Origin of the sequence: Flagellimonas chongwuensis (genome assembly GCF_013376415.1) — a bacterium.
In the GTDB taxonomy this organism is placed as follows: domain Bacteria; phylum Bacteroidota; class Bacteroidia; order Flavobacteriales; family Flavobacteriaceae; genus Flagellimonas; species Flagellimonas chongwuensis.
This window is the reverse complement of sequence record NZ_WYET01000001.1, coordinates 980,417-1,095,759: the sequence shown is the minus strand read 5'-3', so window position 1 is coordinate 1,095,759 and position 115,343 is coordinate 980,417. Positions and strand designations below refer to the sequence as shown.

98 protein-coding genes, 1 tRNA gene and 1 pseudogene (2 of these 100 running past the window's edge) are annotated in these 115,343 nt (G+C 40.7%); 57 read left to right on the top strand and 43 right to left on the bottom strand.

Annotation, left to right across the window (positions count from 1 at the left end):
- Positions 1–926, top strand: partial view of an SLC13 family permease gene (locus GUA46_RS04780; protein ID WP_176619506.1) — the 3' portion only. It extends 505 nt beyond the left edge of the window; only the last 926 of its 1,431 coding nucleotides appear in the window; its start codon lies off the left edge, out of view; it ends in the stop codon at positions 924–926.
- Between the two features lie 444 nt (positions 927–1,370).
- Here the strand turns inward: GUA46_RS04780 and GUA46_RS04775 are convergent, their stop codons facing one another.
- Positions 1,371–2,093: a hypothetical protein gene (locus GUA46_RS04775; RefSeq protein ID WP_176619505.1), complete on the bottom strand. Its 723-nt coding sequence runs from the start codon at positions 2,091–2,093 to the stop codon at positions 1,371–1,373.
- A gap of 266 nt (positions 2,094–2,359) precedes the next feature.
- On the opposite strand from GUA46_RS04775, the gene GUA46_RS04770 reads away from it, so the two are divergent.
- The 6 genes from GUA46_RS04770 (at position 2,360) to GUA46_RS04745 (ending at position 8,200) form a co-directional block, all read left to right on the top strand.
- Entirely contained in the window at positions 2,360–4,861 is a 2,502-nt protein-coding gene (locus GUA46_RS04770) for a zinc-dependent metalloprotease (protein ID WP_176619504.1), read from the top strand.
- Positions 4,862–5,021: 160 nt separating this feature from the next.
- Positions 5,022–5,216 (top strand): hypothetical protein, encoded by a 195-nt coding sequence (locus GUA46_RS04765; RefSeq protein WP_108246866.1) that lies wholly within the window; start codon positions 5,022–5,024, stop codon positions 5,214–5,216.
- Positions 5,217–5,329: 113 nt separating this feature from the next.
- Positions 5,330–5,773 (top strand): hypothetical protein, encoded by a 444-nt coding sequence (locus GUA46_RS04760; protein WP_176619503.1) that lies wholly within the window; start codon positions 5,330–5,332, stop codon positions 5,771–5,773.
- 167 nt (positions 5,774–5,940) lie between these two features.
- On the top strand, positions 5,941–6,762 hold the full coding sequence (locus GUA46_RS04755) for an SH3 domain-containing protein (protein ID WP_313790856.1): 822 nt from the start codon (positions 5,941–5,943) through the stop codon (positions 6,760–6,762).
- Between the two features lie 116 nt (positions 6,763–6,878).
- The gene (locus GUA46_RS04750) at positions 6,879–7,478 is read left to right on the top strand and encodes a transcriptional regulator (protein ID WP_176619501.1); all 600 of its coding nucleotides are present in this window, start codon (positions 6,879–6,881) and stop codon (positions 7,476–7,478) included.
- On the top strand, positions 7,478–8,200 hold the full coding sequence (locus tag GUA46_RS04745) for a DUF3307 domain-containing protein (RefSeq protein WP_313790857.1): 723 nt from the start codon (positions 7,478–7,480) through the stop codon (positions 8,198–8,200). The genes GUA46_RS04750 and GUA46_RS04745 overlap by 1 nt, the downstream gene beginning before the upstream one ends.
- 73 nt (positions 8,201–8,273) lie before the next feature.
- On the opposite strand, the gene GUA46_RS04740 is transcribed toward GUA46_RS04745, so the two are convergent.
- Positions 8,274–8,840, bottom strand: coding sequence for an FMN-binding protein (locus GUA46_RS04740; protein WP_176619500.1), 567 nt, complete (start codon positions 8,838–8,840; stop codon positions 8,274–8,276).
- The gene (locus tag GUA46_RS04735) at positions 8,812–9,735 is read right to left on the bottom strand and encodes a DUF6607 family protein (RefSeq protein ID WP_176619499.1); all 924 of its coding nucleotides are present in this window, start codon (positions 9,733–9,735) and stop codon (positions 8,812–8,814) included. Before GUA46_RS04735 ends, GUA46_RS04740 begins: the two co-directional genes overlap by 29 nt.
- Positions 9,736–9,840: 105 nt before the next feature.
- Between GUA46_RS04735 and GUA46_RS04730 the strand changes: the two genes are divergently transcribed.
- The 12 genes from GUA46_RS04730 (at position 9,841) to GUA46_RS04675 (ending at position 23,363) form a co-directional block, all read left to right on the top strand.
- Complete coding sequence (locus GUA46_RS04730) at positions 9,841–12,006, top strand: TonB-dependent receptor plug domain-containing protein (protein ID WP_176619498.1); 2,166 nt, start codon at positions 9,841–9,843, stop codon at positions 12,004–12,006.
- Positions 12,007–12,011: 5 nt separating this feature from the next.
- Complete coding sequence (locus GUA46_RS04725) at positions 12,012–13,520, top strand: HmuY family protein (protein ID WP_176619497.1); 1,509 nt, start codon at positions 12,012–12,014, stop codon at positions 13,518–13,520.
- A 204-nt stretch (positions 13,521–13,724) separates the two neighbouring features.
- The gene (locus GUA46_RS04720; RefSeq protein WP_229418430.1) at positions 13,725–14,138 is read left to right on the top strand and encodes an arsenate reductase family protein; all 414 of its coding nucleotides are present in this window, start codon (positions 13,725–13,727) and stop codon (positions 14,136–14,138) included.
- A gap of 48 nt (positions 14,139–14,186) precedes the next feature.
- Positions 14,187–15,728: an AsmA family protein gene (locus tag GUA46_RS04715; RefSeq protein WP_176619496.1), complete on the top strand. Its 1,542-nt coding sequence runs from the start codon at positions 14,187–14,189 to the stop codon at positions 15,726–15,728.
- Between the two features lies 1 nt (position 15,729).
- Positions 15,730–16,827, top strand: coding sequence for a DUF748 domain-containing protein (locus GUA46_RS04710; protein ID WP_176619495.1), 1,098 nt, complete (start codon positions 15,730–15,732; stop codon positions 16,825–16,827).
- Between the two features lie 446 nt (positions 16,828–17,273).
- Complete coding sequence (locus tag GUA46_RS04705) at positions 17,274–17,894, top strand: bacteriocin fulvocin C-related protein (RefSeq protein WP_176619494.1); 621 nt, start codon at positions 17,274–17,276, stop codon at positions 17,892–17,894.
- 45 nt (positions 17,895–17,939) lie between these two features.
- Positions 17,940–18,797 carry a TlpA family protein disulfide reductase gene (locus tag GUA46_RS04700; RefSeq protein ID WP_176619493.1) on the top strand — a complete coding sequence of 286 codons (858 nt, stop codon included), beginning with the start codon at positions 17,940–17,942 and terminating at the stop codon, positions 18,795–18,797.
- 3 nt (positions 18,798–18,800) lie between these two features.
- Complete coding sequence (locus GUA46_RS04695) at positions 18,801–19,118, top strand: hypothetical protein (RefSeq protein ID WP_176619492.1); 318 nt, start codon at positions 18,801–18,803, stop codon at positions 19,116–19,118.
- A gap of 159 nt (positions 19,119–19,277) precedes the next feature.
- Entirely contained in the window at positions 19,278–19,922 is a 645-nt protein-coding gene (locus tag GUA46_RS04690; RefSeq protein WP_176619491.1) for a DUF2306 domain-containing protein, read from the top strand.
- Between the two features lie 332 nt (positions 19,923–20,254).
- Complete coding sequence (locus GUA46_RS04685) at positions 20,255–21,469, top strand: putative phage abortive infection protein (protein WP_176619490.1); 1,215 nt, start codon at positions 20,255–20,257, stop codon at positions 21,467–21,469.
- Positions 21,470–21,525: 56 nt separating this feature from the next.
- A complete protein-coding gene (gene tcmP, locus GUA46_RS04680; protein ID WP_176619489.1) occupies positions 21,526–22,638 on the top strand; it encodes a three-Cys-motif partner protein TcmP in 1,113 nt (370 codons plus the stop codon).
- The gene (locus GUA46_RS04675) at positions 22,638–23,363 is read left to right on the top strand and encodes a DUF5131 family protein (protein WP_176619488.1); all 726 of its coding nucleotides are present in this window, start codon (positions 22,638–22,640) and stop codon (positions 23,361–23,363) included. Before tcmP ends, GUA46_RS04675 begins: the two co-directional genes overlap by 1 nt.
- 60 nt (positions 23,364–23,423) lie before the next feature.
- Here the strand turns inward: GUA46_RS04675 and GUA46_RS04670 are convergent, their stop codons facing one another.
- Positions 23,424–23,717, bottom strand: coding sequence for a hypothetical protein (locus GUA46_RS04670; RefSeq protein ID WP_176619487.1), 294 nt, complete (start codon positions 23,715–23,717; stop codon positions 23,424–23,426).
- A 138-nt stretch (positions 23,718–23,855) separates the two neighbouring features.
- Here GUA46_RS04670 and GUA46_RS04665 point away from each other — a divergent pair, with 138 nt between their 5' ends.
- Positions 23,856–24,062 (top strand): helix-turn-helix transcriptional regulator, encoded by a 207-nt coding sequence (locus GUA46_RS04665; protein ID WP_176619486.1) that lies wholly within the window; start codon positions 23,856–23,858, stop codon positions 24,060–24,062.
- Here GUA46_RS04665 and hemL read toward each other — a convergent pair whose 3' ends face one another.
- The 4 genes from hemL to GUA46_RS04645 form a co-directional block, all read right to left on the bottom strand.
- On the bottom strand, positions 24,063–25,340 hold the full coding sequence (hemL, locus tag GUA46_RS04660; RefSeq protein ID WP_176619485.1) for a glutamate-1-semialdehyde 2,1-aminomutase: 1,278 nt from the start codon (positions 25,338–25,340) through the stop codon (positions 24,063–24,065).
- Positions 25,341–25,683: 343 nt separating this feature from the next.
- On the bottom strand, positions 25,684–26,532 hold the full coding sequence (locus GUA46_RS04655; RefSeq protein WP_176619484.1) for a glucosaminidase domain-containing protein: 849 nt from the start codon (positions 26,530–26,532) through the stop codon (positions 25,684–25,686).
- Positions 26,529–27,434 (bottom strand): 1-aminocyclopropane-1-carboxylate deaminase/D-cysteine desulfhydrase, encoded by a 906-nt coding sequence (locus GUA46_RS04650; RefSeq protein ID WP_417942506.1) that lies wholly within the window; start codon positions 27,432–27,434, stop codon positions 26,529–26,531. The genes GUA46_RS04655 and GUA46_RS04650 overlap by 4 nt, the downstream gene beginning before the upstream one ends.
- Positions 27,435–27,443: 9 nt before the next feature.
- Positions 27,444–27,773, bottom strand: a complete 330-nt coding sequence (locus GUA46_RS04645; RefSeq protein WP_176619483.1) for a hypothetical protein — start codon at positions 27,771–27,773, stop codon at positions 27,444–27,446.
- A 173-nt stretch (positions 27,774–27,946) separates the two neighbouring features.
- Between GUA46_RS04645 and GUA46_RS04640 the strand changes: the two genes are divergently transcribed.
- From GUA46_RS04640 to GUA46_RS04630, 3 genes are all read left to right on the top strand, one after another.
- Complete coding sequence (locus GUA46_RS04640; RefSeq protein WP_176619482.1) at positions 27,947–28,108, top strand: DUF5522 domain-containing protein; 162 nt, start codon at positions 27,947–27,949, stop codon at positions 28,106–28,108.
- 62 nt (positions 28,109–28,170) lie between these two features.
- Positions 28,171–28,740, top strand: a complete 570-nt coding sequence (locus GUA46_RS04635) for a DUF4136 domain-containing protein (protein ID WP_176619481.1) — start codon at positions 28,171–28,173, stop codon at positions 28,738–28,740.
- Between the two features lie 102 nt (positions 28,741–28,842).
- Positions 28,843–30,594, top strand: a complete 1,752-nt coding sequence (locus tag GUA46_RS04630) for an aromatic amino acid hydroxylase (protein WP_176619480.1) — start codon at positions 28,843–28,845, stop codon at positions 30,592–30,594.
- Here GUA46_RS04630 and GUA46_RS04625 read toward each other — a convergent pair.
- The 4 genes from GUA46_RS04625 to alaS all read right to left on the bottom strand — a co-directional run bounded on the left by GUA46_RS04625 (position 30,591) and on the right by alaS (position 36,616).
- Complete coding sequence (locus GUA46_RS04625; protein ID WP_176619479.1) at positions 30,591–32,279, bottom strand: M61 metallopeptidase family protein; 1,689 nt, start codon at positions 32,277–32,279, stop codon at positions 30,591–30,593. The genes GUA46_RS04630 and GUA46_RS04625 overlap by 4 nt on opposite strands.
- 55 nt (positions 32,280–32,334) lie before the next feature.
- Positions 32,335–32,949 (bottom strand): DUF4230 domain-containing protein, encoded by a 615-nt coding sequence (locus tag GUA46_RS04620; RefSeq protein ID WP_176619478.1) that lies wholly within the window; start codon positions 32,947–32,949, stop codon positions 32,335–32,337.
- On the bottom strand, positions 32,950–33,909 hold the full coding sequence (locus GUA46_RS04615) for a GSCFA domain-containing protein (protein ID WP_176619477.1): 960 nt from the start codon (positions 33,907–33,909) through the stop codon (positions 32,950–32,952).
- Positions 33,910–34,003: 94 nt separating this feature from the next.
- The gene (alaS, locus tag GUA46_RS04610; protein ID WP_176619476.1) at positions 34,004–36,616 is read right to left on the bottom strand and encodes an alanine--tRNA ligase; all 2,613 of its coding nucleotides are present in this window, start codon (positions 36,614–36,616) and stop codon (positions 34,004–34,006) included.
- A 104-nt stretch (positions 36,617–36,720) separates the two neighbouring features.
- Between alaS and GUA46_RS04605 the strand changes: the two genes are divergently transcribed.
- Genes GUA46_RS04605 through GUA46_RS04585 form a run of 5 tightly spaced genes read left to right on the top strand, consistent with a single transcriptional unit; the run spans position 36,721 to position 39,856 of the window.
- Positions 36,721–37,698, top strand: coding sequence for a M23 family metallopeptidase (locus tag GUA46_RS04605; RefSeq protein WP_176619475.1), 978 nt, complete (start codon positions 36,721–36,723; stop codon positions 37,696–37,698).
- Positions 37,698–38,027 carry a MerR family transcriptional regulator gene (locus tag GUA46_RS04600; protein WP_176619474.1) on the top strand — a complete coding sequence of 110 codons (330 nt, stop codon included), beginning with the start codon at positions 37,698–37,700 and terminating at the stop codon, positions 38,025–38,027. The genes GUA46_RS04605 and GUA46_RS04600 overlap by 1 nt, the downstream gene beginning before the upstream one ends.
- A 19-nt stretch (positions 38,028–38,046) precedes the next feature.
- Positions 38,047–38,646 carry a LemA family protein gene (locus GUA46_RS04595; RefSeq protein ID WP_176619473.1) on the top strand — a complete coding sequence of 200 codons (600 nt, stop codon included), beginning with the start codon at positions 38,047–38,049 and terminating at the stop codon, positions 38,644–38,646.
- A gap of 3 nt (positions 38,647–38,649) precedes the next feature.
- Complete coding sequence (locus tag GUA46_RS04590; RefSeq protein ID WP_176619472.1) at positions 38,650–39,087, top strand: TPM domain-containing protein; 438 nt, start codon at positions 38,650–38,652, stop codon at positions 39,085–39,087.
- Positions 39,068–39,856: a TPM domain-containing protein gene (locus GUA46_RS04585; RefSeq protein WP_176619471.1), complete on the top strand. Its 789-nt coding sequence runs from the start codon at positions 39,068–39,070 to the stop codon at positions 39,854–39,856. Before GUA46_RS04590 ends, GUA46_RS04585 begins: the two co-directional genes overlap by 20 nt.
- 14 nt (positions 39,857–39,870) lie before the next feature.
- Here GUA46_RS04585 and GUA46_RS04580 read toward each other — a convergent pair whose 3' ends face one another.
- Positions 39,871–42,657, bottom strand: a complete 2,787-nt coding sequence (locus GUA46_RS04580) for an outer membrane beta-barrel protein (protein ID WP_176619470.1) — start codon at positions 42,655–42,657, stop codon at positions 39,871–39,873.
- A 229-nt stretch (positions 42,658–42,886) separates the two neighbouring features.
- Between GUA46_RS04580 and GUA46_RS04575 the strand changes: the two genes are divergently transcribed.
- Together GUA46_RS04575 and pbpC are read left to right on the top strand one after the other, a co-directional pair.
- Positions 42,887–48,445: an alpha-2-macroglobulin family protein gene (locus GUA46_RS04575; protein ID WP_176619469.1), complete on the top strand. Its 5,559-nt coding sequence runs from the start codon at positions 42,887–42,889 to the stop codon at positions 48,443–48,445.
- 6 nt (positions 48,446–48,451) lie between these two features.
- On the top strand, positions 48,452–50,824 hold the full coding sequence (pbpC, locus tag GUA46_RS04570) for a penicillin-binding protein 1C (protein WP_176619468.1): 2,373 nt from the start codon (positions 48,452–48,454) through the stop codon (positions 50,822–50,824).
- Here the strand turns inward: pbpC and der are convergent, their stop codons facing one another.
- Positions 50,825–52,126, bottom strand: a complete 1,302-nt coding sequence (der, locus tag GUA46_RS04565; protein WP_176619467.1) for a ribosome biogenesis GTPase Der — start codon at positions 52,124–52,126, stop codon at positions 50,825–50,827.
- A 76-nt stretch (positions 52,127–52,202) separates the two neighbouring features.
- Between der and GUA46_RS04560 the strand changes: the two genes are divergently transcribed.
- The gene (locus tag GUA46_RS04560) at positions 52,203–52,718 is read left to right on the top strand and encodes a GTP-binding protein (protein ID WP_176619466.1); all 516 of its coding nucleotides are present in this window, start codon (positions 52,203–52,205) and stop codon (positions 52,716–52,718) included.
- On the opposite strand, the gene era is transcribed toward GUA46_RS04560, so the two are convergent.
- Positions 52,715–53,596 carry a GTPase Era gene (gene era, locus GUA46_RS04555; protein WP_108246971.1) on the bottom strand — a complete coding sequence of 294 codons (882 nt, stop codon included), beginning with the start codon at positions 53,594–53,596 and terminating at the stop codon, positions 52,715–52,717. The two genes, GUA46_RS04560 and era, sit on opposite strands and share 4 nt — an antisense overlap.
- Positions 53,586–54,950, bottom strand: coding sequence for an alanine/glycine:cation symporter family protein (locus GUA46_RS04550; RefSeq protein ID WP_176619465.1), 1,365 nt, complete (start codon positions 54,948–54,950; stop codon positions 53,586–53,588). The genes era and GUA46_RS04550 overlap by 11 nt, the downstream gene beginning before the upstream one ends.
- Before the next feature lie 114 nt (positions 54,951–55,064).
- On the opposite strand from GUA46_RS04550, the gene GUA46_RS04545 reads away from it, so the two are divergent.
- The 8 genes and pseudogenes from GUA46_RS04545 (at position 55,065) to GUA46_RS04510 (ending at position 61,330) form a co-directional block, all read left to right on the top strand.
- Positions 55,065–55,137, top strand: a tRNA-Met gene (locus GUA46_RS04545).
- A gap of 369 nt (positions 55,138–55,506) precedes the next feature.
- A pseudogene (locus GUA46_RS04540) lies at positions 55,507–56,342 on the top strand (DUF932 domain-containing protein).
- A 371-nt stretch (positions 56,343–56,713) separates the two neighbouring features.
- Positions 56,714–56,992 carry a hypothetical protein gene (locus tag GUA46_RS04535; RefSeq protein ID WP_176618792.1) on the top strand — a complete coding sequence of 93 codons (279 nt, stop codon included), beginning with the start codon at positions 56,714–56,716 and terminating at the stop codon, positions 56,990–56,992.
- An 11-nt stretch (positions 56,993–57,003) separates the two neighbouring features.
- The gene (locus tag GUA46_RS04530; RefSeq protein ID WP_176619464.1) at positions 57,004–57,354 is read left to right on the top strand and encodes a single-stranded DNA-binding protein; all 351 of its coding nucleotides are present in this window, start codon (positions 57,004–57,006) and stop codon (positions 57,352–57,354) included.
- A gap of 73 nt (positions 57,355–57,427) precedes the next feature.
- A complete protein-coding gene (locus GUA46_RS04525) occupies positions 57,428–57,877 on the top strand; it encodes a JAB domain-containing protein (protein WP_176619463.1) in 450 nt (149 codons plus the stop codon).
- A gap of 443 nt (positions 57,878–58,320) precedes the next feature.
- Complete coding sequence (locus GUA46_RS04520) at positions 58,321–58,701, top strand: BfmA/BtgA family mobilization protein (RefSeq protein ID WP_176619462.1); 381 nt, start codon at positions 58,321–58,323, stop codon at positions 58,699–58,701.
- Between the two features lie 11 nt (positions 58,702–58,712).
- Entirely contained in the window at positions 58,713–59,744 is a 1,032-nt protein-coding gene (gene mobB / locus GUA46_RS04515) for a MobB family relaxase (protein ID WP_176619461.1), read from the top strand.
- A gap of 5 nt (positions 59,745–59,749) precedes the next feature.
- Positions 59,750–61,330: a type IV secretory system conjugative DNA transfer family protein gene (locus GUA46_RS04510; protein ID WP_176619460.1), complete on the top strand. Its 1,581-nt coding sequence runs from the start codon at positions 59,750–59,752 to the stop codon at positions 61,328–61,330.
- A gap of 1 nt (position 61,331) precedes the next feature.
- On the opposite strand, the gene GUA46_RS04505 is transcribed toward GUA46_RS04510, so the two are convergent.
- Positions 61,332–64,187: a TrlF family AAA-like ATPase gene (locus tag GUA46_RS04505; protein ID WP_176619459.1), complete on the bottom strand. Its 2,856-nt coding sequence runs from the start codon at positions 64,185–64,187 to the stop codon at positions 61,332–61,334.
- A gap of 358 nt (positions 64,188–64,545) precedes the next feature.
- Between GUA46_RS04505 and GUA46_RS16815 the strand changes: the two genes are divergently transcribed.
- The gene (locus tag GUA46_RS16815; protein WP_229418428.1) at positions 64,546–64,689 is read left to right on the top strand and encodes a hypothetical protein; all 144 of its coding nucleotides are present in this window, start codon (positions 64,546–64,548) and stop codon (positions 64,687–64,689) included.
- A 9-nt stretch (positions 64,690–64,698) separates the two neighbouring features.
- Here GUA46_RS16815 and GUA46_RS04495 read toward each other — a convergent pair whose 3' ends face one another.
- The 9 genes from GUA46_RS04495 to GUA46_RS04455 are packed head-to-tail and all read right to left on the bottom strand — an operon-like array spanning position 64,699 to position 71,864.
- Positions 64,699–65,070, bottom strand: coding sequence for a hypothetical protein (locus GUA46_RS04495; protein WP_176619458.1), 372 nt, complete (start codon positions 65,068–65,070; stop codon positions 64,699–64,701).
- Between the two features lie 7 nt (positions 65,071–65,077).
- Positions 65,078–65,935, bottom strand: coding sequence for a DUF4138 domain-containing protein (locus GUA46_RS04490; RefSeq protein ID WP_176619457.1), 858 nt, complete (start codon positions 65,933–65,935; stop codon positions 65,078–65,080).
- Positions 65,932–66,861: a conjugative transposon protein TraM gene (gene traM / locus GUA46_RS04485; RefSeq protein WP_176619456.1), complete on the bottom strand. Its 930-nt coding sequence runs from the start codon at positions 66,859–66,861 to the stop codon at positions 65,932–65,934. Before traM ends, GUA46_RS04490 begins: the two co-directional genes overlap by 4 nt.
- Positions 66,842–67,465, bottom strand: coding sequence for a conjugal transfer protein TraK (locus GUA46_RS04480; protein WP_176619455.1), 624 nt, complete (start codon positions 67,463–67,465; stop codon positions 66,842–66,844). The genes traM and GUA46_RS04480 overlap by 20 nt, the downstream gene beginning before the upstream one ends.
- An 11-nt stretch (positions 67,466–67,476) precedes the next feature.
- Positions 67,477–68,319: a hypothetical protein gene (locus GUA46_RS04475; protein WP_176619454.1), complete on the bottom strand. Its 843-nt coding sequence runs from the start codon at positions 68,317–68,319 to the stop codon at positions 67,477–67,479.
- Position 68,320: 1 nt separating this feature from the next.
- Positions 68,321–68,896, bottom strand: coding sequence for a conjugal transfer protein (locus GUA46_RS04470; RefSeq protein WP_176619453.1), 576 nt, complete (start codon positions 68,894–68,896; stop codon positions 68,321–68,323).
- A gap of 4 nt (positions 68,897–68,900) precedes the next feature.
- Positions 68,901–71,303 carry a TraG family conjugative transposon ATPase gene (locus GUA46_RS04465; RefSeq protein ID WP_176619452.1) on the bottom strand — a complete coding sequence of 801 codons (2,403 nt, stop codon included), beginning with the start codon at positions 71,301–71,303 and terminating at the stop codon, positions 68,901–68,903.
- A complete protein-coding gene (locus GUA46_RS04460) occupies positions 71,290–71,574 on the bottom strand; it encodes a hypothetical protein (RefSeq protein ID WP_176619451.1) in 285 nt (94 codons plus the stop codon). Before GUA46_RS04460 ends, GUA46_RS04465 begins: the two co-directional genes overlap by 14 nt.
- 2 nt (positions 71,575–71,576) lie before the next feature.
- On the bottom strand, positions 71,577–71,864 hold the full coding sequence (locus tag GUA46_RS04455; RefSeq protein WP_026914603.1) for a hypothetical protein: 288 nt from the start codon (positions 71,862–71,864) through the stop codon (positions 71,577–71,579).
- Between the two features lie 189 nt (positions 71,865–72,053).
- Between GUA46_RS04455 and GUA46_RS04450 the strand changes: the two genes are divergently transcribed.
- From GUA46_RS04450 to GUA46_RS04435, 4 genes are all read left to right on the top strand, one after another.
- Positions 72,054–72,695 carry an N-acetylmuramoyl-L-alanine amidase family protein gene (locus GUA46_RS04450; protein WP_176619450.1) on the top strand — a complete coding sequence of 214 codons (642 nt, stop codon included), beginning with the start codon at positions 72,054–72,056 and terminating at the stop codon, positions 72,693–72,695.
- 211 nt (positions 72,696–72,906) lie between these two features.
- Complete coding sequence (locus tag GUA46_RS04445) at positions 72,907–73,278, top strand: ArsR/SmtB family transcription factor (RefSeq protein ID WP_008610939.1); 372 nt, start codon at positions 72,907–72,909, stop codon at positions 73,276–73,278.
- A 12-nt stretch (positions 73,279–73,290) separates the two neighbouring features.
- A complete protein-coding gene (gene merTP / locus GUA46_RS04440; RefSeq protein WP_008610940.1) occupies positions 73,291–73,893 on the top strand; it encodes a mercuric transport protein MerTP in 603 nt (200 codons plus the stop codon).
- Positions 73,893–74,099: a GDCCVxC domain-containing (seleno)protein gene (locus GUA46_RS04435; protein ID WP_008610941.1), complete on the top strand. Its 207-nt coding sequence runs from the start codon at positions 73,893–73,895 to the stop codon at positions 74,097–74,099. The genes merTP and GUA46_RS04435 overlap by 1 nt, the downstream gene beginning before the upstream one ends.
- 17 nt (positions 74,100–74,116) lie before the next feature.
- Here GUA46_RS04435 and GUA46_RS04430 read toward each other — a convergent pair whose 3' ends face one another.
- The 14 genes from GUA46_RS04430 to GUA46_RS04370 all read right to left on the bottom strand — a co-directional run bounded on the left by GUA46_RS04430 (position 74,117) and on the right by GUA46_RS04370 (position 89,860).
- Complete coding sequence (locus GUA46_RS04430) at positions 74,117–74,779, bottom strand: ATPase (RefSeq protein WP_008610942.1); 663 nt, start codon at positions 74,777–74,779, stop codon at positions 74,117–74,119.
- Positions 74,763–75,515, bottom strand: a complete 753-nt coding sequence (locus tag GUA46_RS04425; RefSeq protein ID WP_176619449.1) for a hypothetical protein — start codon at positions 75,513–75,515, stop codon at positions 74,763–74,765. The genes GUA46_RS04430 and GUA46_RS04425 overlap by 17 nt, the downstream gene beginning before the upstream one ends.
- Positions 75,516–75,518: 3 nt before the next feature.
- Complete coding sequence (locus GUA46_RS04420; RefSeq protein WP_047550478.1) at positions 75,519–75,803, bottom strand: helix-turn-helix domain-containing protein; 285 nt, start codon at positions 75,801–75,803, stop codon at positions 75,519–75,521.
- A gap of 300 nt (positions 75,804–76,103) precedes the next feature.
- The gene (locus GUA46_RS04415; protein WP_176619448.1) at positions 76,104–76,940 is read right to left on the bottom strand and encodes an RteC domain-containing protein; all 837 of its coding nucleotides are present in this window, start codon (positions 76,938–76,940) and stop codon (positions 76,104–76,106) included.
- Between the two features lie 209 nt (positions 76,941–77,149).
- A complete protein-coding gene (locus GUA46_RS04410; protein WP_313790855.1) occupies positions 77,150–78,001 on the bottom strand; it encodes a LuxR C-terminal-related transcriptional regulator in 852 nt (283 codons plus the stop codon).
- 65 nt (positions 78,002–78,066) lie between these two features.
- Positions 78,067–78,552: an asparaginase domain-containing protein gene (locus GUA46_RS04405; RefSeq protein ID WP_176619446.1), complete on the bottom strand. Its 486-nt coding sequence runs from the start codon at positions 78,550–78,552 to the stop codon at positions 78,067–78,069.
- Positions 78,553–78,633: 81 nt separating this feature from the next.
- On the bottom strand, positions 78,634–80,604 hold the full coding sequence (locus tag GUA46_RS04400) for a heavy metal translocating P-type ATPase (RefSeq protein ID WP_176619445.1): 1,971 nt from the start codon (positions 80,602–80,604) through the stop codon (positions 78,634–78,636).
- A 33-nt stretch (positions 80,605–80,637) separates the two neighbouring features.
- On the bottom strand, positions 80,638–81,429 hold the full coding sequence (locus GUA46_RS04395; RefSeq protein ID WP_181898143.1) for a cation efflux transmembrane domain-containing protein: 792 nt from the start codon (positions 81,427–81,429) through the stop codon (positions 80,638–80,640).
- Positions 81,430–81,456: 27 nt separating this feature from the next.
- Positions 81,457–81,879, bottom strand: a complete 423-nt coding sequence (locus tag GUA46_RS04390; protein WP_015361364.1) for a Fur family transcriptional regulator — start codon at positions 81,877–81,879, stop codon at positions 81,457–81,459.
- Positions 81,872–82,513 (bottom strand): cation diffusion facilitator family transporter, encoded by a 642-nt coding sequence (locus tag GUA46_RS04385; RefSeq protein ID WP_116216549.1) that lies wholly within the window; start codon positions 82,511–82,513, stop codon positions 81,872–81,874. The genes GUA46_RS04390 and GUA46_RS04385 overlap by 8 nt, the downstream gene beginning before the upstream one ends.
- 6 nt (positions 82,514–82,519) lie before the next feature.
- Entirely contained in the window at positions 82,520–83,749 is a 1,230-nt protein-coding gene (locus GUA46_RS04380; protein WP_176619444.1) for an efflux RND transporter periplasmic adaptor subunit, read from the bottom strand.
- A 6-nt stretch (positions 83,750–83,755) separates the two neighbouring features.
- Positions 83,756–88,177, bottom strand: a complete 4,422-nt coding sequence (locus GUA46_RS04375) for a CusA/CzcA family heavy metal efflux RND transporter (RefSeq protein WP_176619443.1) — start codon at positions 88,175–88,177, stop codon at positions 83,756–83,758.
- Positions 88,178–88,296: 119 nt separating this feature from the next.
- Entirely contained in the window at positions 88,297–88,602 is a 306-nt protein-coding gene (locus GUA46_RS16935; protein WP_313790854.1) for a DUF6660 family protein, read from the bottom strand.
- 52 nt (positions 88,603–88,654) lie between these two features.
- Positions 88,655–89,860, bottom strand: coding sequence for a site-specific integrase (locus GUA46_RS04370; RefSeq protein ID WP_176619442.1), 1,206 nt, complete (start codon positions 89,858–89,860; stop codon positions 88,655–88,657).
- 387 nt (positions 89,861–90,247) lie between these two features.
- Between GUA46_RS04370 and GUA46_RS04365 the strand changes: the two genes are divergently transcribed.
- The 13 genes from GUA46_RS04365 (at position 90,248) to GUA46_RS04305 (ending at position 112,618) form a co-directional block, all read left to right on the top strand.
- Complete coding sequence (locus GUA46_RS04365) at positions 90,248–91,768, top strand: helix-turn-helix domain-containing protein (RefSeq protein ID WP_176619441.1); 1,521 nt, start codon at positions 90,248–90,250, stop codon at positions 91,766–91,768.
- Positions 91,769–91,841: 73 nt separating this feature from the next.
- Positions 91,842–92,324: a helix-turn-helix domain-containing protein gene (locus tag GUA46_RS04360; RefSeq protein WP_176619440.1), complete on the top strand. Its 483-nt coding sequence runs from the start codon at positions 91,842–91,844 to the stop codon at positions 92,322–92,324.
- A gap of 373 nt (positions 92,325–92,697) precedes the next feature.
- A complete protein-coding gene (locus GUA46_RS04355) occupies positions 92,698–95,940 on the top strand; it encodes a SusC/RagA family TonB-linked outer membrane protein (RefSeq protein WP_176619439.1) in 3,243 nt (1,080 codons plus the stop codon).
- A 27-nt stretch (positions 95,941–95,967) separates the two neighbouring features.
- A complete protein-coding gene (locus GUA46_RS04350) occupies positions 95,968–97,683 on the top strand; it encodes a SusD/RagB family nutrient-binding outer membrane lipoprotein (RefSeq protein WP_176619438.1) in 1,716 nt (571 codons plus the stop codon).
- Between the two features lie 22 nt (positions 97,684–97,705).
- Positions 97,706–98,506: a hypothetical protein gene (locus tag GUA46_RS04345; RefSeq protein ID WP_176619437.1), complete on the top strand. Its 801-nt coding sequence runs from the start codon at positions 97,706–97,708 to the stop codon at positions 98,504–98,506.
- A 347-nt stretch (positions 98,507–98,853) separates the two neighbouring features.
- On the top strand, positions 98,854–100,050 hold the full coding sequence (locus tag GUA46_RS04340; RefSeq protein ID WP_176619436.1) for an MFS transporter: 1,197 nt from the start codon (positions 98,854–98,856) through the stop codon (positions 100,048–100,050).
- 9 nt (positions 100,051–100,059) lie between these two features.
- Positions 100,060–100,446 carry a hypothetical protein gene (locus GUA46_RS04335; protein ID WP_176619435.1) on the top strand — a complete coding sequence of 129 codons (387 nt, stop codon included), beginning with the start codon at positions 100,060–100,062 and terminating at the stop codon, positions 100,444–100,446.
- 80 nt (positions 100,447–100,526) lie between these two features.
- A complete protein-coding gene (locus tag GUA46_RS04330; protein ID WP_229418427.1) occupies positions 100,527–101,384 on the top strand; it encodes an HAEPLYID family protein in 858 nt (285 codons plus the stop codon).
- A 137-nt stretch (positions 101,385–101,521) separates the two neighbouring features.
- Positions 101,522–104,317 carry a helix-turn-helix and ligand-binding sensor domain-containing protein gene (locus tag GUA46_RS04325; RefSeq protein ID WP_176619434.1) on the top strand — a complete coding sequence of 932 codons (2,796 nt, stop codon included), beginning with the start codon at positions 101,522–101,524 and terminating at the stop codon, positions 104,315–104,317.
- 275 nt (positions 104,318–104,592) lie between these two features.
- A complete protein-coding gene (locus tag GUA46_RS04320; protein WP_176619433.1) occupies positions 104,593–107,568 on the top strand; it encodes a SusC/RagA family TonB-linked outer membrane protein in 2,976 nt (991 codons plus the stop codon).
- A 10-nt stretch (positions 107,569–107,578) separates the two neighbouring features.
- On the top strand, positions 107,579–109,192 hold the full coding sequence (locus GUA46_RS04315; RefSeq protein WP_176619432.1) for a RagB/SusD family nutrient uptake outer membrane protein: 1,614 nt from the start codon (positions 107,579–107,581) through the stop codon (positions 109,190–109,192).
- 37 nt (positions 109,193–109,229) lie between these two features.
- Entirely contained in the window at positions 109,230–111,365 is a 2,136-nt protein-coding gene (locus tag GUA46_RS04310; RefSeq protein WP_176619431.1) for a hypothetical protein, read from the top strand.
- A gap of 107 nt (positions 111,366–111,472) precedes the next feature.
- Complete coding sequence (locus GUA46_RS04305) at positions 111,473–112,618, top strand: glycoside hydrolase family 16 protein (protein ID WP_229418426.1); 1,146 nt, start codon at positions 111,473–111,475, stop codon at positions 112,616–112,618.
- Positions 112,619–112,738: 120 nt separating this feature from the next.
- Here the strand turns inward: GUA46_RS04305 and GUA46_RS04300 are convergent, their stop codons facing one another.
- The 3 genes in view from GUA46_RS04300 to GUA46_RS04290 are tightly spaced (at most 3 nt apart) and all read right to left on the bottom strand, a layout consistent with a single transcriptional unit that may run on beyond the window.
- Entirely contained in the window at positions 112,739–112,921 is a 183-nt protein-coding gene (locus tag GUA46_RS04300; RefSeq protein ID WP_108246910.1) for a CPXCG motif-containing cysteine-rich protein, read from the bottom strand.
- Positions 112,922–112,924: 3 nt separating this feature from the next.
- On the bottom strand, positions 112,925–114,250 hold the full coding sequence (locus GUA46_RS04295) for a TolC family protein (protein ID WP_176619430.1): 1,326 nt from the start codon (positions 114,248–114,250) through the stop codon (positions 112,925–112,927).
- Positions 114,250–115,343, bottom strand: partial view of an efflux RND transporter permease subunit gene (locus tag GUA46_RS04290; RefSeq protein WP_176619429.1) — the end only. It continues 2,197 nt past the right edge of the window; only the last 1,094 of its 3,291 coding nucleotides appear in the window; the start codon falls outside the window, past its right edge; the stop codon is at positions 114,250–114,252. The genes GUA46_RS04295 and GUA46_RS04290 overlap by 1 nt, the downstream gene beginning before the upstream one ends.

Here is a 115,343-nt window from a genome sequence, read left to right as displayed (position 1 = left end):
TTGCGCTTTGCGTGATGCTCGGCATCGCCTTTTCTGCCAATGCAGGTGGCATTGCCACGGTAATCGGGACACCACCGAACTCTGTTTTAATAGGACTATTGGAAAACGAATACAATACGGAAATCTCCTTCTTAAAATGGATGACCATAGGTTTGCCTTTCTCCATCATTATGATAGGGATTTGCTATTTGGTCCTAGTAAAATGGATGTTCCCCAACAAAGATTTAAAGTTCAATGCATCCAAAGAAGTTATACAAACTGAGCTACATAAATTAGGACCTACTACTGGTAAGGAGAAAATGGTGCTGGTCATTTTTGGTGTAACGGTTTTCCTGTGGATTTTCAGGACATTAATCAATAACATCTTTCCAAGCTTGGGGCTTACGGATACCATGATAAGTATTTTTGCGGCAATCGCTCTTTTTGCCATTCCATATAATATGAAAAAGGGGGATTTTATCATTACTTGGAAAGATACTTCCAAACTGGCATGGGGAATTCTAATCCTTTTTGGTGGAGGGCTCGCTTTAGCACAAGGAATGTCGACCAGTGGTATCGTGGATATGGTGGCCAACGCTATAGCTCAAAGCGAAATAAGCGTATTGTTCACCGCTGCATTATTGATATTCTTAATGCTTTTTATGACAGAACTGATGAGCAATGTAGCATTGGTTGCGGTATTGGCTCCAGTAGTGGCGGGTATTGCCATTGGCCTCGATGTTCCGATGCTTTACTTATTGATCCCTGTAACCATTGCCAGTAGTTGTGCATTTATGTTGCCCATGGCAACACCGCCCAACGCTATTGTATTTGCCAGTGGGTATGTGAAAATTCCGGAAATGGCACGGGTCGGTGTAATTTTGAACCTAATTGCCGTTGTGTTACTTATTTTGGTTTTCCAGTTTGTGATTCCGTTGCTGTTCTAAACCAAAAATGCCCCTCCGGGCGGAAGGGCATTTTCACAAACTAACTAACTCAAAAAAATGTAAGAAACTAACTTAACCAACGCTTCAACTCTTGACAAGCGAAGCGTAACTCTTTGTTAGGCACAAAGTTATAACCCTTTTTTGTGAAGATTATTATAATTAGTCTTTTGTTAACGTCACAATTAGAACCTAAAGGGCCTGTCCTTTTTTACAGTTTTCGTCATTTGCTGAAATAATTTTATCAAAACATCCAAATGACTGAATTATCCATACAATAACAGCTATTTTGCTACAAATACCAATACCACACATGGTGGTGTTATTTTTTTGTTAACCAGTCACTTATTAGATTTTCTTAACAAACAAAAAATCTTGTAAAAACAAAAACCCCTCAATCGAGGGGTTTTCATAGCTAACTCAAATAAGTTGTAAAATGAGAACATTTTACTGCATTGATCCTGAGTATGGATCAAAATTTTCAGGGAGATACTTGGAGGTATCAAACCCCAATTCCATATCTTCTTCCTCCATGTAGTTTACCGAAGTAATGGCTATTACATCCGTGTAAGGATCAAAACCTTCTGGCAACAAATACTCGCTATTGATTCCCAATACAAGTTCGGTTTCTTCCTCCAAGTAAGAAATCGACTTTAAATCCACATACATCTCGTAAGGAGAAAAGCCTTCTGGCAAGTAATCCTTGGTATCAAAACCTAGATCCATATCCTCTTCCTCCATATAGTTGATGGAATGTACATCCACCACATCCGTGTAAGGGTTGAAATTCTCCGGCAAGTACTTTTGGACATCAAAGCCCAAAGAAGAATCAACATTATTTTCGAGATATATGATGGAATTCAAATCAAAATAGCTTTTGTAGGGGTTAAAACCTTCTGGAAGATAATCCGCGGTATCAAAACCTAGATGTACCTCTGGCTCTTCCTCCAAATACACTATTTCATTTAAATTCAATTCATACCAGGCATAATCTGCCATTTCTGAAGTTGAATTGTTTAACTCAGCACTGATGCTCAAAGTGGTTAAACTGTTTTCTAAACTACCCTGTGTCTCGGATTGTACCTGGACAACCTTGGTATTTTGTTGGTCGTTGGCTATGGCTGTACTACTCAATAATACACTACCATAAATTAATAATAACTTGTTCATTTTTTGATTGAATTTTGTGATTGATGATATGCTTATAAGACTGATCAAAATCTAAAATGTTACAGTCTTTAGGAAATTTTCACAAATTCCAAACGTCCGTTAAGCCCAGTTATACGGGGCGATTACCTCCAAACCATCAGTAAAAGGCAGGACTCCCAAAGGTTGGGGCATTCCGTTAAAAAAACAGTTGTTAATATTTATTTAACAGTTAGTTTTCATGAATTTTAGGTTCTTTGAATGCTTATAGTTATTCAAACGAACATATAATGATCAAAAAATTACTCCCTCGACTACTTGTAGTCTTTATTTTATTGGGTACCGTTCAAAATACGGACGCCCAACTTTTCAAAAAGAAAAAGAAAGAAACCGAACAAAAAAAGGACGACAAATCCAAACCTGGCGATATAAAACCTTACGATAAGGTAATCACCAAGGATGCAAAAACCGACGAAGGTCTCTTCAGTGTGCATACCGTAGATGACAAACGTTATTACGAAATCCCCGATTCCCTGTTCAACCGCGAAATGTTAATGGTGAGCCGAATCTCCAAAACGGCGACAGGCATTGGTTTTGGTGGTGGAAAAATCAATACACAGGTACTACGCTGGGAAAAAAAGGACAAAAAGGTATTGGTGCGAGTTGCGTCTTATGAAAATGTAGCGGCAGATTCCCTTCCGGTGCACGAAGCTGTGGTAAACTCGAACTTTGAACCTGTACTTTTCTCGTTCGACATCAAGGCCATCAACAAAAAAGATTCTTTGAACCCTGCAACGGTAATCGAAATCGACCCTATGTTTACTGATGATGTAAAGGCCCTTGGATTTCCTGATGGGTACCGAAAAAGATACAAAGTAACAAGAATGGATGGAGACCGTAGCTATATCGAATCCATCAAAAGTTATCCTTTGAACATAGAGACGAGACACGTAAAAACATACTTATCCAACGAACCGCCAAGCAACTCAAGTTTGGGATCCATTTCTTTGGAGATCAATAACTCTATGATTTTATTGCCCAAAGAACCCATGAAACGCCGTTATTTTGACAGACGTGTAGGATGGTTTGCCAGAGGACAAGTAGATTACGGACTTGAAGCCCAGGAAAGCAAGACGGTTACTTACCTAGATCGCTGGAGACTCGAGGTAAAGGAAGAGGACATTGCAAAATATAAGGCCGGAGAATTGGTAGAGCCCAAAAAACCCATTGTGTATTACGTGGACAGGGCCACTCCCAAAGAGTGGGTTCCATACATAAAGCAAGGTATCGAAGATTGGCAAGTGGCCTTTGAGGCCGCTGGTTTTAAAAACGCCATTATTGCCAAAGACCCACCATCTGTTGAAGAAGACCCAGAGTGGTCTCCCGAGGATGTTAGGTATTCTGTGGTTCGTTACTTGGCCTCTCCTATTCCAAACGCCAATGGTCCGCACGTAAGCGACCCAAGGAGCGGTGAAATTTTGGAATCGGACATTAACTGGTACCACAATGTGATGAGCCTGTTACGTGGATGGTATTTTGTGCAAACTGCAGCCATTAACCCTGAAGCACAAAAAACACAGTTCAAAGAAGAGATTATGGGGCGCTTGATACGATTTGTATCATCCCACGAAGTTGGACATACACTTGGATTACCGCACAACATGGGGAGTAGTGTTGCTTACCCCGTTGATTCCTTACGCTCTGCAAGTTTCACCCAAAAATATGGAACGGCTCCATCCATTATGGATTATGCCCGCTTCAATTATGTTGCCCAACCCGGTGACGAAGGTGTTGCTTTGATGCCAAACATCGGTATTTATGACAAGTATGCTATCAAATGGGGATATAAGCCTATTTTGGACAAAACGGCCAAAGAAGAAAAACCAATTTTGAACAGTTGGATCTTGGAACATGCCGGAGACCCTATGTACCGATTCGGTCACCAACAAGTGGGCGATATTCATGACCCGAGCTCGCAAACAGAGGATTTGGGCGATGATGCCATCAAAGCTAGCTTATATGGTATAGAGAACCTGAAGCGAATTGTTCCCAACCTAATGCAATGGACCACGGAAGATGGTGAAAACTATGATGACCTTGAAACTATGTATGGCCACGTAGTAGCACAGTTCAGCAGATACATGGGGCACGTATCCAATAACATTGGAGGTGTTTATGAATACCATAAAACTGCAGATCAAGAAGGTGCTGTGTACACCTATGTGAGCAAGGAGCATCAAAAGGACGCCATGGAGTTTATGCAAGAACAACTCTTTGAGACCCCAGAGTGGTTGATAGACCAAAATATTTTAAATAAGATACAATATTCCGGTTCCATAGAGCGAATTCGAGCCACACAAGAACGTTACTTGAACACCATGTTACATTTGGGGAAATTGGCCCGAATCATCGAAAATGAAACCTTGAACGGCGATGAAGCTTACGGATTGGTAGAGATGATGCGCGACCTTCGCAGAGGGGTTTGGTCGGAGACACGCAGTGGCAAAACCATTGACACCTACCGTAGAAACCTTCAAAAGGCGCATATCGACCGATTGGAATACTTGATGACCGCTGACAGTCAAAGTAAACAACCTGATTTTGGTGGTTATAGGAAATCGACACCTATCAATACAAGCCAGTCCGATATTCGTTCGGTAGCACGTGCCGAACTCAACAATCTTAAAAGCGATATTAGAGGCGGCCTTGCCAGAATTTCGGATACCATGAGCCGTTACCATTTGCAAGATGCAATGGAGCGTATCGACCTAATTTTGGAACCTGCGAAATAGGTATTTTTAAATAGATAAAACACCAACAAGGTGTGATCGTTGCTGTTCATCGATCACACCTTGCTTTTTTTTAAGTACGCATCCCTTAGCAGTCCTTTCACAACATATACGTGAGATTGCCAGTTGTTTTCACTACTTTAGTAATCCAAATCTCACATTCATGAACTACAAGACAAAAAGCTTAATCTACTTTTCCTGTTTCGTGGCAGCCGCTACTTCCTACTATTTGATTGAGGAACACGATAAATTTAAAGATGATTTAAATTCCAAAACTTACGTTGAGACTCATTTCGAAGATGCAGATGAGTATATCGATGATTCTGAAAAAACAACCCCAGAGGAAGAGCTCAAGTAATTTTCACAACACACCTTTTTTTACTGTTAAAAGCTTCACAAACTATTTCTTGATGATTAAACCTTTTGGACCAAGTAGATGTCCAAGAAACAAATCATTAAAAATTGAACGATATGAAGCAATTAGCAATTTTATTGGTTATGCTGACAACAGTGAGCATGGCCGCCCAAAGACATGATGGCCCCAAAATGCGCGAAGGTCCAAAAATGGACATGACCGCGGAACAAATGGCCACATTGCAAACAAAACATATGACCTTGGCATTGGATCTAACCGAAAACCAAAAAGACCAAGTCTACAAAATCAATTTGGAAAAGGCCCAGTTTAGAAAGGAAAAATGGGCAGAGATGAAAGCGGCGAAAGAGAGTGGCGAATGGGAAAAACCCACTCCCGAAGAAAGATTTGAAATGGAAAACGCACGTTTGGACCGTCAAATCGCAATGCATGAAAAAATGAGAACGATACTGGACACAGAACAGTATGAGACTTGGAAAAAGTTCTCCAATCGCAAAAAAATGCATGGCAAGAAAAAAATGCAGGAAAGAAGGAGAAGATGATAGTGTTTTTTGTTGATTTAAGAAGCCGCGCCAGCCATGGTCGCGGTTTCTTTTTTTATTATATTTATCAGAATCAATTTGCCTAGGTACGTTGCGAAAATTTATTCTCTAACCAATCGCAATGTTTTAACCTCCCTAGAATTGTTTTTAATTTAATAACAATCTATATGTTGAGGGCGAGTTTTTATCTTTCGGTTCTATTTTTTTCCTGTATTATCAACTTAAATTTTGCGCAAGATCGCTCATTTTGTCCTTGGGAAGATGGATGCTATTTTCAAAAAGGAGATATCCTATATATGTTCGGAGACAATGTAAAGTTTCGGTCTCAACCTAAAATCGATTCTGAGGTGTTGGATTTACTAAAAATGGGAGATGCAGTAGAAATTATTGAAACTACTGATTCCACAGAACGCTATAATGGTCTGGAATCTCCTTTTTATAAAGTAAATTACAAAGGCGTGAACGGTTACATCCTTGGAGGACTTTTTTCTCTTAGTCGACAAACAATTCATGGCACCAATTATTTTTTCAACTTTTCCAAGGAAAATGAAGCACTATTCTTAAACATAAGAAGTATTTATCTTGGCTCGATACGTGAAGAAAAAATCCCACTTTCCAATTCTGATATCAGTATTGAAGCCTATGGCAGTAGAGGTCTGCATAACTTGGACGGTATACTGTACGTAAATTATCATCCCAACTATGATGGTGATCAAAGTGGTGGGATTTATTTATTCGTTTTTGAAGGAACTTTGAGCAAATATGAACTCTCTCAATTCCAAGATGAAGACGCCTCTTATTATATGGAAAAATTTATTTTTCCTGATGAAGAGGGCGGCTTCCCCGAAAAAATTATTTTTAAGAAAGAACAGGCGTATACCTATATTACAGGAACCCAATGGCTGCGGGAATATGTGGAAACTTGGCTGCTATCCTGGGATTTGGGATCATTGACTCCAAATTTCAGGGAAAAGTTCCCATACCATTGAGTATTATCTTTCTTAAAACAACAACTCATATTATCTACTATTTTACAGATATATTTTTTTATCTGCTATTTTACAGATATATTTGGATATCTACTAATAAGCAGATATTTGTCATCATGATAGCGATACTCACAGGGGACATTAAAAACTCCTCGGAACACAAGGCCAACAAATGGATGCCCTTATTAAAGGAAGCCTTGGCTAAATACGGTAAAGAACCTAAGGATTGGGAAATTTACCGCGGAGACAGTTTTCAACTGCAGACCTCACCAGAAAATGCCTTGGAATCTGCTATCTATATTAAGGCGAGCATCAAACAAATTCGCCAGTTGGATGTAAGGATATCCATAGGCTTGGGCGAAAAAAATTATGATTCACCAAAAATCACGGAATCCAACGGCACCGCCTTTATAAACTCCGGAGAGCGTTTCGAGAACCTCAAAAAACAGAATCTGGGCATTAAAACTCCTAACGAGAAGTTTGATGAGCACATTAATCTACTACTGGAATTGGCCCTTCTTACCATGGACGATTGGACGCCCGCAATCTCCAGAACTGTGCAATGCGCAATGGACAATCCAGAAATGAATCAAAAAGAACTGGCATCGCTACTCAACAAATCACAAGGGAACATTAGTGAAGAATTGAACAAGGCAGGATTTGATGAAGTCAAAAAAATGATCCATTTTTACAAAGCACAACTCGCCCAATTATGATGCTTTTGGCCCTAAAACTTATACTTGCCCACTTTATTGGAGACTTTGTTCTTCAACCAGCACATTGGGTCGAGGATAAATTGGAGAAAAAGGGACGGTCCAAATATCTATATTTTCATGTGGGGGTACATCTACTGGCGCTGTTGATTATACTACAGTTTCAGCATATTGTCCCAATCATTATAATTGTAGCGACACATTTCCTCATCGACTTGGGCAAATTATCACTTACCAATCCCAAAAACTATCGCTGGCTATTCATCTTAGATCAAGTATTGCATCTTCTGGTCCTTGCCGGTGTACTGTATTGGATATCGCCGTTTCCTTTGGATTTTAGCACCTTGTTTACCGAAAAAACCTTGCTGCTGATTACTTTTCTGGTATTTGTGACCTATGTGTCCGGTATTGTAATGCGCATGTTGTTGGCCCCTTATATTGATGAGGTCGCCAAAGACGATGCAGATACAGAAGGGGGTTCGCTTAAAAATGCAGGAACCTATATCGGTATGCTGGAAAGGATATTTGTGTTCGGCTTTATCTTGATGCAACAATGGGCCGCCATCGGCCTGTTGATAGCTGCAAAATCCGTGTTCCGTTTTGGTGACCTCAACAAGGGCAAAAACCGTAAGCTCACCGAATATGTCCTTATCGGGACACTATTGAGCTTTGGTCTCGCCATACTTTCGGGAATGTGCTACATGTACCTCGCAGAACAGCTATAACCCCCCAAAAAACGAAAAAGCCATCCTATTAAAGAATGGCCTTTTCTGCTACTAATTAAATCGAAACACTTGCTTAAAAAACGTTCGCATTTTTTAAAACCTGTAAACTTTCCAATACATTGCTTACGGCAAGCGTCATGGATTTTGCGGACACGGTAGCCCCGGATATTCCATCAATATCTTCTCCGTAAACCAATTTTTCACCGGATTTTCTTCCAATGAACTGTTTTAGCCAACGTTGGCTTCCCACTTGACGCCCATGGTCTTCACGGTAAATTAATATTTTGGATTTTTTTATGTTCAAGTCAGGATTGAGTAAAACCACGTAGTCAAAGGTTTTCTTTAAACTGGGAGCGACTCCCACATAAATGTACCCCAGCTCTTTCTCCGAAGAAGTGACCTTAAAAAGGTTTTCTCCTCCCAATTCAGATGGAGTTTGCTTGTTCAAATCAGACGGAATCTCAATCAGGTTCATCGTGAATTCCTCTACCTCGTACGTTCCTTGTACGGCACTATCAATCTTTTCTTGAAGCTTTGGCGATATCTTGTCCGTCTTAAACCCAAAAAATAATAACGCGATTAGAATCACTGCTGCTGTATGTCCCTTAAACCTACTGGCCAGCATTTCCTTTTGAAGCATTGTCCGTTACAAATTTGTTGATCAATTCTAAAATTTCATCTTTATTCGCATTAGCTGCTTCCAGCTCATAAAACTGCATAAACATAGGTTGTCCATCCACTTGCTTTAGCAAAGTAAGGTCTCCTTCCCTCTCATAAATGTCTTCCCAAGCATCGCGAGCCACGGCCCAGAAGTCTTTGTGCTTGGCCCACCAATCGGTTGCGGCCTTACATCTTTCATCTGCCACTTTCACATACGTATTGTACCCTTTTTCTTGGGCGAGCAACACATCGTCCTGACCATTTTTACGGATTATTTTATCATTATCTTGCTCGTGTATCCATCCATAAGGTGTGATTTCTTGACGATTTCCCCTGCTCATGACATTGTAATCGCTCCTTTTGGAGTACTCCCTGCGCGGTAATGGCGAATCACTTTGGTTTTCCCAATAATGCTTTCCATCAAAATGCACCCATGTTGATGAACCGGCATACCTTGGGCTATCGTCTACCTGGTATACTTTTTGGGTCCACTGACCCTTCACTTGGTCGGCAGGCAGTTCAGAGAATACCCAGTTGTTGTCTTTATCGTAATGGAAAATTTGCTGGTTCTCGTATAACCAATCCTGTCTCCAGTGTTTGATTACCACGGTATCGTTGAGCACCAATAAATGTTGTAACGATATCTTATTGTCCTCGTCCACTATGGGCAACGCAAGCTCTAATGCTTTTGATGTGTAGTCAAGGTGTTTCTCATAATCAATTTCCGGGGCAAAGGTCTCGGTGTATTTAAAACTTACCTCGTAACAGCCGCACATATCTAAAATTGCGTCGCGGTCCAGTTGCTTCTTTTCTTGTGATGTGGCCAAAGTTGTTGAAAAGGCTAAAAACAACAAAGGCATGATTGATTTCTTCATATTGGTGTGTGTTAGATTGTTTTAAAAAAATGTTCTGGTCAAAAATACTAAACTTATTTAGATTGAATAAAAATAAAATATATATTTGTCATCAAATTAAATAGAATGAGTCTAAATAAAAATACCAACCTCTTATTTTTAACCTTCTTTTTTTCTGTAATAGGACTCGCTCAGGAATCTAAAAAACAAGAAAAAGACTCATTGCCCATGCAGCAATTGGACGAAGTTGTATTGACCGGAGAAAGCAAAGTGATGTCCCTGAGCAAGAAATTGTTCTCGGTCGGTACCATTGACCAACAGGACATTGCCAAGGTTGCTGGAAACAATTTAGCGGACATACTTAATTACAACCTCAACATCACCGTTACACCGAATCCGTCCACAGGGCGTTCCACCATAAGTATGTTCGGGCTCGATGGACAATATGTAAAGGTGCTTATTGACGGTATCCCCATGGCCAGTGACAACGGAATGGGCAACAATATAGATATCACCCAGATAAACCTTGAAGATGTGGAGCGTATTGAAATTGTGGAAGGTTCCATGGGTGTTCTCTATGGAGACAATGCCGTTGCCGGTGTTATCAATATTGTAACGAAGCGAGGATTGGAAAACAATCACAAATGGCAATTGCAACTATCGGTGCAGGAAGAAACCGTAGGTAGCGAGTATGCCCTATTTGATGAAGGTCGACACATCCAAAACGTAAAACTTAGCCATAAATTGAGTGATAAGACCAGTGTTGCCATCGGGGGTTCCCGGAACGACAATGCTGGTTTTTTTAACGGCTACCAAGGAAAAAACTATGTCAATATTCAGGATAATGCCGTGGTGAACGACAGCCTTCGTGGTATGGAATGGAACCCGAAAGAACAATTGACCGCCTACGGAAACTTGAATACATCCATTGGAAAACACAACATCTTTTATAAAATTCAATATTACGATGAATCCGTTCCGGTATACAACCATTTTGTGAACGGTAGGTTGGATAGCAATACAGGCATGCCGAACCCGACCGCCTTGGACCAAAATTTCGATACAGAAAGGGTGATGAACAACCTCAACATCACGGGGCCTTTAAAAGGTCCTACGGTATATAATCTCTCCTTGTCCCATCAAACCCAAAAACGGTATTACAAACAATTTGTGTACAACATTTTGCAACACGGCATAGAATCTGTCAACTCGGACGATTTAAGCCAATCCAGTGAAATTTGGTACTCCAAAGGCTTCGTGAGCAACATGGTTCCCGATAGGGATTTCTTCAACCTGCAATTGGGATACGAGTTCAACCACCAAACGGGTTTTGATGCCATCGCCACTGGTGAATACTCCAGCGATGTGGTGGAAAACACATTGGAAAACTATGACTTTTTTGGAGTAATGGATTTTAATATCAACGACCGGTTTTCCTTGTTTCCTGGAGCTAGGTTTACCAACAACTCCCAATTCGGAAACAAATTAATATGGTCCCTCTCCTCTACCTACGACTTCAGTAATACATTCAAGGTAAAAGCCGTATTCGGGTCTGCCTTTAGGGCACCCAATTTTGAGGAGCTCTTCTTCTATTTCGTGGATTCCAACCATAATGTACAAGGGAACCCCAATCTTGACCCCGAAGATGGCCTTTCCGTATTCTTAAATGTGGAGGAAAAATTCCGATTGTCCGATAGCAGCATGCTCAAAACCGTTCTAAAAACCTTCTATTTTGATATTGACGGTAAGATTGCCTCCATTATAAGCACCGACGACCAAGACCGTAACCTGTTCACTTTTGACAATGTGGACCGTTCCCAAATCTTGGGTTTTTCATTGGAGAACTCTCTTATGATGAACCGTTGGCAAGCTTCCTTGGGCATGACCTACATGGGAGAGTCCACTACAATAGATGCCTCCGAAGGAATAAGCAGTGACTTTTTATGGAGTTTCAATCTGCAATCCGCTTTAAGTTATAGCATTCCTTCCATCAACACCGCATTGTCCGCACAATTAAAATACACTGGCAGGTCCCAAGTTGTACTCAGTGGTACGGATGGCTCTGTTGTAGGCCAAACGGACGATTTTACTTGGATGGATGCTTCGGCACGTACCAACATAACCAAAGATTTAAGCCTAACGCTAGGCGCACGGAACATCTTCGATATTGTTCGGGTGAATGCCTCGGATACACCCACCGGGGCCCACGGGAGCGGTGGAGCTCCAAGTCGTTTGTTCGGCAATAGAAGATCATATTACCTAAAACTATTATACAATCTAAATTTTAATTAAAACCAATGAAAAAAACTATCCTTTTAAAAGCAATCGCACTCCTTCTTATCATCAGTTCTTGTAGCGATGATGAAGGCGAAGACCTCATAGACTTTACAGTAAACTTTAGCAGTGAAACCGTTGGCACCACAGAAGAGGACACTTCAAAAGAGATTACCTTAAGTTTTTCGAGGCCTGCATCCGAGGCGGGGACCATCAACCTGACCTACACTGGAACCAATGCCGAGTACGGAACGGATTTTACCACAACGCCAGATGGTGCATCGGGAACCATTGCGATTTCCGTGGCTGCAGGTGACAGAAATACTTCGTTTACTTTCAACAAATTGTCCAATGCCATCGAGGGATCCTCAAAATCCGTAACGTTCTCCATAGAGAGCTTCGACCAATCCGACTGGTCACAAGGCTCTACAGCGTCCACCTTGGTAAGTTACACAGCCGTTGCCGCTAGCAGTGGGGTCATCGATTCGGAAAACGGAGGCTCCAACATGCCCAACCAAGTCTATTTTGATTTTAGTTCCGCGACCCAGACCGCGGTTCAACGTGACACTTGGGAAATCGCATTCTTCAATGGAACGGAAAACCGCGTATTCTTGAATCCTGCCTTGGCCGTATCTGCTGTTGAAATCACAGGGGAAACCGACCTTTTGTCCATTACCGAGGCCAGCGACCTGCCCGCCCCAATGGAATTGAACGGATTAAATGCCATGTTCCAGCCAGAAGCCGTTACCGTGAGTACCGTATCCGAACTTTTGGAAGGTCTGCCCGTGAGCTATTACCAGTATGGAAATTTGGATGAAGGTATTTCCTTTACCGATAATGCCGAAGGAACTTTGGAAGGAACCGCCTTTTCGGAAGTGTCCACCACAGCGGAAGAAAATTACGTGTACATCGTTAGCTTGGGATTTGAAATACCAGGACCCGCTGAAGACGTGGGAAGCATTGAGACCACTGGTGACCCCAGAGGTTACATGAAGGTCAGGGTATTGAGCGATGGCAATAGTTACACCGTTCAATATGCAGATTTGGCCGAAACCGAGTCGTACAATGAAGTAACCGTTGCCAAAAATGATGCGTACAACCTTACCGCTTTTAGTTTGACCAACGGCGAAACCGTAAGCGTGGAGCCCACCAAAGAACAGTGGGACATCAACTTGAGCGGAGTATTCTCTTACTACGGAAGCTCCCAAGGTTTAGTGGCTGGACTAACCTATTCCGATTATGTACTGCACAATACTTTAGGAGGAACAGGGCTTTATCAAGTAACCATTGAAGAGGGAGTACCTACCTACGCCAACTTTGCAATGGCCGACGTAGATGAATCTTCCTTTGTTTACGATAACAGAGCCGTTGTTGGAAGTGGTTGGAGAGATGCCTTTAACGGTACGATCAATGAAAATGTGTACTACATACTTAAAGATGTGGACGGAAACTACTACAAATTCGACTTTACCGCCTTCACCAGCACCGAAGGGGAAAGGGGACATTACCAGTTTACTTACGAACGTTTATAACAATTCATTTATTCAGATGCTCATAACTCGACCCACCATACCTTTTGTTATCCCATCATCCTGAGTGGTTCGGTTTGAGTTAGTTTGTGTGAGGAGCGGGGCTTTTGGCCCCGCTTTTTTTATCCTCTTTTACGACACTAAAAAAATCGATAGCGTTAAGGCAAAACATCAAAAAGCGGTTACTTTATTCTAAAATACATCATAATGAAGGACGACATGGGAGTAATAGCAACAGATAACAGAAAAATACAATTGTTCTATAATGGCGATACCAATAAAGGACAACAAACATTTGCGTACCTTAAATCCAGCAATAAAGAGGTGCTGAACATAGACCTTTGCAAAACAAAGGTTACGGCTACCCAATGGGCAGAAATAGCCGAATTATTGAACAAGCCCATTAAGGGACTGATCAATACCGATCACGCCGATTTTATTAAAGAATATGGGGAAAACCCTGATTTACAACGCGAGGACGATTGGTTGAAGGTCTTGGAAAATAACCCCAAAGTGGTAACACAGCCCATTATTGTAAATGGCGACAAAGCAATTCAAATTGATACACCTTCCGAGGTAGTTCCCTTTTTGGAAGAAGAAGAGGAAGAACAGGAAGGCTAGAGTTCCACTCCCCCTCCCACATGTTATAAACACACCATTAACACATATATGCCGCAAAACAAAAAATCACGCATTTTAAAAATTGGGGTCGGAATCGTTTTAGTATTGATTTTGGCCTCAGTTGCGGCACAATTGTTTTTCTCCAGCAAAGTAAAGACTATCCTGAATGAAAAGATCCCAAAAAAACTCAACTTCACCTATGGTGATATCAGCACTAATGTGTTTTCGGGGAAAATCAGTCTGACCCAAATTAGTGGCAACGACCCGGACAACTCCATGGATTTTAAGGCAGAATCCATTACCATATCAGGGCTGGAATATTGGCCTCTGCTTCAAAATGGGGACGTAACCATAGGTGAGCTCGATTTGGTATCACCAAATATTGTGTATCGTCAAAAAGAGCGGGATACCTCTTCAAAAAAGAAAACAGTAGGTCCTAAGAAAAAATATAAAGTAGAAAACTTTCGTATTAAAAACGGACGCTTTCAAATGCTGAACAAGGATGCGGACAGTACTGCTACCGTTCAAGGCATTGACTTCACCCTATCCGATATCCATTTTGACGAAAACACGGCCAAAGAAAAAATTCCCTTTGCCTACGGGGATTACGAATTGAACACCGAAAAAAGCTATTTTAACATGAGCCGTTTGGAGTTCATTGAATTTGGGAACATGCAATTGACCCCAGATAGCGGTAGGTTCCAACAATTTGTATTGCGCACCAAATATTCCAAGACCGAACTCTCGCGAAGACTTGCCGTGGAGCACGATCATTATGATCTTACCATTGATACAATTGCACTGAAAAACTGGGGTTTTGATATTGAAAAACAGCTCCCCTATTTCCATTTGGAAGAAATGCAGCTAAAGCATCCTGTTTTTTATGTCTATCGGGATAAGCTATTGCCGGACGATACCACGCACAAAAAAATGTACAACCAAGCGCTTAGAAACCTACCATTGGACCTTCAAGTGGATTCGGTCCAAATTTTAAATGGAAAAATAGGTTACGAAGAACGTGTTAAGGAAGATATAGAGCCCAACAATCTAATATTCACCAATATTGATGCTACCATTGGCAACCTGCACAGTCGTGGTCTGGGCAATGTGGATATTGATATCAATGCCAAACTTATGGACAATGGTCCCTTTACCTTGGATTGGTCTTTTGACCCCAAAAGCAAGGCCAATAAGTTTGTGGTAAAGGGTTCCCTGTCCAATTTCCAGTCCCAGAGCATTAATCCATTTTTAAAATCCAATTTAGGGGCAGAGGTCAAAGGCAACGTGCAACAACTCTATTTTACCATTAGCGGAAATGAACTCGAGTCCCAAGGCGATATGAAGATGAAATATGAGGATTTTGAATTCATTGTCCTAAAAAAAGACCGCCTGGGCGTAAACAAATTACTGACCGCAGTAGTAAACCTGTTTGCCAACAAGGGCGACAAGACCGATGAAGACGGTTTCCGATATGGAAATTTCAAAGTAAGTCGAAATCAAGATAAATCCTTCTTCAATTATTTATGGATCAACCTAAAGGAAGGCTTGGTGTCCACCATGACCGGCCGCGGTAAAAAACGTGACAAATAGGATGGCCAAAAAGAAAATATACAAACGGAAGCGGTACCTGGTCCCTTTGATTATTCTCATTTTGCTGATAGGTCTCCGGATTGCGCTGCCCTACATTGTAAAAAACTATGTGAACAAGGTTTTGGCCGATATTCCCGGCCACTATGGCCATGTGGAGGACATTGACCTCTCTTTGATTACGGGTGCCTATACCATTCATCAACTGTATTTGAACAAAGTGAACGCCGATACGGAAATTCCCTTTCTCAATTTTGAACGGACGAATATTTCCATTGAGTGGGCTTCGTTGTTCAAGGGAGAGATTGTGAGCGAGATCAACATGACGCGCCCCGAGATGATTTATGTGTTCGAGGACCAACAAAAGGCAACGCCCGAAGATGCCGATGTGGAGGATTGGTCCAAGGCACTTACCGATTTGGTACCCATCGACATCAACAATCTGGAAATACACAACGGCAAGGTCGCCTTTGTACAGTTGACAGCCGACCCCAACATTGACCTACATCTGGAAAACTTGGAGCTCTATGCAACTAACCTTCGCAATGTGGTCCGGAAAGAAGCGCGATTGCCCAGTAACCTATCTGCCGATGCGGTAAGTATTGGTGGTGGCGACCTGCATTTGGAAGGTCAAATGGATTTGGTAAAGCAGATTCCCGATATGGACCTTTCCTTGACGTTGGAGAATGCCAACGCCACATCCCTCAACGATTTTACGAACCACTACGCAGGACTCGATTTTGACAAGGGCAATTTTAACCTTTATAGCGAAATGGCCATAGCCGATGGCTACCTGAAAGGCTATATAAAACCCATTATCAAAGATGCCAAGCTCATTGGCAAGGAAGATGCGTTTTTAGAAACACTGTGGGAAGGCTTTGTGGGCCTTTTTAAGTTTATCCTAAAAAACCACAAGGAAAATACCCTCGCTACCAAAGTGCCCATTGAAGGCGATTTAAAGAACGTGAGGACGAAAACGTGGCCCACCGTGACGAACATTTTTAAAAATGCCTGGATCAAAGCGTTCAAAGGCATCATAGACGATGATATCGAGTTTAAAAACGTACAGGAAACCGCGAAAGAACAAAGTGAGAAGGACTGAGTAGGAGTTAGGAAAGCTATATCGTTTATAGATAATCTACATGCTCCCACCACCTTTTCCACAAAACCGTTAACCCTTAACCTTTTTACCCTTTACCGCTTCACCTTCACCCAAAACCGACCCTTGCCTTCGTACTTCCAACTTTACACTTCGTATTTATGGAAAACCCCTAGTTTTTTTAAGGTTTTACTGCAATGTCAATTTGCTGGCAAATAGTATTTTGCGACCTCAACCTCCCATTAATTTATTTCAACACGTATTGTAACTATGACCCAATGTCATAGGATAACCCCCTATACCTGTTAGTCTAAACACTAAGAGGTTACAAGCGGACTGACCATCCAACGTCAAAACATGTGAAAGCCAAAAAAAGACACCAAAAATAATTGGACGAGTATTCGAAAATCGAAAGAGTAGGGTATTACTAATATCTTAAATCCAACAAAATGTTCAAGTATCATAAAACGCTTAACCTCATTGTTATTGCAATTCTATTGTCTACTTCTTGTTCTGACCAACAAAGTGATTTGCTTCAAGAAACCAGTGAGCTTCGTGCAACTTTCCTAACCGGTAAAGAGTATAGACAAGTAAAAACTGACTATTCAAGTCTAAAAGATTCAGCAAAAAATGATTTATGGATAGAGAAACTCAATCAATTAAAAGGTCTACACCTATCACCAAATCATGATAATTTAATAGACAATTTGACACAGCAATTAAAAGATGATTCTTCTGATTTAGAAAAAATATCATTGTTGGCTGTTGAACTTGCCAAAATAACTCCTGAGTATGACTTTCTAATGATGTTTGGCTCCTTGGAAGACTATTCACCAAAAAACAATGGTGGTTTTCATGACAATGTTATTTCGATTGACCTACAAGAAAACTTACTGAAACTAGGCTCTTTGGAAAAGAAAAAGAATATCAATATTACAGGAAGCTCACCAGACTGCAATTGTAGCTGGACATGCGATTGGTACAACAATGGTTATTCAAATACCAATTGTAACGAAACGACCACAGGCTGCGGGTTCTTATGGTTGCAAAGTTGCGAAGAAGTAGTTTAATTTCTAAAATCTGCCCCTGATTTTCAGGGGCAGAAAAGCCTTCTTATGAAAACAATATTCCAAAAACTCAAATACTTTATTGTTCCTGTTGCCTACATGCTAACGGGCCTTATTTCGTATGGGGATCACTTCTATATTTTACCCACTACCTTAATCGTGTGTTTTTTGACATCCTACTTTCTAATAGGAAAGGTAAAACAACAAATGCTTTGGGCTTTTTTGCCCCTATGGCTATTGATTTTAATTCCTTCTCTGATAGACATGGATTTTAAGAGGTCTATCCTTTATTTAATCTTTATTCCGGCTTGTATCCTTTTGGGCAGATGGGCAAGAATATCCCATTTTTTGCCCAAGTTTATATGTACCTTTTTGTTTGTGATATTTTTGGGTAAATACGGTTATCCAAGTATGTTCTTGGCCTTGACCGACGATTCCAAATTTTATGTAGCCAAGCCTTTTCCCACAAACTTGGTTTTTACAAATAAAGACAAGGACACCGTTCCATTTGATAAAAAAATTACTGTATTGGATTTTTGGAACACCTCTTGCAAACCTTGCTTTGAAAAATTTCCATACTTCGAAAGAATAAGTGAAAAATACCAACACCCGGATATTGCCATTTACTCCGTAAACATACCTTTAAAAAATCAAGGTTTTGAAGAGCGCATCCAGGTCGAGGCCAGATTGGGACACTCTTACACCACCATTTATGGGGAAAACATGAAAAAGGTACAGGACACTTTGGGGTTCAACGCTTATCCACATTTGATCATTCTAAAAGACAGCACCATTATCTACAGCGGTAATTTTGTGACTGGCGAGAGTATTTATATTGATAATCTGGACCGACAACTTCAAAAGATTATCAAGGAAAATGGTATTTTAATTCCCGAAAATCGATAGCGCATGAGAACAAAAGGATTATTGAACGCTTATCTGTTTTGCACACTAATTTTAATAGTTTCCTGCGGTCCCTTTAACAAGGTTGACACCACGGGAACGGAAGTGCCGGCGCAGGAGTCGGAAAAACAGCATTTGGTGCTGCGGAGCTTGCTCAACAAGGAAGGCTCCAAAGGGTATCAAGAACTTTGGGTCAATGGCAAACCATATCCCATGGGCCGTTTGGAGACCATTTTGGATACCATAAACCCAAATTACACCATTGAAATAAAAAATGATAGCCTAGCCAATAAGCAACTGTTAATCCTCAAAACCCAATCCTGACCTTTTAACCTAAATTATTGATTACATTTCACTGATTATTAGTATCTTGAAAACAATTCCCCTTCCTTTATTTTCAAAAATAGACCTGTAATACCTTACATAATGCTGTCGGTGCATTGCTAGTTCGTTCACCTTACTATCCAACTAAACGGTTGTTCTATGAAAGCAAAAAGAATATTGACCTTCATTTTCTGGACAATCATTATAGCTATTTCCGTTTATTTCTATTACTATAACGTGTTTGCCTATTTTTATGGTTATAGGAACGAACGCTTTGGCACTACCCTGTTCACAAATCAAATTTGGTTCGTTGCCCACATGGTAGGAGCCACCTTCTCTCTCTTTTTGGGGCCGGTGCAGTTTTGGCCGTCCGTTCGTAAAAAATATATTCGCTATCACCGAATGGCTGGCAAACTATACATTGTTGGCTCGCTCATTGCCGGAATCTCAGCCTTACGACTTTCATTGATCAACGATTGCGCTGGATGCCGTTACCCTTTGTTTTTACTATCGGTTCTGTTTCTACTGACCACCGCGTGCGCTTGGATAGCCATTCGTAGGAAAAATATAGTCGCCCACCAACAATTTATGACCCGAAGCTATACCCTCGCCTTGGCTTTTGTTTTTGTAAGATTGTACCAAATACTGCCATTGGATTTTTTATATGGCCCAATCCATAATGCAGAAGTAGAAAGAACGGTTAATGAATGGATTTTCTCTTTTGTGCCCTTGATTATTGTTGAAATTGTTATGATATGGCTACCTAGCCTCAAAAAAACGAGAAGAGCAAACCATAAGCAGTAAACCAATCACTTCCCCCTTCACCTTTCACCATTTAACCTTTAACCCATTCTACCCTTAACCCGTAACCCGTAACCCGTAACCCGTAACCCGTAACCCAAAAAATTGATAATTGTCAACTGTTTATTGCAAATTGTAGAAAACCCCTAGTTTTTTTAAGGTTTTTCCACAATGGTAATTTGTTGGTAATTAGTAATTTGCCATTCGCAGCCCCTTTCCCCAATAACTTTACAGCACAATATGTTTTTGCATAGGACCTAATTTGGGTTTAAATGTGCAAGTTTTATGCTTATTAAAAAAAATTGTCAACAACCTGAAAACCAATTGATTCGGAAATGAATGAAAATCAAGTAAAAAATCTCACCATAGGGTTATTGGTGTCGGTAGGTATAATATTGGTGTATTTTTTAATTGCCACAGCTATTGATGGATATTGGATTTGGAACTATGATAAGTTAGATTTTGCAGCAACTGGACAAGTTGGAGATTTTATTGGTGGTTTCCTAGGCACAATAATAAGTGGTGCAGCATTTTACTTTTTATATTTAACTCTAAATGAACAAAGAAAGTCAGGAATTAAACAGAGTTTTGAATCAAGATTATATCAACTTATAAATCTACATAGAGATAACATCAGTGAATTGGAGTATACTAAATTTTATAAATCTAAACTCGAAAAATCTGAATCAAGAAAGGTCTTTAGAATAGTAGTGCAAGAGTTTATGGATTGTTTCCATGAAGTGAAGAGATTTGAAAAGATGTATCCTGAGTTAGAAGTTTTCAAACCCGACTACCAAGCTGAAATAAGTAAAATAAAAAAAGTTAATAATTGTAGAGCAACCATAAAAGAACTTGCTTTTGTTGATATAGCTTTCTGTTTTTTCTATTATGGAGTTTCAAAAGAAAGTGACACAATTCTACTTCATAAATTTTATCATAGATACAACAAGGAATTCATGATAAGATTAAAAACATTTTTACAATTAAAACCAAAAGAAGAAAAGAAGAAGGCTTTTAAAGAATGGAAAAATTTTGTTGGTAAAAATGTATCTCAAATGAAAATATGCTTTGAACAAGTTTATAACCATTATAGAAGCACAAATAAGAATAATATTGATAACGAATACCAAAGTTTATTTTCAAATTTAAAGTTAGTAAAATATTACGGAGGACATCAACATAGGTTTGGGCATTATTTTCGTCATTTGTTTCAATCATTTAAATTTTTATCACAACAAAATTTCTTAACTGAAGACGAAAGATATTTTTATGCAAAGTCGATACGTTCTCAACTCTCTACATATGAACAATACTTGATTTTCTTCAACAGTTTAAGCTCTATAGGAATGAGATGGGAATACAATGCGGATATTGAAAACTTAGAAAATGGTAACAAACCAGAAAATTTCAAATTTATCACAAGATATAATTTAATAAAAAATCTACCAGGAAGTCAATATTATGAATTTGGATATAGAAAGTTTTATCCAAAAGTTGATTTTGAGTATAAAGAAGATATTACATACAAAAAAATAATAGCTGGCGGCTAATATTTTTGTTAGAAATGGCTTAAACCTTACCGTTCATCTAAAATTTGAAGAAACCAATGAGCAAGAAATCACAGGTAAATTTATTAAACCATTCAGAAGCCAAAGTCAAGCTATTTGGGGACTACGTTCAGAAGTATTTGAACATAATCTGCAATGATGGATATACAAAAGCAATTCATATAGTCGACTTATTCTGCGGTCCTGGAGTTTATGAAAATGGCGGAGAAGGAAGTCCCGTTATTGCATTAAAAAAAGTAAAGCAAACATTTTATCAATTTATAAACAAGAGAAAAGTTAAATCACCTCAAATTCATTGCCATTTTAATGATATTGACAGCGATAGAATCTATACACTCGATAAGCACATAAAGGAAAACAAATTACACTATCCCAATTTTGGGACTTTGAACTTAATCAATAAAGATTATCTTGAAATTGTAGAGGAACTTCCTAATCAATTTAAAAAGTTCAAAAACACTAAGGCTTTTGTATTTATTGACCCATTTGGCTATAAAGAGATAAAAGCTCAACACATCCTGAATTTACTGGACTGTAATAATAACTCAGAAGTTCTATTATGGTTACCTATTCAATTTATGTATCGATTTTCAAAATCTGGGACTCCAGAAGTATTAGAGAATTTTAACAAACAATTAGGCATCAACAAGGAAAAGCTAAATAATGAATGGAAGTATATTCGTTCCCTGAAAGACGGTTTTCAAAAGTTTATAGGTAAAGACTATTTCGTTGATAACTTTACCTTGAAAAAAGAAGAAAATACCGTTTTCTGCCTATTTTTCTTCAGTTCGCATATTCGAGGTTATGAAAAAATGCTAGAAACTAAATGGGACATCGATAATGAACAAGGTCGCGGTTGGAAATATAATAGCGGACAATCCACACTTTTTTCGGTGTTAGAAACAAATAGACTCGAGGAACTATTACTGGATTATTTAAAACAGTTAAGGACGAACGGAGAAATTTATGAATTCACATTGAGAGCAGGATTTTTACCAAAACACTCTACGGAAATATTAAAAAAACTTCAATCTGATAATAGACTAGATATAATCAAAGAAGATAAATCAAACACTAGAAAAGGTGCCTTTTACATAAACTATAGAGAATTTAAAGAGCATTTTAATAAGCTAACAATAAAATTAAAATAATGGCTCAATCAAGTATAGAATGGACGGAAATGACTTGGAATCCAACAACCGGTTGCACCAAAGTATCTCAAGGCTGTAAATTCTGTTATGCAGAAATAATGTCCAAAAGACTTCAAGCAATGGGTGTCGAAAAGTACAAAGATAATTTCAAAATTAGAACCCATGAAGACGCATTGGAAACACCATATACTTGGAAGAAATCAAAAGTTGTTTTTGTAAACTCAATGAGTGATTTATTTCACGAAAAAGTACCACTTGAATTTATAAAAAAGGTTTTTAGGGTGATGAATGAAAATCCTCAACACGTTTTTCAAGTTTTGACGAAAAGAGCTGAAAGACTAAATGAACTTCATAAAGAGTTAAAATGGACGCATAATATTTGGATGGGTGTCTCAGTTGAGGAACAAAAGGTTGAAAATAGAATTGACTTTTTGAGAAAGACAAACGCAAGGGTTAAATTCCTATCATTAGAACCACTAATAGGTCCACTTCCAAACATGGATCTAGATAATATTGATTGGGTTATTGTTGGTGGAGAAAGCGGACATAATCCAAGACCAATGGATGCGGATTGGGTGCTTGATATTCAAGAGCAATGTAAGAATTCGGATGTTGCATTTTTTTTCAAACAATGGGGAGGTAAAAACAAAAAGAAAAATGGAAGAATATTGAATGGAAGAACATATGATGAAATGCCTGAAATTGAATTACAACATAGCGTTTAAATGAAAAAAGCTAGTTCATAACAATGCTCGCTTAACTACAAAAACACCTTTTGCAGCTTTTCAATCCTCTTTACTATCCATCAACCTTGCATAACATGCTTCAGCAACAGGCAAAAGATGTTCTCCCAAATAAGTAACTGGATATTCAGCAGCTTTATCCAAGTAACTACCATAGATTTCAGCAAAGTTTTCCATTTGTTCGGGTTGCACTTGCATCAACTGAGCTACTAGCGACATCAAATCCAAACTGTACATTCCCCCATCATCCAAACCTAAATTCCGTAAACTTTCGGTGAGTTGGCTGTGTTTTAAATCTTGCTGTATCAGATGTATGATTTGGGACCTGTCAAACATATTGATTAACGTTTTCGAACACTTAAATGTAAAACAAAATTACATTAATGCAAATTACATATTCATTTTAAAATAACATTTATGAAAAGTAGATTTTCATAAGTGCACTGCATACTTGCATTTTGTACATTTGGCTTAATGAATGAGAAGTTCAACAGAATCAAAGAAATCTTGGTCAGGCAAGGTGTTAGCCAGAAAGATTTGGCGTTACAACTTGATAAAAATGAGCACACTGTCTCCAACTGGTGCATCAATAAATCCCAACCTCATTTGAAGGATTTATTTAAAATCGCTGAAATCTTAGAAGTAGATGTTTGTGAATTATTGGTGTCAACAAAGTCCTAATTAAAAAACCTTCGCCACCGCCTCAATCGTCCTATCCAAATCGGCATAGCTGAGGGCATCGTTTAAAAAGTAGCTTTCAAACGCCGAGGGCGGTAAGTACACCCCGTTCTCCAGCATCCCGTGGAAGTATTTTTTAAAGGTATCGTTATTGCCTTTCGCCGAGCTGGCAAAATCCACCACATGCTCCTCCGTAAAGTGCACGGAGATCATACTGCCATAACGGTTAATTTGGTGGGTCACGCCTTTTTCAATCAAGGTTTGGGCAATGCCCTTGTGCAGATATTCCGTTTTTTCGGCCAAGCTGGTAAAAATTTCAGGTTGGTTGTTCAGGGCGGTCAGCATGGCCAGTCCGGCACTCATCGCCAAAGGGTTTCCACTCAAGGTGCCCGCTTGGTACACAGGTCCTTCGGGCGCCAAATGGGACATAATCTCGGCTCGGGCCGCAAACGCCCCAACAGGCAGTCCGCCCCCGATCACTTTTCCGAACATCACAATATCGGCATCAATGCCCAAGGCTTCCTGCGCCCCGCCTTTTCCTAATCGAAAGCCCGTCATCACCTCATCAAACAATAACAAAATGCCTTCTTGGGTACAGATGTCGCGCAATCCCTGGATAAATTCATCCTTGGAGATAATACAGCCCATGTTCCCCGCTACGGGTTCCAAAATTATGGCGGCAATCTCGCCTTTATTGGCTTCCACCAAGGCTTTTACGCCTTCCAAATCGTTGTAATCGGCCAATAGGGTGTCCTTGGCCGTGCCCTTCGTTACCCCAGGGCTGTTGGGACTGCCAAAAGTAACTGCACCGCTCCCCGCTTGTATCAAAAAGGAGTCGGAATGGCCGTGGTAGCAACCTGCAAATTTGATAATCTTGTCCTTGCCCGTGTACCCGCGCGCGAGGCGCACCGCACTCATACAGGCTTCGGTTCCGCTGTTCACAAAACGGATTTTGTCAATGTTCGGCACCATGGACACCGCCAGTTTGGCGAGTTCGGTCTCAATTTCGGTAGGCGTTCCAAAGGAAGTTCCTTTTTTGGCCTTCTCGATTACCGCATTGATCACCGGTTCGTACGCATGGCCCAAAATAAGCGGTCCCCACGAAGCAATGTAGTCGATAAGTTGGTTGCCGTCCTCATCGTACAGGTAAGCTCCTTTGGCCTCCTTGATAAAAATAGGGTCGCCCCCTATGGCTTTAAAAGCTCGTACTGGTGAGTTTACGCCTCCGGGAATGTATTTTTTGGCCTCTGCGAACAGGGCGCTGCTTCGTTGGTAGATCATATTTGTGTTGTGTCATTCCCGTGCGGACACAGGAATCTATTTTAGTATATTTTGTTCAGCGCCCTTCGACTCCGCTCAGGGCACAAATCCTATGTCAGTTCGAGCGCAGTCGAGAACCGCATCATCACATCTCGACTGCGCTCGATGTGACAAAACAAATCCGATTAGACTTGCGCTACGCAAAGGTAATGAGGATAAAACTTTTTGGGAAATGATTTTGTCTTGCACCTTCCGACTCAGCTCAGGGCACAAATCATATGTCAGTTCGAGCGCAGTCGAAAACCCCATCATCACATCTCGACTGCGCTCGATGTGACCACACGGAAAACCATCAACAAAAAAACTATTGCGATACCCGAATGTTCAGCACCTGTCCGATGGAAATAATATTATCGTTCAGATTATTGAGTCTGCGAAGCTCATCCACCGAAATATCATAACGTTTGGATATCGCATAGAGCGTATCGCCCTTTTCCACGGTATGGGTGAACACATCATACTGTTTTGGTTGGCGTACCGGTGACAGACCAGTTTCTACAACGGCCTCATCGTACTCGTGTAGGTCGTAGCGCTCGATAATGGCAATCAATTTTTCTGGATACTTTCGGTCGGTCGCGTAGCCCGCTTGTCGGAGTCCGTGTGCCCATTTTTTATAATCGTCCCTTCGGTAATTGAACAAAAAGGCATATCGTGATCGGGTAGAGAGGAAAATACTATGGTCCCGGAAAGAGTACATAGGGTGGTTGTATTTTCTGAAACACTCCCCTTTGGCATCGTCATCATGAAAATCGAACTCGCCCTGCCAGCCTGTATGACATTTAATACCAAAATGATTGTTGGTTTTTAGGGTCAATTCCCCGCGACCGGAGCCACTTTCCAAAATACCTTGCGCCAAGGTAATGCTGGCAGGGATACCAAAAGCACGCATCTCGTACTGGGCAATCTCAGCAAAGTTGTCAATATAATCCTCGGTATCGGAGATGGGGAAGCGTTCAAAACGACCGGTGTCCTCTGGCATGGGAAAAAGGTCGAGGGTCTCTTCGGTATCAAGATCGTTCGTAGTTTTAGTTGTCGGTTTTTCCGTCCTTACCACAACGGGAGCACCTTTTTTTTGAGTTGACCTTCTTTTTTTGGCACCACAGCTAGAGAGCAAAAGTGCCACAATCAATACATATCCTATTCGCCTGATCATACGTCCAATAACGGTAAATTTTTCTTTTTCAGTATATGGTTCATCCCCTTAATTCCCTGCAAACCACCTGTATGAATGGCCAAAATTTGGGTTTCAGGTGGAAACACACCCTTTTTTACAAGGTCAAAAATACCAAAAAGCATTTTTCCTGTGTATATGGGGTCCAAAGGTATCCCTGTTTTACTTTTAAAAAGGTTGATGAAATCTATCAACGGTCGGTCCACTTTGGCATAACCTCCAAAATGATATTCGGTTACGAGTTTCCAACGGTCGTTGTGAACAAATGTACGAATCTCTTCGATTAAAAAATCACCCTTTAACACAGGGAACCCCAAAACCGTTTGGTGTGATTGTGCGGCATTGATCAATCCGGCCACAGTGCCACCCGTTCCGGCAGCGCTGCAGATGTAATCGAAGGTTGCATCCTCCTCTGTCAAAATTTCGGAACAACCTTTCACTGCCAAATCGTTGGTTCCTCCTTCAGGAAGTAAATAGACATCTCCAAATGTATCAGTTAACCGTTCTAGAAAAGCAGCTTCATTTTTGAGCCGGTAATCGCTTCGGGATACAAAATGGAACTGCATGCCATGCTCATGGGCCAGATTTAGGGTCGGATTATCGTGCCACTTACCTTCCAGTTCCTCACCGCGAATCACGCCTATGGTCTTTAACCCTTGTTCGTGTCCAGCATAGGCCGTAGCCGCAATATGGTTGGAATAAGCACCACCAAAGGTGAGCAAAGTATGTTTGCCCAGTTTTTTGGCTTCACGCAGATTGTATTTGAGCTTTCGGTATTTGTTGCCAGAGATATAGGGGTGAATGGTGTCCTCCCGTTTTAGGTAGAGGTCGATGCCCTTTTCACGGAGAAGGGGCATATCAATATGATCATTGGGTATGTTCAATCCAGATAATTAACGGGTCAGGTGCTGCAAAAATCCAAAAATTCTCCGTTTGGAAAGATACTGCATATCCTTTTCATTGGCATACGCCTCCCGTTCAAAACTGATGTTCTGGTAGGCACGATAGCTGTCCAGATAAAGTACCGTTCGAAAAAGCCATTCAGAAATATACAGGATATAAAACGGTAATATCAACAGTTCGCGCTGTTGTTTTAGGTGGATGCGTTCATGGTTGATGAGCACCTCATCGGCCTTAAGGGAATCTTCCTTTAGGAATATGAACGGCCAAAGGGATAGGCCCACATAATTTTTATAGAAGAAATGTTTAAAGACTAATATCACCTGCTCGTTATCAATAGGTTCACAACAAATATAACTTCAAAAAAGCCCGAAAATTTGACCCGATTGAAAATAAGATTAACATTTTCGGTGAATAACCTTGTATTGAAAAGGTTAAAACTTTCGCCATTTTCTTTTGAAAGCCTTACATTTAGATAGCAAAATCAGTGCCTTTCATGAAAGAACGCATTCCCTTGGAAGAGGGTGATTATTACTTATCGGAACAAGGGTACCGGGTGTTTACCGAAAAATACCTTCTTAAACGCGGGTATTGCTGTGAGAGTGGCTGTCGACATTGCCCCTATGGATTTAATACAAAAACGAACACCCAAAATTAGCAATTCGGCACAATATTTGTGACTTAATTGATTACATCTCAAGAATTTAAAAAAATTGTACTATGAAAAGATTACGACACTTAGCACTCATTGTCTTCTCCTTTGGTTTATTGGCTTCTTGCAGCTCAGTGAGGGTTGTCTCCGATTATGATCAAAAAGCCAACTTTAATACCTACAAAAGCTATGCTTTTTACAAAACAGGGATAGACAAGGCCCAAATCTCGGATTTGGATAAGAAAAGAATTTTGAGGGCCATCGAGGCTGAATTGGATTCCCGCGGATTCGTGAAATCCGACAACCCAGATGTTTTGATCAGCATTTTTACCAAGGAACGCGAACGTGTCGATGTCTACAACAACTACGGCTGGGGCTGGGGCGGTTTCTATAGTCCTTGGGCCTGGGGTCCCGGTTGGGGTTGGGGTTGGGGTGGCAACAATGTGAGCACCCGCACTGAAGGTTCTTTGTACATTGACGTTATCGATGCCGAGAAAAAGGAATTGGTATGGCAAGGTCGTGGTGTAGGCACACTGAACAATACCTCGAATATTGAGAAAAAGGAACAGCGCATCCAAGAATTTGTTGCGCAGATCCTTGAGGAGTATCCACCACAAATGACGGTGGCCTCCAACTAAAAATACAGACCGCCCAATGGGCGGTTTTTTATTGCCCTTAACTTTCCTTAAGAGAATTTCCATTCTCTATTTCGTATCTTTAATTCGCACAAAAATCAATCTATGAGCTACGAATCCAATCCCATACTGGACAAACTTCCAAAGCACCTCAAGCAATTCATCAAACCACAGAATTATGAGGAGTACACTGCCATTAACCAAGCGGTTTGGCGGTATGTGATGCGGAAAAATGTGGATTACCTCAGCCAAGTAGCCCATACATCGTATGTGGATGGATTAAAAAAGACGGGGATTTCTATAGATCATATCCCGAACATGTACGGCATGAACCGTATCCTAAAGGAAATTGGCTGGGCCGCTGTTGCCGTAGATGGTTTTATACCTCCTTCCGCCTTTATGGAGTTCCAGGCATACAATGTTTTGGTCATTGCTTCGGATATTCGCCAGCTTGAAAATATTGAATACACTCCCGCCCCCGATATTATCCACGAAGGGGCTGGACACGCTCCCATTATCGCGAATCCAGAATACGCAGAATATTTGCGTAGGTTTGGGGAAATTGGTTGCAAGGCCATTTCCAGTGCCAAGGATTATGAACTGTACAATGCGGTGCGGCACCTATCCATAATTAAAGAGGCAAATGGCACCCCTCAAGATGAAATTGATGAAGCGGAAAAACATATCGAACATCTGCAACAAAATATGGGCGAACCCAGTGAAATGGCACTTATTCGAAATCTACATTGGTGGACGGTGGAATATGGTTTGATCGGCACTGTGGACAACCCTAAAATTTATGGGGCGGGATTGCTTTCCTCCATCGGGGAAAGTGCGTGGTGCATGACGGACAAGGTGAAGAAGATTCCCTACTCCATTGAAGCGGCGCGTACCGAATTTGACATCACCAAACCCCAGCCCCAATTATTCGTAACCCCCGATTTTGCCTTTTTGAGCCAAGTCCTCGAAGATTTTGCCAATACCATGGCCGTTCGAACAGGTGGGTTATCCGGTATCAAAAAATTGATTGGCTCCCAAGCGCTAGGAACCATCGAACTGAGCACTGGACTTCAAATCTCGGGAGAGTTCAGCAATGTAATTGAAAATGATGGCAAGCCCATTTACATTCAGACCACTGGAGGAACTGCACTGGCGTATCGCGAAAAAGAATTGGTAGGGCATAGCATTGCCCACCACAAGGATGGCTTCGGTTCCCCTATCGGCAAATTGAAAGGCATCAACATCGCCATCGAAGATATGGGGCCTCGTGACCTCAAAGCCTATAAAATTTATGAAGGGGAGCAAATTGCCTTGGAGTTTGAAGGCGGCATTACAGTGGAAGGAACCATCATCACCGGAACTAGGAATTTAATGGGAAAAATCATCCTGATCACATTTGAGAATTGCACGGTTACCCATAACGACCAAGTGCTTTTCCAACCTGAATGGGGATTATACCATATGGCTGTGGGACAACACATTGTTTCGGCCTACAACGGCCCTGCTGACCTTAACAGTTTTGACCTGATTACGCATAAAGTAACTGGAAGCACCATCAAATCGAAAAAAGATGAAACGCGTGCACAACTTGAACTTCTTTACGAACAAATACGCCATTTTAGGGAAGGAAAGAACACTACCATTTCTAGAAACAAAGTATTCCAAGCCTTAAAAAAGTATCATCCGAAAGATTGGCTATTGTCCGTGGAATTGTATGAATTGGCCAAGCAAGACAACAATCTGGAATTTCAACAAGAGATTTTGGACCACTTGGAACATATTAAACGGGACAATCCCAAAGTAGGCCATTTAATTGATGACGGCCTCCAATTGGCCGATGCGAACTTGGTAAGTTAAAACCCCAGTTTTTCAACATTTTCGGGAGTGGACTTCAGCTGGGGCACGGCGGCTTTGGTGACTGGGTAGAAAGTAATATTCAACTTTTCCCCATCACGTTCTAGGTCCAATTCTACTTCATGATCAATTTGACCTTGCCAAACGCTACGAGAAAACACTTTGTCGCCTTCGCGCACACCGGCTTGCCATGCTTGGCTGTCCTCGACTACGTTGGCAATTCCCTTTCTGTCCTCGGTAAATTCAAACCCAAGTTCATAAATGTCGTTTTCCGGGCTGTATTCCAATTTGAGTTCATCAAACAGTGCTACCAAATCCACTTTTTTTCCTTTTTCAATATGTTTTTGGAAAACGGTTTCAAAATCATTGTCCCAAAACGTATCCATCACCCCAATAAAATAATCATGGGTCAGTTTTTGATCTTTGCCAGTGGCATCAGTATAAATCTGATGCATCACATCATCCAAACTTTTTGAGCCACTGCTGATCCTTTGTATTTTTTGATCGAGATAAAAACCGAAAATAGCCCCACGCCAGTACGGCAATTTGGAGTACTCATAGTTGGTCCAAAAATTATCGTAATTCACCTCAACATTTGGTGCCTCTACCACTGATGACGCGTAGAGATCGCGAATGGTCCTGTTCAGTTCCTCTATAAAAAAAGCACCATCCAATCCATTGATTTTGTTCTTCGCGATATTCTTGAACGTATAATATTCGGTAAACCCTTCGCTGAACCAATATTGTTCCTCTTCGTTATCGTTTTTGATGGTGTGCCCAATCCAATTGTGCATCAATTCGTGGTTGAAGAGATATACCATTTGACCTATATCCGTGTGATCATTGTTCGAAACTGAAGTCGCAAACGAGTTGGTAAGCCCGGTTCCTTGAAAACTGCTTCCGTTCTCCTGTGGGAATGGCTGCATGGTTACCGTGAAATATTTCTGTGAGTGATCGTTCCAAAAATTACGTTGGTACGTGAGGGTCTCTTCCAAAACCTTAAAAACTTCTTCGTCCGTAAATGGAATCCATTCGCCCCTTGTGGCCAAACTGATTTTATTCCCCGCAATATCACCATGGAACACCCTAAAATCCCCTCCGACAAAAATGGCACTGCCGAACAATCCAATATTCTGGGCTTTAAGCAACTGCATCTTTTCCTTGCTGCCAAAACTGTTGTGAACGGTGTACTTTTCCGGTAAGAAAGTCCAATCAAGCAGGATATCCATAACATCACTATCCGAAGCATTCTCCGGAATCATGAACATATTATGCGAAAACAAATGGAAATAATCGTTGTTGATGATGGGACGGTAGATTTCCTTGGTAGTTATGTCCCCATCAAAATCTTGTTTTAGATGATACTCAAAAACCAGCTTTTTCACATTTTTGGGATGCATCAGAACAATACGACTGCTATCTGCGTCCTTTTCCACGGCTCCCTCCACATTCAACAATTGCATTTTGCCCAACGAATTGTAGAGGCCTTGCTCACCCCAAGCTTCATCGGGAAAAGATAAGGTTGTGGTCCCGTCCTTATCGGCGGCCAATGTCATTTTTATTTTAAGTTGCGGAATGCTGTCCACCGTTACGGAAGAAATTTCATAACTGATATCCGATTCGGGCCTTTGTTGACAGGAAAATAGAAAAGTGGATAAAAGGGCGGTTAGCAGTACTCTTTTAAACATGGTATTGATTGATTGATGTATCTTATAGACGCATCAAATCTAGAAATGTGACAGATTAATCCAAAAAAGTTTTCAACTGTTCCGAATTTTCAACCGGAGTATTGTTGTACACCAGGGTCCAACCCATGGTGTTGGTCAGCACCAAGATTCGCGAGAGTTCGCTCACCAAACGATTTTCTGCATTGGATCTAAGTGAGGAGGCCTCTATTTTCTTCATCAATGATGCATTCACATTCCGCTTAATGGCATTATAATCATTTGCGTTGAACTGATTCAAATAATCCGCCGTAACATCGTAATATTCAAAATCGGGACTGATCTTGATTTCGGGCTCTGGAATTTGGGTAATGGTCAGCATCTTGTTCTCTTCGTCCACATCATAATTGATTTGCGACAGGTCATAAGCAATGGTCACATCGGCATTAACTACCACTAGTGCTTTTTTATGGGCAGTGATCAACGGACCGAACAGATCTTTGGAATCCTTGTAATTGTACACCTCGGCAAAATGCCCTTCGGTAACCACCAATTTGGATACATTCTTCAATTCCTGCTGAATGAGCATGGAACTCTCTTCTAATATGGATTTTTGTTCGCGGTCATCGGCACAGGATCTATAGATCAAAACCGAAGCCAACGCTATAACCGCTCCTACTAATATTCTCTTCATTTATTCAAATTTCATAAAAGGAAACCTTTCTTGAAGATACGTAATTTTTGCACGGAGCGATGTTTCGAACTTTTGATGGCCTTCGGAATCTGGGTTGAACGGACGGTGCGACAATCCTTTTTGAACGGCATCTACCTCATCCATCACGGCATATGATTTTGAAGAAATCCAGACCGATTTAAATTTTTCCCAAATGTAATCTACTGCTAACTGATTGGGGTGCACCATATCGGTTCCATAAAAACGGTAATCGCGTAGCTCGTCCATCATAATTTCATAGGATGGAAAGTAGGACAGTTCTCCCGTCTGCGCGCTAGATGACAAAACGGAGTGAACAGCAGTTATTAAATGAGCCTTGCTCCTTTGGTTCTCCATAAAACCATCTTTTATATGACGAACAGGTGAAATCGTAAATATGATTTGGGCACTGGAATTCACTCTTTGAATCAAGCTTATTATGTTTTGAAGACTCAACTCAATTTCGGCTACGCTCAATAACTTTTTAGTGAATTGCTTCTGCGGAACCTTATGGCAATTCGCTACCGTTTTCCCTGATGAATTATGCTTGTAAACCCATGTCGTTCCCAAGGTGATGATAATATGTGAAGATGCTTCTAGATTGGTCTTGGTTTCCTTCAACTTTTGGTTGAGCAAGTTTAACAAGGCTTCTGAATTATCTGAACGCAAATCGGAATGGGCATCAAAACAGCGCCAAATCCCATCCTGCTCAAAAATTTCCGCTTGCTGATACGTTTTCCCTTCAATGGCCCTTTGCGCCAAATTCTCTATGGCCAAGGGATGGAACAATATCCCAAAAGGATTTTGCAATTGTTGAAACTGAAAGTAGTCCAGCTTTGCGCCAATATTTTCCACAAAACAAGACCCCAACAGCACCAACTTACTTTGATAATCGATGGGATTATCGCTGGACTCTAAAGGTATTTTGGTTTGTAGTTCCATTGGGTTTGCTAAAAATGTCTGTTCGAGCGTAGTCGAGAACAACATGACACCACATCTCGACTGCGCTCGATGTGACAAAGGAATTCTCAGAGAATTACTTTAAATATTCCCTCACCTTATCCAACGCTTCGGGGATTCCCGCAGGGTTTTTGCCCCCCGCTGTGGCAAAGAACGGTTGTCCTCCACCGCCACCTTGAATGTACTTGCCCAGTTCACGTACAATGGTACCGGCGTTCAAATTCTTTTCAGCCACCACCTCCTTGGAGATATAACAAGATAATACTGCCTTACCATCATTTTCGGAAGCCATCAACAGGAACAGGTTATCTACCTGACCACCCATTTCAAAAGCAAGATCCTTGATACCACCTGCATCTAAATCCACCTTTTTGGCCAAGAATTTAGCACCTCCCAAATCTTCCAATTCAGAAATCAACTCGTTTTTGAGTCCTTTGGCTTTGTCCTTCAATAATTGCTCCACCTGCTTTTTAAGGGCAGCATTCTCTTCCTGTAGACTAGCAACGGATTTTACCGGGTCTTGGGAATTCTTCAACAAATCCTTGATCTCAAAGAGCATACGGTTATTATTGAAATAAAATTCTTTAACAGCATCAGACGTAATGGCTTCGATTCTTCGGATTCCAGCGGCAACAGCGCCTTCGGAAACAATTTTGAAATGCCAGATATCGGCCGTGTTCTTTACATGGGTTCCTCCACAAAGCTCAATGGATTGCCCAAAGCGGATGGTCCGTACCGTATCACCATATTTTTCCCCGAAAAGCGCCATGGCACCTTGCTCTATAGCCTCTTGCATAGGAACATTCCGGCTTTCTTCCAAAGGAAGGTGCCCGTCGATACGAGCATTGACAAAGTTTTCAACCTCCCTGAGTTCTTCTGTGGTCAATTTGGAAAAGTGGGAGAAGTCAAATCGTAAATATTTGGAATGTACCGCGGAACCTTTCTGTTCTACGTGGGTACCCAAAATTTCCCGCAATGCCTGATGCAACAAATGCGTAGCGGTATGGTTGCTCTCCGTTCTTCTGCGTTGTTTTTCGTCCACTACCGCCTTAAAGGTTCCTGAAACTTCTTTCGGTAACGATTTAGCAAAATGAACGATCTCGTTGTTCTCTCTCTTGGTGTCTACAATATAGGTTACATCGCCATTGGGAGCTTCCAGATAGCCCTTATCCCCTACCTGTCCACCTCCTTCGGCGTAGAAAGGGGTCAAATTGAACACCAATTGATACTGATCACCATCTTTTTTACTGGTGACTTTACGATACTTGACCAATTTTACGTTGGCTTCCAAACTATCATAACCGATAAATTCCTGCTCGGAGTCGGTCATCACTATATTCCAATCGTCCTTAGACACTTCTGATGCTGCTCGTGAACGGTCCTTTTGTGCTTTCAATGCCTTTTCAAAGCCTTCTGTGTCCAATTGATATCCTTTCTCTTCCAAGATCAGCGCGGTCAAATCTATCGGAAATCCGAAGGTATCGTAAAGTTCAAAAGCCTTTTCGCCCGCAATGGTCTTATCTTTTGATGATTTGATCACGGAATCCAACAACACCAAACCTTGTTCCAAAGTGCTCAAGAAAGAGCTCTCCTCCTCTTTGATGACGTTTTCAATCAGTTGGTGTTGCTCTTTCAATTCTGGAAATGCCTTACCCATCTGTTCGCTCAACACCTTCACCAATCTGTAGATAAACGGTTTGTTGGTATCCAAAAATGTAAATCCGTAGCGAATGGCACGGCGTAAAATCCTTCGGATGACGTAACCCGCTCCTGTATTGCTAGGCAATTGTCCATCGGCAATGGAAAAGGCCACCGCACGCACGTGATCGGAAATGACACGGATGGCGATATCGGTTTCTTCGTTGGTGCCATATTTTTTGCCCGTGATAATTTCCACTTCACGTATCAGAGGGGTAAAAACGTCGGTATCGTAATTGGATTGCTTGCCCTGGAGCACCATGCAAAGGCGCTCAAAGCCCATACCCGTATCAATATGCTTTTCTGGAAGTGGCTCCAAACTGCCGTTGGCCTTTCGGTTGAACTGCATAAAAACCAAATTCCATATCTCCACCACTTGTGGATGGTCTTGATTGACCAAGGAAGCTCCATCAACTTTTGATTTTTCTTCTTTGGACCGGATATCCACATGGATTTCGGAACAGGGCCCACAGGGACCTTGGTCGCCCATCTCCCAAAAGTTGTCTTTTTTGTTCCCTTTGATAATTCGGTTCTCCGGCACAATCGCTTTCCAGAAATCATAAGCTTCTTGATCGAGCGGAAGGTTATCATCTTCGCTCCCTTCAAAAACAGAAACGTAAAGACTGTCCTTATCAATTTTATAGACCTCGGTGAGCAGTTCCCAAGCCCACGCAATGGCTTCTTTTTTAAAATAATCCCCAATGCTCCAGTTCCCCAACATCTCGAACATGGTGTGGTGGTAGGTATCCTTCCCCACTTCTTCGAGATCGTTGTGCTTTCCGCTGACCCGTAAACACTTTTGAGTGTCGGTAAGACGCTTGCTTTTAGGAACGGAATTCCCCAAAAAGTACTCCTTGAACTGGTTCATACCTGCATTGGTGAACATCAAGGTTGGGTCGTCCTTCATCACCATGGGCGCAGATGGTACTATCTTGTGGTTCTTTTCTTTGAAAAAGTTTAAAAACTGGTTTCTAACTTCTTGGGATGTCATTGAATTCCTAGGGTTTTCTTAAATTTAACAGTTTAAGCAAAACAATTTTTATATTTGTTTGTTCTGATTAAAATGAGTGAGCAAAAATAGGATAAAATCCATTCATGTCTAAAGTAAAGTACTATTACGATCCGGATACCCTTTCGTACAGAAAGATCGAGCCGAAGAAGTCCAAAAGATACAGGAATATTTTCTTGTTCTTGCTGGGTTCCGCGTTGTTCGGTTTCCTTGGACTCATTATTCTTTTGAATACACGATGGGTAAATACACCCAAAGAACTTTCTCTTGAACGTGAGGTTCGCAATTATGAGCTACAATACGACATACTGAGCAGGAAAATGGACCAAATGGAACAGGTGCTTTCCAATATCGAAGAAAGGGACAACAATATCTACCGTTTATATTTTGAGGCGAATCCAATACCGGAAGAACAGCGAAGAGCTGGTTTTGGCGGTATCAACCGATATAAAGACCTTGAAGGTTTCAACAACTCCGAAATTATTATTGATGCTACCAAACGTTTGGACATCATCCAAAAAGAGATGGTGATACAGTCCAAATCCTTGGACGAGATTGCCAAATTGGCCGAAGAAAAGGAAAAACTTTTGGCATCCATTCCGGCCATACAACCTGTAAGCAACGAAGACTTAACACGGATGGCATCTGGTTACGGTTGGCGTTCCGACCCATTTACCAAGGCACGTAAAATGCACTGGGGAATGGATTTTACAGCTCCCAGAGGTTCACCCATATATGCTACCGGTGACGGAAAGGTAGTCCGTGCGGACAATAGATCTTCCGGTTATGGAAAGCATGTACGTATTGATCACGGGTATGGGTACATTTCATTGTACGGCCATATGAGCAAGTACAATGTTACCGTGGGCCAAAAAGTAAAAAGGGGCGACCTTATAGGCTTTGTGGGCAGCACGGGACGTTCGCAAGCTCCCCATGTACACTACGAAGTGTTCAAGGACGGGGAACGCATCAATCCAATTAACTTCTATTACGGAAGTTTATCTGCCGAAGAGTTTGACAACATGCTCCGATTGGCCAACCAAGAGAACCAATCACTGGATTAATGCACGTAGACCTTCCAGAAAAACGGTATTACGGTATTGGCGAGGTGGCCAAAGCCTTTGGGGTAAACACCTCCCTGATTCGTTTTTGGGAGAAAGAATTTGATGTGCTCCAACCCAAGAAAAATGCCAAGGGCAATCGTAAATTTACGCCACAGGATATCCAAAACCTTCAATTGATCTACCATTTGGTCAAGGAACGCGGATTTACTTTGGAAGGTGCCAAAACGCATTTAAAGGAAGAAAAACAAAAGACCCTTTCCAATTTTGAAGTAATTCAGAAGCTTCAAAAAGTAAAGGCAGAGCTTCTCAAGATCAAAGATCAACTGTAAACACTTTAACCAATAAAAAATGAAAAAAGGTATCATAGCCATTATTGTCCTCGGGATTTTAGGGGTGATTATTGTGGGTTGGTATGTAAGGACCAACAACAACCTTATCAACATGAAAGGACAGGCCACCAAACAATGGGCCAACGTGGAAAGTTCCTATCAACGTAGAAGCGATTTGATAGGCAACTTGGTCAAAACGGTCCAGGGCGCTGCCGATTTTGAACGCGAAACCTTGTCCGATGTTATTGAAGCCAGAGCAAAGGCGACATCGACCAGTATTGATGCAAATAACCTTACACCGGAACAGTTGGCGGAGTTCCAACAGGCACAAACAGGTTTATCCTCGGCTTTATCCAGATTGTTGGTTACTGTGGAACGTTATCCCGATTTGAAGGCCAGTCAAAACTTTTTGGAACTGCAATCACAATTGGAAGGCACGGAAAACAGAATCAATGTGGAACGAAACCGTTTTAATGACCTTGCCGGTGAATACAATATCAAGATCCAACAGATTCCTACCAATATTGTTGCCAGTATCGGAAATTTCGATTCCATGCCATTGTTTAAATCTGATGCCGGTTCTGAAAACGCTCCCGATGTAAACTTCGAATTTGATTAAACCATGTCGCACGTAGAAGAGTTTTTAACTGCTGAGGAAGAAAGCGACATTGTCAACGCCATTGTTGAAGCCGAAAAAAATACTTCGGGTGAAATTCGGGTGCATATTGAATCCACTTCAAAAATAGACCACTTTAGCAGGGCCCAACAGCTGTTCCACTTCCTTAAGATGGACAACACAAAAGAGGGTAACGGAGTTTTGCTATACGTAGCCGTTGACGATAGAAAGTTTGTCATTTATGGTGGTGAGGGAATTGACAGGGCCGTTCCCAAAGGATTTTGGGACAGCACTAAGGATGTAATCGCTTCCCATTTTAAAAAAAGAGATTTTAAACAAGGAATCGTCGAAGGTATTCTTATGGCCGGGAAAGAACTGCAGTCACATTTTCCATGGAACCACGACGACACCAACGAATTGAACGATGCAATATCCAAAGGCTAGTTTTTTACTGTTGTTTTTATGGGCCTCCCTGGCTTGGGGGCAATTTACCATACCTGAAAAACCACAGAAAGAAACGAGTGTATACGATTATGTAAACTTATTATCTCCCTCGCAAAGCAATGCCTTGGAACAAAAATTGGTTCGATATTCCGATAGTACCTCCACTCAAATTGTAGTGGCCATTATTAGTTCCACCAAAGGTGAGGACATTAATTTTTTGGGTGCGCAGTGGGGGCAAAAATGGGGCATTGGACAGGCTGACAAGGACAACGGAGTACTCATACTTTTGGCTCGGGACGACCGTAGAATCGGAATCAATACTGGGTACGGAGTAGAGGGTCGCCTCACCGATTTAATGTCGAGGCGCATCATAGAGACCGTAATTATCCCAGAATTTAAAAAAGGTGATTATTACAGCGGCCTGGACAAAGGTTCAGAAGCTATTTTCAAGGTTTTGACAGGCGAGTTTACTGAGGACCGTAATTTTGGCAGGGGCAAAAAATTTCCAATTGATGCACTTTTCCCTGTAATCATATTTTTTGTGATCGTTATTATTCTTTGGAGCCGAAAGAATAAAGGCGGAGGTGGTAATGGTGGCCGGGGAGGTAGAGGCCCCAGTATCTGGGATATGATCATCTTGAGCAACATGGGCCGTAGTTCCGGCTCTTCCGGCGGATTTGGCAGCGGAGGAGGTTTTAGCGGCGGTGGTTTTGGTGGAGGCTTCGGAGGAGGCGGATTTGGCGGAGGTGGTGCCTCTGGAGGATGGTAGCCCAACTTCCATTTTTACAACCTCCTAAACCTTCCACCTCTTTGTTGTGGTGCCCCACTGCCACCAAATGAGTCGAATTTTATGGTCAAACTGCCCATGAAATATCTTCTAAGTGCCGTGCCCTGAAAATCCTGTATAAAATCCTGTCCCGTTGTTCTTCTGGTATTTATATTTTGATTGAGCAAATCATAGGCCAGCACCTTTAAAGTCGCCTTCTTTTTGAACATTTGTACGCCCAGGCTCATGTTCCAGAAAATCGCATCCTTATCAAACCCAGCTCCAAGGTTACCATTGTAACTATAGGTAATGTCATTACCCCAGACCATGTTTTCCGGCCAATAAGAAGTGAGTTTAAAAGATAGATTGTGGGTCGTAAAATCAACATCTTCCACATTGTCCAAATTATATCGCGTCGCATTTACCGCCAAAGTGTACTCGGGCTCAATTTCCAACATTTCCTTATAGTTGAACAATAGTCCCGCACTGGGCCTTATCGCAAAAGAATTCGATTCCAACTGTGCCCCATTAGTGAAACCTACTTGCTTGTTAATGCTTGCATTGGGCCTCAGGGTAAATTTTAAAGTATAGAGGCTATCCTTTTTAATCTGTTTTGAGTAATTGATTCCCATTGCACCATTATAATTGCCTTTTACATTTTGGTAAGTCGTCGTCCTGATGAAGTCCTCATCCGTTGTGGTGCTCGATACTATCCTGTCCTCATCTATTCCCAAATTGGCCCAAAAGAAAATCCCAGTTCTCTCCCTCCAATTGTAGTTATTGAAATTCAAATAAAAATTATGGTTTATCTGGGGGTCCAAGTTGGGGTTTCCCTGAATAATATTTAATGGATTGCTCACATTGGGCACAGGCTGCATTTGGTTTATGGATGGTACCTGCAATTGGGAACGATAGTTAAAACTCATCCGTTTGTTATTTCCCAAATCGTAATTGGCGTAAGAACTTAAAAGCAAGTTGCTATAGTCCTTGGAGAACGATGTTCCCTGTATAAAGTCCTCGTTTTGCAACCTATTCCTCTCCAAACGTGCCCTAAGGTTAAACCTCAACTTTTTACCATTGGAACCAACTCCTACTTCGGGAACGTGTTTGTTCACTTTAAAATCAAAATCGGAACTTAGTTCCATGTTGTAAACATATTGACCTGTGAGCTCATCAAAATCTGAGACCGTTCTTTGGTTCTGCTGCTCGTTTTTCTCATAACTATATCTAAAATCCAAATACAGCTCCTTGTTAAGCGGCTGTCGGTAGGAGCCTCCCAACTCATAATTATCATTGGAGTTATCTACCAAAGTTCTTTGGTCCAAAAGTACTTGGCTCGGGTCGTCCCCATAAATATTTCTTTCAGAGTTCAAAGAGGTTTCAGAATCGCTTACCCGATTATCGTTATTAAAATAGACACGGACATATTTGCCCAAGGAATCCAAACGTTTCATAATCTCCAACCTATTGCCAAAATTTCTCTGGAAACCATCGGTAACCTGTAAAGATGAATTATCGTTGATCAAATTACCATCTTCATCAGTAGAAACGGTATTCTCTAGATTCGACGAATTGGTGTTGTTTACACTAAAATTAGGTTGTATGGTTATCCTTGTGGTCTTGTCCACATCAAACTCCAAATTGGCCGCAGCTTGGTTAGATATGGTCCCGCCCACAAAACTGCTCTCTGTATCGGTAAAAAAACTTCCATCGGGTAATATATTCTCCCTAGATGTCCGCTCATCATTGTATGAATCGCTATAGGCATAAAAATAGTTTCCGTCTACCTTATATTTCCCTTTATCCTGATTGGCATAACTCCCCCCTATGGTAGAAGAAGTAACAATGCCTTCGCCAAAACCGAAGGACATGTTTCCTATGGAAAAGGAACCATTTCTATTAAAATTGACACCCCCTCCCCTTGAATTACCCACCATTTCATAAATTTCATCAAACGAAAAACCGGGATTGTTTATGTTATTGCTACTGCCCAGAACACTTATGCGTTCCGTATCGTTAAAATAATTGAGAAGGCCGTTTGCCTGATACCTATCATCCGTGCCATAACCACCGGACAACCTGCCCATGTATCCTTTGTTCTTATCCTCTTTTAAAGTAAGATTGATAGTTTTGGTCTCGCCGTTTCCTGATTCTCCGATAAATTCCTGTTCCTTGGTCTTGGTATCCGTAATCTGTATTTTACTGATTACATCCTTGGATAAAGATTTTGTAGCCACTTTGGGGTCGGTACTAAAAAACACCTGACCGTTTACAAGCACTTGGTTCACCTCTTTTCCATTCACCGTAATGGTTCCATCGCTGGCCACTTCCAAACCCGGTAGCTTTTTCAGCACATCCTCTACGGTGGCATCCGGTCTGGTTTTAAACGAATCTGCATTAAATTCAAGTGTATCCTTCTTCACTGTAATCGGTACGCGCTCACCCACCAAATCAATACCGTCCAATTCCTGTACCCGCTCCTCCATTTTGATCGTCCCGATCTCCATCACAGGTTCCAGGGTCACTTCACGTATTTGGGGTGTAAAGCCATTGCTGGAAAAAGCCAATCTCGCTTTTTTGTATGCCGTTCTTCCCTCCAATGCAAAAACTCCGTCCGAATTGGTTATGGTATAGGTAATCAAAGTACTATCCCTCAATGTTTCCGCATAAATAGTGGCCGCCTCGATTGGAGAGCCCGTAAGGGCATCCACAATTTTACCTTTTACCAAAAAATCTTGGCCGTGAAGGGAGGAGAATGAAAAAAACAATAGGATTAGAGCGTAGTGAATGTAATTTTTTCTCAATTTGAAACTGTCTTGTTTGGTTACTTCTGTGTTTAGACTCCTAAATATCGGTTTGGTAAATTAAGTGAGGGCACTTTTAACTAAACTTTGAGAAAATTCCCATAAACCAACACCCTAAACCTTCATACGTAAACTCAAAAGCACCATCCGTAAACTTATACCCTGCTGCTTTTCAATTTTAAGTATCTTGCTTTCAGATTAACTTTTGAACAAAAACACCGGTCTTCTCATGTCTCGATCCCACAAAACGATTCTTATCGCCCTACTTATCCTAGCTGCATCCTGTAAAAAAAAGAATAGCTCCGAAACCGATAATCTTTTCAAGTTCAAGGATTACATTAGCTATCATACCAACGGCAACCAAAGTATTTCCTCTCCAATCACTATTGCATTGGCCCAACAATTGGACCAGTTTGAACTGACCCAAGAACTTCCCAAGGAATATTTGGACATCTCACCAAAGGTGGATGGCGAATTGATCATTGATAATGGAAGGGAACTAACCTTCCAACCGACTGAACATTTAAAGCCCAATACAGAATATACCGTTAGCCTGAAGCTAAACAAACTCTTCGATGACATCAAAAGTGAGTTCAAGACCTACACCTTCAGTTTTAAGACCATTGCGCCCAATTTTAGAATCAATCTCGGCAATCTACAATCCTACAGCAAAGATTGGCAATACCTCACGGGCACTTTGGATGCTTCGGATATTCTGGATGTGTCAAAAATAAAAACGGTACTTTCCGTAAAACAGGGAGAAAAAACTATTCCTGTAAAATGGGACAATGCAGCCGAAAACGCACAATACTTCAGTTTTAAGATTGATAGCATTTCCCGAAAAACCGATGATAGCCAACTTACCATCAATTGGACCGGCAACGCTTACAACATTGAAAATGAAGGTTCGGAAAACTATATGATACCCGGCAAGAACAAATTTGTGATCATTGATGCCAAAACCACATCATCGCCCAATGCGGTGCTTACACTGAATTTCTCTGAACCCTTAAAACAAGACCAAAACCTGAATGGTTTAGTGACCATTGAAAATGCTGAAAGTCTCCGGTACGAGATCAACGGAAACGTTTTGAACGTCTACCCATCCAATCGCATTTTGGGCGAAGTAAGCGTCAATGTATTTCAAGGCATCAAAAGTGAATATGGGTTTACCTTGAAAAACGACCTTTCCGAACTGGTATCTTTTGAGCAGCTAAAACCTGCTGTGCGATTGATTTCCAAAGGAACCATTTTGCCCAACGCAACCTCAACCCCAATTTATTTTGAAACTGTCAACCTCGCTGCCGTCGAAGTTCGCGTAATTCAAGTATATCAAGACAATATGCTTCAGTATCTTCAAAATTATGACCTTACCGAAAGCTATAGTCCCGATTTTAGACCCGTTGGGCGCAGGGTAGCCTACAAAGTGATTCCGCTCACAAAAGACGGCAACCAAAATTCCAGCTACTGGCAGGCCCACGGTCTCGATTTGTCGGAGTTGATAAAAATAAATCCAGGTTCGCTATATCGGGTCGAGTTCAGTTTCAAAAAAGAACACACCACTTATGATTGTGGGAATAGTGCCGAAACCGAGGAATCCACCACCGAATATGCTTTGGAGCAAAGCTCCGATGAAGCATCAGAAGAAGAGCGCTATTGGAACAACGAAATCTACAACTATAGAAATTATGATTACAATTGGGAAGAGCGGGACAATCCTTGCCACTCTGCATACTACAACTACGAAAGAATAGCAGCTACCAACTTGTTGGGCAGCGATTTAGGGCTTATCGTTAAAAAAGGAAGCAATCGCTCCCATCATTTTGCAGTGACCAATCTGCTCACCACCCAACCCGTAGCTGGCGCAAAAATAAAGCTCTACAATTACCAACAACAATACATCGGCGAGGTTACGACCGATGCTCAAGGACTTTCAGTTTACGACAGCGATAAGGGCATTGCCTTTGCCGTGGCCGAACACAACAATAATTTTGCCTATGCCAAACTTGCCGATGGAAATGCATTGTCCCTCAGTAAGTTTGATGTGTCCGGAGAAGAGCTACAAAAAGGGCTGCAAGGCTATTTATATACCGAAAGAGGCGTGCACAGACCGGGCGACATCATCCATTTGACATTTGTATTGGATGATAATGCAAATCCCCTGTCCAAAGGGCATCCCGTAGCTTTGGAAGTCAGTGATGCACGCGGTAAACTGGTGCAACGCCATGTTTTAAAAGAAGGAAGTATTCCTGTTGCTGATGGCTTATACGCCAAAAAAGAAAAGAATTTTTACTACTTCCCCATTCCAACAGAAGCTACCGCCCCTACCGGAAACTGGTCTGCCAAAGTGATTGTGGGAGGGGCACAGTTCAGTAAAACCCTGAAAGTGGCAACCGTAAAACCCAATCGATTAAAAGTGGATTTTGCTTTTGATGATGAAGTACTGGAGGCCAATTCCATCAACAGGGTAAAAGCCGAAGTAAAATGGCTGCACGGTGCTCCTGCACGCAATCTTAAAATAGACATCAATGCCACCTTGAGCGAGACGTCCACGGCCTTTCCAAAATATAAAGGCTATGTTTTCCAAGACCCTGTTCGGACTTTCAATCAGACTGAATTGCAATGGATTTCATCAAATTTGGATGCCAATGGTGTACTCAACATCAACAAAAAAATAGATGTGAACGGCAACGCACCGGGTATGTTACAGGCAACTTTTACAACAAAAGTCTTTGAAGGAGGCGGGGACTTTTCCATAGATGTGTTCTCCAAAAATTTGGCACCTTTTTCCAACTTTGTGGGACTCCGCTCACCAGAAGCAAAACAATATGGTTCTTTCTTAACGGATGACAACAATACATTTGATGTGGTTACCGTCGATGCGCAAGGAAATCCATCGGGCAATCGAAAATTAAAAGTACAAGTGTTCAAAATTGAATGGCGCTGGTGGTGGAACCGTGGATATGACAATCTATCCCGGTACGAAAATGCCACCGTTCACCGCCCTTTCAAAGAAATGAATATAACCACAGGGAGTGACGGTAAGGCTAATTTCAATATCAATGTTCCCGATGAGCAAGGTGGACGTTACCTCATCCGTGTGATGGACGAAGTTTCGGGTCATGCTACGGGTCGTACCGCCTATTTTTACCGCAATTGGTGGCGAAGACCCTCATCTGCGGATGCTGAAAGCTCTAAAATTTTGATTTTCTCTACGGACAAAGAAAAATATACTCTTGGGGAAGAAGCAACGGTAACCTTCCCATCAGACAAAGGCGGTCGTGCTTTGGTCAGTATCGAAAACGGTACCGAGGTGCTCTCCCAACAATGGATAGAAACCTCTGCCAAGGAAACTCGGGCGACCATTCCAATTACGGCAGAAATGGCACCGAATGCCTACGTGAACATTTCCTTGTTGCAACCGCACAGTCAGGTTAAGAACGACCTGCCCATCCGATTGTATGGTGTTGTACCTCTATTGGTGGAAAATCCAGCCACATTCTTGGAGCCGCAGATCAATATGCCCGATGTGCTGCAACCAGAAACATCATATAAGGTTACTGTGTCCGAAGTAAACAAAAAACCAATGACCTATTCGTTGGCCGTGGTAGATGATGGCCTTTTAGACTTGACACGCTTTACCACTCCCGACATCCATAGTGCTTTCTATGCCAGACAAGCCTTGGGCGTTAAGACCTTCGACATTTTCGACGATGTGATGGGAGCCTACTCCGTGAGCGTGGACAACATCTATGCCATTGGTGGTGGTGGCATTGGAGCTGGCGCCAAAAACCGAAAGGCACAACGCTTTAAACCCGTCGTTACCTATTTGGGTCCGTTTACCTTGAAGGCAGGTGAAAAAGCATCACACACCATCGATATGCCGAACTACGTGGGTTCCGTTCGCACCATGGTGGTTGCAGGCAACCCAAACAGTGCTTACGGTAACGCTGACAAAACAACCCCGGTGCGCAAACCTTTGATGGTATTGACCTCCATTCCACGAAAATTATCCCCCGGCGAGACCGTGACCATACCAGTTACGGTATTTGCCATGGAGGCCAAAGTGAAAAATGTCAAGGTCAATATTGATGTAGGAAAGGCCTTGGAGCCCATTAATGGAACTTCCAAAAACATTACTTTCAATGCTGTTGGGGAACAAATTGTCAATTTTGATTTTAAAGTCAATCCAACATCATCCTTCCAGACCATAAAAGTTACGGCTACGGGAGCTGGAGAAAGCGCATCCAACGAGACCGAAATCGATGTGGAAAATCCAAATCCTGTCACTACCAAAAGTGAATTGTACACGCTCGACCCCAATGGTTCCCAGACCATTTCAATGGAAACTTTTGGCACATCGGGCACTAATGAAGCATTCATAGAATTCTCGACGCTTCCACCAATGGATTTTTCCAAACGAATGGATTACCTGTTACGTTACCCACATGGATGCGTGGAGCAAACAACTTCTGCAGCATTCCCTCAATTATTCTTGGCAGATGTACTGGACATTACTTTTGATAAAAAGAAAGAGATTGGGAAAAATATAAAGGCTGCAATCGATAGGCTTGGAGATTTCCAAGTTCCCAATGGCGGATTGAGCTATTGGCCGGGTCACGGCAATGCCGACGATTGGGGAACCTCCTACGCAGGGCATTTTATGCTGGAGGCCAAAAAGGAAGGATACCAACTTCCTTTGACATTCTTGAGCAATTGGTTGAGATACCAAAAGAATGCCGCGCGCCAATGGAGCAACCAGAGCACCTATTATAACGATGATGTATCACAAGCCTACCGTTTGTACACTTTGGCTTTGGCACAACAGCCCGAACTGGCCGCAATGAACCGTTTACGGGAAACTACAAACCTCAGCAACGAAGCTAAATGGAGATTGGCAGCCGCCTATGCCTTGGTCGGTAAAAAAGAGGTTGCGGAAGCCATAGCGAAGAAGGCGAACATCAACTTTACTCCTAACAATTACAACTACAGAACCTATGGTTCCGTATTCCGAAACCGAGCCATGGCATTGGAAACTATGGTCATATTAGGCGACCCGCAACAAAGGGAACTGGCCGTTTCCTTGGCAAAAAACTTATCGTCACAGCAGTGGTACAGTACCCAAGAAACTGCATTTGCACTCTTGGCCATGTCCAAAATGGTGATGAAGAACGGAGGTAGGTCCATCGATCTCAACTTTACCAATAATGGAAAAGGTATTAATGTCAAAACTGATAGAGCCATAGCACAACGGGAACTTTCCGTCACTTCGTTTAAAGAAGAAATAGAAGTGAAAAACAATCAAGGAAACATCATTTACGCTACCCTTACCCAAACGGGCAAATTACCGGTGGGCGAGGAATTGGCACAACAGCAAAACCTGAGATTATCGGTCAACTACGTGGACCCGCTCGGCAACTCGGTCAATTTGGGCGAGTTGCGACAAGGAACAGAGTTCGAGGCAAGAGTGACCATTTTCAACAGTTCCGATGACTATATCGACAATGTTGCCCTGACGCATATCGTACCCAGCGGATGGGAAATTGTGGACACCTCTTTTGTAAGCGGAGACAATGAAAATGCATCCAAAGCGGATTATGTGGATACACGGGACGACCGGACACATCTGTATTTTGATTTGGATGCCAAAAAATCAAAAGTCTTTACCATTAAATTAAATGCATCGTTCTTGGGTGATTACTATTTGCCCGGTGCCCAAGCTGAAGCGATGTACGACAACAACTACCAAGCCCGAAACAAAGGACAATGGGTCAAAATAGTTCAGTAATGTTGAATGAGTGAATTTTTATCGCCAGTAAAACGAATCTTGGTCAACCATAAAATCAAATTCGGTGTATTTTTCATCGTTTTGATTTTATGGTTGTTTTGCCTGCCCAAAAATCTGTTCGAAGATCCAACATCAACGGTTGTGGACAGTTCCGAAGGTTCACTCATTGGAGCACGGATTGCCGATGATGGTCAATGGCGATTTCCCCAAATTGATTCCGTGCCCCAACGCTTCAAGCAGAGTGTTCTACTTTTTGAGGACGAGTATTTTTACCAGCATCCCGGGTTTAACCCAATTTCCATCATTAAAGCCATTGGGCACAATCTTACCAAAGATAACCGAAGGGGAGGCAGTACCATCACACAGCAAGTGATACGGTTGAGCAGAAAAAATCAAAGCCGGACCTACTGGGAGAAACTTATCGAAGTATTTATGGCCACTCGATTGGAACTACGTTACTCCAAAGAAGAAATTTTAAAACTTTATGCCTCCCACACCCCCTATGGGGGCAATGTAGTGGGTTTGGAAACCGCGGCTTGGCGCTATTTTGGAATTCCTGCCCAGGAACTGAGTTGGGGACAATCCGCGGCATTGGCGGTTTTGCCCAATGCCCCTGCCCTGATTTTTCCTGGACGGAACGAACAGGCCTTTCTGGATAAACGAAACCGATTATTGAAAAAATTATGGGAGAAAAAAATCATTGACAAGACCACTTATGAATTGGCGATAGCCGAGCCACTGCCACAAAAACCCTTCCCGTTGCTAGATCTGGCACCGCATCTTACCGAACGAATCCGAAATGAGCATCCGGGCCAGCGTGTGACCACTTCGCTAAAACGACCCTTGCAACAACGATTAAATCTCTTGGCAGAACGGCACTATCAGCAATTACAAAGCAATGAAATCCATAATCTGGCCATTCTGGTGCTCGATGTGGAAACCCGAAAAGTACTTGGGTATGTGGGTAATTCCCCTTCGGATGAGTCACACGCCAATTATGTGGATATCATCACTAAAAAAAGAAGTACGGGGAGTACGTTAAAGCCCTTTTTGTTTGCTTCGCTCTTAGATGAAGGTCAACTGCTACCCCATAGTCTAGTGGAAGATGTTCCAACAGTGATCAACGCATACCATCCCCAAAATTTTGACTTGAAACATGTCGGCGCCATACCAGCAAGCAAAGCCTTATCACGTTCACTTAATGTACCCGCTGTGCGATTGTTGCGTGAATATGGACTTCAAAAGTTTTACAACAAGCTCCACAAAATGAAGATGATATCTTTGGACAGACCATCCTCATATTATGGGCTATCCTTGATTCTAGGTGGTGCGGAAAGTTCCCTATGGGAAGTGACCTCCATCTATGCCTCCATGGCCTCCAGCCTGAATTTCTTTTTGACACATTCCAGTACCTACCGAAACCAAGAATTTACCGAGGCTACCTATTTACAAAACGAGACCACAAATTTTGGGAAGGAACAATTTGACCCTTTGGTTTTTGGCGCAGGTTCGATTTATAGTACATTTCAGTCGATGTATGAGGTCAACCGACCTGAAGGTGACGAAAATTGGCACTTTTTTGATTCCTCCCAACCTATTGCATGGAAAACCGGAACCAGTTTTGGTTTTAAGGATGCTTGGGCCGTTGGGGTTACGCCAAAATATGCCATTGGGGTCTGGGCAGGCAATGCCGATGGCGAAGGTAGACCCGGACTTACGGGAATCACCGCTGCAGCTCCACTTCTTTTTGATGTCTTGGATGCACTTCCCCAAAGCGGTTGGTTCCAAGAACCATTTGATGACCTTGTGGAGTTGGAGATTTGTGTTCAAAGTGGATATCGTGCGTCCGTTTATTGTGATGATGTTAAAAAAGAATGGGTGCCCACACATGGAACACGAAGTGGTCCGTGCCCCTATCATCAGCAGTTTTTTTTAGATGCTTCGGAACAGTATAGAGTAAACTCCGAATGTTACCCTCTGGAGGATATGGTCGCCAAGAATTGGTTGGTACTCCCTCCTATTTTGGAATATTATTACGCTTCTTCGAATCCCAACTATAAACCTTTGCCCCCTTATTTGGAAGGTTGTTCTGCTTTGGAAAACAATTTGATGGAGTTCATTTACCCAAAAAGAAATGAAACCGTACTACTCCCAAAGGATTTGGGCGAAAAAAGTATGGAAATCATTCTAAAACTGGCCCATCAACAATCCAACGCTATCATTTATTGGTATTTGGATGAATTGTTCATTGGCAAGACAGAGAATTTCCACGACCTAATTTTACCTATCGAAGCCGGTGAGTATATGCTCACAGCCGTGGACAATCAGGGCAATCGAATTCAACAAGTGGTGAAAGTACGCTCCGCTTCGGGAGAATAATTATTTCTTCCGCATAAAAATGGTCATCGGAACTCCGGTAAAATCAAAATTCTCCCTGATCTTGTTCTCCAAAAATCGTTTGTATGGGTCCTTCACATATTGCGGCAAATTGCAGAAAAAGGCGAATTGCGGATATGGTGTAGGCAATTGTGTACAGAACTTTATTTTAACGTACTTCCCCTTAGTCGCCGGCGGCGGTGTTTTCTCAATGATGGGAAGCATGATATCGTTCAATTTGCGTGTTGGTATTTTCTTGGAGCGGTTCTTATAAACATCCACCGCGGTTTCGATGGCCTTATAGATACGCTGCTTGTTCAATACCGAAATAAAAAGAATCGGAACATCTTCAAATGGTGAAATTATTTCGTGAATGGCCTTTGTGTATTCCTTTACGCTATTGGTCTCCTTTTCCACTAGGTCCCATTTGTTCACCAAGATTACGATTCCCTTATTGTTGCGCTGTGCGAGCCAAAAAATATTCTGAACCTGTCCATCAAAACCCCTGGTGGCATCCATCATCACAATACATACATCACAGTATTCAATGGCCCTCACCGAACGCATAACGGAGTAAAATTCCAAGTCTTCCTTCACTTTGGATTTTCTTCGGATACCGGCGGTATCCACCAGATTGAATTCAAATCCAAAACGATTGTATTTGGTATCGATACTATCGCGGGTAGTACCGGCAATATCGGTCACAATGTATCTATCCTCACCTATCAAGGCATTGATGAAGGATGATTTACCTGCATTGGGCCTTCCCACTACCGCAAAACGGGGGAGTTCGCTTTCTTCCTCTTTTTCGTCGGGCAACACCTCAACAAGGGCATCCAATAATTCTCCCGTTCCACTACCATTGATACTTGAAAGCGTATAATATTCGCCCAATCCCAAGGAATAAAACTCGACAGCATCGGCCATACGTTGGGTATTGTCCACCTTGTTTACGGCCAAAAACGTGGGTTTGTCCACCCTGCGAAGGAGCTTGGCCACATCTTCATCCATTCCGGTTACGCCGGACTCCACATCCACCATAAAAATGATGGCATCGGCCTCATCAATGGCCAACTCAACTTGTTTATCGATTTCTTTCTCAAAAACATCGTCGCTGCCCAAAACGTAACCACCGGTATCGATCAAAGAAAACTCCTTGCCGTTCCAATCACTTTTACCGTAATGACGGTCGCGAGTTACACCACTTACGGCATCCACAATCGCCTCACGGCGTTGAATAAGTCGGTTGAAAAAAGTGGACTTCCCAACATTGGGTCTTCCTACAATGGCTACAATAGCTCCCATTAGGTTTAATTTTTGGCAAAAATACCATTTATTATGAAGAAAAAATGATACCTTTTTTCATCATTTTCAAATGATTATGAGCGACTTGACCAACGAGATAGTTTTACGGCCCCGTTTTCGGCTCTCCTTGAGGGCAAATTTAGAACAATTGGAATCCATTTTTGACAGTGCCACCGCATATCCATTTTTGATCAAAAGACTGGATGAACATATTTTTGTCAAGTTCAAAAAAGCGGAAACCAACTTTTGGACACCACAACTTCATTTGGAACTATCTTCATTCGAGGAAGGTGTCAGCAATATTCGTGGCGTCTTTGGCCCCAATCCCACGCTATGGACCTTTTTTATGTTCCTGCATTTTGGTGTGGGAACCATTTTTATCATCCTGGGAATTTTTGCCTATTCCAATTATTCTTTGGGCAAGGATGTTACCTTCTGGCTAGTGGGCATGTTCTTTTTAGTCGTGATTTGGTTTGCACTTTATGCTTTTGGCCGGTTGGGAAAATCGAAAGGAAAAGACCAAATGGAACAGTTGAAACAATTCGTTCGGGACACTATTGCGCCTTTTGAAAGAATAAATAGCGATGCCTAGCCATTGTACCCAAATCTCCTAAGTTGCTGGGAGTTGCTTCTCCAATTTTTGTTCACTTTTACATAGAGTTCGATGTGCACCTGCTTGGCAAAGAACTTTTCAAGATCCTTTCTGGCTTCCACCCCTACTTTTTTAATGGCACTGCCCTTGTGCCCGATAATGATTCCTTTCTGGGTATCGCGTTCCACCATAATTACCGAACGGATGCGGATGATGTCCTCATCTTCTAAAAATTCCTCGGTCTCTACCTCAACTGAATAAGGGATTTCCTTTTTATAGTGAAGCAAGATTTTTTCGCGGATGGTCTCGTTCACAAAAAACCGCTCCGGTTTGTCAGTCATTTGGTCCTTTGGGTAATACGGCGGAGCCTCGGGCAACAATTCCAAAATACGGTTGAACACTTCGGTTACATTAAAGTTTTCCAAAGCGGATATGGGATGAATTTCTGCGCTGGGCAATTGCTCCTGCCAATACTGCATTTGTTCTTCCAATATTTGCTGATCGGATTTATCAATTTTATTGAGAAGGAGCAATACTGGAATCTTGCTATTCTGTAGTTTCTTGAAGAAATTTTCGTCTTTGAGCGCTTTCTCCCCTATTTCCACCATGTAGAGCAACACATCCGCATCCTCGAAAGCGGATTTCACAAAATCCATCATGGAGGTTTGCAGCTCATAGGCCGGTTTGATAATACCAGGGGTATCGGACAAAATCACTTGGAAATCATCCCCATTGACAATGCCCAAAATACGATGACGGGTGGTCTGCGCCTTGGAGGTGATAATGGACAATTTTTCGCCCACAAAGGCATTCATCAACGTGGACTTGCCCACATTGGGGTTTCCGATAATATTTACAAATCCTGCTTTATGCGCCACCGTTCTTTCTTTTTTCAAAATATTGTTTGGATGCTGCGTTCACCTTTGGTGAAAGGTACAACACAGCGATCATATTTGGGATGACCATCAATGCATATGATAGGTCAATCAGGTTTTTTATCAATTTCAAGGATGCCACTGCGGCGAAAACAATCATCACTATAAAAAATACATTGTACCACTTTCCGATTTTGGCATTCGTTAAAAACGACAAGCTTTTCACACCATAATACGAATATGTGAACAGGGTCGATAATGCAAAAGCTGCCACGATTACCATCAAGAGCACATCTCCTATTCCGTACAAGGTGGTTTCAAAGGCGGACATTGTCATGGTAATTCCACTCCCATCCTCAAGATAGGCACCACTCAAAATAATCACCACCGCTGTAAAGGTACACACTAAAATGGTATCTATAAATGGGCCCAACATGGCAACAAGCCCTTCTTTTGCCGGTTCATCGTTACGTGACTGGCCATGATACATAGGTGCACTACCCAGACCGGCTTCGTTGGAGAACATGGCCCTACGGACCCCTACGATTACGAGGCCCCAAAAACCTCCGGTTACGGCGGTATCGAAGTTCCAAGCTTCGACCAAAATCATCTTTAGGGCAGGCCAAACTTCACCTGCATGACTAGCCATCACAAAAATGACAGCCAACAGATAAATTCCTACCATAAATGGTACAATGGCCGATGCTACTTTGGCGATTTTGGTCAATCCCCCAAAAATTACGATGGATGTGATGATGGCCAGAAAAAAGCCTATTCCCAACTTCCAATTGTATTCGCTTGTAGCAAAAAGAGTTTCATGTGGTTGCACAACGCCCATAAATGCTTCGGTAAATTGATTGGCGGTAAATACCCCCAAAAACCCAAACAACCCACAAATACTAAAAAATATGGCCATGGGTTTTGCCCATTTGCCCATTCCCTTGGTGATATAGAACATGGGACCTCCTTGCATATGACCTTCGGAATCCACACCCCTATACATTATGGCCAAGCTCCCTGAATAAAATTTAATGCCCATACCCAAGAGTGCGGTCATCCAAATCCAGAATACAACGCCAGGCCCTCCATCGTGAATAGCAATCGCTACTCCTGATATGTTTCCCAATCCAACAGTTGCTGCTACTGCCGCCGATAATGCTTGAAACGAACTTACATCTCCTTTTGCATTCTTGTCATCGTACTTTCCCGAGACCACGGCAATGGCGTGACCAAAATGGCGGAAGGGTGCAAATTTGGAGTAAAAAGCCAGAAAGAGCCCGCCACCAATAAGAAGAATGAACATGGGCCACTCTGTGTAGGGCAAAAGTGAGGATATAAAATCGTTGATTGCTTTCATAAGGTAAAAACGGCCAATTTATGGATTTTGAGCGGGATAGACGTTAAGTAAAAAGGAATATTAGGTTTAAGTTTGGAAATGATGAAAAAAGGGTTGTATATTTGCCGTCCACATCGCGGGGTAGAGCAGTAGGTAGCTCGTCGGGCTCATAACCCGAAGGTCACTGGTTCGAGTCCAGTTCCCGCTACTAGAAAAGACAAGGCTTCACAGAAATGTGAAGCCTTTTTTTATGGTGTGGGTACAACATAGGTACAACAATTTAGTGTTTTGATAGTCACATTCCTATTGAAGTTAATTACCTCTATTTGTGTTTAAATCCTATGAATTCTTAGGTGAAATAATATATTTCAATAAGCAGCAAACTTATTCTTCGTTAGAGGGTTTTATTATAATACAATATCCACGCAAGGTAAACTCGTAAAATACACCCATCAAAAGACTACGGCATAAAGCCATCGCGCCATCCTATGCTTATTTATTCCGTTTCCTTTTGAGCTGAGATTTTAGCTTCCGTTTGGGTTATGCTCAAATATTGTTTAATCTAAATTCAAAAGCTATGTATTTACAAAATTTGCAACAGGATGAAATCTTTGTTCCATCAGAAATGAAATCCTTAAAAAGTCTGACCCAGATGGAATCCCGACGAGGGCTTGAAAATGCCATTATATCAAACGGCAAAATCGTCAATGTGGTATCGAATAGCTACGGACACATTCCGAATCAACTATTCTTCAAGAAAGCTGAAGAAATGCTGACCGATGCACAACTGAATTTCCACAAACGCACAATCAATAAAAACGACAGGTCGTTTATTACTGACTTTATTATCGATGACAAAAGCCAGTTTACAGTCAAGAATGCTAAGGACTTGATACTACCGATGCTTCGGTTTAAAAATTCTTATGATGGAAGTGAGAAGACCTCTGGCCACCTCGGGTTTTATAGAAAGGTTTGTTCAAATGGTCTGCACGTTTCACAAGTGGAAATTGAGTTTTCCATCAAGCACAGTAAGAACAATACTCACCTAATTATGCCGAGGCTAAAAAATCTGTTCGATAAATTTCTGACTAATGAATTCTATACCATTACCAAGAATTTCGACAAGATGAAGGAATTTAAAATCATCGACATACAGGAATTTGTGAAGGCGATTCTCCACAGAACAAAATTGTTTAGATACGAATGTAGCGACAAGAATAGCGCCCCATCAAAAAAGTCTCGTGAAGTCATCGAAATCTTAAACTACGAAGCATTGTTGCTCAATGAAGAACCAAATCTTTGGTTGGGCTACAATGCATTCAATTCAGTACTACACAACGTCCTAAAGAAAAGCTTTGGCCAACAAGAACGGTTGGATAAAAAGCTGTTGATGAAGTCTATGCTATCGCATAAAATAAATAAAGGTTTATCCAGTACCTCAAACTGGATGGCTAAGTATATAACAGACGGTTACACCCAAACCCACTCAGCACATTCCCCTGCAATTCGCGAAAAGCTTCATAACGGGCAAAGAGCTTCACTAGAAAGGTCTTGGACACAATCCCCAATTTCAGCTTTCCATTCCGTTAACCCTTCCCGCCATGCTGGGAAGGGACACTACATTCCCGAGCCTAAATCGTGAATTAAGTCCGCTAAATAGGAATTCCATTTATTCATTTGATGCTACTTCCTATGTTTTAATATTTCACAAACGCCTTTAGAATTACTCCCGCACCCTCACTGTCATTCCCTTTTTTTAATAGCAAAATACCAACATTCGGAAGTTGAACGCACTGCATAAGCCAGTCGTACCTCCTTTTTATAAGTCCTTATCAATTCCAAATATTGAAAATGTATCAGCAACAAAAAAAGGTAACAGCGAGGGCGCTATAGGAAGTAAATCTAAAATGAATCTGAAATCTTATAAAAACATTCAAAAGGAAGTCGCACCAAAAAAAACCAAAAAAAAGGAAAACGCTCCAGATATAATAAGTAAATCATTTAAGAAAAATAAAAAAGCAATCTATCTGAAAGGTTCAGGTGGCATAATTAGTAATCTTTAAATCTTTGAATTATGAGTACTTTAAAAAATCACGTACAGTTAATTGGAAATGTTGGACAGGATCCACAAATCACGAACCTCGAAAGCGGTAAAAAAGTTGCCCGTTTTTCACTCGCCAATAATGAGTTTTATAAAAATGAAAAAGGCGAAAAAATACAGAATACCGAATGGCACACTATCGTGGCCTGGGGAAAAAATGCAGAAATTATTGAAAAATATGCCGGAAAGGGTAAAGAGATTGGAGTAGCTGGAAAACTTAAATCCCGTAGCTATGAGGATAAAGATGGAGTTAAACGGTATGTAACCGAAGTAGAAGCCAACGAAATTCTTTTACTAGGTGTAAAAAATGGCGGTAGCCAGTAATAAAAAGTAAGAGGGCGGGTACTTGTTCACGGTAACGCCCTCTTTCAGTTATCAACCCTTTAAAAAGTCAATAATGAAAACTAAAGTTAATGAAATATCGATAAAATATCAGGGAAATTTTAAAATCTCTCAGGCTCCTAAAATTACTTCTTCGTTGAGTGCATCCGAACTATTATTTAGTGAGTGGAATAAAGACCAGATAGGACTGCAAGAATGCTTTAAAGTTATGCTTCTTAATAATGCCAATAAGGTTAAAGGAATCTATGAAGTTTCTACGGGTGGAATTACCGGCACATTAGTAGATTTGAGAATCCTATTTGCGGTAGTTCTAAAGAGTTTGACTACCTCTGTTATTTTAGCGCATAATCATCCCAGCGGAACTTTAAAACCCAGTGAAGCAGATAAAAGGCTTACGGAGAAAATTAAAAATGCTGCTGTGTTATTTGATATCAAAGTCCTAGATCATTTAATTATTACTCCAGACGGTAATTACTTCTCTTTTGCAGATGAGGGACTGTTATAATAGAACTTCCTTATAAATTCTAAAAAGATCTGATTTTTCAGGTCTTTTTTATGGAATCTATTTTTCACTGAAATTCCAAAAAATTGTATCTTTAAAAAGCTGAAATTCAGCAGATATAATTTTTATAGCTATCCTAATTTTGACTTTCGCTGATAGCTGTATCCATCTATAATTTACAATTTGGAATTATTCGAATTCCGAAAAAAGCAATTTGTGTATAAGCAAATTGTATGAAATTTTGTCCGCTGTGCGGACGAAAATGGAATAGCAAGAGGGTAACACGCTGAGCGATGTTACGGATTCCATTTACGCTTTAATCATCTGATTATTAGTATTTTATAATCAGTCGATATTTTAAAGTTTCTACAATTTGCGTCAAACAGCTTGAAATAGCCTGTAAACAGGGGTGGATTTACGTCAAATCTTTAAAAAAGCGAAAGAAAATGGATTCATTCATTACAATTAGGTTTAAACGGAAAACTGCCAAACGTTTTCAAGAATTTTCGAAAACACACTTCAAGTCACATACTGAAGCAATGTCAACTATTCTCGATTTTTTCTTCTATAACGAAATATCGCCAAAAGAAAAATTAGGTCCAACGGGACGAACAATTGAAGCAAAACTTTCAAAAAGAATTAATGCAGTTATCGCCATAATGCGAGACGTGGAAAAGACACAAACAAAACCCACGGTAGCGATGATTCAATCCCTTTTTGAAACAGAAGAACCTACAAAAAAATCGCTGATTGTAGAAAAGAAATATGCCGAAGAAAAAAAGGAAGTACGCTTTCGCGAAAAGCAAAACGCAAGTAACCAACTTTAATTTTTTGAACTATGTACATCACAATAACACCTCAAAAGCTGGGTACTAATTATTCACAAAGTTCAGCTGATTTTGTGGGCTATTTAGAGAAAGAAAACGAGGGTCTGGAACAGCAAGAAATGGAACACTTTTTCAATCAATATGGCGATGAAATTTCCGCTGAAGAAGTGGTAAAAGAAATCGATGGAAACACCGCAAAATTGAAAAAGAAAGAACCCAAGTTTTATTCGATTACGGTCAGTCCGTCAAAGTACGAATTACGAAAACTTCAGAACAATAGCCAAGATTTAAAAACCTACACGCGTGAGCTTATGAAGGATTATGTTGCCAGTTTCAATCGAGAAATTCACGGACGACCCATAACCATAGATGATATAAAATACTTCGCTAAAATTGAACATCAACGAACCTTTAAAGGAACAGATTTTCAGATTAAAGAGAATCAACCTTACGCTTCAAAAATTCTTCAGCTAAAAACTGAAATCCGAAATGTTCAAGAAGGAAGAGCTGAAGGGAATATTAAAAGTATGAAAAGGGAAGTAGCAAAATTGGAACGCCAAGCACCGCATCAACAAAACGGAAAACGTATTGTCCAGGGAATGCGAAAAGATGGATACCAAAGTCATATCCATATCATCGTTAGCAGAAAGGATGCTTCAAATTCGGTTAGTCTTTCTCCAGGAAGCAAACACAAAGCTTCGGAAGTGGAAATGCACGGTAAAAAGGTAAAGCGCGGTTTTGATAGAGATACCTTTTTCGCTAAAGCGGAAAAAACGTTTGACAAGACTTTTGACTATAAACGCAACTTTGCAGAAACCTATAAAGCCCGAAAGGATTTTGTAAAGAATCCTAATCTATACTTCGCCGCCTTGATGAAGTTGCCAGCCAATGAAAAAGCATTGGCTTTCAAAATGATCACAAAAACGGGATTGCCCATAGTGCCAAGTATTCCAATTAGTCAAGCACAAATTGCACTTCGGGTTTTTAAGCAATTAAGACGTGGTGTAGAAGTGGCCATTAAATCAAGTTCAATAGGGATCTAATTGATATGGAGATAGACAATCTTATATCGGTACTTTCAATTATTGGTTTATCCAGTATGGTTTTCTATGCGATGTTTCGGGTTAGCAAGTATGCGTTTCTTTTGAATATCGCAATACTTTTATTTCTCATTTTCTTTATTTCTGAAGTGAATGAATTAGTATCAATATTGCTGTATCTAGCGTGTCCTCTAATGCTAATTAATATAGGGTTCTATGTCTTTCTACACAAAACTGAAACCGTGCAGAATAGCGATAGAAAATATCAAGTCAATTTTGCTACGACCAAAGGAAATTTCAAACTGGATAATATCAAGAGGGGCGCGTCCATAATAGGTTCTGCCGGAAGTGGAAAGACAGAAAGCGTGGTATACGGATTTTTAAAACATTTCCGGAATGAGGGCTTTTGCGGAATCATTCATGATTACAAGGATTTTGAACTGACTGAAATGGCGTACCCACTTTTTAAAGATAACGATATCCCGTTCAAGATCATTTCCTTCGATAAAATCATCCACCGGGTAAATCCTATTGCGCCATGCTATTTAGAGAACGAGGAAAGCGTAAATGAGGTGTCAAGGGTATTAATTGAAAATCTTCTGGAACAAAGGGAAAGCGGAACTACCGGAACAACAAAATTCTTTAACGATGCTGCCGAAGGTTTGATTGGTGGTTTGATTTGGAAGCTGAAAACCGACTATTCCAACTACTGTACGCTACCACATTTGATAGCGATTTATCAATTATTGGACACGGATAGCCTTATTCAGTTTTTGGAGACCAACACCATATCGAGGGCAATGGCAGATGCATTTATTAGTGGTAAGGATTCTGATAGGCAGACCGCTGGTGTAAAAAGCACCTTGGCCAATGCGCTGAAACGAATTAGTACACAGCGCATATTTATGGCATTATCCGCAGACGAAGTGCCACTAAATATTAATAGCGAGGATAATCCAGCAATCATTTCAGTAGTAAATAATCCAAAATATGAAACATCCTATTCGCCTGTTGTTGCAACCATTATTCACACCATTACCAAGCAAATGAGCGTACGCGCTCAGAGACCGTCTTTTTTATTGATGGAAGAAGCACCTACCATCCGATTACTGAATATGCACCGCATTCCGGCAACACTTAGAAGTTATGATATTGCTACTGTTTATGTAATGCAGGACAAAATTCAGAATGATATGATGTATGGCGATAAGGCAAGCAAAGCGATTTTGAGCAACCTATCCTACCAGTTCTTCGGAAAGGTCAATGACCCAGATACGGCTAAATATTACGAGCGTTTTTTTGAAATCATTAAAGACCCGACGAAAAGTATCAGTCGTGGCCATAATCTCGATTTTGATACTCGTATTACGACTGGCGAAAAAGAAATCCCAAAGATTAGAGCAGATGTGTTCTTTAGATTGAAACAAGGCGAGTTTATTACCTATGCCGATGGTAAGGATAAGAAAGTGCAGTTTAAATTAGCCCGAATTCAACGGCAGCTTCCTAAAGAAACCAAGCAATTTTCTCAGGCGGATTTAGCGGCTAATTTTGAACGGATTTATGATGAGGCGAGGTCAATATTTGGATAAATCAAAAGCCATACTTATCCTTTCTTAGCCTAAATGCCTTTTCACCACCTTCCATAACTGACGTAATTTCGTTCTTTATTTCTTTCGCATCAATAGCACCTTCTGCTTTAATAACACCCCTTGTTTGTGAGCTGGCATCCTTATAATCACAGCAGATAACTAATTCAGCATCACCATTAACTACTAAATTGGCATTATGGCTTGTGAAGACTAATTGTCTTTTCTTTTTTGCGTTCCAAATATTTCGGATTATCGAATCGATAGCTCGATTATCAATGTCGTCTTCTGGCTGGTCAAGTAACAAGGGCATTCCCGGTTGATTAAGTAGAACTGTAAGAAGTGCAGTAGCTTGTTGTCCAGCAGAAGCATCTCGAAAAGGAATTTCATCGCCGAGCTCATTATTGGTTGTATAAAAAAATTCCGGATTGAATTCCAATTCGGTTGCTGTTAATTGCAACCAATCATCGGTTGAAATTTTAGAATGAATTTTTAGTTTATGGTCTTCGGTAAAACCTGTTGAATCTAAAATTGGCGTTAAAGGTAAATCTTCTGGATTATCTTCGTCCAGCTTAAATTCAGCTAATAGTCTTAGTTCTTCGGAAACGGATATGAATTCAGAAATGGGGTCTGCTTTACTGCGAACATTTTCCAATAGTGCATCTATTCGTTCTTCTCTAATCCTAGTCCCTTCAAGTATTGAACGCAATTTTTCCTTGAAATTCGCAAGATTAATGTTCTTCGTAACTACTGCTTTTATAAGGTTGTTTGACAAATCCGTAAAATTTGTTGCTTGATCATTCAAGACACCAACTTTTTCTATATGCAGGTTTTTCCATTCTTCCTTATAGGTGTTATAATCATTCTCAGGATTTCCAAGCTCTTTAATCACAGATTTTCTTTCAGCAACTAAACTATTTATCTCGGCCAGACGGTTTTCAAGTTTTTTTATGTTCGATAATTGCTCTTGACTAGATTGGGACTTACCCTTGGCTGTTTCATATTCAGAATTAAACAAGGTTTCCTTATTTTCCCATTCTTCTACAATTTCATTGTAAGCCTTCAGTCCACTTTCGCTAAAAACATCCTTCAATATTTGAACAGCATCGTTGATGTTCTTAAATTTTGTTTTGATTTCGGTATCGAGCTTACTTATTAAATCCTTATTTTCAACATCATCAAGGAAAGGTTCTATAGGCTCTGGGTACAACTTCAAAAGTTTAATAAGTTCGTCTGTTTTGGAATCAAAAAGAGTCAGTTCAGATTCAGTATTCTCTATTATTGTTTTTTCTAACTCAAATCTTGATTTCTTATCAATCGTTTTTTGATCAACTTCTGAAATACCTTTCAACGATTCCCGAATACCCTTTACCTGTCCTTTTATAGAACTTCCTTCAATATTAAAATTGGCTATCTCGTTCTGTACTTTTTTCTTGCGAACCAATTGGTTATAGGAATTTTTTAGTTTTAGATTCGTTTCATCTAAATTGTATGAGATCCGCTCTAAGCTACTTTTTATAGGTTGCTCAATGAATCGCTTAAGCTCTTCTGTTTTTACACCTACATCGCTTAGCTGTTTCTGACTGTATGATTGGATAGGCAGCACCTTACGGATATCCTCTTCACTAACTTTTTGAAATTCGTTATCCCCGATTTTCAAAAGTATTTCTCTGCTTGCAGAATTTCTTTTAACGATATGGCGTACATCGTTTTTGACCATCGTTATTCGCACCTCACCACTAACAGCGGTCAATGTTTTCCTGATCAGGGTGTCTCTTCGATTCTGAATAATATCCAGCTCTTCGTAATTACCAATTTTTACTGTTTGGTCGCACAGTCCCCATCTGATGTATTCTAATATGGTTGATTTACCCGTTCCTCTTCCACCGATTAATGCGTTATACTGCTGGTTAAATTTGATATTAAAACTTCCTAAAAATTTTGAGTTTGTAACATCGATTGCTTCAATAAATATTTGTGGCATTTCTGGTTCGGCCTGGGATATTCTGGATTCTTTGGCCAAACACGCTTGCCTAATCGCCTCTGCGGTAGGTTCAGCCCATTTTACCCAAGTAGAATATTTTCCAAATTCACGTCCGTCTTCATACCTATTATCGGATGTAGAGACAAGGCCTATACTTTTATTACCGTAATTAACATCGCCACCATTAATTTTATTCTGATATCCCGATTCTTGCGAAATTTCTTTATCAACATAACCACCAACACAGGGCATTTTAATGTAATGCTCTTGGAAGCCTTGGCGTATTATTGAATGTTGACCACCTTTACCAACATTAGGTAGAACAATATATCTACCCTTGCAATAGTTTACTTCATCTAAAACTTTGTGAAGCTGAGATAGGTTATTGATTACCTCTTGGGAAATTCTTTGGGTTTGAACTGTCTGCCTATCGAATTTATCTGTAGGTTGTATACCGATAAAATTAAGAACAGAATTAAGATGTGTATCTTCGAAATCAGCGTCAAAAATAATTATAACTTGACTGGCTGGATTGGAAAGGCTGAGTTCAATACCTGGAAAGACTGTAACCATTTTTTCTGGTTCGCCCATCAATTCGTGTATTTCGTTCTGCTCTTTGGCAACTTTTCTTAAATGCTGGACAAAGACCACGTCGTGATGGTCAGTCATTGCGATGGCATTGATTCCAGAGTTACTTATTTTATCCAAGTATTCTTTACAAAATTGTTCTCGATTGTCTTCGATTTCCTGTTTTTCGATTTGTGATAAATTTGCTATTTGCTCAGCGTTTACACCAAAACGAGCACCTGTCCAATTAATGTCTCTTGGGCTGTGTACTTGAAAATCACATCTATAAAATTTTGCGCCTTTGTCCATAAAGTGTTTGATTTTTACAACCGCCAAAGTTAATTAACATTTTGAGTATTTTAACATTTCAATCCAGTTTAGTTTTTACAATCATGTTCTTATATTCGGAATAACTGTAGTCTTTTTGCAACCGTATGCATCTATCCTCACAATTTAATATCATTATCTTTACTGTCCGATTTTATTAAAACAATGACCGAAACAAACCGCATAGAATACAAACGAGAACTATCCGATGGACTTGAAAAGAGGTAATTGCATTTCTGAATTATCGTGAAGGTGGCATTATCTAGATCGGTATTGATAAGTAAGAGAACACTTTCGGTTTGGCTGATGCGACGGTGACCAGTTAAAAATTAAAGACAGGTTGAAGAACAATATTTGTCCTTCAGCTTTGGCTATTAATGAATTTGCCGTTGGTAAGCACATTACAGCTATCAAAAATAAAGGTTTTTTAGTCCGTCACGGTGATACAAGAGGCTCTTGGGAAATCAACCTCGATGAAAAATAGAAAACTCTATTAAAAAGGCGCTTTATCCTTTGAACCTCTTGCGGTAGCCAGCCATTTGCCTTCCTGTTTAACCAGTTTAAAAACACCAGGCGTTTTATCATAAGCTGTGGTATATTTTACCCAAGCCACGTTCCCCATAATCGTATCCTGCAAAACAGTAAAGTTGGAATCATCCTTTACCGTAGCATTAAACATATTTATAGTATTCATATAGTTAGAATATGCCTGTGGTGTTGAGTTAGCCTTTAAAGTTTCTTCATCTTTTTCATAAAAGCTTTCAATAACAATTTGGGCTGTGGCACTTGGCCCCGAGATTTTAGTTTCAGAATCAGCACAAGAAAGTAACAGCGCTATGAGCGAGAAAACAACAAATTTTTTCATATCAGTATTAATTTGGGTTATTAATATACCTATGCGATAGTTTCATTTTTATATTTCGTTCGCCATTCTTTTCATTCAATTCCAAAATTGCCCTCCGGTCATCAGATAATGAAAATTTGGATAATACATAAACAAAGCGAGCCGTTTCATTTTCCATAATCTTGGACGGCAGATTATGTTTATATATCGGTTCTTGATAGAGCCGTTGCAATGATTTTCTTTTTCCTTTTTGTCGAGTTTCAACTGATAGGTTCAAGAAATTCAAATCGTAATCCATTGTAGAAGTATTTTCAATCTCGATAACGAAATAGAGTTCATCCTTATCAAAAACAATGTTCTCTACGGTCAAGATAATACCTTCATTTCGTTTCTTGATACGTCCTATACGCTGTTTTCTATTGAGAAGATATGAGCAGAATTTTTGGTAATAATAGGTGCTGTTATCTACAAATTCTTCAGATGATTTTACAAGAATCGAATCCTTTAAAATCGGCCTTTCATTACCGATACTTTTGGATAACGGAATGAAATAATTGAGCTTAGAAAGCTGTTTTTTATACCTTACAATATACGAAAAAATCGAACCATTTCTATTGACTACCAGTAGATTACTTTCCTTCCCCGGCTTCGCTTGAAGAAGGCCAAAATACTGTTCTTCTTCACGATTGTAAGTAAATACAAAATTGTCAGAACCGGTTATGCCTTGGCGGATAGGTTCTGGGAAGAATAGCGCAACATTCTTGGTGTCGTTGGCATAAATAGTGTCAAGAGGTATGGGTTGCTGTTGTGCTGTAGCCTGTGCCAAGCAAAGTCGAGGTGCGAAAGTGTAAACAAATCCAATTAATATTAAGATAAAAGTTTTCATAGTTTAGGCTTTAGAATTAATCTATAGTTATTTAATACGGTTACTTTAACATTGCGATTGTTTCGTCTTAGGACTTTTGAGACACCGCCTACTTGCGGAATGGTAGGTATGTTAATGTCACCAATAATATCGTCCAAAACTTCGGTGGTGGCTTCTGCCCTGAAATTGTTCTGTACGTAGATGCCCTCGCTACCATCTGATAAATCAAAAGCCTTGAGTTTAGTAGGGTGGTGCTGTATGTTTTCAATTTCAATGAGCGCTCGGTTGGGTTGAAAGCTGATAAATCCAAAAACAGGTGTGTTCTTAGGCATTTCTTTACCACTTATGGTAGCAACTTTGGTAAGGCGCATTCGTAATCTGGTATTCGCTTTTACTACTTGATCGCCATCTACAACCACATAAATAGTTTCATCTGTATTGCCGATGATTGAAACTTCATTGAGTTTGGGCGCAGCAGCAAAGAACAATTGATGTTCCAATCCCAGTTCTTTCGCTTGGATTTTTTGTTCTCGTTTTACTTCTACAGAATCTATCTTTGAAACCGCTTTGCGAACAGTTCTTTTGTGTCCCAAGTTTTGGTATCGCTTTTCTGAATATTGGATCTTACCAGCTTCATATATGCTATCTACGATACGCTCTTTTTCGCGATCTGGAAGATCTGGGTCGTAAAATCCCAAGGAATCAATCAGTTTTTCATCATAAATGCTGGGCGCATTATTTTCACGTACTTTCTTCAAGTCGTTAATCGCATCCAGTTTGGAATCATACTCTTTTTGATCTTCTTCTAAATCTGGAACTAATGTTTGCTTAAGGTTTTCAGTTTCACTTTCATCATCGCCCATTACCATTACGGAATAAGAAATGATGAATATGACAATCACGGCCAATACTGCTGCAAATACTATTTTATTCTTTTCTACTTTCATCGTTTAGTTTTTTTAAGGTGTTCTCGAAATAGTTGGTAATTAATAATCCGTGCGGATTGTTGGGGAAGTTTCTGTCAACCGTAATCAAGTTTCCGGTGGAAATCAACTCATAGGTGTCGATGATTGAACCTCTATTGATTTCAAAAATGGTGGTTGTTATAAAACTATACGAGCCATTATTTTCAGATAGTCGTGAATCGATGCTCAGTACTTTTTGAACCAAGGAATACTGAAGCAACCTGTTGTAAACACCATCCGCTTTTTTCTGGCGGTAGAGATTGTCCACGGAACTATTGCCCAACCACAATGCCTTTTCCAAATTGCGTTCATAATTACTCGCATCTATGTTATAGAAGTAGTTATGGAACAGATCCAAATGTGCTAAAGCTTCAACCCGAAAATTTTCCTTTTGGGTTACGAGCTTCAGCGGAATTATACTGCCATCGGTATTGATAGCAAAGGCACTATTAAGGGCTTTTTGATTGGTGTTGAATACCATCCAAACCGAAAATGTGCTGGATAGTAAGGCGCAGACAACTACTGCCAAAACGATAAACCGATTCAATTTTAGGACGCTGTAAATGTTCTTGTAAGGTGTTTTCATTCTGAAAATATTTAGTTGGTAAATAGTCTTAGCGTAAATGACGTGGCACGTTTATATAGGGTGAATTTCAAGAAAACAATAAAACCTACTGATCCCAACTGAACCACAGGTGCAAAAAAGCCCTGGCCAACCTCTGTTCCAAAAAGGTTGACCCAAAAATTGGTGTTGATTTCCGTATATATGGCATTGATAAATATATTGACCAGAAAGAAAGCTGGCACCAGCATAAACACCGCTGCATATAGTTTGAAGAACGTATAGGCGAGCGAACGAAACTTTTCAAAAACTGCAAGACTAATGACCAAAGGAAAAAATGCTTGCATTATTCCTAAAAGGAAGAAGCGCTCTGCTAAGAATAGCGGGTAGATGAACAAATCCAATATCCAAAGTAGGGTAGTTAAGATAAATGCCAATATTTTAAAACCGTATAAAGGTGTAACCAGGGCTTCATATAAAAGTGTCATCGCTGAACTTGCGGCATCAAACAAACTTACGTCTTCCTCTAATGGAATATCCTGCATTTGCAAAGGCAATAATGCTGGTGCTGTTCCTCGATATTGTTCTTCAATGGCGACTAAAATGCCATCAAAAAATCCCAATACCTGAGTTGAGAATATGACCAAGATGACAATGGTAAAATTCTTGACCAATTCACCAGGACTCAATCCCCAAGTGTAACCGTCCTTCTCTGCAATTCCTTCGTTATATTTTTTAAGGATGTTGACCAAAAAGAACAAGACAGCGAGCGTTTTCATTCCCGCAATTGTGTATTGCGAAAAATTGCTGGCTTGTATGGTCTGGAAAATGGTATCGATATATTCCAAACCAATTCCTAAGAGAATGGTCGCGTTCATTTTAATAGAATGTTTCTCGGTTATTGACTTTATCTTGCATCTTTCTGAAAGAAATAATGTCTCGATAGCGTTTTGTTTTTGTAGTTATGTTGGAAACCATCTGCTTTGATTCCAGCTCCTTTGCTTTTAAAATTTCAGCACGTTCTGCATCGCTCATTTTGAGATAATCGCTGGACAGGACTTCATCAATAAAATCTACCGTCTCCAATGAGTTTTGAACAATAGCATCAAAAGATTTTACAACCCTTGAAACTTCCTCTGGTTTGATGTAGGGCGAGTTGAGTATGTCCAGTACATCGTTCTGCATTACGGTGATAAGGCGCTGATTGTTCTGTCCAATTTCCTCAACTGCTCTAAGCTGTTGTACCACACTTGATACTTTCTCAATGCTCTCCTTTGCATCTTTTAAGAACTTTACAGACTTAATCATTTGAGCTGTCTGTTTACCTGATTCTACAAGTTGTTTTACCAAGCTGATAAAATTGGTATTGTCATAAGTGGGCATTCCCTGACACGCAGCGCGTGCGGGTAATAAAAAGATGAATACCGTTGCGATAATTAAGATTTTTGTCTTCATAATATTATGTTTTAGATGCGAATTGAATTATTGCCTTTTGCATATCCTGATGCTCTTTGTAGAGCTTCATTATTTCCTCATTTTCTTGTCCATCGGTCAAGTAAGCTGCATATACTTCCTTCGGAACTTCCAGACGGAAGATGTTACTTTCCCTGCCAATTTTGATAAACATTTCGGTGTACTTCCGTGGACCGGAAAGATTGTTCTTAATTGATTTTAATTGGTTCAAATCGTGGCTGGATAGATTGAGCCGTTTGACCAATTCGTCATAGCCTTTTTCATTGTTCAGGCTATAAATGACCTGCGTGTTTTCAAGAATACTCGCTGAAGTTGAATTTTTCGGAAGCTGATTAATGGATTGAAGAATGATACCGATAGCTCCGTTCTGTTTTCGTATTGCTTGGTAGTAGAATTCGACACTTTCCAGTACATTCTCAAACTTTAATTGTTTCGCAAACTCATCAAAGAGGATAATGCCTTTTTCCGCTCTATTCTTCCAGATGGTTCTTTGGATAGCTGACTTAATCAGTTTCAACATTACGGACAGTATTTCCTTATTGTCCTTGACTTCATCCAGTTCAAAAACAATCAAACGCTTGTCCTCAATTTTATAGGTCTGGTCTTCGCTCACTTCAAAAAGGAAGCTATATAGACCATCGCCGACATATTCTGACATTACGTGCAAGAAGCTCGTCACATTAAAATAATCGGGATGGATTTTTAGGGTGCTCAGAAGATCTTCCTGATTTCTTTCTATAAAGCTGTAAAAACCATCCAGTGAATGATTTTCTGAAGTACTATCGTAATAATAACGCAGTATTTTTTTGACCGATACTGATTGTGCCTTTGTAACCTTTAAGTCTGAAGCAAACAGTTCAAAGAGGAAGACGGACAAATCTTCCAAACGTTCTGGTGTAAGGTCATTAGTGTGGCTAATGTAAAATGGATTGATACCAAGGTTCTTTCCACTTTCGTAGCGAAGCACCGTATATTTATCAGGATAGAGCTTTGCAAACTTGGTATAAGAGCCACCCAAGTCGATAATGACCAGGCGAACGCCACTTTCAAAATATTGGCGTAGAATGTTATTTGCCAGAAAAGATTTGCCCTCACCAGTTGGTGCAAAAATGGCAAAGTTTCGTGCCTTTATTCTTTTCTTCTTTTCGTCCCAAACATCCTTTAAAACAGGAATGTTATACTCACGGTCATTGAAAATGATTCCGGTGTTATCACTTTTGTAATTAGTGTTATTGATAAAAAGACAAAGCGCGTGTTTTAAGTCAGTTACATATAAATCGTTATTTGAAAAATTCGACGAAAAACAACAGTAACTATTTAGAATATAGTTTTTACGTTCTTCGCCTCTTGGGTAATACGGGATGATATCCAGTTCCTTAAATTCAGTCTTGATTTTTGAAGTTATCTTGTCGAGCTCTTTGGCTTCTTTTGCCCAATAGACAATATTGAGATGACCACGAATAATTCGGGCATTATCATCAGCATTGATTTGATCAAGAATGTGTTGGATTTTACCAAGCACTACTTTATTTTGTGAACCAAAGTTTGAACTTTTATTTAGTTCCTCAACCTTCTTATCGAGCTGCTTGCGCCATTTTTGTTTGTCATCCAAATAAAGAATTTGATTGACAATGTGATTCTCGTTAAGCGTAAGCCCTAAGCCATCAATAAACCCTTGATGAAATACAAAATCGTCAGATGTGAATTTCTCATTGGTTTTGCTACTCTGTACACTTTCGCCAAAGCACAGTTCGCTGTTGATGGCCAGGGCATCAAAATGGTTTTCGCCAATATTGACGCTTTTCTTATCAAGTAAAATATCGGTGTCGTAGCCTTCATGGAAGCCATTAAAGTATGCACTTGTTAGTTGCCGAATATCTTCCGCTTTAAGCAAAACAAAATCCATCTTTCGGCTATTATTGATAAAAGAAACTGAATCACTTACCGAGTTCGTAAAGCTCTTGATATTATCATCCAGTTCCTGTACTATTCCTTTTGAAACTTTCCTGAAGGGATTTACATATTTCGGATTGTTGAGTGCCTTGTTTTTGGTCAAGATGAAGAACAAATAACAGTTGTGCTCAATATGCCCACGACCTTTAAAATGCTCGTGAGTAGCCTTTTCCAGAAAGGTTGAATTCGGAAGTTGTTCTGAAGTATATGATTTCTTGAGGTAGATATCCTGCTTGTGAACCACAGTACCAACTGGCAATGATTTCAAAGCCTGAAACCAAGCACCGTGCATATCCTCAAAATCCTTTTCAGAAAGAGAGTATATTTCCGGTAGATTCCCTTTATAGCATAGGACAACGTTACCATTGTTGGCAAATATGATATTGTCTTGAATATCTGCGATGGGTTGATATGCTGAAATGTTAATCTTGTTCATAATCAAAGCCTGAGGTTTTTTTGTTACTCAATATTTTTGGGAAAGCATTTGTCATTTGAAAAATTTGTGGATTGTGTGTAATCCATGTCAGCACCACAAATAAGGAAGCATTGAGTACCAATACTCCTATTATGATCGCAAAGCTGAAAGAGAAAATGATGATGAGCAACGAAGCCAAAATGGAAACCATCATCAAGGCAAACAGGGAAATGGACAGTCCAAAAATGACAGCCCGTTTCCGAATGTTTTTATAGACTTCGAACCGCTTCATCTTTAAACTACGATTCCTATTAAGTATGTGAAGATGCCGACTACTGCACCTGCAATTAGTACAAAGACCAGTATTCTTGTTATCCCTTTTTTGAGGTCGGCATTTTCGCCGAAGAAATGTCCAGCATTAAATAGGAAGCCAACCAAGAAGATAACACCCAATAAAATCGGAAAGATAGTCCTGATGGTATCGCCAACATCGTTAACGGAATTTTCTATGCCACCAATTTGAGCAAATAGGGAAGTGGATAAGAGCGAAAGAATGGACGCTAAATAGTGTGATTTTTTCATAACGGAAAAATTTAGATTTTAAGTTCATTTTTCATTATTAGAATTTACATATATTTGATTGTAAATAACTGAAAATCAAATAATTGTGAATAAAATATTCTTTGATATTGTTTGAATTTCATTGTTATTATTTGGCATCAAATCCTATGGATTTTTGAAGGGAAGTTGTTGATAACCCGAAAATTGAAAATGAAAAATCTGCTCAAAAACGTCAGTTTTGTGATTTTGGTTCTAAAAATGTGCTTCATTTTTGGACAAGAATCGACTGCTCAAAAACGAATAATAATTGACGTTGGACACGGCGGAAAAGATGCTGGTGCAATTGGTATAAATGACATTCAAGAAAAAGATGTGGTTTTATCGATTGCAAATGAGATTTTAAAGTTAAATGACGACTTGGAAAAACCACTCGATATTTATTTGACCAGGTATAAAGACACTTTAATATCATTATCGGACAGGACTAAACTGACCAAAGCCTTAAATGCTGATTTGTTTGTGTCTTTGCATTGCAATCATTCCGATAATCCGGATGCAAGAGGTATTGAAGTTTACGCTTCAAGAAAACAAGAAAAATTCTCAAAAGCATCGGTTTTTATGGGCTATCAAATTGAAAGTGCACTTTATGAAGCAATAGGCTATGATAGCAGAGGTGTGAAGTTTGCGAACTTTCAGGTGCTAAGGGAAACAGCAGATTATTGTACTGCCATATTAATAGAATTGGGCTTTTTATCCAATTGGGATGAAGAAAGCTATATCTCAGACAACCACAATATTGAGCGTATCGCACTATCGATATTATTATCCATTCAAAAATCAATAGAATTATGAAAGATATTTTTTTAGAGTTAACGAAGAGCTTGAAGGACATTGTTTTACAATGTGTTTCAGAAGTTATTTTACTGTACAAATCCTTTAGAAGTTAGATTACCTAAGTTTATTATCTACACATTATAAAAAACAATTTATTCAATAGTGCATTTAAGTATTTGCTTAAATAATATAATAATGATATATTTGTGGCCACTTTAAATCAAAAAAGATGAGCTTGGAAATAACCTGTACACGGAACGAAGCAGACAAGAAGCAAATATCGAGATGTAAGGAAACCATAGAGAATTCTTCAGGTAGCTTAGAAGCAATAAGCAAAATTTTGTCTCTTGCGGGAAGCGAGGTACGACTGAAAATTCTATTTCTATTGAACATAGAGAATGAACTGTGTCCTTGCGATATTGCTGACATTCTTGAAATGAGTGTTCCTGCCGTATCCCAACATATCCGTAAAATGAAGGATGCGGGAATTATTACATCGAGACGTGAAGGGCAAACATTGTATTATTCGCTGGTAAAGAGTGAGGACAATGTTTTGAATGGAATTTTCAATTCAATTTCAGCAAGAAAGAAAACAGCTTAGAAAGTTTACATTATGGCACCGAATAAAACTTCAAATACCGCGGCCTATACCGGCATTTTTACCGCAGTTGCAGCATCAATATGTTGTATAACCCCTGTCTTGGCATTAATTGCTGGAACAAGCGGAATTGCATCTACATTCTCTTGGGTCGAGCCATTTAGACCCTATCTTATCGGCTTGACCATTATTGTTTTGGTCTTTGCCTGGTACCAGAAACTACGACCGAAAACACAGGAAGAAATAGATTGCGCCTGTGAAGATGATGCGAAACCATCGTTTTGGCAATCCAAACGGTTCTTATTGATAGTAACACTATTCGCCGCATTGATGCTGGCCTTCCCGTACTATTCCAATCTATTTTATGCACAGCCCGCCAAGGATATCGTCTATGTCTCTCAATCCAATATCAAAAAACAGACTTTTGAAGTCGCTGGAATGACCTGTGCAGGTTGTGAGGCACACGTAGAAAGCGAAGTCAATAAATTGGACGGAATTATTTCTATCAAAGCCAGCTACGAAAATGCTAATACCATAGTGGAATTTGACAAGACCAAAACCGATTTGCCCACAATCCGAAAAGCTATAGAAAGCACGGGGTACAAAATAATAGAATAATGAAGATTCAATTAAAATCTACGATTACCTGTCCAGAATGCGGCCACAAAAAGGCTGAAGAAATGCCAACCACCGCCTGTCAATTCTTTTATGAATGTGAGAATTGCAAAACTGTTCTGAAACCAAAAGAAGGGGATTGTTGTGTATTCTGTTCTTATGGTACTGTGGCTTGTCCGCCGATTCAAGAAAATAAAAATTGTTGTTAAAAAGCCATACCTTAAATTCACTTCCGTTTATCCCCAGCTTTAGTATCAAAAGCAATCAAATTAAAAAGTTCTCGCATTCGGCTACGCACACGATTACCATAGCGTTCTTCCAGTTCTTCAGCATTGAGATTGGTTGTGGCGTGCGTCTTGATTTTGTGTTTGGTTTGTAAGTAAAGCTCGTATCGGGATAAGAGCACTTCGCCCATTACGTTCAAATCCTTTCCGTAGAATCTACCAGATGGTTCCACACCTAAATCATCAAAACAGTAAAATTTGGTATTACCATACTCTTCAACCGTTTTAAACCCAAGATGGTTGAAACTGAAGGTTACATTCCGGCAGGGAATCATTTCGTAAGGTCTTTGTAGTGGAACCAAATGGCGCAACAATTTCATCAAACTGGTTTTGCCGCAGCCAACGGGTCCGGAAAGTAGAATGCCTTTGTCAATGTCAATACCATAAGTCTCACAGTTGTCTTTATCCTTGATGAAGTAGGAACAGAGCTTCAGCAAAATATCCTTGTCTTCATCATATATCCTAAACTTTTCGCCAAACAAAAGTTTGCCTTTGGCATTTAGGTAAATCAAGATTTTTGGAAAATCATAGATCACACTTTTACCATCAAATTTTCCGAGCGAATATTCCACGCCACCTTCGGTTATTTTAGAGGGGTTGTCCATAATCTTTGTTTTTAGTGGTTCGCAAGTTGTCCTTGATTTGGGACGCTTGTTTTTTGTTTGGTTTGTTTTCCTCGTCGAATATTTCGGTTCTGTCCATCCAGTTGATGGCTACGGCTCGCCAATCTCTGATTTCCTTGCCATCGCCAGTTTGCCAATTTCTGGTCTGGTAATACTCATAGAATTTTTTAGCTTCATCAGCATCAAAACCTTTTTCTTCAAAAAAAATAAAAACGGCCTGCCAGCCCTTTGGTTGTTTTATATAGTTTTCTTGTTTGATATTGTTTGTATTAGATACCAATGCTTGTCCATCTATGGGACGGTGTTGGTTCACAACCTGTCCATTTTTGGGATGGTGGTGTCCCTCAAGCGGTACACCTCTGGGATGGTACTGTTCCGCAAGTTGTTCTAATATGGGATTGTACTGTCCCACAACCGGTTCATCACTTGTCCCAATAATGGCCATCTTTATTTTGCTGCCTTTGTAGGGATTGTTGGACGGAAAATAGGAAAGATAATCCCACAAATCGAGGTCGGTCACGCACCGATGGTACGTCGATTTTGAACCGATCTTGGCCACCCGCATCAAATCGCGACGGTTTACATAAAATTCATCCATAAAGCGGCAACTGTTCCATTCTTGGAATAGCGCCATATACAAACTGATATGGGATGGGTTAAGGCGGTCATCAAAATAGAACTTTTCAAAAGCCGCATTAAGTAGCTTTATATAGTTCATCGCTTAAGAATTTAGACCGTGGTGCACACGGTTGGCATCCATAACTTTTTGAATTTCCTCGGTATCGTAATAGATAATGCCACCCACCTTGGTGTATGGTAATGTGCCATTGATACGAAGATTTTGTAAAGTGCCTGGACTTACTTGTAGCAAGTCCATAACCTCAGAAGATTTGAGGTATTTTTTGAGTTTCCCGCTGGCTTGTCTGGTAAGTAATTGTTTAATGTCATCGAGCAATTCCATTTTGAATTCCCGAAGGTCGTCTGTGGTAATAATACTTGTTGGCATAATAGAACGGTTTTAAAAGAAAGGGACTATCTGGGTTTATGATTTTAAATGATAGTCCCTGACCTGATTTGACTTTCGTTCTACAAATTTGAATAGGTTTATTGGATTTTATTCCCCAGTACGACCGTACTACGGTCAAAATTTAACATTTTGAAATTTGATGGATGTTGTGGTGTTTTAATGGTTCTAGATTGGAAATATTGTATTAAACTACATTAGATTATATAAAGAATTCTTCCAAAAACATAGAACCGTAGGTCAACCGTACTACTGTCTTTTTAAAGAGAAATAAGGTGCCTCTTATTCCTCGCGCTTATCCATTTCTATGAGTAGCGAGGCAGAAAGATCATCAAGAAAAAGTGTCCTGCTATTCTTGCGGTTTTTTATGTCCTGAAAGGTTTTGTAGATGTCTTTTGGTTCTATATCGAACAGCTGTTGCATTTTTTTGGAAACCTGCATTATGGCTTGATTATCCTGTTTGCCCAATCCCTTTGAGCAGAGTGCATAAACGAGTTCAACATAATCTGTATTTGAAAATGGCCAATGTATCTTTTCAATTGGTTTAGCACCATTTAATTTGCCGTTCAATCCTTTCCGAATTCGATGCTTTTTTTCATCCAAATATATCACTAACAAATCATACGCCTTGTATTTGCCAAGTAGCATATCCCTTGGTGTGCAAAACTCTGGGTCTTGAAAGTAAAATTTGGAAGTTGTTATATGGAATGTTTCGAGATAATCTCTGGTGTAGTATTCCTTGTCAAAATGGGTAGCACCGGAATTTACATAACGTCCAAAATCGATATTGTACAGGAAAAAGCGATTTATTTTGCTGATTTTCTTTTTAATCGATTTTAGTTGGGCATCCTTATCGCCCTTTGGAAGTTGAATCTCAAAGGAATGTATTTCTGAATAATATATCAATTGAACTAAAGGTATTTGCTTAATAATCTTAAAAAAATTGATTTCAGATTCCATTGAATCAAAACCTTTAGAAATAATTTTCTTTTTAAACTTGTAAAGGGTTGTACGACATAATTGAATAGAGTGATAGGCTTGCTTCAAAATTTCTTCATTTTGAAGCTGTATATTTTTCAAGTCTTTTGAGAATAATTCTGATTCTAATTGTAAGTCCATCACCCATCAATTTACTTTTTAAAAACAAAATCTTTGAACCGTTAACCTTGAAAACAATCTTTCAATGGTTAGTAATAAATATAAGTGTGTTCTATAAAAACTGCTAAATTACATACCGTATTTCAATATATGAATTCCGTATTTTTGTACGGATCGAATGATAAAGGGTATTTTTACTATAGACAGTTACTTATAAGAAATTTTCTCATTTAATTTTTTAGAAATCGATCTAGAAATTCTTTTCTATTATTTGTACCTGTTTTTCTAAAAATGTTAGAAGCATGTTTGGAGACGGTGTTTTCTGCAATAAAAAGTTGTTTTGCGATTTTTTTGTATGAACTTTTTGATAAAATAAAAAGTGCAATTTCGAATTCTCTTCTGGTTAAATTCTGAAATATTATCTTATTCTTAACCAAATTTTGATCAGATTCCTCATTAAAATTCAATACTTTATAAAGTTTGCCTTGATTTTTGATTAAATAGATGTATCTGTATATTTCTAAGGCTGTTATTGTGTAAAAGGCAAGATTCATTACGGTAAAAGTTAACCATTGATAATCTCCAATTACCGTTAGAATGGGTAAGAGTACTATACAACCAATACTGGTAGTAGATAATTTTTTTCTTTTGGAAAAGAAAGAGTTTTGAATTTTTATTTCAGAGATCCTTCTATAAAACAATCCCAAAAATATAAAACCTAGAACTGAAGTAGGAAGGGTAAAAAGTATTCTGGCTGAATCTAAAGAACCCGTTATCAAATAGGGAATTAAAAATAATATGATAAACCCCACAATTAACGTGATTCCAATATTTTTAATGCTGAAATACCGCTTTAAAAATATAATGTCATAATCTTTGTAGAGATAATATATGAGGTAAACACATAACGCGATTGCTACCCCATAAGTTATTATGTATTGAAGTATCAAGGGTTTGAGAAAACTATGGTCTGGTAGAAAACCGCCGGTTAGATTATAAAGAACAAATAAACATCCAAGAATTATATATCTTCTAAGACTAAGTTGCTTTATTTTCGGATTTTGAATTAATGCAAGAATCACTATTATCGTATCGATTAATAGATAGAAAAATGTTGTCCAGTGTATTGAGGTGCCAAACATCCTGCTTATTCATTAGACTCGAATTTATTTGTATCTAAATTTTTAGTAACATCACTCCAATGGAACAGTTTTCCGTTCATGGCGATATAAACATCAGGCTTCAGAAATTGTAAAGCACAAATTGCATAACCTAAATTAAAAGGTGCGTCTGTATCTTTTGATGTACCCAAAATGAATGCTCCCACCAGAATTATAGTTTTATTAAGACTACGGTTTCCAATATATTTTGCGGTGTCTTCCATAGTATAAGTACCGTGAGTTACTAAAATTTTATTTGTATTAGTAGCTTTTATCTTTTCCACCAAGAGCTTTCTGTCATTCTCTGTAATGGCACGGCTGTCTTTCTTGAAAACACCTTCGATAGTGTATTCAAAATCGATATTTGCTTTGTCCAAAAAATCCATAATCCCTACATCAGAGGAAGTAATACCACCATCATCCGTATAATCCAATCCTTCGATTGTACCGCCAGTTGTGAATATTTGAATCATAAATTAAGGACTTTCTCTACTTATAAAGATAGCGTTAATTTATTTGAAACTACTTTAATTTGCTCAGTCAAAATTGGGGGTCTAAGAATCCTGCCACTTCATTTTCTGCAATCTAACGGCATTAAGAATAGCAAGCAAAGCAACACCTACATCGGCAAAAACAGCTTCCCACATAGTTGCAAGACCACCTGCCCCGAGAATGAGGACTATAACCTTTACACCAAAGGCAAGCCCAATATTCTGCCATACAATACGTCGCGTTGAACGACCAATTTTAATCGCTCTTGCAATCTTGCTCGGTTGGTCTGTCTGGATGATAACATCGGCTGTTTCGATGGCGACATCGCTTCCTAAACCACCCATCGCAATACCTACACCACTTGCTGCCAAAACGGGTGCATCGTTAATACCATCGCCAATAAATGCTACTTTGGTTTCGGGTTGTTTTTTGAGCTCTTCAACTTCATTGAGTTTATCTTCAGGCAACAATCCACCTTTCGCCCAATCAATATTTAACTCTTTTGCAACTTGCTGTGTAATAGAGTCCTTGTCGCCTGATAGCATTATAATTTTTGAAATTCCGGAATCTCGAATTTGTTTAATGGCCTGGTGCGCATCATCCTTTAGTTCATCTGCAATGGTTACATAACCTGCAAAATTTCCATCAATGGATACCATTACGATGGATTCTACAATACCATCTGTTTCCGAGGGGACTTCTATGCCATTTGAGGTCATCAAAGCTTTATTACCTACCAATACCGTTTTACCATTGACCGTTCCTTTTAAACCTTTTCCTGCAACTTCTGAAACATCGGTCGCCTCGTAATCCGAACCGTCTGCTTTGTATTCGAGAATCGCTTTTGCAATAGGATGGGTAGATTGCTCTTCCATTGCCATCAGGTATTTCATAAATTCGGCTTCCTCAAATGTGATGGAATTGATTTCTTTGATTTTAAAAACCCCTTTGGTAACGGTTCCTGTTTTGTCCATTACGACCGTGTTTACTTGGGTCATTGCATCTAAAAAGGATGCACCTTTAAAAAGAATACCATTGCGCGATGCCGCACCCAAACCGCCAAAATAGCCGAGAGGAATAGAGATGACCAACGCACAAGGACACGAAATCACGAGGAATATCAATGCTCGATAGAGCCAATCCCTAAACACATAATCATCTACAAAAAAGTAAGGTAGAAACGTCAGTCCGATGGCAAGGAATACAACGATAGGCGTATAAATCCTTGCAAATTTTCTAATGAACAGTTCGGTCTTTGATTTTTTGGCGGTTGCATTCTGCACCATATCCAGAATTCGTGCAATGGAACTATCCTTGAATTCCTTGGTCGTCTCGATTTCGATTACGCCATCAAGATTAATGCTTCCGGCAAAAACAGTATTGCCTTTAGCAATCGTATCAGGTTTGCTTTCGCCTGTCAAGGCAGCAGTATTAAAAGAACCCTTTTCAGAAAGCAGAATACCATCAAGCGGAACTTTTTCGCCTACACGTACCTGTATCTTTTCGCCAATTTCAACAGTCTCGGGATTTACTGAAACAAAGTCGCCATCACGATAAACCAAAGCTTCATTGGGTCTTACATCGAGTAAGGCTTTTATATTTCCTTTCGCACGGTTAACGGCCGCATTTTGGAAGAGTTCGCCCACAGCATAAAACAGCATTACGGCAACACCTTCGGGATATTCGCCAATGGCAAATGCACCTAAAGTGGCTATGGACATTAAGAAGAATTCCGTAAAAAAATCACCATTTTTAATACTTTTCCAGCCTTCTCTTATCACCGGAAAACCTACAGGGATATAGGCTACCGTGTACCATACTACGCGAATCCATCCTTTGAAGAAAGGAAACGCATCAAAGTAATCAATAGCGATTCCGGCTATCAACATCACAAAGCTGAAAATAGCCGGTAGATAGGTTCTAAAATTTGAAATTTCTTCAGGGCTGCTATGGTTATGGCCATCGTCGTGACTGTGCTCGCCTTGTTGTTTTTTTGGTTCTAAGTCACGTAAGTTTATTTTTTTCTTTTTCATATGTTCTAATCAAGTTTGATATCATTTTAAAAACTACTTCGATAATTTCAATATTCTCAATGCACCGCGCATTACAAAAGTGAAAACGATGCCGCCAATCACTAAATCGGGCCATTTACTATTCAGAAAATAAACCAGCACCCCAGCTACTATAACACCACCATTAACAATAATATCATTGGATGTAAAAATGGCACTTGCCTGCATATGAGCCTCTTGACTCTTTGCCTTGTTGATGAGCCAGAGCGATATCAAATTACCTGCCAATGCGAAAATTGAAACGATAATCATCCATTGAAACAAGGGTGTTTCGGTATTGCTAAAAAACCTTCTCAAGACCTCTGCAAACCCAAGTGTTGCCAATGCCATCTGAAAGTATCCGCTGTATTTCGCAACCTTCTTTTTTCTTGAAATGGCACCGCCTACCGCAAATAGGCTTAATGCATATACGATGGAATCTGCCAGCATATCTAATGAGTCTGCCACAAGACCCATCGAAGAAGAAATCCAACCGGTGGTCATTTCGATAACGAAAAAGCCAAAGTTGATGCCCAAGACCCACCATAGGATTCTTTTTTGTTTGGATTGGTCTTCCATTACGGGTGGTTCGGCTTCTGTGGTTCCTTCTAAGGAATCCCCAAGTTTTAAGCTGGCTATAGACGTTTTTATCGCCTTGACGTCGTCCACGTGATATACTTCCAATTTTCTGTTTGGAATATCAAAATCCAAGTGTTTTACTTGAGCATAAGACTCTAACTTCATCCGAATCATCTGCTCTTCTGAAGGGCAGTCCATTTTAGTTATTATAAAAGTGCTTTTTTTCAAAATCAATCTAATTTGTTCGTTTGTTTATTAAAGTAAATTACTGCTGCATTTTTCGCATATTCCCGTAACCACGAGATTAACATCCTCTGCCAAATATCCATCTGGCAAATTGATATGCGGGATTTTTTGTTCCGTTAAACAAACTGTTTCGTCACAGTTAGTGCAATGAAAATGTAAATGCAAATCCTGTTCTATTTCACAATTACAGCCTTCTTCACAAAGTGCGTATTTAGAGATTCCAGTTCCGTCATCTATGTGATGCACCACGTTTTTTTCTTCAAACGTTTTTAGGGTTCGGTACAATGTGGTTCTATCCGCTTTTGCGAAAGCATTCTCAATATCAGTCAGGGCGATGGCGGCATCCCTATCGGCCATATACTTATAAATCAAGATGCGCATTGCGGTGGGACGCACGTTATGGTCATTTAATGTTTTTTCAATTTCAGTCATTTTGTGCGGTGTTATAATTGATATTTTTAGCTTTATTGTAGGCTTCATAGCCTTCTTTTGCAGCGTACGGAACGATAAGTAATGCCGCCACAGGATCTGCCCACCACCAGCCTAACCAGTTGACCAATAGCAATCCTATAAGTACGACCACGGTTTGGTATAAGCAAATAAAGGTGTCTTTAGCATCAGCCAGCAAGGCTGGACTGTCTAATTTCTTTCCATACTTTCTTTTGAAATAGATCAGGATAGGATTTACAACCAGGGAAACCAATAATATAATCAGTCCCATCGTGCTCCAGTTTGCGGTTTCTTTATTTATAAGCTTTGTAATGGAATCGTAGGAAATGAAAATACAGATGAGCGTAAAGGAAACTGCAATTACGTTTAACGTGATTTTTTGTCTTCGTTTTACTTTTTCTTCATCGATACCTTTAATCTCGCCGTGTAGTCGCCAGCCTAATGTTCCCGCACTAACCACTTCAATCGTGCTGTCCAATCCCCAACCTATCAGAGCCGAACTATTTGCCGTAAATCCAGCAATAAGCGAGACCGCAACTTCAATAACATCGTAGATGACGTTCCAAATCTGTAAGGTTCTTGCTACTTTTAAGTTTTTCTTTCTTTTTTCTTTCATTCCATTTTAATCATCGTCACCAAGTTCCCCTTTTTTCATCTCTCCCATAAGGTAATAGGCATTATTAAAGGCAAAATGAGTATTTGGGTCTGGGGTTTCAAAAAAACGTATGGCTATCCAGTCACCATCCTTCTCGCCCGTAGTGACTTCTACTGGTATAAAACTCCAAGTGTTGCCTTCCCTTTGCGCTTTAAACACATAATCCCTACCACCTTCTGTAATAATGGCACTTTCTGGTAATGCGGTTGCAGCGGTTTCATCGTTATCAACTTCAATCCTACCTTTAATGTACATTCCTGGGATAAGACCACCACCTTTGTTCTCAATTTCTGCGTGTACGTGCACCGCTTTGGGATCTTGCTCGAAGGTTTTTCCTACTGAATAAATTTCGGCAATGAGTTCCGTTCCTGGTCTTGATTGAACGCTAAATCGTACTTGTTGGCCTTTCTTTACCCTATCAACATCTTTTTCGAAAACCATTAAATCTGCGTGTACGTGGTCTGTATCTACTATTTCCATTAGGTTGGCCTGTGGCTCCACATATTGTCCAGTTTTTATAAAAACTTTTTCTACAACCCCTGCAATGGGACTGCGCAATGCAACACGCTGGTATATAGTGCCATTGCGCACGCCATTCACATTGATGTTGTACTGTCGCAATTGTGCTTCCAGCCCATTTACCATCGCGGTGGATGCCTGATAGTCTGCCGTTGCTTTTTGGAAGTTCATCCCAGATGCCACGCCAGCTTCATAAAGCCTTTTTTGACGTTCATATTCCTGTTTCAGAAATCTACTGTTGCTGTATGCATTTAGGTAATCACTCTGTATCTGTATGATGCTGGGATGTGAGAGATAGGCAACCGCTTGATTTTTCTTCACTTCATCACCTTCTATTACTTCTATGGATGCCACATTTGCTCCTGTTATGGCAGTAATGGATGCTTCGTTTTGGGGTGGTACTTCCAGCGTGCCATTTGCTTCTACATAACCGCTCATATAACGTTGTGAGAGCGTGTCAATTTCCATCTGTAAGGCTTCAAACTGCTGTGCCGTGAGCATTACTTCCTTAGCTTCGCCTTCCATATTATCTTCTTCATCTTCCCCTTCAGAGTGATTTTCTTCTGTTTCAGAATGGGTGGCTTCATCGTGGCCATCTTCAGTTTTTGACTCGCCACAGCTGAATAATGTCAATGCCATAAGCATTGTGGTAATCGGTATATATTTTAATTTTTTCATCTTTTTTTAGTTTTGGAAATATTGTAGTTTAAACAAGGCTTCTAAATAATTATCGAGTGCGTCCAGTGCATCCATTTCGGTCTGTATGGCATCACGTATAATTTGCGTGAATGCTGCATAATCAAGCGCACCTTCTTTGTAGGCGAGCAATGCGCCTTTGCGCTGGTCTATGGCAAGTGGCAGAGCTTCGGTTTTATAGAAAAACCAAGTATCTCGCCATCGTGTATAATTTTGCTGTGCTTGTGTATATTGGGATTGCAGCTCGCGTTGTTTGAATGCGGCATTGGTTTCTGCAATCTGTGCATCCAGTTTAGCAGCTTTTGCGCGGCTGCGGTCTGGGCCAGAAAACAGCGGTATGGAAATCCCTGCCTGATAGGTGTAGAAACCACTATCGCCATTTACACGTTGCAGGCCACCTTGCAGATTAAACTGGGGCAGTAAGCTTGCCCTTGCTGCATCATAGCTTGCTTGTGCTTCGTCTATACGCTTTCGCGAAAGCGATAACTCGGGATGTTCATCCAATGTATCATCAGTCTCTAACACCGAAATTTCGGTAGCTTCAAATTCATCAGCTACGGTGTACATCGTATCTGGTGTCAACCAAAGATTGAGTTTTTGTAATGCGATTAAATAATCTGTTTCTGCCTGCTGAAACCTGTTGGTTATCTGTAACGCTTGATTGCGCGCAGCAGCATATTCCAGTCTCGAAATGGCTTCGACTTCAAAATTGAGTTCTACAGATTGTGCAAATTGACCATAAATGCTGTCCAGTTCTCGATAAAGAACAAATTTCTTCTTTGCCTGAAAAGCTTCTGACCAGGCTTTTTTGACTTCCAGTTCTATCTGGATTTCAGATAGGTCAAAAGCTGTTTCGGCTAACTGGATGCGTTGTTGTTGCAAGCGTTTTTTGGCACCTATTCCCAATAGATCAATATTTTGTTGACCGATACCTATCAAGGTATAAATGCCCTGACCATCTGCCACTTCTTCGCCACCTGTAAATACTTTAGTATTACCGAAGTCATAGGCATTGCCCGTGAGTGCGCTCTGTCTTTCTATTTCGAGTTGGCTCGTCTTGAGTGCTGGATAATTCTCTTTGGCAATTTCTACAGCCCGAGATAAGGTAATGGGTGTAATGCTATCCTGAACAATGAGGTCTGGCACAGGTGCTTGTGTTTGTTGCGCTTTCGCCAAAGCGGTACCACCTAACATAAAACCAAGTATTAAAATCGTGGTCAATGCTTGCGGATTAAACGAACTAATCTTGTTCTGGTCTTTGCGCTCACGTCGCTTTTCTATAAAGATATAGAGTACAGGAAGTACTATCAACGTGAGTAGGGTGGCCGTAAGCATCCCACCAATAACTACCGTAGCGAGCGGTTGTTGCACCTCTGCACCGGCTGATGTGGAAAATGCCATAGGTAAAAACCCAAAAATATCTGTGGTAGCCGTGAGCATAATGGGGCGAATACGTTCTTTAGTCCCTTGAAATATTCTATCCTTTATGCTTGTAACACCTTCTTCCTTTAAAGAATTAAATCGGTTAATAAGTACCAGCCCGTTAAGAACTGCGACACCAAATAGCACAATAAATCCTACACCTGCCGAAATACTAAATGGCATATCTCGAAGCCATAAAGCAAACACACCACCAATGGCCGCCAAGGGTATCGCGATGTAAATCATTAGCGATTGTGAAAAGGATTTTAAGGCAAAGTATAACAGTACAAATATCAAGAACAGGGCGATGGGCACAACAATTGTTAAACGATCCTTAGCGCTTTGTAGGTTTTCAAACTCTCCACCATAGGTAATATAATATCCTGATGGCAAGTCCAGTTCTTCATCTAACTTTTGTTGTATATCTTTTACAACAGACTCCACATCTCTGCCTCGTGCATTTACACCTACATAGGTTCTTCTATACGTATTGTCACGTGAGATTTGCATAGGTCCAGGCACGTATTCAATCTCTGCTATTTCAATAATGGGTACCTGGCTTCCATCCTTAAGATCGATGTACATCGTGCGCAGGTCATCAATACTTTTTCTATGGCTTTCATCAAATCGTACCACCAGATCAAATCGTTTCTCGCCTTCAAAAATGACGCCAGCGGTACCACCTGCAAAAGCAGTACTTATGTAATCATTTACTTTTTGAATATCCAGTCCATATTGCGCCATTTTATCTCGTCTGAACTTTACGGTCATTTGTGGTAGTCCAGCTGTACGTTCTGCACTCACATCGCCCGCGCCAGGAACGGTCTTTATAATAGCTGCCATTTCCTGAACCTTGTCTGATAACACCTCTAAATCTTCGCCATATAGCTTTACTGCAATATCCTCTCTTACGCCTTCTAAAAGCTCATTAAATCTTAATTCGACCGGTTGGGTAAATGATAAATTAACCCCGACGAGTTCATCATCCAGTTTATCCCTTATGGCTTCAATCAAACCTTCTTTAGTAGAAGCAGTTGTCCACTCGTCCATATCCTTATTGAGAATGATGTACATATCTGCAATATCCATAGGCATAGGATCTGTAGGTATATCTGCCACACCTATACGTGCTGTTACCGTTTTAATTTCAGGAAAATTTTCTAATAGGATAGTTTCTATTTTCTTTGAAACTTCAATGGATTCTGTGAGCGAGCTTCCTGGTCTTATAAACGCCTGCATTGCTATATCTCCTTCATCGAGCTGCGGCACAAATTCTCCACCCATATTAGAAAATATAAAACCAGCAATAATAAGTAGAACAGCAGAAGATGATAACACGATAAGTTTAAGCCGCAGTGCACCTTTTAATAATGGCTTATAAGCACTATGTATAGCACCAATAATTTTATCACTTATCTTTTCAAGCCAACGCTCAAATTTGCCAAACCAGCTTTTGGTGTTTTGAACTGGTTTCATAAAAAGCGCAGACATCATTGGGACATAGGTAAGACACAGAATAATTGCACCTATCATAGCAAAACCAAAGGTGTATGCCATCGGTTTGAACATTTTACCTTCTACACCTGTAAGGAAAAGTATAGGTGTAAAAACTATAAGGATAATGATCTGCCCGAAAAAAGCAGAACCCATCATCGTGGTTCCGGCATCATAGGCTACTTTATCCATTACGCCTTGATTGAATTTTAGCTTTCCAGACCTAATCCGTTTTTGGATCTCATACACCGTTCCTTCTATAATAATCACGGCACCATCTATAATAATCCCAAAGTCTATAGCTCCCAAGCTCATTAAGTTTGCCCATACATTAAATTGCTTCATTAATATAAAGGCAAAAAGCAAGGACAACGGTATGGTCGTGGCCGTTATGATGCCACCTCTTAAACTACCCAACAATAAAACAAGGGCAAATATCACGATTAGGGCGCCTTCCAGTAAATTGGTTTTAACGGTATCGGTCGTTCTGGCAATTAGCTCACTACGATCAGTGATAGGGGCGATAGTGAGACCTTCTGGCAGGGATTTTTCAATTTCTGCCATACGATTCTTAACATTTTGAATAACCGCATTAGGGTTTGAACCTTTTAGCATCATTATTATTCCTCCCACGGCTTCCTTACCGTCTTGCGTAAAAGCACCATAACGTACCTGATTCCCAAAATGGACGCGTGTTGCAACATCTCCAATAGTTACGGGAATGTTGCCCTCGTTAATAATCGAAATATCTTTAATGTCTTCCAAAGAGCGAATAAGACCTTCACCTCTTATGAAATTTGACATTTTATTTTTTTCTATGTAAGCACCGCCTGTATTCACATTGTTCCGAGCGAGAGCCTCATACACTTGTGAAATACTAATACCCAAACTATTCAACTTATCTGGGTTGACAGTGACCTCGTACTGTTTAATACTGCCTCCATAAGAGTTGACCTCTACCACGCCTTCCAGTAATGTGAGTTGTCGTTTGATAACCCAATCTTGCACGGTGCGCAGTTCCATAGGCGAATACTTGTTTTCAAAACCCTCCTCTGGCTTTATAGTGTATTCATAGATTTGACCTAAACCAGTAGAGATGGGACCCATAGATGGACTTCCAAATTTTTCAGGGATAGATTCGCCCAGTTCGTTTAGTTTTTCCTGTACCAGCTGTCGAGGAAGATAGGTTCCCATATCGTCTTCAAAAACGATAGTAACTACGGAAAGGCCAAAGCGTGAGATAGATCTTATTTCTGTAACGCCTGGTAAATTACCCATAGATAGTTCTACGGGATAGGTTACGAACTGTTCAATATCTTCCGTTCCCAGATTGGGCGATTGCGTGATGACCTGCACCTGATTATTGGTAATATCTGGGACAGACCCAAGGTTTACTGTTGCCATTGACCAAATGCCAACTCCTATAAGAGTCAACGTGAACAGACCAATGATGAATTTGTTATTGATTGAAAAATCAATGATTCTGTTAATCATAGATTAATGTATTAATTCAGTTAAAAAACGAGTTTGCGTTTTCGCGTAGCAAAAACATAGTTGAGCATTCCCATTAGGAAAACTTCAAAAAAGGATATAGTTATCCTATGAAAACTGAATTATGCCCGAGGTGGCTGAAAAAGCGAAGTGTGGAAATCCTTGCCGTGGTGTTGAAAAGAAGTAAGGATCATATTTGAGATTGGATCTTGAAATGGCTCAAAGGTCATTAGCTCAAAGTCGATAGTATGTACGTGACAGCAATGACATTGACAGAACGGTGAACATAGATCGCTATCGTAATGGTCTGCATCTGTTGTTTGTGAAAATTCAAGTTGTGTATCTTCGCTATCAGGAACGGTATCGCTACAAGGCGCAAAATTGAGCGCCAAAAAGTATAAGGATAGTATGATTGTAAATATTTTCACGAAACAAAGGTAAAAAGATTTAGATGCAACTGTGTTGCAAAATTAGGATGGTTTAGAAATTGACCACGCTATCCAATGCGTCATCAGCATCTTTATGTATAAAATTGGCTTGGTACCGAATAGTTGTTGTCACCGAAGAATGGCGATATAATTTTTGCAACATTTGAATCGGTATTTTATCCCCAGAGATATTTCCAAAGCTATGTCTAGCAATGTGCATACTTATATTCTTTTTTATACCTAATTGCTTGGCAGCAATCTTTAATCTTCTGTTCAGATTTCTCGTTATCGATTGTGTACGCCTTGTTACTTCTTCAGAATCCCTAAAATCTATACTTTTTAATTGCGGAAATATAAGATCATCATAAGATGAGCTTTCTCTATATAGATTAAAAATATCTATAGCCTTATCTGGAACTTTTAGAGAAACTAACTTGCTGTTTTTGTTCATTCGATAGAGTAATCGCCCGTCATTAAAATCTGACCATTTTAGTTTAAGAACATCACCTACTCTTATTCCTGCAAAGTAAAAACTCACAAGCCAAATATGAATTGCTTTTTGCTGAGCTTCGGTTATTCCTCTAGCATTTTCCAGTTTTTGAATTTCTGCTTCGGAAAAACCTATTTTTTGAGATTCAGGTATTCTGATGGTCATTTTGCCTTTCCCAAAAGGGTATAAACCTCTGTCGGTAATGGATTCTGAAATAGCTAAATTAAAGACCGTTCTAATAAGTATAAGATAATTAACTACCGTTCTGGGCGAAAGGCTTTTTTGATGTAAGAGATAGGTTTCAAATTTTTTAAGAACAGTAACATTAAGTTTATTGAACGGAAGTGAATCCTTACCGAGAAATTCCTTGAATTTTTTAAGTCTGCCTAATTCAGTGTCATATTGATGGTGTTTGTTTCTATTCTTAAGATTTTGAAGATGCATTTCTGCTACAGCAAAAAAATCAAGACCTTTAGTAACTATAATTTTATTTTTTATTTCTGAAACCGTCTGATATTCAGGGTTCATTTCAGACTTTATGACCTTATCGTTTGCTTCTGCAACTTTAGTCGCAATAAAATTGTTCAGTACACTGGAATTAGGATGTGATTTCCTAATATTACGATTTTTTTCATCCCAATATTTTTCTTCGATGTATTGGCCTGTGTTTAGATAAGAGCTTTTGCGGTCTTTTGTAATCCTAATTGCAATTGGAAGTAATCCAGATTTGTTTTTCTTCTTTCTTAATACTACTCGAACTGTTGCCATCCCAAAATATTTTGATTATAAATATACTAATTTCAGGTACAACATAGGTACAACATTTATTGATTTTGTTTGATATTAAATGATATGAAATTTAATTATTCATCCTATAAATCATTGATATACAAAGGTATTGTGCTAGGTTATTATATTAGTATCAAAAACTCATAACCCGAAGGTCGCTGGTTCGAGTCCAGTCCCCGCTACTAGAAACAAAAAAGCCGAGAAAGATTTTCTCGGCTTTTTTTATGCAATTCTTCCAAAGCCTACGCCCTTACAGGGGTATTTCAAGGGTAAACTTTTATCGGGGCTTACCTACTTTAATAGTTTGTTAACGTTTTTAACATGGTATTTTCATAAATTGTTAATACTAATTCATCATCAATCAAAATGAGACAATCTACCAACTATATTGTCTTACTACTTCTATGGCTAAACCTTACGTTTACCTATGGCCTTACCGTAAGCAGCGGTTATGGTGGTTTTCCTGCACCCACAGCAGAAACCTTTAAAGATTCATTGGATTGGGCAGACTATTATTTCAATATTCACCGATTTGAAGAGGCTGTCCCCTTATATCAAAAGAATCTTAACGTTAGCAATGAGGAAGATAAAATACACATTTTAAAAAAGTTGGCGCTTAGTCAGGCTGCATTGAAGAAACCAGAAGAGTCAATAGGACATATATACGATTATTTCAAAATCGATTTTCAGCCCACTTTTTTATTGCATGAGGATTTTGATGGAATTCGAGGGAACCAAGAATTTCAAAAATTATCGGGCACTGTTTTGCCAAAAATAAATACGTGGTCCGTATTTTACTTTTTTGTGTCCCTTATTGGGTTCTACGTAACGTTCATGCTGGTCATCAACAAAAAAATTGATAAACAGGCTAGAAACCTTATTGCCACTTTTGTGTTTATTCATTCCCTATTTATTCTGAACATATGCGTCAACCAGACCAATTATGTGTTCGTATTTCCCCACACCTATTTGATGTCGACCTGGTGTTCCTTTCTATATGGGCCCCTGCTTTTTCTATATTTCAAAAGGGTATCAAAATCATCGGATTTAAATAAAACGGATTTGTGGCACTTTCTGCCAACAGTAATCCTGACAATCTATCTCATATTTACAGTTTATGGGTTTTCCGGGACAGAAAAAATCAACCAAATGCTGCAAAGACTGGAAGAAGGTTTAAATCCTGGGGATTCAACCAAGCTAGTGCTAATGGTTGCACTCAAATCCTTATCCCTCGGGATATATGCTTTTTTTGTTCACTTGATCTTGAGCAAGAATACATCCGAACTGAGCAAGAAGACGAGGACTTGGCAAAAGAACATTTATCTAATACATGTTAGCTATGTTGTAATCTACCTTATATATGGTGCGTACATTATAACCGGTAACAATAGTGGGATCCTTTACCATGCGCCCATTATTCTTTTAAGCACTATGGTATTATACGTGGGATATGCCGCCAATGTTCAGCCCGATGTATTCAGTGGACGATATGCCTATACCAATCCTCTTTTTCCGAAATATGTAAAGTCCGGGCTAACAGATAGTTTGTCACAAGAACTGAAACATCAGTTGAGCGACCTCTTCCACAATGAAAAATTGTACAGGAAAAGCGATATCAATCTGGACATGGTCGCCGAAAAATTGGACACGACACGCCACAATGCCTCGCAACTTATCAATGAGCACTTTAATATGAGCTTTCGTGAGTTTGTAAACTCCCATCGTATCCAAGAAGCAAAGGAACTGCTGGCTCAAGAAAATGAACTGAACATTATTGATGTTGCCTACGAGGTCGGCTACAACAACAAAGTCTCTTTCAATAAAGCTTTTAAGAAAGACACCCAACTTACTCCCAGCGAATACCTCAATGCCCTAAAGCAAGGGTAAACTCTTATCGGGAACACCTAAAAAAATTGGTTTTCTAGCTAACTAGTAGTCATCAATCAAAAATCATCAATCAATGAGACAACTACTAAAACAATTCGTTGTAAAGTACGTTGTGGGCCCTGAACGGACTTTGGCCCAAACGGACAGTAATGAAAAGTACAAAAAGTCCGGATTAACTGGGGAGGAAGCTGTTTTGATTCGAAGAAAAATCAAGAATGCCTTTGATCAGAACAAGATCTACCGGGACAATACCCTTTGCCTTGATGACCTTGCTGATCATATTAAGGAAAACAGGTATAAGGTTTCACAGGTAATCAATACCTTCTTCTCCAAGAATTTTTATTCGTTCTTGAACGAATACAGAATTGAAGAGGCCAAAGATCTTCTGGTAGAAGACCCCTCCCTCAGTGTAAAGGCGATTATGTACGAAGTTGGTTTTAACAGTAAAAACAGCTTTTACAGCGCCTTTAAGAAAATTACCGGGTATAGCCCCAACGATTACCGAGCTGCGGTAAGCACTAATATCGATAGGCAACACGAAATGCAAATGGTGTAACGGCGGAATCTAAATCGTTAAGAGCTATTCCCACACAAACCTCTTGGAACACCAAGAGGTTTTTTAATGATTCATTATCAAATTGTTATAAAACATTGCGACAAGTGTTAAAAACGGTACTTCCCCAAGGGCTTCCATCTTTTTGAGGTTCTAGCCGTTTAAAAAGTACCCTCTCCTACACACTTATAAGTTGATTTGTTATGCAATTGTAAAGGTAGGGCGGTGAGAGGCTCTACTTCTTAAAAAGACAAAATCCATTGAGTTTTGTTCACTTCCCAGAAGTATTATTTGAATTAGCTATCAATTTCCTAGCGCCGTCCACCTTTCTCAGTTGCACTAACTCATTTCAAATTACTAACAAAACTTTATTCGTATGAAAGTAAAGAAACTGTTTGGAGCGCTATTGGCCATGTGTCTATCCATTGCATTTGTCCACGCTCAAGAAAAAACGGTTACCGGTACGGTCACCGACCAAGACGGGGTACCCTTGCCCGGTGTCAACATTGTTGTGAAAGGCACCGTTAAGGGAACTCAGTCCGATTTTGATGGCAACTATGCCATCGAGGCCAACGAAGGAGATGTCCTTGTATTCTCCTATTTAGGGCAAAGAACACTTGAGAGAAACGTAGGTGCAGCAAGCGTTTTGAACGTTCAAATGGAGGAAGACGCATCGCAACTGGAAGAAGTAGTGGTCACCGCACAGGGTATAGTCCGGGAAAAGCGTTCCTTGGGCTATTCGGTAACCACGGTGGAATCCGACAAGGTAGAATCAAGACCGGAAGCGGATGTTGCCAGGGTACTGAACGGTAAAGTTGCCGGGGTGAACATTACTTCCAATAACGGTATGTCCGGTTCGGGAACCAACATAATCATTAGAGGGTATTCTTCGGCAACACAGTCCAATCAACCCTTATTTATTGTCGATGGGATTCCCTTTGATTCAGGAACCAATACACAGACCAACTTTTTGGACGGAAATACGGAATCCAGCCGATTTCTTGACCTTGACCCGAACAATATTGAAAGTGTAAGCGTATTGAAAGGGTTGAGCGCAACGGTACTCTATGGCAACCGAGGTAGAAATGGTGTGATACTGATCACAACAAAAGGTTCCGCTTCTGGAGATGCCCCTTCCAAAACAGAAGTTTCCGTTACACAGTCCATATTTATGTCCAATGCCGTACTCCCAAAGTTCCAAAACGACTATGGTAGTGGATTCCATCAAGGATTTGGATTCTTCTTCAGTAACTGGGGCCCTCGTTTTGACCGTACTGACGATGATGGTATTGCCACGGCAGCCCAATACATAAGAACTGGTCCAAACGGAGTGGCATTGACACAACACCCGTTCAACTATATCGCCGACCCAACCTTAATTGCCGGTTATGAAGATTTACTGAGTGTTGAATATCCGTACCAACCTTATAATGGAGTTGAAGAATTCTTCAGGACGGGATATGTATACAGCACCTCCGTAAATGTTCGTGGTGGTTCCGAAAAAGTAAATTTCAATGCGAATTACGGCCGTACGGAAGATATCGGGGTCACCCCTGGCAACAAGTTGCTACGTAACAACTTCAGTTTAGGTGGAAATGCGGTACTATCCAACAACTTTACCGTGTCCGGGGTCTTCAATTTTGCCAGAACAGGCTACAAGTCACCTCCAAATGCCGTGAGTACAGGTAGTGGTGCCGCTTTTAATGGCTCAGCCATATTTGGTGACGTACTTTACACGCCAAGAAACATCGATTTGACCAATCTTCCATTCCAAGCAGCGGATGGCCGAAGCTTGTACTATAGGTCAGGTAACGATATCCAAAATCCATACTGGACCGTTGCCAACTCAAAAACCAGTCAAGAAACCGACCGATTTACTGGAAACGTTTCCATGAGCTATGCCTTGAACGATTGGATGAACCTGACTTACCGAGTGGGTCTGGATACATATACCGAATTAAACTCATACGGACAGAACAGAGGCGGCGTTGATGGACCTACGTTGGGAATTTTAAGGACTACCTCCGTTCGAAACTCGATTTGGAACCACGATTTGATTCTAAGTGCAGAGAAAAATCTTTCCGAAGATTTGAACCTTACCGCCACCTTGGGCGCCAATAGTCGTAGAGACACCTATGCACAGGACGGTATAGAGAGTCAAGGACAATTGGTTTTTGGAGTGCTTGAACATTATAATTTTACGACTCCATCCTCCATAAACTCCTTTTCTGGTACCGATCTGAATCAAAACTTCGAGGAAAATCTTGTTGGTATTTATTTGGATGCAACCCTGTCCTATAAAGATTTATTGTATTTAAACGTAGTGGGGAGAAACGACTGGTCGTCCACATTGGAAAGAGAAAACAATTCCCTGTTTTACCCGGGAGCCAGTTTATCCTTTATTCCTACCACAGCCTTTCCTGCATTGCAGGGGAATGTACTCAACTATGCAAAACTTAGGGTAGGTTACGGTTCATCCGCAGGTTTCCCAACTCCATTTAACACTAGGGATGTACTCACCTTGAATTCCAGAACATTTGTAGACCTCAATGGCAACGTGGTTTCCGGAAATACCGTTTCTGATGTACTGGGTAACCGCGATCTCTCGCCAGAAAGAGTGCAGGAGCTGGAAATAGGTCTAGATACACGCCTTTTTAATAGGTTGAACTTTAATGTCAGTTTGTATCAAAAGTCGACTACAGACCTGATTACCAACCGTACATTGGACAGCTCAACAGGTTTCCGCTCCACTTTTGTAAATATTGGGGAGGTTGAAACCAAAGGTATAGAAGCCGATTACGACCTTACCATACTCAGGGAAAGCGAAGCAGGCATCGGTTTTAACCTTGCAGGAAACTTTACCGCCAGTGAAACCACGGTGACCGACTTGGCTGAGGGAACCAACAACATTTTGTTGACCTTCGCGGTAGCCGGTGAAGCTGCCAACTATGCCGTGGAAGGCAGACCATTTGGGGTATTGCTCGGCAGCACCATCCAAAGAGATGATAACGGCAACAAAGTGGTAGGGCCAAATGGTAGATACCTGGTGGACAACAACATCACCGAAATTGGCGACCCAAACCCAGACTGGACCACTGCCATGATTCCGACCATCAGCTTTAAGAACTTCACCCTTTCGGCCAACTTGCAATATCGCCATGGTGGAGATGTGTATTCGGTAACAACGGCAGGACTGATAGGGCGTGGAGTTGTTGATCCTGATAATCCAATTGATAGAGAATCAAATTATATACTCCCAGGGGTTTTTGCCGATGGAAGCCCAAATAACGTAGCCATTACAGCAACCGAGTTTGGTTTCAATACCTTTTTTGGGGGAGATATCAACGAAGTAAACGTATTTGATGGCACCACCATCAGGTTACAGGAAGCTTCATTGGGGTATTCCATTCCAAAGAAAATGTTGGAGAAAACCCCTTTCGGAAGCCTATCATTAACGCTTTCAGGATCCAACTTATGGTACAAGGCCGTGAACTTCCCCGATGACGTCAGATACGATACCAACTCATCGAGTACAGGAGTTGGTAACGGACAAGGAATTGATTTCTTCACCGGTCCGTCCACCAGAAGATATGGCCTTACCGTAAGGGCATCATTTTAATCGCAGCTAACAAGAATCAGAAATATTATGAAAAAAATATCAAATATACTAAGTCTCATAATCGCTGCACTGACAGTTATGCTGGGCTGCGAGAGCACTACATTGGATGTAGTGGAGAGCCCCAATGCATTAAACCCGTCGCAGGCGAGCGTTGATTTCTTTTTGAATCAAATACAACTAATGACCGCCCAGATTCATTCCGGTGAGGAAGGCCGTGCCGAAAATGGCCTAAGTCAATTTGGAATGGAACCAGTGAGAATTCAACATGGTTTTGGTCCCACCTATCGGGAGAATTACGACCCATCTGATTTTGATAGGGTTTGGGACAATGTGTATGCCCGTGCCTTGATAGATATTAGGACCATGAATCCTTTGGCAGAAGAAGCCGGTCAGTTCACACATATCGCCATTGGCCAGATATTGGAAGCATACATTATGATGTCCATGGTAGATTTCTTCGGAGATGTACCTTACTCGGAAGCAGCCATGGGCGGCGAGGGAATCTTAAATCCAACAGTTGACTCGGGAGCTACCATTTACCAAGCGGCGGATCAACTTTTGGTAGATGCTATTGCCAACCTCAACAAGGATGAAACCTCCCTCCCATCTGATGACCTATTTTACAATGCCAATGAAGACCAATGGAAGAAAGTGGCAAACACCATGCGTTTGAAGCTATATCTTCAGACCCGTTTGGCCTCTGCCGAAGGCTTTGGAGCATCCGTTTCCACTTCGCGCATCAATGAATTGATTGCGGGCAACCAACTGATTTTGGACCCAACCGATGATTTTTTCTTTCAATGGGGAACCAATAATGCCTCTCCGGATAGCAGACATCCCTATTTTGATGCCAACTACGACGGTGCGGGGCCAAGTTCGGACTTTTACACCTGTAATTATTATATGAATTTGATGGCCAACCAATATGGAGAACCTGATCCACGGATTCGCTACTATTTTTACCGACAACAAGAAGACTTTTCTGGTGCAGATGTAGTTACCAAGGAATGTGTTACCGAAATATCACTTCCTTCATGGTGGGACCCTTCCGAACCCTACTGTTTGGTTCCCGCTACCAATGGTTTGAGCGGATATTGGGGCAGAAACCATTTGGACGATGACGGTATTCCTCCAGATGATGCCTTTAGAACGCTGCACGGAACTTATCCAGTTGGTGGACCGTTCGATGACAACTCTTTTAGAAATGTATCCGGTTCCGGAGCAGTGAACGAAGGGCTCGTAGGTGCGGGAATATCCCCAATTTTGATGTCTTCCTATACCTATTTCATGTTAGCAGAAGCATCATTGACACTGAATACTACAGGAAGCGCCCGGGATTATCTGGAAACAGGCATACGGCAATCCATCGGCACTGTTATGGACTTTGGGGCATCATTGGCAGAGGGTTCGGGATTTGTTCCGACCTCAACAGCTATCGACAGCCATGTTGCAGAAATATTGGCAACCTATGATGCCGGCAACAATACGGACAAGCTTCGAATTATTGTGGAGCAATACTTTATTGCGTTGTGGTGCAATGGAATAGAGGCATACAACACGTATAGAAGAACAGGTCAACCCGATAACTTGACGCCTGCCTTTACCACCAACGACCCAGGGCCTTTCCTAAGATCTATGTGGTATTCACAGACCGCTGCGGACAGCAATACGAACATTACACAGAAAAGTGCACCAAGTACTCCCGTGTTCTGGGACACCAACCCCGATGGATTCGTTGATTGATTTAATTCTAAAAACAATACTTATGAAAAGTAACTTTAAATATATACTTGGCCTATCACTACTGATTTTGGGAATAGCGGCCTGTGAAGACGAGGACAAAAATCCACTCAACGTGTTTGAGCTGGAAGATTCGGCCGCACCTTATGTGAGGATAAAACTGGACGAAACCATTGTTGCCAAAGGTGACTTGGCCAATTCCACTTTCTCCGGTACCGTTGACGACCCCAGTGACAATGTAGCATCATGGGATTTGAGTGTGACTTTGGAATCTGGCGGGGTATCTTCCGATACTGTACCGTTGGCAACAATAACAGAGTTCCCGAGCAACCTTTCCATTCCTTATACCGACATTGCCAGTGCACTGGGTATAACAGTGGACAATATCTCCGGAGGCGACTTCATCAGGTTTTTGGGAGAATCCACAGGAACAGATGGAACAGTAACCACAGTGGCCAACTATAGTGCAACCCTGACTGGGCAGCCAGAACAATTACAAGCATTCAACTTTATTGTACTTGTAAAGTGCTCCCCTATCTCAGGGACTACGGTACCAGGAACTTGGGTAATAGAAATGCAGGATCTTTACGGTGACGGTTGGGACGGTGCCTTTGTAACATTCGAGATTGATGGGGCAACCACAGATTACACATTTACAGCTGGTGATGCAGCGACGTTTAACGTGGATGTCCCAGCAGGAACCAGCAGTTTGGTGATTTCGTATACCAGTGGTGCCTTCGAGGAAGAACATGTTTACACTATTGAAACACCAGACGGAGAGGTTTTGGGCCCTTTTGGACCGAATCCAGCTCCCTGTATCAATTGATTTTTACATATTCATTCAAAGAAAGACTCGCTTTAAATAAGAGCGGGTCTTTTGCTTTTTGGCAAAAAAAGGTTCTTATAAATCGGGAAAGAGTACTTGTGGTTGAGGGTTTCCGAGAAAAAACAGTTGTTACGCTAATTTGGGAACAGATTAATCAACAGCAAATAACAGCCTTGAACCCAAAATATCCTTTCAAAAGTATTTGTTTCGTTTTTTGAATGTATTTGAATTAGTCCAAACTTCAAGGCTGTTTATTTCCGTAAGGTAATTGAATATAGAATTAAGCCAATATCCTTGCTTAGGAATTAAGTGATTCCAATTACCTTTGTCCTCTTAATAAAATAAGCTTGGACAAGACTTCGCGATCAACCAATAAAAAAGCCCTTTTATCTCTCGCCATCGGTGGTTTCGGCATAGGCCTTACAGAATTTGTAATCATGGGTATCCTTCCCAATATTGCCGGTTCTCTTGATATTTCCATTCCTAAAGCGGGACATTTCATAGCCATCTATGCCCTTGGGGTAGTTATAGGTGCGCCCGTAATGGCAAGGATCACCAACAACCTCAATCCAAAGAAAACCTTGTTATTCTTAATGGTTTGGTTTACCATTTTCAACACATTGTCGGCCTTTTCGGACAATTATTGGACAATGATGTTGTTCCGTTTTCTTTCCGGTATGCCTCACGGAGCATTTTTTGGTATTGGTGCTGTGGTATCGGGTTATTTGGCCAAACCGGGCAAAGCTGCTCAGGCCATGGCCGTAATGTTTTCAGGTTTGACCGTCGCCAATATTATTGGAGTACCGCTAGGCACATATATTGGACAGGAACTGCATTGGAGTTATTCTTTTATGTTGGTAGGGATTGCTGGTATTGCCACTTTTTGCAGCCTTTATTTTTGGATGCCAAAAAAAGGATTGGATGAAGCTGATAATTCCGACTCTAAAAACCCTTCACCCGGCCTAAAAAACAAAAAATTATGGGCCTTGATTGCCCTTACCACTGTGGGTACCGGCGGCTTTTTTGCCTGGTACAGCTACATTGCCCCTTTGGTTATCAACGTAACCAAGCTTCCCGAAGCAAACGTTGGATACGTTATGATCGTAGCAGGATTCGGGATGTTTTTTGGAAATTTTTTGGGGGCGAGAATGGTGGAAACTTTCAATCCCGTAAAATCCGTGGTCATAAGCATGTTTAGCATGACGATGATTCTACTATTAAACTCCATTTTCGCAAGCAACAACATTGCCATATATGTACTTAGCTTTATTGTCGGCGTTATTACCTTTTCCATTTCGGCACCCATCCAAATAGCCATCATAAGAGCTGCCAAGGGCGCAGAGAAACTAGGGTCGTCCATGAACCAAAGTGCTTTTAATATGGGAAATGCCTCAGGGGCTTATTTTGGTGGTCTGCCCATGGTTTTTGGACTTGGGTTCAACTACGCCAGTGTGGTTGGAGGTATTTTGGCCTGTATCGGCGGTGTGATAGGAATTGTGATTCTTTACATGGATAAATTATCCAAAAGAAAAAAAGAAGCTTAGTTTTACAGCATGGTAGGTCTTTTACGAAACAGTACTTTTCTAAAGATATTCTGGAGTTTGATGGGTCTTTACCTATTGAACATCAGTGTGGACTCACCGGACCGGTATCCCGACCATGTTCCCGAAGACCTATCCGTTAACGACCAAGAGAGTATTATCGAGATTTTGGTTGAAAAGGTCCTGGGCTACGGGGATGTGTTTAAAGAATACGACGACCCTGATAAAGAAGACCATAATAGTGGCTCCAGTTTTAAAATTAAGCTTACCGTACATCAACCCAACCCTGATTATTCCCGATACCATATTTTGATGGGTAAAAAGAAAAAGTTTCCAGACAAGAACTCCCTCTTGACCCATCTTTACATCCAGAAGGACACTCCTCCTCCCGAAGTATGATTTGTTTTCCTAGCCAAACCCGTCCCTTTTCACCATAAGGTTCGGGCAATTCAACATTCATATAAAACAAATCAGAATACATGAAAAACATCATAAAAAAAATGATGCCAATAGTTCTGTTGGTATCATCCAGTATAGCTTATTCCCAAATTACTAATTCCGAGAAAGACAGTCTTTACATAAATCAAATCGATGAAAAAAAACAACCTGCCAAGGTGCTGCACGCAGAACCCTTATATATTGACCTGATACGTGACCTCGGTGCACGAAAAGGGGAACGGGAGTGGAACCTTGGATTGGGACTGACAGACGAGCTCACTTTTGATTCCTACGAAGCGCTTATTGAGTACGAATGGGCCCCAATGGATAGGTTGGGCCTTGAAGTAGAACTGCCCTTTACCTTTTATTCTCCACTGGCGGATAATGGTGGGGTCGAAACACCTTCCAATAGATTGAACAGTATCAAAATAGCGACTCAATGGTCGTTCTTTGTAAATGAACGAATGGCCACTTCGATGGCAATCGGATATATCAATGAGTTCGAATTATCGGACTTCAGAAATTTTGGCAAGCCCTTGATTTCTGGGAATGTATACAACCCCTTTTTGGTGGTTGCCAAACGTTGGGGCAACAATTTCCACTCCTTGGTGTATACCGGTCCTATGATAGGTCACGAATACGAAAGTGGGGAAGTACATACATCCTATGATGTTAACACCAGTTTTCACTATATGATTCCCGGTACACGGAATTTTATTGGTGTAGAGTTCAACAAAACCTGGGAGGGCAGTGATTTTGATATGACCATGCGCCCCCAAATGCGACTCGGAATCGCTGATAATTTAATGATAGGCATTATTGCGGGAGTTCCCATTAGCAGGGAGAATGAGCGTTTCAGTTCATTTTTGCGACTTATTTGGGAACCAAAACATAAGTAGTTCACAATGCATACAGAAATCAAGGGGCTTTTATGATAAGCCCCTTGATTTTATCCAAACAGATAAAAAAGCGAGTTTTAATTATAGTACTTACCTTTATCTTTAAATGTTTTGATGCTTAATTAAATCAGTTCCGTTTGAGACTCCTAATCGTTTTTTTATTATTCATATTTTCTTCAACACTCGTTGGTCAGGAGCTTCCCCCCATTAAAAATTATACCCCAAAGGAATATAATGGGGAATTTCAGAATTGGGGAATCACACAATCCCCTTCAAAGAACATATATGTGGCTAACCACACCAGTCTTTTGGAGTTTGATGGCAGTAAATGGCACCAATATAAATTACCTACATCTCCTGTAATTCGCTCGGTAATGGCCGTTGGAGACAAAATTTACACGGGATCCTACCGTGAATTTGGTTTTTGGACCAAAAAAGCAAATGGCGAACTTGCATATACCTCATTATCCCAAAAAATGGAAACCCCCATTTCGGAGGACGAGGAATTTTGGGATATTGTTGTCCTGGACCAGTGGGTCCTCTTCCAATCACTGGACAGAATCTATATCTATGACAACCTTGAAAGCAGCTTTAAGGTGATCGAAGCAAAATCGGACAAGGCAAACATGGGCGTCGTAAACAACAATGTTTATTTTCAAATTGCCAAAGAAGGTTTGTTCACCATCCAAAATGGAGAGGCACAATTGGTAAGCAATGACCCTGTATTTACCAAAGAGCCCATAGTTGGGCTGTACGGTGTTGGGAATGACCTATTGATCCTTACCGAAAGTTCCCGGTTCTACAGATACGATTCGGAGACTGTTACGCCGTGGGAAACCGCCATGGATGATTTGAACATCAAACTATATAGCAGCATTCGACTAAACGATAGTTCTTTTGTACTCGGTAGTATATCTAACGGTTTTTATCACCTCTCTCCAGATGGTGAGACCATCATACGGAACATCGATCAGGAAAAAGGATTGAACAACAATACGGTTCTATCCCTTTTTGAAGATGCTGAAAACAACTTATGGCTTGGTCTGGATAACGGTATTGCGACCGTAAACCTATACTCCCCCTTTAATGAATATGTTGACAAATTGGGCAACCTTGGGCTGGTATACGCCGCATTGAACCACGAAGGACACTTATATTTGGGTACCAATCAGGGCTTGTTTTACCGAAGGACCGCCTCTCAAGATCCTTTTAGGTTGATTGATGGCACGCAAGGACAAGTATGGAATCTTCAGCTTTTGGATTCCACTATCTTCTGCGGACACAATAATGGCACTTTCATTATCGAGGAAAACAGGGCCGAACTTATTTCGGATTATCCCGGGACATGGGGCGTAAAACCTATTAAGGGTCACAACAACCTTTTATTACAAGGAAATTACAACGGATTGAGCATTCTTGAAAAGGTAGATGGTTTTTGGAAATTCCGGAATGCCATCGATGGCTTTACCATTTCCAGTCGTTTTTTTGAAATGGATTCCCTTCAGGTAGTCGTGGACCATGAAAAAAAAGGACTGTATTTTATCGAGCTCGACCCGAGTTTCAGAGAAGTTAAACAGGTAACCAATGTGGAACGTATCGGTCACAGTTCGAACATCTTTAGTTTTCAGGATGAACTTTACTATAAAACCAATGCAGCCATCTACAATATTGATGGAGAAAATGATATTGCACTGGACAGCACTTTGACCCAAATGATCTTTAATGAAAGTAATGGGCAAATCAGCATCATAATTCCCGAAGATTCCGAACAACGGCTCTGGTTTTTCACAGATTACGGCATACAATATGTTACCCAAAGTACCCTTAGCAATAAACTTAGTACTTCCCATATTTCCATACCTAAGGACATCCGTGCCAATTTAGGGGTCTCTGGATTTGAGAACATCTCAAAAATATCTGACTTCAAATATTTGATAGGAAGTTCAAATGGATTTGTTTCTTTGGACCTTACCAAGGTTGAACCTTCCAAACAAGAAGTACAGATAAATTCCATTTATTTTGGGAGCTACCAAGAGTTGTCCAACAAAGCACCTACCGATTCAAACAGGACATTCGTGCATGCGAACAATAATATAAGGTTCGAATACAGTGTACCAGAGTTTGATAAATACACCGAGGTACGTTATCAGTACAAAATGGAAAACTTGTACGAAGGGTGGAGCGAATGGTCAGAAAACACCGATGTTACCTTCAAGAACCTTTCTTTTGGGGATTACATATTTACCATAAGGGCCATGGTGGGCAATAACTTGAGTTCGAATACTGCTTCGTACAGTTTTACCATATCTCGCCCTTGGTACCTATCCGACCTCGCCCTTTTGGCATATACAATGGCGGTTTTACTCATATTTATAGTGGTACATAGGCTTTACAAGAACTATTATCGAAGGAAACAAGAATCCCTTATTAAGCAAAACCACAAAGAACTGGAACGCAGGGAACTGGAGGAAAAAGAGCGTATTGCTCAAATACAGACCGAAAAGCTTCAAAATGAAATTGACAACAAGAATCGTGAACTTGCCATTTCCACAATGAGTTTGGTCAAAAAAAATAAGTTTCTGTCATCCTTAAAGTCGCAATTGAAGGAAGTACCAAACAAGGATAGGAACATTAGAACCGTAATCAGGGAAATAGACCAGAACATCAACAGCGAAGATGATTGGAAGTTCTTTGAAGATGCATTCAACAATGCTGACAAAGACTTTTTAAAGCGAATCAAGAGTAAACACGATAGTCTAACCAATAACGACTTAAGATTGTGTGCCTATTTAAGGCTGAATCTTTCCTCCAAAGAGATTGCACCATTGCTAAATATATCGGTAAAAAGTGTAGAAATGAAGCGCTACCGGCTCCGTAAAAAATTCGACCTGCCACACCACGATAACCTTATAGATTACATTTTAAACTTTTAGGCAACTCTACTTTCCCACATCACAGTCCTACATTTCTTAAAATTACCCCTACAATAACTCTACATTTTCACAAATCACCTCAAATTCAGCGATTTGCCAGACAGTATAATCAGGGGTATATTTTTTTCAAATCATCATATTTCAAGGGGTTTAAATAGCAAAACATCAATTTTAACCCCATAAAATTGCCGATGTAGGTTTTTTATAGAGGTAGCTCCTTTGTTAAGAAGACGTTAAGCCACTTACTTTTATGTCCAAACTAAATTTACTCAAAAATGAGATATGGATTTTTAACATGGATAGTGCTTTTATGTACCGCCTATGGATATTCACAAACTAAAACCGTAACAGGTACGGTATCCGACAATATGGGACCCATGCCGGGTGTAAACGTACTTGTAAAAGGAACGACCAATGGGGTTGTTACCGATTTTGATGGTGAATTCACCATTGACGATGTTTCCAATGACGACACTTTAGTGTTCAGCTACATTGGCTTTGTATCACAAGAAGTGTCCGTTGGTACGCAAACTGAAATCAACATTACATTGAGCGAAGACACACAAGCCCTCGACGAAGTGGTTGTTGTAGGATATGGTACCCAAAAGAAAAGTAACGTTATCGGTTCCGTGACAAGCGTAGAGGTGGAGGAAGCAACCAATGTGCCCACCACCAACGTTTCCGAAATGCTTCGGGGTAGAGCCGCTGGTGTACAGGTAAATCTCGGTGATGCACGACCTGGTGGTGCTTCCAATATTATAATTAGGGGTAACGTATCCGTTGACGGAGGAAACTCTCCATTGATTATCGTGGACGGTCTTCCTTTTGATGACCTTAATGATGTAGCCCCGGACGATATTGCCAACATTGAAATCTTAAAAGATGCCTCCTCAACCGCCATCTATGGTTCAAGGGCATCCAACGGTGTTATCTTGGTAACAACGAAAACGGGTAAAACAGGTAAAGCTACCATAGACTACCACGGTTACACTACCGTACAAACGTTGACCAAAAACTTCAATCAATACACTGGCTCACAATTTATAGACCTAAGAAGAGAAGCCAACAGGAACAGGTTCACGGGCGACTACTTGAACGATGTGAACATTTTCACACCTTTTGAACTAGATGCCATTGAGAACCAAGATTTTGTAGATTGGGAAGATTTGGTACTTAGGGATGCAGTAATCCAGAGCCATGCACTAAGCTTCTCCGCTGGTAGCGAAAAGACCAAGGTTTTTTCCAGTTTCAACTATTTTTCACAAGAAGGTATTATTCCAAATTCAGGTTTTGACAGAGGCACATTCAAACTAAACTTAGAACAAAAAATATCTGATAAATTGACATTCCGTGGAATCATCAATTATCAGAACGCAAAACAAGACCGCGAAACAGGAGGAATAAACTTTACCACCATAACGCCACTTGCCCAGCCTTACACTGCGGACGGTGAGCTCCAGAAGTTTTATTTGGGCCCATCGAACACATCGGTAAACCCGTTATGGGACCAAAGAGAATCTGTGGATGAGACCAAAATCAACCTTACAGATGTCAACTTGAGCCTTATCTATGACATAGCGCCCAACCTAAGCTATACATTGAAAACTTTCTTAAGAAACCGTAACACCAACCAAGGAGTATATCGTTCCTCATTGCACTCTGCCGGTGATGAAGGTATCGACGGACTTGGGGTATTGTCCAACACCTTGTTCAAGCAGGTGCTTGTGGAAAACATCTTGATGTACACACCTCAAATCAATGATAGTCATAATGTGGACTTTACCGCTGTACAAGCATTCGATGAACGCCGTACCGAGTATACGCAATTGGATAAATCCGGATTCACCAATGATGCCCTCGGATTTAATGGTAACGCTACCGAATTACTGAACAATGTAAGAGATGTTTCCCAGCGTAGGCTATATTCCTTCTTGGGAAGGATTAGGTATGGTTACTTGGATAGATACCTTTTGGAAGCGACTGCACGTGCGGATGGCGCTTCGGTTTTTGCCGCAAACCAAAAATGGGGCTTCTTCCCAGCTGTATCCGTAGCATGGAAAATGCACATGGAACCCTTTATGCAAGATATCGATGCCATTAACGAAATGAAGTTTAGGGTGAGTTATGGTGCCACAGGTAACCAAGGAATAGATCCTTTAGAATCTTTAGGGGTTGCCGACGACCTCCCCTACGTGTTTGGCGATGAAACCGTGGCAGGTGCCACCGCATCATCCCGACTGCCCAACCCTGACCTAAAATGGGAGAAAACAGCAACTTTGAACGCTGGTGTGGATTTTAGATTGTTCAACAACTTTTTCCAAGGAACTTTTGAATACTACAAAGCCAACACCAACGATCTTTTATTGGATAGATCCATTGCTGGAACCACAGGTTTTAATGTGACTCGATTCAATGCAGGTGAAATACAAAACCAAGGTATTGAAGCTTCTTTGACCTCTAATATTATCCGAAAAGAAGATTTTAGTTGGTCTTTGGGGCTTGTTTTCTCCAGAAACAGAAACGAGGTAATCTCCCTCACAGGAGAGCTTGATGATCAAGGTAATCCCATCGATATAACCGATGCCAATTCAGGAAGACGTTTATCCGTTGGTCATTCCATCAACAATATCTGGCTGCCAAAATATGATGGCATTTACCAAGAAGGCGATGACATTGCCGGTTCTGGAAACCCATTGGCACAGCCAGGTGATGTTCGCGTGGTGGATCAGGACGGCAACGGACAAATAGACAATCGCGACAACGTGTTCACAAATACAGATCCTGATTGGTACGGTTCCATCACCAACACCATTACCTACAAGAACTTTGATCTGTTTGCCGATATCTACATAGTACAAAATGCAACAAGGTTAAATCCTGTTCTCGCCAATGGTGAGCTTTGGAAGGGTGCCATTAACGGTATCAGGACTAAATATTACACTCCGGAATATCCATCGACAGAATATCCAAGACCAAAACCAGACACGCACTTGCACCTGTTCCCTTTTGCTGTTAGAGATGCATCCTACGTGAGATTACGTACGCTTACATTGGGCTACAACATTCCCAGGGATACTTTCTCCAAGATTGGATTACAAAGTGCCAAGGTATACTTAACCGGAACCAACCTGTTCACCTTTACCGATTTTAAATCGTACAGCCCGGAACAGACGCCTTTAAACAATGATCAAAATGGTTCTGCTTTCCCTGAGACCAGAAACATAACCCTAGGTGTAAAATTAGGATTCTAAAAAAATTGTCATGAAAAATATATTTCAACATTTAATATCTAAAAAAGCAATGGCAATATTCCTTGTCGTTGCCACATTCGCATCATGCGAAAAAGAATTGGAGGATGAGCTGTTGTCCGATACCTCGGTCGACTTCCTGTACTCCACGCCAGAGGGCTTGGAAAATGCCGTTGTAGGCCTATACACCCTCAACAGAAACCTTTACCAAGATTTAAGCTTGAATGGAACATATCCTCTAATTCCACAGGCAAAAAGCGATTTGGGCGTGGGTATCACCGGAGAGGTCTCCCTCTACAGTCGTTTGCTTTGGGGAGCCAGTTTGGGCGATTACGGTACCACATCGGGCATTAATGCCTACTGGGTCAACTACTATAAAATAGTTGAGAGAGCCAATGCCGTCATCCAAGGCGCGGAAAATTTGGAGGATATTGAAGAAAGTAGACGAAACCAAATTCTTGCAGAGGCCAAATGTATGCGTGCCCACGCCTACTTCACTTTGTACCGACTTTTCAACAACATTTTTATCACCACGGAGCCCACTACGCCCCAGAATGCGTTTGATGTACCCCAGGACAAATCTTCAGAGGAAGAAATCTTTTCTCTGCTACGTTCCGATTTGGACTTCGCCATAGCAAATTTGGACTATACTACGCCTCAATTTGGACGTTGGGCCCAAGGTGCCGCTAGACATTTGAGAGCCAAAGTGGCCATGTGGGAGAACGACTGGACCGAAGCAGCCGCCCAAACCGATGCCATCATAACAAGTGGCAGCCATAGTTTGACGGAGACCACGGCAGAAGTATTTGCAGGAGAGCTTAATCATTCCGAAACCCTTTTTGCCATCAATTTTGAAAGGCAGACCATTGGAGGTGGAGACCCCCATATCATGAACTGGAACATGGTTGCCAGCTATGCGGATGCACCCGGTCTGATTCAATCTGTTGAAAATGGCGGTGCAGGTGCTGGGTTTATTTCCTTGAACCAGTACACCATCGACCTTCTCAATGAAGACCCGAACGATACCAGAAAAAATGGCACCTACTATATTTTCGAATATCTCTACAACGATGAGACCGCAGTACCTGCCGGAAGTGAGTTGGGCGACCCATTAGACCTGTACGAGAACAGCGAGGACGACCAAAACGAGTTTATGCTCTACTACAGAAGGCAAAACCCCGGAATCATCAAGTTCCTTGATGAGACTGTGGAGCCTACAGACAGAAATCATTTTAAGAACATTATGATCTACCGTTTGGCAGAGACTTATTTAATCGGTGCCGAAGCACATATGATGCTGAACAATTCCGCCAAGGCAATGGAATACCTTAATGCCGTACGAACCAGAGCGAATACCGCCCCAGTGAACAGTATTGACCTGGAAACTATATTGGAAGAAAGGGCCCGCGAACTTGCTTTTGAAGGTCAACGTTGGTTCACCCTAAAGCGTACCGGATTGTTGTACGATTATCTTTTGGACCATATGAACAACGACAATATGAACGAGTCTTACCCAGAGGGGAATCCAAAAGACATTCTTAGGGAGTACATGCAAAATTGGCCCATTCCACAGCAACAAATGGACCTTTTGGGACCCAACTACCCACAGAATGATGGGTATAACTAAACCGGCACAAACTAGCATTAACTTATAACATTGAAAGATGAAAAAGCATAATAATAACATGAACAAATCTAGTTCCAGACTACCCTTATTGGTTGTCCTAATGGTGATTGGAGTTTTGGGCACAATCATTTCTTGCGAAACGGAGGATGACATTCCGCCTCCTTCCGCCTATGTTCCACCAACGCCGGAACCAGAGCCCGAACCAGGTGAAGACTGTACCTTTTCTACCATTGTTCCCGAATTGTCCGAAGGTATGGATTTTGAGTGCGGAGGACCTGAGGTCACTTTCTTTGGAGAGAAAGACGGTTCCTTTACCCTTGAATACGTGGAAAATCCAGACCCATCCGGCATCAACACCTCGGAAACCGTGGTAGAATACACACAAACAGCCTATATTGAACCATGGGCAGGCTTCTTTTTTGATTTGGCCAGCAAAGTGGATTTCAACGAAATGCAGACCGTAAAAATTAAAGTGTACTCGCCCGCTGCAGACCAAATCGTATTAATGAAGTTTGAGGACAAGACCGATAACTCCATTGCAAAAGAAGTCCAGGCGACTACAACCGTCGCAGGTGAATGGGAAGAATTATCATTCGTTTTCTCACCAAGTGATTCCGATAAATTTGATAGACTGATTCTATTTTTTGATTTTAATGGCGAGAAAAGTGCGGAAACCACCCACTATTTCGACGATATTGCGATGAGCGAAGGTGGCGAAGTGGAAGAGCCGGTTGAAACCGGTGAACCTACTGCTCCAGCCCCAGACCCGACCATAGACCCAACAGAGGTAATTTCATTGTTCAGCGACGTGTACACCAACGTTACCGTGGACACATGGAGAACCGATTGGTCCAACGCAACATTGGAGGACATCGAAATTGATGGGAATGCAGTTAAAAAGTATAGCGAGCTTAACTTTGTAGGAGTAGAAACCACATCAAGTCCAATCGATGCTTCCGGAATGACCCATTTTAGAACGGATATCTGGACTGGTGATGCAACGGAATTCAAAATCAAATTAGTGGACTTTGGAGCCGATGGTGCTTTCGAGGGAGGTGATGATGTCGAGCACGAATTGACATTTGAAGCGCCCGCACAAGAAGAATGGGTGACCTTGGATATTCCACTATCTGATTTTACCGGACTAACAACAACAGAACATATTGCCCAGTTGATATTCGTGGGTGCCCCTAGTGGAGCAAACACTGTTTATGTGGACAACGTTTTATTTTATAACGAAGCAGGAGTTTCCGACACCCCTTTCTCAGGTGCTCCGGCACCTTCGGTTCCAGAAAACTTTGTGATTTCGGTATTCAGTGATGAGTATACCGATATTTCCGGTACCGATTTCAATCCAAATTGGGGGCAAGCTACTGTAGTTACACAGGAAGATATAGCTGGCAACAATACCTTAAAATATGATGGCCTAAACTACCAAGGAACTCAATTCGAAAATGCATTGGATGTTTCTGGAATGACGATGATTCATCTGGATTATTGGACACCTGATTCTTCTGACCTCAACCTATCATTAGTTAGCTCTGGACCTGTTGAAACACCATATTCCATTGAAATCACCACTGGTGAATGGGTAAGTGTAGACATTCCTTTAACCGAGTTCTCCGGAGTAGTGGATTTATCAGACGTAATCCAATTGAAATTTGATGGAAATGGAACCATCTTTTTAGATAACATTTATTTCTTTTCACCACCTCCCACAGAACCTGTAACTGGGGCACCGACCCCAACCTTGGCACAGGCAGATGTATTATCTATATTCAGTGATACCTATACCGATGTTGCCGATACCGAATTTAATCCGAATTGGGGGCAGGCAACCGTGGTTACACAAGAAGACATAGATGGGAACAATACCTTAAAGTATGCAGGTCTCAACTATCAGGGAACACAATTCTCATCTTCACTGGATGTTTCTGGTATGACGATGATCCATGTAGATTATTGGACGCCGGATTCATCGGCCCTTAATTTATCTTTGATAAGTACAGGACCGTTAGAAACTCCATATGCATTCGAAGTAACTGCAGGAGAATGGGTAAGTGTAGACATTCCTTTGACAGAGTTCTCCGGTGTAGTTGATTTAACCGATGTAATTCAGTTAAAATTTGATGGAAATGGAACCATTTTCTTAGACAATATCTATTTCCACTAATCATATAATGAAAAACAGATCATAAATTGATTTGAGTTAGTTAATTAAGCAAACGGATTAGCTCCTTTCATACAATAGAAAGGAGCAAAATCCAACTAAGGTTTTCTATGAAAAACAAATTGTACATTCACCAAATAGTTAAAATGAGCATTTTCAATATTTCCATACTGTCCCTCCTACTGACAATTTCTTGTAGTTCGGGGGATTCAGACTCCAACGATATTCCTACTAACCTCAGCGTGGACATTTTTGTTGTTGGGTCAAACGACAACAATCCTAATGGCGATGGTTCAGGAACGGTGCAGATAACCGCTTCGGCCAATAATGCGGTCAGGTATGCGTTCCGTTTTGGAACAGGGGACCAAATCGACAGCGAATCTGGAAATATCGAACATACCTTCCTTCAAGATGGAACAAATAATCACAATATTACCGTATGGGCCTACTCCGGGTCCGGGGCGTTCGTTAACGAAAGTTACAGCGTAGATGTTTACAGGTCCGACGAAGCCTATGCTACTTTGGTTTTTTCTGATGAATTTGAAAACGAAGGTAGACCGGATGACCAAAAATGGCATTATCAAGTTATTCCACCAAACAATGGCAGCTGGCATAATGACGAATTACAGCACTATACCGATAGGGAAGAGAATTCATATGTGAACGATGGAACCTTAAAAATAAAGGGCATCAAAGAGCAATACTCCTATAACGGAAGTACAAAAGAATATACCTCGGCCAGATTGAACGCCAAGTTCGCCTTTACTTACGGACGCATAGAGGTCCGGGCCAAACTTCCTAAAACAGCGGGTACATGGCCGGCCATTTGGACATTAGGTGCAAACTCGAATGAAACCGGAAACTATTTTGGAGATCAATACGGCAATGTAGGGTGGCCTCTTTGCGGGGAAATCGACATTATGGAACAAACCGGATGGGATAAAAACAGTACCATTTCACATTATCATTGGGGAGATTTGAACACAGAGGTGTACAGCGATGAAGGAGGTGAAATAGCCGTTGAAAATGCAGATTCAGAGTTTCATTTATACTCCATGGAGTGGGACAGCGAAAGTATTAAAACCTATGTGGATGATAACTTGGTATATGAATTTCAGAATGGTAGTAACAAACCATTTAATCACGAGCACTATTTGCTCCTAAATATTGCGATAGGTGGAAATTTGGGTGGGGATGTACCTGCAAATTTTACCGAAGATATCTTTGAAATTGATTATGTAAGAATATATCAGTAAACACAAATTCCAGTGCAAAGGAGTTAGATTGCTGAGCATTGCGATTTCAAGATTTTGGAAAAGTAAAAGCTATTAACTTATTCCAACCAACCCAAAGCCGGAGTTTATACTTCGGCTTTTTTATTGTCCAATTTCCTTCGGTTCAAAATAAGTCAATTCCTGATTGTTAAACTTTGCCGTAGCCTCGATGGGATTACAACATACTTCGCAATCCTCGACATAGGTTTGTTGCGGCACAGAGCTATCCAACAAAAAGGAAATTTCTTCCCAACAGTACGGACATTGAAAAAAATGCTCGTACATGGCTTAAAATTCTACATTGAGCAGTTGACCACTAACTTGAAGCATTTGAAGTTCCGCCAATTTTGCATTGTATTTGGCTTGGCTCTTGGCCAACTCAGCATTTAACAAATTCAGCTGGGCTTGGCGAAATTCTATGGAAGTCACCTGACCAAGTTTATATCTTTCATCGGTACGGTTAAAGTTGTTCTGGTTGGTCTGCAAGTTTTTCTCCTGGACCTGTAAAACATAAAGCGCATTGGTATAACTGTCCCATGCGTTACGGATATCCCTTTCTACCTCCAACTGAATCTGTTTCTTCGCAATCTCTTGATTCTGGTAGGCAATTTTGGCATTTTTTATCCCAGTTATGGTAGTTCCTCCATCAAACAAGTTCCAAGTAAGGTTCACGGTACCTGTTACCCCTGTAGACGTGTTTTGCAAAGCAAAGGCCAATGGACTGTTGTTGTTGGACTCGTTCCAACCATACGTTCCGGTAAGTCCAATGGTGGGCAAGTAGCCACTTTTGGCTATTCTGATGTCATTGAGACCCATGTTTATGTCCTTTTCCACTATTTGAAGCCTAACGTTGTTCATTTGGGCCTCATTGTACATATTTTCCATTTGAAGACCAGGAACAAAAGTCACGGTAGTATCGGCAGAAAACGTAGCCGATAGATCACGGTTAAGAATAAGGTTCAGATCCCTCATTGTATTTCGCAATTGCTGTCTGGAATTCAACAAATTGATGCTATCCGTATTAATGTCCACCTCGGCGTTCAACACATCCAACCCTGTATTTTGCCCAAACTCAAACTGGTACTGTGCCCTTTTGAGCCTATCCTTGGAAATCTCCAGAGCCTGTTCCAAGGTAGCCGTATTCTCGGTAAGGCGGGCCGCTTCGTAATACACGGTGAACAATTGTAAAATGGTATTTTCGATGGTCTGTCTGACCTCCAATTCGGATTGTTCCGACCTTTCCTGAAAACTTTTGTAATTGTAATATCTGCCAAGACCGTCAAACAAGGTATAGTTTACGTTCACTGCAGCACTGTATCTTCTCGTCTCTGCTCCTTCCGCTCTTCTTGTATCTCCGTTGGCCAAAACACCTTCCGAGTTTTGCTTATCTATACTGCCGCTGGCATTCCCAGTAACCGAAGGCAAGTAACCCGAATTTAGAATATCTGCGTTGTTCTCATCAATTAACTTGGTATTTCTAGCGACCTTAATATCCAAATTGTTTTCCAAAATAAGGTTGATCGCCTCCTGCTTGGTAAGCACTTCATCCTGAGCATTTACGGATAAGCCAAGAAATATTAATATCAGGGGTAGTTTATACAAAAAGCTTTTCATTATCTGGTCTCTTCTGCAACGTTTGAGGTTTTTTCTCCGTTTTGTGACATATCGCTACTGTCGGTTCCGTTCAGGCTTACACTTTTCGACTGCATCTCTTCTTCTTCATGCTGTTCACGAATGGCTCGTTCCACCTCTTCCGGTGTAACTTCTTCTCCGGTCCACAGGCGTTTAGCCAAAACTTTCATATTGTTTCCAAAGGAAAGCAACAAAGGAAGCATGAGCAATGTCAAAATGGTGGCAAAACCTATTCCGTAGGCAATGGAAATGGCCATTGGCTTTAAGAACTGTGCTTGGCGGCTCTTTTCCAAAAGTAAGGGTGCCAAACCGGCAATAGTAGTAACCGATGTCAAGAAAATGGCCCTAAAACGTGAACGACCAGCTTCATAAATGGCATCATCGAACTTCATTCCATTTCTTAGATTGATGTTGAACTTGCCAATCAGCACCAATCCATCGTTTACCATGATACCAATGAGTGCGATAATTCCCAACATGGAAAGAATGTTGATTGGGAAACCGTGCAACCAATGTCCCCATGCCACCGCTGTTAAACTGAAGGGTACCATAAAAATCAACAATAAAGGTTGACTAATACTTCTAAAGGTGAAGGCTATGGTTATAAAAATCAGGAACAATACAATTGGACCTACAAATCCAAGTGAACCGATAAGTTTATTGGCCTCCCTGTTCTGGCCTTCATAAGATGGGCTTATGGTTGGATATTTTGCCAGAATATCGGGCAATACCTCGTTACGTATCCACAACATGGCATCTGTACCACTAGTGGTCTCGGGGTCCGTTAAATCGGAAGACACCTGAATTTCCCTTCTACCTTCCAAATGGTTGATGGCCACATCTCCTCTTTCAATGGTATACGTAGCTATTTCTTTTAATGGAATCCGGTCACCGCTTGGGGCCAGGATTCGCATCTCGTCCAAATCAGAAATTGACGACCTGTTCTCCCTATCGTAACGCACCCATACCCTAATTTCATCCTGCCCTCTCTGGAAACGCTGTGCTTGCGCCCCGAAGAATCCACCACGAACCTGATTCATTACCGTACGAAGGTCCAATCCAAGCAAATAGGCAT

Excerpts from the sequence above, each read along its gene's own strand:
- GUA46_RS04465 (WP_176619452.1), bottom strand. The coding sequence starts at position 71,303 with ATGAACAAGATTAACATTTCAGCATATCAACCCATCGCAGATATTCAA.
- pbpC (WP_176619468.1), top strand. The coding sequence starts at position 48,452 with ATGAGTGAATTTTTATCGCCAGTAAAACGAATCTTGGTCAACCATAAA.
- GUA46_RS04495 (WP_176619458.1), bottom strand. The coding sequence starts at position 65,070 with ATGAAAAAATTTGTTGTTTTCTCGCTCATAGCGCTGTTACTTTCTTGT.
- GUA46_RS04720 (WP_229418430.1), top strand. The coding sequence starts at position 13,725 with ATGAAGGACGACATGGGAGTAATAGCAACAGATAACAGAAAAATACAA.
- GUA46_RS04560 (WP_176619466.1), top strand. The coding sequence starts at position 52,203 with ATGAGCGACTTGACCAACGAGATAGTTTTACGGCCCCGTTTTCGGCTC.
- GUA46_RS04310 (WP_176619431.1), top strand. The coding sequence starts at position 109,230 with ATGAAAAAGCATAATAATAACATGAACAAATCTAGTTCCAGACTACCC.
- GUA46_RS04470 (WP_176619453.1), bottom strand. The coding sequence starts at position 68,896 with ATGAAGACAAAAATCTTAATTATCGCAACGGTATTCATCTTTTTATTA.
- GUA46_RS04750 (WP_176619501.1), top strand. The coding sequence starts at position 6,879 with ATGATAGCGATACTCACAGGGGACATTAAAAACTCCTCGGAACACAAG.
- GUA46_RS04405 (WP_176619446.1), bottom strand. The coding sequence starts at position 78,552 with ATGATTCAAATATTCACAACTGGCGGTACAATCGAAGGATTGGATTAT.
- GUA46_RS04305 (WP_229418426.1), top strand. The coding sequence starts at position 111,473 with ATGAAAAACAAATTGTACATTCACCAAATAGTTAAAATGAGCATTTTC.
- GUA46_RS04755 (WP_313790856.1), top strand. The coding sequence starts at position 5,941 with ATGTTGAGGGCGAGTTTTTATCTTTCGGTTCTATTTTTTTCCTGTATT.
- GUA46_RS04530 (WP_176619464.1), top strand. The coding sequence starts at position 57,004 with ATGAGTACTTTAAAAAATCACGTACAGTTAATTGGAAATGTTGGACAG.
- GUA46_RS04355 (WP_176619439.1), top strand. The coding sequence starts at position 92,698 with ATGAAAGTAAAGAAACTGTTTGGAGCGCTATTGGCCATGTGTCTATCC.
- GUA46_RS04675 (WP_176619488.1), top strand. The coding sequence starts at position 22,638 with ATGGCTCAATCAAGTATAGAATGGACGGAAATGACTTGGAATCCAACA.
- GUA46_RS04345 (WP_176619437.1), top strand. The coding sequence starts at position 97,706 with ATGAAAAGTAACTTTAAATATATACTTGGCCTATCACTACTGATTTTG.
- GUA46_RS04775 (WP_176619505.1), bottom strand. The coding sequence starts at position 2,093 with ATGAACAAGTTATTATTAATTTATGGTAGTGTATTATTGAGTAGTACA.
- GUA46_RS04745 (WP_313790857.1), top strand. The coding sequence starts at position 7,478 with ATGCTTTTGGCCCTAAAACTTATACTTGCCCACTTTATTGGAGACTTT.
- GUA46_RS04365 (WP_176619441.1), top strand. The coding sequence starts at position 90,248 with ATGAGACAATCTACCAACTATATTGTCTTACTACTTCTATGGCTAAAC.
- GUA46_RS04375 (WP_176619443.1), bottom strand. The coding sequence starts at position 88,177 with ATGATTAACAGAATCATTGATTTTTCAATCAATAACAAATTCATCATT.
- GUA46_RS04480 (WP_176619455.1), bottom strand. The coding sequence starts at position 67,465 with ATGAAAACACCTTACAAGAACATTTACAGCGTCCTAAAATTGAATCGG.
- GUA46_RS04430 (WP_008610942.1), bottom strand. The coding sequence starts at position 74,779 with ATGGACAACCCCTCTAAAATAACCGAAGGTGGCGTGGAATATTCGCTC.
- GUA46_RS04620 (WP_176619478.1), bottom strand. The coding sequence starts at position 32,949 with ATGAAGAGAATATTAGTAGGAGCGGTTATAGCGTTGGCTTCGGTTTTG.
- GUA46_RS04730 (WP_176619498.1), top strand. The coding sequence starts at position 9,841 with ATGAGTCTAAATAAAAATACCAACCTCTTATTTTTAACCTTCTTTTTT.
- GUA46_RS04595 (WP_176619473.1), top strand. The coding sequence starts at position 38,047 with ATGAAAAAAGGTATCATAGCCATTATTGTCCTCGGGATTTTAGGGGTG.
- GUA46_RS04665 (WP_176619486.1), top strand. The coding sequence starts at position 23,856 with ATGAATGAGAAGTTCAACAGAATCAAAGAAATCTTGGTCAGGCAAGGT.
- GUA46_RS04520 (WP_176619462.1), top strand. The coding sequence starts at position 58,321 with ATGGATTCATTCATTACAATTAGGTTTAAACGGAAAACTGCCAAACGT.
- GUA46_RS04370 (WP_176619442.1), bottom strand. The coding sequence starts at position 89,860 with ATGGCAACAGTTCGAGTAGTATTAAGAAAGAAGAAAAACAAATCTGGA.
- GUA46_RS04705 (WP_176619494.1), top strand. The coding sequence starts at position 17,274 with ATGTTCAAGTATCATAAAACGCTTAACCTCATTGTTATTGCAATTCTA.
- GUA46_RS04690 (WP_176619491.1), top strand. The coding sequence starts at position 19,278 with ATGAAAGCAAAAAGAATATTGACCTTCATTTTCTGGACAATCATTATA.
- hemL (WP_176619485.1), bottom strand. The coding sequence starts at position 25,340 with ATGATCTACCAACGAAGCAGCGCCCTGTTCGCAGAGGCCAAAAAATAC.
- GUA46_RS04320 (WP_176619433.1), top strand. The coding sequence starts at position 104,593 with ATGAGATATGGATTTTTAACATGGATAGTGCTTTTATGTACCGCCTAT.
- GUA46_RS04315 (WP_176619432.1), top strand. The coding sequence starts at position 107,579 with ATGAAAAATATATTTCAACATTTAATATCTAAAAAAGCAATGGCAATA.
- GUA46_RS04625 (WP_176619479.1), bottom strand. The coding sequence starts at position 32,279 with ATGTTTAAAAGAGTACTGCTAACCGCCCTTTTATCCACTTTTCTATTT.
- GUA46_RS04505 (WP_176619459.1), bottom strand. The coding sequence starts at position 64,187 with ATGGACAAAGGCGCAAAATTTTATAGATGTGATTTTCAAGTACACAGC.
- GUA46_RS04550 (WP_176619465.1), bottom strand. The coding sequence starts at position 54,950 with ATGAAAGCAATCAACGATTTTATATCCTCACTTTTGCCCTACACAGAG.
- GUA46_RS04630 (WP_176619480.1), top strand. The coding sequence starts at position 28,843 with ATGAGCTACGAATCCAATCCCATACTGGACAAACTTCCAAAGCACCTC.
- tcmP (WP_176619489.1), top strand. The coding sequence starts at position 21,526 with ATGAGCAAGAAATCACAGGTAAATTTATTAAACCATTCAGAAGCCAAA.
- GUA46_RS04760 (WP_176619503.1), top strand. The coding sequence starts at position 5,330 with ATGAAGCAATTAGCAATTTTATTGGTTATGCTGACAACAGTGAGCATG.
- der (WP_176619467.1), bottom strand. The coding sequence starts at position 52,126 with ATGGGAGCTATTGTAGCCATTGTAGGAAGACCCAATGTTGGGAAGTCC.
- GUA46_RS04295 (WP_176619430.1), bottom strand. The coding sequence starts at position 114,250 with ATGAAAAGCTTTTTGTATAAACTACCCCTGATATTAATATTTCTTGGC.
- GUA46_RS04385 (WP_116216549.1), bottom strand. The coding sequence starts at position 82,513 with ATGAAAGAAAAAAGAAAGAAAAACTTAAAAGTAGCAAGAACCTTACAG.
- GUA46_RS04655 (WP_176619484.1), bottom strand. The coding sequence starts at position 26,532 with ATGATCAGGCGAATAGGATATGTATTGATTGTGGCACTTTTGCTCTCT.
- GUA46_RS04380 (WP_176619444.1), bottom strand. The coding sequence starts at position 83,749 with ATGAAAAAATTAAAATATATACCGATTACCACAATGCTTATGGCATTG.
- GUA46_RS04635 (WP_176619481.1), top strand. The coding sequence starts at position 28,171 with ATGAAAAGATTACGACACTTAGCACTCATTGTCTTCTCCTTTGGTTTA.
- mobB (WP_176619461.1), top strand. The coding sequence starts at position 58,713 with ATGTACATCACAATAACACCTCAAAAGCTGGGTACTAATTATTCACAA.
- GUA46_RS04390 (WP_015361364.1), bottom strand. The coding sequence starts at position 81,879 with ATGACTGAAATTGAAAAAACATTAAATGACCATAACGTGCGTCCCACC.
- GUA46_RS04425 (WP_176619449.1), bottom strand. The coding sequence starts at position 75,515 with ATGAACTATATAAAGCTACTTAATGCGGCTTTTGAAAAGTTCTATTTT.
- GUA46_RS04765 (WP_108246866.1), top strand. The coding sequence starts at position 5,022 with ATGAACTACAAGACAAAAAGCTTAATCTACTTTTCCTGTTTCGTGGCA.
- GUA46_RS04600 (WP_176619474.1), top strand. The coding sequence starts at position 37,698 with ATGCACGTAGACCTTCCAGAAAAACGGTATTACGGTATTGGCGAGGTG.
- GUA46_RS04615 (WP_176619477.1), bottom strand. The coding sequence starts at position 33,909 with ATGGAACTACAAACCAAAATACCTTTAGAGTCCAGCGATAATCCCATC.
- GUA46_RS04740 (WP_176619500.1), bottom strand. The coding sequence starts at position 8,840 with ATGCTTCAAAAGGAAATGCTGGCCAGTAGGTTTAAGGGACATACAGCA.
- GUA46_RS04525 (WP_176619463.1), top strand. The coding sequence starts at position 57,428 with ATGAAAACTAAAGTTAATGAAATATCGATAAAATATCAGGGAAATTTT.
- GUA46_RS04460 (WP_176619451.1), bottom strand. The coding sequence starts at position 71,574 with ATGAAGCGGTTCGAAGTCTATAAAAACATTCGGAAACGGGCTGTCATT.
- GUA46_RS04735 (WP_176619499.1), bottom strand. The coding sequence starts at position 9,735 with ATGAAGAAATCAATCATGCCTTTGTTGTTTTTAGCCTTTTCAACAACT.
- GUA46_RS04575 (WP_176619469.1), top strand. The coding sequence starts at position 42,887 with ATGTCTCGATCCCACAAAACGATTCTTATCGCCCTACTTATCCTAGCT.
- GUA46_RS04400 (WP_176619445.1), bottom strand. The coding sequence starts at position 80,604 with ATGAAAAAGAAAAAAATAAACTTACGTGACTTAGAACCAAAAAAACAA.
- GUA46_RS04420 (WP_047550478.1), bottom strand. The coding sequence starts at position 75,803 with ATGCCAACAAGTATTATTACCACAGACGACCTTCGGGAATTCAAAATG.
- GUA46_RS04360 (WP_176619440.1), top strand. The coding sequence starts at position 91,842 with ATGAGACAACTACTAAAACAATTCGTTGTAAAGTACGTTGTGGGCCCT.
- GUA46_RS04770 (WP_176619504.1), top strand. The coding sequence starts at position 2,360 with ATGATCAAAAAATTACTCCCTCGACTACTTGTAGTCTTTATTTTATTG.
- traM (WP_176619456.1), bottom strand. The coding sequence starts at position 66,861 with ATGAAAGTAGAAAAGAATAAAATAGTATTTGCAGCAGTATTGGCCGTG.
- GUA46_RS04640 (WP_176619482.1), top strand. The coding sequence starts at position 27,947 with ATGAAAGAACGCATTCCCTTGGAAGAGGGTGATTATTACTTATCGGAA.
- GUA46_RS04490 (WP_176619457.1), bottom strand. The coding sequence starts at position 65,935 with ATGAAAACTTTTATCTTAATATTAATTGGATTTGTTTACACTTTCGCA.
- GUA46_RS04300 (WP_108246910.1), bottom strand. The coding sequence starts at position 112,921 with ATGTACGAGCATTTTTTTCAATGTCCGTACTGTTGGGAAGAAATTTCC.
- GUA46_RS04585 (WP_176619471.1), top strand. The coding sequence starts at position 39,068 with ATGCAATATCCAAAGGCTAGTTTTTTACTGTTGTTTTTATGGGCCTCC.
- GUA46_RS04455 (WP_026914603.1), bottom strand. The coding sequence starts at position 71,864 with ATGAAAAAATCACACTATTTAGCGTCCATTCTTTCGCTCTTATCCACT.
- GUA46_RS04475 (WP_176619454.1), bottom strand. The coding sequence starts at position 68,319 with ATGAACGCGACCATTCTCTTAGGAATTGGTTTGGAATATATCGATACC.
- GUA46_RS04445 (WP_008610939.1), top strand. The coding sequence starts at position 72,907 with ATGAGCTTGGAAATAACCTGTACACGGAACGAAGCAGACAAGAAGCAA.
- GUA46_RS04510 (WP_176619460.1), top strand. The coding sequence starts at position 59,750 with ATGGAGATAGACAATCTTATATCGGTACTTTCAATTATTGGTTTATCC.
- GUA46_RS04590 (WP_176619472.1), top strand. The coding sequence starts at position 38,650 with ATGTCGCACGTAGAAGAGTTTTTAACTGCTGAGGAAGAAAGCGACATT.
- GUA46_RS04710 (WP_176619495.1), top strand. The coding sequence starts at position 15,730 with ATGGCCAAAAAGAAAATATACAAACGGAAGCGGTACCTGGTCCCTTTG.
- GUA46_RS04435 (WP_008610941.1), top strand. The coding sequence starts at position 73,893 with ATGAAGATTCAATTAAAATCTACGATTACCTGTCCAGAATGCGGCCAC.
- GUA46_RS04350 (WP_176619438.1), top strand. The coding sequence starts at position 95,968 with ATGAAAAAAATATCAAATATACTAAGTCTCATAATCGCTGCACTGACA.
- GUA46_RS04605 (WP_176619475.1), top strand. The coding sequence starts at position 36,721 with ATGTCTAAAGTAAAGTACTATTACGATCCGGATACCCTTTCGTACAGA.
- GUA46_RS04725 (WP_176619497.1), top strand. The coding sequence starts at position 12,012 with ATGAAAAAAACTATCCTTTTAAAAGCAATCGCACTCCTTCTTATCATC.
- GUA46_RS04670 (WP_176619487.1), bottom strand. The coding sequence starts at position 23,717 with ATGTTTGACAGGTCCCAAATCATACATCTGATACAGCAAGATTTAAAA.
- GUA46_RS04415 (WP_176619448.1), bottom strand. The coding sequence starts at position 76,940 with ATGGACTTACAATTAGAATCAGAATTATTCTCAAAAGACTTGAAAAAT.
- alaS (WP_176619476.1), bottom strand. The coding sequence starts at position 36,616 with ATGACATCCCAAGAAGTTAGAAACCAGTTTTTAAACTTTTTCAAAGAA.
- GUA46_RS04685 (WP_176619490.1), top strand. The coding sequence starts at position 20,255 with ATGAATGAAAATCAAGTAAAAAATCTCACCATAGGGTTATTGGTGTCG.
- GUA46_RS04335 (WP_176619435.1), top strand. The coding sequence starts at position 100,060 with ATGGTAGGTCTTTTACGAAACAGTACTTTTCTAAAGATATTCTGGAGT.
- GUA46_RS04450 (WP_176619450.1), top strand. The coding sequence starts at position 72,054 with ATGAAAAATCTGCTCAAAAACGTCAGTTTTGTGATTTTGGTTCTAAAA.
- GUA46_RS04330 (WP_229418427.1), top strand. The coding sequence starts at position 100,527 with ATGAAAAACATCATAAAAAAAATGATGCCAATAGTTCTGTTGGTATCA.
- GUA46_RS04695 (WP_176619492.1), top strand. The coding sequence starts at position 18,801 with ATGAGAACAAAAGGATTATTGAACGCTTATCTGTTTTGCACACTAATT.
- GUA46_RS04700 (WP_176619493.1), top strand. The coding sequence starts at position 17,940 with ATGAAAACAATATTCCAAAAACTCAAATACTTTATTGTTCCTGTTGCC.
- merTP (WP_008610940.1), top strand. The coding sequence starts at position 73,291 with ATGGCACCGAATAAAACTTCAAATACCGCGGCCTATACCGGCATTTTT.
- GUA46_RS04715 (WP_176619496.1), top strand. The coding sequence starts at position 14,187 with ATGCCGCAAAACAAAAAATCACGCATTTTAAAAATTGGGGTCGGAATC.